General features: G+C 73.8%; 101 protein-coding genes, 1 tRNA gene and 1 pseudogene (1 of these 103 only partly in view). 28 read left to right on the top strand and 75 right to left on the bottom strand.

What is annotated here, in order from left to right; translation table 11 throughout:
- Nucleotides 1–2,734, top strand: partial view of a WD40 domain-containing protein gene (locus ABTW95_RS14590; protein ID WP_500226498.1) — the end only. 3,107 nt of this gene lie to the left of the window's left edge; only the last 2,734 of its 5,841 coding nucleotides appear in the window; its start codon lies off the left edge, out of view; the stop codon is at nt 2,732–2,734.
- Nucleotides 2,735–2,744: 10 nt separating this feature from the next.
- Here the strand turns inward: ABTW95_RS14590 and coaE are convergent, their stop codons facing one another.
- From coaE to polA, 6 genes are all read right to left on the bottom strand, one after another.
- Nucleotides 2,745–3,359, bottom strand: coding sequence for a dephospho-CoA kinase (coaE, locus tag ABTW95_RS14585; protein WP_500226497.1), 615 nt, complete (start codon nt 3,357–3,359; stop codon nt 2,745–2,747).
- A 16-nt stretch (nt 3,360–3,375) separates the two neighbouring features.
- Complete coding sequence (locus ABTW95_RS14580; protein WP_500226496.1) at nt 3,376–3,867, bottom strand: GNAT family N-acetyltransferase; 492 nt, start codon at nt 3,865–3,867, stop codon at nt 3,376–3,378.
- Nucleotides 3,868–3,904: 37 nt separating this feature from the next.
- A complete protein-coding gene (locus ABTW95_RS14575; protein ID WP_500226495.1) occupies nt 3,905–5,869 on the bottom strand; it encodes an endonuclease/exonuclease/phosphatase family protein in 1,965 nt (654 codons plus the stop codon).
- A 181-nt stretch (nt 5,870–6,050) separates the two neighbouring features.
- Nucleotides 6,051–7,529 (bottom strand): 30S ribosomal protein S1, encoded by a 1,479-nt coding sequence (rpsA, locus tag ABTW95_RS14570; RefSeq protein WP_500226494.1) that lies wholly within the window; start codon nt 7,527–7,529, stop codon nt 6,051–6,053.
- Between the two features lie 237 nt (nt 7,530–7,766).
- Nucleotides 7,767–8,858, bottom strand: a complete 1,092-nt coding sequence (locus tag ABTW95_RS14565) for a polysaccharide deacetylase family protein (RefSeq protein WP_396445731.1) — start codon at nt 8,856–8,858, stop codon at nt 7,767–7,769.
- A 363-nt stretch (nt 8,859–9,221) separates the two neighbouring features.
- Nucleotides 9,222–11,912, bottom strand: coding sequence for a DNA polymerase I (gene polA / locus ABTW95_RS14560; protein WP_500226493.1), 2,691 nt, complete (start codon nt 11,910–11,912; stop codon nt 9,222–9,224).
- A 138-nt stretch (nt 11,913–12,050) separates the two neighbouring features.
- Here polA and ABTW95_RS14555 point away from each other — a divergent pair, with 138 nt between their 5' ends.
- On the top strand, nt 12,051–12,407 hold the full coding sequence (locus ABTW95_RS14555; RefSeq protein WP_396445834.1) for a PaaI family thioesterase: 357 nt from the start codon (nt 12,051–12,053) through the stop codon (nt 12,405–12,407).
- Nucleotides 12,408–12,697: 290 nt separating this feature from the next.
- Nucleotides 12,698–13,279: a DUF4352 domain-containing protein gene (locus ABTW95_RS14550; RefSeq protein WP_500226492.1), complete on the top strand. Its 582-nt coding sequence runs from the start codon at nt 12,698–12,700 to the stop codon at nt 13,277–13,279.
- Between the two features lie 103 nt (nt 13,280–13,382).
- Here ABTW95_RS14550 and ABTW95_RS14545 read toward each other — a convergent pair whose 3' ends face one another.
- The 6 genes from ABTW95_RS14545 to ABTW95_RS14520 all read right to left on the bottom strand — a co-directional run bounded on the left by ABTW95_RS14545 (nt 13,383) and on the right by ABTW95_RS14520 (nt 19,217).
- A complete protein-coding gene (locus ABTW95_RS14545) occupies nt 13,383–14,165 on the bottom strand; it encodes an ABC transporter ATP-binding protein (protein ID WP_500226491.1) in 783 nt (260 codons plus the stop codon).
- A complete protein-coding gene (locus ABTW95_RS14540) occupies nt 14,155–14,946 on the bottom strand; it encodes an ABC transporter ATP-binding protein (RefSeq protein ID WP_500226490.1) in 792 nt (263 codons plus the stop codon). Before ABTW95_RS14540 ends, ABTW95_RS14545 begins: the two co-directional genes overlap by 11 nt.
- A complete protein-coding gene (locus tag ABTW95_RS14535; protein ID WP_396445727.1) occupies nt 14,943–16,097 on the bottom strand; it encodes a branched-chain amino acid ABC transporter permease in 1,155 nt (384 codons plus the stop codon). The genes ABTW95_RS14540 and ABTW95_RS14535 overlap by 4 nt, the downstream gene beginning before the upstream one ends.
- Nucleotides 16,094–17,059: a branched-chain amino acid ABC transporter permease gene (locus ABTW95_RS14530; RefSeq protein ID WP_396445726.1), complete on the bottom strand. Its 966-nt coding sequence runs from the start codon at nt 17,057–17,059 to the stop codon at nt 16,094–16,096. The genes ABTW95_RS14535 and ABTW95_RS14530 overlap by 4 nt, the downstream gene beginning before the upstream one ends.
- 95 nt (nt 17,060–17,154) lie before the next feature.
- Nucleotides 17,155–18,315: a branched-chain amino acid ABC transporter substrate-binding protein gene (locus ABTW95_RS14525; RefSeq protein ID WP_500226489.1), complete on the bottom strand. Its 1,161-nt coding sequence runs from the start codon at nt 18,313–18,315 to the stop codon at nt 17,155–17,157.
- Nucleotides 18,316–18,614: 299 nt separating this feature from the next.
- Nucleotides 18,615–19,217, bottom strand: coding sequence for an ANTAR domain-containing response regulator (locus ABTW95_RS14520; RefSeq protein ID WP_396445724.1), 603 nt, complete (start codon nt 19,215–19,217; stop codon nt 18,615–18,617).
- Nucleotides 19,218–19,311: 94 nt separating this feature from the next.
- Between ABTW95_RS14520 and ABTW95_RS14515 the strand changes: the two genes are divergently transcribed.
- A tRNA-Leu gene (locus ABTW95_RS14515) sits at nt 19,312–19,398 on the top strand.
- Nucleotides 19,399–19,731: 333 nt separating this feature from the next.
- Here ABTW95_RS14515 and pyk read toward each other — a convergent pair.
- The gene (pyk, locus tag ABTW95_RS14510) at nt 19,732–21,162 is read right to left on the bottom strand and encodes a pyruvate kinase (protein WP_396445723.1); all 1,431 of its coding nucleotides are present in this window, start codon (nt 21,160–21,162) and stop codon (nt 19,732–19,734) included.
- A 108-nt stretch (nt 21,163–21,270) separates the two neighbouring features.
- Nucleotides 21,271–21,825 (bottom strand): type 1 glutamine amidotransferase domain-containing protein, encoded by a 555-nt coding sequence (locus ABTW95_RS14505; protein ID WP_500226488.1) that lies wholly within the window; start codon nt 21,823–21,825, stop codon nt 21,271–21,273.
- Nucleotides 21,826–21,890: 65 nt separating this feature from the next.
- Here ABTW95_RS14505 and ABTW95_RS14500 point away from each other — a divergent pair, with 65 nt between their 5' ends.
- Complete coding sequence (locus ABTW95_RS14500; protein ID WP_396445721.1) at nt 21,891–22,622, top strand: DUF6597 domain-containing transcriptional factor; 732 nt, start codon at nt 21,891–21,893, stop codon at nt 22,620–22,622.
- 395 nt (nt 22,623–23,017) lie between these two features.
- Complete coding sequence (locus ABTW95_RS14495) at nt 23,018–24,445, top strand: pyridoxal phosphate-dependent decarboxylase family protein (RefSeq protein WP_500226487.1); 1,428 nt, start codon at nt 23,018–23,020, stop codon at nt 24,443–24,445.
- 12 nt (nt 24,446–24,457) lie between these two features.
- On the opposite strand, the pseudogene ABTW95_RS14490 reads toward ABTW95_RS14495, so the two are convergent.
- The 9 genes and pseudogenes from ABTW95_RS14490 to ABTW95_RS14450 form a co-directional block, all read right to left on the bottom strand.
- A pseudogene (locus tag ABTW95_RS14490) lies at nt 24,458–24,909 on the bottom strand (VOC family protein).
- A 78-nt stretch (nt 24,910–24,987) separates the two neighbouring features.
- Nucleotides 24,988–25,407 carry a helix-turn-helix transcriptional regulator gene (locus ABTW95_RS14485; RefSeq protein WP_396445718.1) on the bottom strand — a complete coding sequence of 140 codons (420 nt, stop codon included), beginning with the start codon at nt 25,405–25,407 and terminating at the stop codon, nt 24,988–24,990.
- A gap of 160 nt (nt 25,408–25,567) precedes the next feature.
- The gene (locus ABTW95_RS14480; protein WP_396453238.1) at nt 25,568–27,031 is read right to left on the bottom strand and encodes a glutamate synthase subunit beta; all 1,464 of its coding nucleotides are present in this window, start codon (nt 27,029–27,031) and stop codon (nt 25,568–25,570) included.
- An 18-nt stretch (nt 27,032–27,049) separates the two neighbouring features.
- Nucleotides 27,050–31,621, bottom strand: coding sequence for a glutamate synthase large subunit (gene gltB / locus ABTW95_RS14475; RefSeq protein ID WP_500226486.1), 4,572 nt, complete (start codon nt 31,619–31,621; stop codon nt 27,050–27,052).
- A 295-nt stretch (nt 31,622–31,916) separates the two neighbouring features.
- Complete coding sequence (locus ABTW95_RS14470; RefSeq protein WP_500226485.1) at nt 31,917–33,119, bottom strand: hypothetical protein; 1,203 nt, start codon at nt 33,117–33,119, stop codon at nt 31,917–31,919.
- Nucleotides 33,120–33,227: 108 nt separating this feature from the next.
- Nucleotides 33,228–34,007 (bottom strand): hypothetical protein, encoded by a 780-nt coding sequence (locus tag ABTW95_RS14465; protein WP_500226484.1) that lies wholly within the window; start codon nt 34,005–34,007, stop codon nt 33,228–33,230.
- A gap of 69 nt (nt 34,008–34,076) precedes the next feature.
- Nucleotides 34,077–34,799: a VIT1/CCC1 transporter family protein gene (locus tag ABTW95_RS14460; RefSeq protein ID WP_396447864.1), complete on the bottom strand. Its 723-nt coding sequence runs from the start codon at nt 34,797–34,799 to the stop codon at nt 34,077–34,079.
- A gap of 32 nt (nt 34,800–34,831) precedes the next feature.
- Nucleotides 34,832–36,112, bottom strand: coding sequence for a prolipoprotein diacylglyceryl transferase (gene lgt, locus ABTW95_RS14455; RefSeq protein WP_500226483.1), 1,281 nt, complete (start codon nt 36,110–36,112; stop codon nt 34,832–34,834).
- A gap of 46 nt (nt 36,113–36,158) precedes the next feature.
- Complete coding sequence (locus tag ABTW95_RS14450; RefSeq protein WP_500226482.1) at nt 36,159–36,974, bottom strand: DsbA family protein; 816 nt, start codon at nt 36,972–36,974, stop codon at nt 36,159–36,161.
- Between the two features lie 402 nt (nt 36,975–37,376).
- Here ABTW95_RS14450 and ABTW95_RS14445 point away from each other — a divergent pair, with 402 nt between their 5' ends.
- Nucleotides 37,377–37,652, top strand: a complete 276-nt coding sequence (locus ABTW95_RS14445) for a hypothetical protein (RefSeq protein WP_500226481.1) — start codon at nt 37,377–37,379, stop codon at nt 37,650–37,652.
- Between the two features lie 84 nt (nt 37,653–37,736).
- On the opposite strand, the gene ABTW95_RS14440 is transcribed toward ABTW95_RS14445, so the two are convergent.
- From ABTW95_RS14440 to ABTW95_RS14390, 11 genes are all read right to left on the bottom strand, one after another.
- On the bottom strand, nt 37,737–38,498 hold the full coding sequence (locus tag ABTW95_RS14440; RefSeq protein WP_500226480.1) for a DsbA family protein: 762 nt from the start codon (nt 38,496–38,498) through the stop codon (nt 37,737–37,739).
- Nucleotides 38,499–38,517: 19 nt separating this feature from the next.
- Nucleotides 38,518–39,009, bottom strand: coding sequence for a vitamin K epoxide reductase family protein (locus tag ABTW95_RS14435; protein WP_500226479.1), 492 nt, complete (start codon nt 39,007–39,009; stop codon nt 38,518–38,520).
- A 170-nt stretch (nt 39,010–39,179) separates the two neighbouring features.
- Complete coding sequence (gene trpA / locus ABTW95_RS14430) at nt 39,180–39,992, bottom strand: tryptophan synthase subunit alpha (protein WP_500226478.1); 813 nt, start codon at nt 39,990–39,992, stop codon at nt 39,180–39,182.
- Complete coding sequence (gene trpB / locus ABTW95_RS14425; RefSeq protein WP_500226477.1) at nt 39,989–41,224, bottom strand: tryptophan synthase subunit beta; 1,236 nt, start codon at nt 41,222–41,224, stop codon at nt 39,989–39,991. The genes trpA and trpB overlap by 4 nt, the downstream gene beginning before the upstream one ends.
- 190 nt (nt 41,225–41,414) lie before the next feature.
- The gene (gene trpC, locus ABTW95_RS14420) at nt 41,415–42,221 is read right to left on the bottom strand and encodes an indole-3-glycerol phosphate synthase TrpC (protein WP_500226476.1); all 807 of its coding nucleotides are present in this window, start codon (nt 42,219–42,221) and stop codon (nt 41,415–41,417) included.
- A gap of 101 nt (nt 42,222–42,322) precedes the next feature.
- On the bottom strand, nt 42,323–42,778 hold the full coding sequence (locus ABTW95_RS14415) for a DUF2752 domain-containing protein (RefSeq protein ID WP_396447856.1): 456 nt from the start codon (nt 42,776–42,778) through the stop codon (nt 42,323–42,325).
- 43 nt (nt 42,779–42,821) lie between these two features.
- Nucleotides 42,822–43,490 (bottom strand): response regulator transcription factor, encoded by a 669-nt coding sequence (locus ABTW95_RS14410; protein WP_396447855.1) that lies wholly within the window; start codon nt 43,488–43,490, stop codon nt 42,822–42,824.
- Nucleotides 43,487–44,080 carry a Trp biosynthesis-associated membrane protein gene (locus ABTW95_RS14405; RefSeq protein ID WP_500226475.1) on the bottom strand — a complete coding sequence of 198 codons (594 nt, stop codon included), beginning with the start codon at nt 44,078–44,080 and terminating at the stop codon, nt 43,487–43,489. The genes ABTW95_RS14410 and ABTW95_RS14405 overlap by 4 nt, the downstream gene beginning before the upstream one ends.
- Nucleotides 44,077–44,460, bottom strand: coding sequence for a phosphoribosyl-AMP cyclohydrolase (gene hisI / locus ABTW95_RS14400; RefSeq protein WP_396447853.1), 384 nt, complete (start codon nt 44,458–44,460; stop codon nt 44,077–44,079). The genes ABTW95_RS14405 and hisI overlap by 4 nt, the downstream gene beginning before the upstream one ends.
- A 133-nt stretch (nt 44,461–44,593) precedes the next feature.
- Entirely contained in the window at nt 44,594–44,800 is a 207-nt protein-coding gene (locus tag ABTW95_RS14395; protein WP_026405868.1) for a cold-shock protein, read from the bottom strand.
- 247 nt (nt 44,801–45,047) lie between these two features.
- Nucleotides 45,048–45,731, bottom strand: a complete 684-nt coding sequence (locus tag ABTW95_RS14390; RefSeq protein WP_500226474.1) for a TIGR03085 family metal-binding protein — start codon at nt 45,729–45,731, stop codon at nt 45,048–45,050.
- Nucleotides 45,732–45,927: 196 nt separating this feature from the next.
- On the opposite strand from ABTW95_RS14390, the gene ABTW95_RS14385 reads away from it, so the two are divergent.
- From ABTW95_RS14385 to ABTW95_RS14370, 4 genes are all read left to right on the top strand, one after another.
- Nucleotides 45,928–47,772, top strand: a complete 1,845-nt coding sequence (locus ABTW95_RS14385) for an ABC transporter ATP-binding protein (protein ID WP_500226531.1) — start codon at nt 45,928–45,930, stop codon at nt 47,770–47,772.
- Nucleotides 47,769–49,580 carry an ABC transporter ATP-binding protein gene (locus ABTW95_RS14380; RefSeq protein WP_396447851.1) on the top strand — a complete coding sequence of 604 codons (1,812 nt, stop codon included), beginning with the start codon at nt 47,769–47,771 and terminating at the stop codon, nt 49,578–49,580. The genes ABTW95_RS14385 and ABTW95_RS14380 overlap by 4 nt, the downstream gene beginning before the upstream one ends.
- A gap of 62 nt (nt 49,581–49,642) precedes the next feature.
- Nucleotides 49,643–50,899 carry a hypothetical protein gene (locus ABTW95_RS14375; RefSeq protein ID WP_500226473.1) on the top strand — a complete coding sequence of 419 codons (1,257 nt, stop codon included), beginning with the start codon at nt 49,643–49,645 and terminating at the stop codon, nt 50,897–50,899.
- 78 nt (nt 50,900–50,977) lie between these two features.
- Nucleotides 50,978–51,412 carry a hypothetical protein gene (locus ABTW95_RS14370; protein ID WP_396447849.1) on the top strand — a complete coding sequence of 145 codons (435 nt, stop codon included), beginning with the start codon at nt 50,978–50,980 and terminating at the stop codon, nt 51,410–51,412.
- A gap of 6 nt (nt 51,413–51,418) precedes the next feature.
- Here the strand turns inward: ABTW95_RS14370 and ABTW95_RS14365 are convergent, their stop codons facing one another.
- On the bottom strand, nt 51,419–52,060 hold the full coding sequence (locus ABTW95_RS14365) for a phosphorylase family protein (RefSeq protein ID WP_500226472.1): 642 nt from the start codon (nt 52,058–52,060) through the stop codon (nt 51,419–51,421).
- 125 nt (nt 52,061–52,185) lie between these two features.
- Between ABTW95_RS14365 and ABTW95_RS14360 the strand changes: the two genes are divergently transcribed.
- Together ABTW95_RS14360 and ABTW95_RS14355 are read left to right on the top strand one after the other, a co-directional pair.
- Complete coding sequence (locus ABTW95_RS14360; protein WP_500226471.1) at nt 52,186–52,524, top strand: hypothetical protein; 339 nt, start codon at nt 52,186–52,188, stop codon at nt 52,522–52,524.
- Nucleotides 52,525–52,543: 19 nt separating this feature from the next.
- Nucleotides 52,544–53,719 carry a winged helix DNA-binding domain-containing protein gene (locus ABTW95_RS14355; protein ID WP_500226470.1) on the top strand — a complete coding sequence of 392 codons (1,176 nt, stop codon included), beginning with the start codon at nt 52,544–52,546 and terminating at the stop codon, nt 53,717–53,719.
- 52 nt (nt 53,720–53,771) lie between these two features.
- Here ABTW95_RS14355 and ABTW95_RS14350 read toward each other — a convergent pair whose 3' ends face one another.
- The gene (locus tag ABTW95_RS14350; RefSeq protein WP_500226469.1) at nt 53,772–54,386 is read right to left on the bottom strand and encodes a hypothetical protein; all 615 of its coding nucleotides are present in this window, start codon (nt 54,384–54,386) and stop codon (nt 53,772–53,774) included.
- Between the two features lie 146 nt (nt 54,387–54,532).
- Here ABTW95_RS14350 and ABTW95_RS14345 point away from each other — a divergent pair, with 146 nt between their 5' ends.
- From ABTW95_RS14345 to ABTW95_RS14335, 3 genes are all read left to right on the top strand, one after another.
- Nucleotides 54,533–55,678 (top strand): acyl-CoA dehydrogenase family protein, encoded by a 1,146-nt coding sequence (locus ABTW95_RS14345; protein ID WP_396447842.1) that lies wholly within the window; start codon nt 54,533–54,535, stop codon nt 55,676–55,678.
- Nucleotides 55,678–56,622, top strand: a complete 945-nt coding sequence (locus ABTW95_RS14340; RefSeq protein ID WP_500226468.1) for an acyl-CoA dehydrogenase family protein — start codon at nt 55,678–55,680, stop codon at nt 56,620–56,622. Before ABTW95_RS14345 ends, ABTW95_RS14340 begins: the two co-directional genes overlap by 1 nt.
- Nucleotides 56,623–56,684: 62 nt before the next feature.
- A complete protein-coding gene (locus ABTW95_RS14335) occupies nt 56,685–58,409 on the top strand; it encodes a CocE/NonD family hydrolase (RefSeq protein WP_500226467.1) in 1,725 nt (574 codons plus the stop codon).
- A gap of 39 nt (nt 58,410–58,448) precedes the next feature.
- Here the strand turns inward: ABTW95_RS14335 and ABTW95_RS14330 are convergent, their stop codons facing one another.
- The 9 genes from ABTW95_RS14330 to ABTW95_RS14290 form a co-directional block, all read right to left on the bottom strand.
- Nucleotides 58,449–59,294, bottom strand: a complete 846-nt coding sequence (locus ABTW95_RS14330) for an ATP-grasp domain-containing protein (RefSeq protein WP_500226466.1) — start codon at nt 59,292–59,294, stop codon at nt 58,449–58,451.
- Between the two features lie 34 nt (nt 59,295–59,328).
- Nucleotides 59,329–60,090, bottom strand: a complete 762-nt coding sequence (hisF, locus tag ABTW95_RS14325) for an imidazole glycerol phosphate synthase subunit HisF (RefSeq protein ID WP_500226465.1) — start codon at nt 60,088–60,090, stop codon at nt 59,329–59,331.
- A gap of 70 nt (nt 60,091–60,160) precedes the next feature.
- Nucleotides 60,161–60,880 carry a bifunctional 1-(5-phosphoribosyl)-5-((5-phosphoribosylamino)methylideneamino)imidazole-4-carboxamide isomerase/phosphoribosylanthranilate isomerase PriA gene (gene priA, locus ABTW95_RS14320; RefSeq protein WP_500226464.1) on the bottom strand — a complete coding sequence of 240 codons (720 nt, stop codon included), beginning with the start codon at nt 60,878–60,880 and terminating at the stop codon, nt 60,161–60,163.
- A gap of 35 nt (nt 60,881–60,915) precedes the next feature.
- Nucleotides 60,916–61,551 (bottom strand): imidazole glycerol phosphate synthase subunit HisH, encoded by a 636-nt coding sequence (gene hisH, locus ABTW95_RS14315; protein WP_500226463.1) that lies wholly within the window; start codon nt 61,549–61,551, stop codon nt 60,916–60,918.
- Complete coding sequence (locus ABTW95_RS14310; RefSeq protein WP_396447835.1) at nt 61,548–61,718, bottom strand: CG2302 family histidine operon protein; 171 nt, start codon at nt 61,716–61,718, stop codon at nt 61,548–61,550. The genes hisH and ABTW95_RS14310 overlap by 4 nt, the downstream gene beginning before the upstream one ends.
- Before the next feature lie 2 nt (nt 61,719–61,720).
- A complete protein-coding gene (gene hisB, locus ABTW95_RS14305; protein WP_500226462.1) occupies nt 61,721–62,314 on the bottom strand; it encodes an imidazoleglycerol-phosphate dehydratase HisB in 594 nt (197 codons plus the stop codon).
- Nucleotides 62,311–63,399 carry a histidinol-phosphate transaminase gene (locus ABTW95_RS14300; RefSeq protein ID WP_396447833.1) on the bottom strand — a complete coding sequence of 363 codons (1,089 nt, stop codon included), beginning with the start codon at nt 63,397–63,399 and terminating at the stop codon, nt 62,311–62,313. The genes hisB and ABTW95_RS14300 overlap by 4 nt, the downstream gene beginning before the upstream one ends.
- Entirely contained in the window at nt 63,396–64,703 is a 1,308-nt protein-coding gene (gene hisD / locus ABTW95_RS14295) for a histidinol dehydrogenase (protein WP_500226461.1), read from the bottom strand. The genes ABTW95_RS14300 and hisD overlap by 4 nt, the downstream gene beginning before the upstream one ends.
- Nucleotides 64,704–64,790: 87 nt before the next feature.
- On the bottom strand, nt 64,791–65,624 hold the full coding sequence (locus ABTW95_RS14290) for a PhzF family phenazine biosynthesis protein (RefSeq protein ID WP_396447831.1): 834 nt from the start codon (nt 65,622–65,624) through the stop codon (nt 64,791–64,793).
- Between the two features lie 121 nt (nt 65,625–65,745).
- Here ABTW95_RS14290 and ABTW95_RS14285 point away from each other — a divergent pair, with 121 nt between their 5' ends.
- On the top strand, nt 65,746–66,408 hold the full coding sequence (locus tag ABTW95_RS14285) for an LON peptidase substrate-binding domain-containing protein (protein WP_500226460.1): 663 nt from the start codon (nt 65,746–65,748) through the stop codon (nt 66,406–66,408).
- A 37-nt stretch (nt 66,409–66,445) separates the two neighbouring features.
- Nucleotides 66,446–66,997 carry a Cys-tRNA(Pro) deacylase gene (gene ybaK, locus ABTW95_RS14280; RefSeq protein ID WP_396447828.1) on the top strand — a complete coding sequence of 184 codons (552 nt, stop codon included), beginning with the start codon at nt 66,446–66,448 and terminating at the stop codon, nt 66,995–66,997.
- On the opposite strand, the gene ABTW95_RS14275 is transcribed toward ybaK, so the two are convergent.
- The gene (locus ABTW95_RS14275) at nt 66,881–67,498 is read right to left on the bottom strand and encodes a hypothetical protein (protein WP_396454419.1); all 618 of its coding nucleotides are present in this window, start codon (nt 67,496–67,498) and stop codon (nt 66,881–66,883) included. The genes ybaK and ABTW95_RS14275 overlap by 117 nt on opposite strands.
- A 128-nt stretch (nt 67,499–67,626) precedes the next feature.
- On the opposite strand from ABTW95_RS14275, the gene ABTW95_RS14270 reads away from it, so the two are divergent.
- Nucleotides 67,627–68,331 (top strand): DUF6882 domain-containing protein, encoded by a 705-nt coding sequence (locus tag ABTW95_RS14270; protein WP_396447826.1) that lies wholly within the window; start codon nt 67,627–67,629, stop codon nt 68,329–68,331.
- A 76-nt stretch (nt 68,332–68,407) separates the two neighbouring features.
- Here the strand turns inward: ABTW95_RS14270 and dnaE are convergent, their stop codons facing one another.
- On the bottom strand, nt 68,408–71,938 hold the full coding sequence (gene dnaE, locus ABTW95_RS14265; RefSeq protein WP_396447825.1) for a DNA polymerase III subunit alpha: 3,531 nt from the start codon (nt 71,936–71,938) through the stop codon (nt 68,408–68,410).
- Between the two features lie 458 nt (nt 71,939–72,396).
- Here dnaE and ABTW95_RS14260 point away from each other — a divergent pair, with 458 nt between their 5' ends.
- The 3 genes from ABTW95_RS14260 to ABTW95_RS14250 are packed head-to-tail and all read left to right on the top strand — an operon-like array spanning nt 72,397 to nt 73,726.
- Complete coding sequence (locus ABTW95_RS14260) at nt 72,397–72,720, top strand: chorismate mutase (protein WP_500226459.1); 324 nt, start codon at nt 72,397–72,399, stop codon at nt 72,718–72,720.
- Nucleotides 72,717–73,418, top strand: a complete 702-nt coding sequence (locus ABTW95_RS14255; RefSeq protein WP_396447823.1) for an AzlC family ABC transporter permease — start codon at nt 72,717–72,719, stop codon at nt 73,416–73,418. Before ABTW95_RS14260 ends, ABTW95_RS14255 begins: the two co-directional genes overlap by 4 nt.
- Nucleotides 73,415–73,726, top strand: coding sequence for an AzlD domain-containing protein (locus ABTW95_RS14250; protein WP_396447822.1), 312 nt, complete (start codon nt 73,415–73,417; stop codon nt 73,724–73,726). The genes ABTW95_RS14255 and ABTW95_RS14250 overlap by 4 nt, the downstream gene beginning before the upstream one ends.
- 3 nt (nt 73,727–73,729) lie before the next feature.
- Here the strand turns inward: ABTW95_RS14250 and ABTW95_RS14245 are convergent, their stop codons facing one another.
- From ABTW95_RS14245 to ABTW95_RS14235, 3 genes are read right to left on the bottom strand one after another with little or no spacing between them, the layout of a single operon-like run.
- A complete protein-coding gene (locus tag ABTW95_RS14245; protein ID WP_396447821.1) occupies nt 73,730–74,662 on the bottom strand; it encodes an RluA family pseudouridine synthase in 933 nt (310 codons plus the stop codon).
- Nucleotides 74,662–75,456 (bottom strand): signal peptidase II, encoded by a 795-nt coding sequence (gene lspA, locus ABTW95_RS14240; protein ID WP_500226458.1) that lies wholly within the window; start codon nt 75,454–75,456, stop codon nt 74,662–74,664. The genes ABTW95_RS14245 and lspA overlap by 1 nt, the downstream gene beginning before the upstream one ends.
- A complete protein-coding gene (locus tag ABTW95_RS14235) occupies nt 75,429–75,809 on the bottom strand; it encodes a TraR/DksA family transcriptional regulator (protein ID WP_396447868.1) in 381 nt (126 codons plus the stop codon). Before ABTW95_RS14235 ends, lspA begins: the two co-directional genes overlap by 28 nt.
- A gap of 707 nt (nt 75,810–76,516) precedes the next feature.
- Here ABTW95_RS14235 and ileS point away from each other — a divergent pair.
- Complete coding sequence (ileS, locus tag ABTW95_RS14230) at nt 76,517–79,690, top strand: isoleucine--tRNA ligase (RefSeq protein ID WP_396447819.1); 3,174 nt, start codon at nt 76,517–76,519, stop codon at nt 79,688–79,690.
- 113 nt (nt 79,691–79,803) lie between these two features.
- Entirely contained in the window at nt 79,804–80,577 is a 774-nt protein-coding gene (locus tag ABTW95_RS14225) for a DUF1707 SHOCT-like domain-containing protein (RefSeq protein WP_396447818.1), read from the top strand.
- A gap of 251 nt (nt 80,578–80,828) precedes the next feature.
- Here the strand turns inward: ABTW95_RS14225 and ABTW95_RS14220 are convergent, their stop codons facing one another.
- The 19 genes from ABTW95_RS14220 to mraZ form a co-directional block, all read right to left on the bottom strand.
- Nucleotides 80,829–82,205 carry a hypothetical protein gene (locus tag ABTW95_RS14220; protein ID WP_396447817.1) on the bottom strand — a complete coding sequence of 459 codons (1,377 nt, stop codon included), beginning with the start codon at nt 82,203–82,205 and terminating at the stop codon, nt 80,829–80,831.
- Between the two features lie 151 nt (nt 82,206–82,356).
- Nucleotides 82,357–83,289, bottom strand: coding sequence for a DivIVA domain-containing protein (locus tag ABTW95_RS14215; RefSeq protein ID WP_396447816.1), 933 nt, complete (start codon nt 83,287–83,289; stop codon nt 82,357–82,359).
- 57 nt (nt 83,290–83,346) lie between these two features.
- Entirely contained in the window at nt 83,347–83,643 is a 297-nt protein-coding gene (locus ABTW95_RS14210; RefSeq protein WP_396447815.1) for a YggT family protein, read from the bottom strand.
- 21 nt (nt 83,644–83,664) lie between these two features.
- The gene (locus tag ABTW95_RS14205) at nt 83,665–84,201 is read right to left on the bottom strand and encodes a cell division protein SepF (protein WP_396447814.1); all 537 of its coding nucleotides are present in this window, start codon (nt 84,199–84,201) and stop codon (nt 83,665–83,667) included.
- A 105-nt stretch (nt 84,202–84,306) separates the two neighbouring features.
- A complete protein-coding gene (locus tag ABTW95_RS14200) occupies nt 84,307–85,062 on the bottom strand; it encodes a YggS family pyridoxal phosphate-dependent enzyme (RefSeq protein WP_396447813.1) in 756 nt (251 codons plus the stop codon).
- Nucleotides 85,059–85,844, bottom strand: a complete 786-nt coding sequence (gene pgeF, locus ABTW95_RS14195) for a peptidoglycan editing factor PgeF (RefSeq protein WP_396447812.1) — start codon at nt 85,842–85,844, stop codon at nt 85,059–85,061. The genes ABTW95_RS14200 and pgeF overlap by 4 nt, the downstream gene beginning before the upstream one ends.
- On the bottom strand, nt 85,841–87,337 hold the full coding sequence (gene ftsZ / locus ABTW95_RS14190) for a cell division protein FtsZ (protein ID WP_396454312.1): 1,497 nt from the start codon (nt 87,335–87,337) through the stop codon (nt 85,841–85,843). The genes pgeF and ftsZ overlap by 4 nt, the downstream gene beginning before the upstream one ends.
- A 396-nt stretch (nt 87,338–87,733) precedes the next feature.
- Nucleotides 87,734–88,474: a cell division protein FtsQ/DivIB gene (locus ABTW95_RS14185; protein ID WP_396448214.1), complete on the bottom strand. Its 741-nt coding sequence runs from the start codon at nt 88,472–88,474 to the stop codon at nt 87,734–87,736.
- A 61-nt stretch (nt 88,475–88,535) separates the two neighbouring features.
- Nucleotides 88,536–89,966: a UDP-N-acetylmuramate--L-alanine ligase gene (murC, locus tag ABTW95_RS14180; protein ID WP_396448215.1), complete on the bottom strand. Its 1,431-nt coding sequence runs from the start codon at nt 89,964–89,966 to the stop codon at nt 88,536–88,538.
- Nucleotides 89,963–91,057 (bottom strand): undecaprenyldiphospho-muramoylpentapeptide beta-N-acetylglucosaminyltransferase, encoded by a 1,095-nt coding sequence (murG, locus tag ABTW95_RS14175; RefSeq protein WP_396448216.1) that lies wholly within the window; start codon nt 91,055–91,057, stop codon nt 89,963–89,965. Before murG ends, murC begins: the two co-directional genes overlap by 4 nt.
- 39 nt (nt 91,058–91,096) lie before the next feature.
- Nucleotides 91,097–92,350 (bottom strand): putative lipid II flippase FtsW, encoded by a 1,254-nt coding sequence (gene ftsW / locus ABTW95_RS14170; protein WP_396448217.1) that lies wholly within the window; start codon nt 92,348–92,350, stop codon nt 91,097–91,099.
- Between the two features lie 2 nt (nt 92,351–92,352).
- Nucleotides 92,353–93,795, bottom strand: coding sequence for a UDP-N-acetylmuramoyl-L-alanine--D-glutamate ligase (gene murD, locus ABTW95_RS14165; protein WP_396448218.1), 1,443 nt, complete (start codon nt 93,793–93,795; stop codon nt 92,353–92,355).
- A complete protein-coding gene (gene mraY / locus ABTW95_RS14160) occupies nt 93,777–94,856 on the bottom strand; it encodes a phospho-N-acetylmuramoyl-pentapeptide-transferase (RefSeq protein WP_396448219.1) in 1,080 nt (359 codons plus the stop codon). The genes murD and mraY overlap by 19 nt, the downstream gene beginning before the upstream one ends.
- The gene (locus ABTW95_RS14155; protein ID WP_500226457.1) at nt 94,853–96,247 is read right to left on the bottom strand and encodes a UDP-N-acetylmuramoyl-tripeptide--D-alanyl-D-alanine ligase; all 1,395 of its coding nucleotides are present in this window, start codon (nt 96,245–96,247) and stop codon (nt 94,853–94,855) included. The genes mraY and ABTW95_RS14155 overlap by 4 nt, the downstream gene beginning before the upstream one ends.
- Nucleotides 96,244–97,779: a UDP-N-acetylmuramoyl-L-alanyl-D-glutamate--2,6-diaminopimelate ligase gene (locus tag ABTW95_RS14150; RefSeq protein ID WP_500226456.1), complete on the bottom strand. Its 1,536-nt coding sequence runs from the start codon at nt 97,777–97,779 to the stop codon at nt 96,244–96,246. Before ABTW95_RS14150 ends, ABTW95_RS14155 begins: the two co-directional genes overlap by 4 nt.
- A gap of 81 nt (nt 97,780–97,860) precedes the next feature.
- The gene (locus ABTW95_RS14145; RefSeq protein WP_500226530.1) at nt 97,861–99,579 is read right to left on the bottom strand and encodes a peptidoglycan D,D-transpeptidase FtsI family protein; all 1,719 of its coding nucleotides are present in this window, start codon (nt 99,577–99,579) and stop codon (nt 97,861–97,863) included.
- A 699-nt stretch (nt 99,580–100,278) separates the two neighbouring features.
- Nucleotides 100,279–100,959, bottom strand: coding sequence for a cell division protein FtsL (ftsL, locus tag ABTW95_RS14140; protein WP_500226455.1), 681 nt, complete (start codon nt 100,957–100,959; stop codon nt 100,279–100,281).
- Nucleotides 100,956–101,996: a 16S rRNA (cytosine(1402)-N(4))-methyltransferase RsmH gene (gene rsmH, locus ABTW95_RS14135; protein WP_500226454.1), complete on the bottom strand. Its 1,041-nt coding sequence runs from the start codon at nt 101,994–101,996 to the stop codon at nt 100,956–100,958. Before rsmH ends, ftsL begins: the two co-directional genes overlap by 4 nt.
- Nucleotides 101,997–102,241: 245 nt before the next feature.
- A complete protein-coding gene (gene mraZ, locus ABTW95_RS14130; RefSeq protein ID WP_396448224.1) occupies nt 102,242–102,673 on the bottom strand; it encodes a division/cell wall cluster transcriptional repressor MraZ in 432 nt (143 codons plus the stop codon).
- 395 nt (nt 102,674–103,068) lie between these two features.
- On the opposite strand from mraZ, the gene ABTW95_RS14125 reads away from it, so the two are divergent.
- From ABTW95_RS14125 to ABTW95_RS14115, 3 genes are read left to right on the top strand one after another with little or no spacing between them, the layout of a single operon-like run.
- Nucleotides 103,069–104,115 carry an AAA family ATPase gene (locus tag ABTW95_RS14125; protein WP_396448225.1) on the top strand — a complete coding sequence of 349 codons (1,047 nt, stop codon included), beginning with the start codon at nt 103,069–103,071 and terminating at the stop codon, nt 104,113–104,115.
- A 3-nt stretch (nt 104,116–104,118) separates the two neighbouring features.
- A complete protein-coding gene (locus tag ABTW95_RS14120; protein WP_500226453.1) occupies nt 104,119–105,390 on the top strand; it encodes a DUF58 domain-containing protein in 1,272 nt (423 codons plus the stop codon).
- Nucleotides 105,387–107,879, top strand: a complete 2,493-nt coding sequence (locus tag ABTW95_RS14115; protein WP_500226452.1) for a transglutaminase TgpA family protein — start codon at nt 105,387–105,389, stop codon at nt 107,877–107,879. Before ABTW95_RS14120 ends, ABTW95_RS14115 begins: the two co-directional genes overlap by 4 nt.
- Before the next feature lie 177 nt (nt 107,880–108,056).
- Here ABTW95_RS14115 and ABTW95_RS14110 read toward each other — a convergent pair whose 3' ends face one another.
- From ABTW95_RS14110 to ABTW95_RS14085, 6 genes are all read right to left on the bottom strand, one after another.
- Complete coding sequence (locus ABTW95_RS14110) at nt 108,057–108,452, bottom strand: SCO2097 family morphological protein (RefSeq protein WP_396448228.1); 396 nt, start codon at nt 108,450–108,452, stop codon at nt 108,057–108,059.
- 147 nt (nt 108,453–108,599) lie between these two features.
- Nucleotides 108,600–109,865, bottom strand: a complete 1,266-nt coding sequence (locus tag ABTW95_RS14105) for a DNA polymerase IV (protein ID WP_396448229.1) — start codon at nt 109,863–109,865, stop codon at nt 108,600–108,602.
- A gap of 53 nt (nt 109,866–109,918) precedes the next feature.
- Nucleotides 109,919–110,716, bottom strand: coding sequence for a methyltransferase domain-containing protein (locus ABTW95_RS14100; protein ID WP_500226451.1), 798 nt, complete (start codon nt 110,714–110,716; stop codon nt 109,919–109,921).
- A gap of 43 nt (nt 110,717–110,759) precedes the next feature.
- Complete coding sequence (gene nusB, locus ABTW95_RS14095) at nt 110,760–111,176, bottom strand: transcription antitermination factor NusB (protein ID WP_396448231.1); 417 nt, start codon at nt 111,174–111,176, stop codon at nt 110,760–110,762.
- A gap of 1 nt (nt 111,177) precedes the next feature.
- Nucleotides 111,178–111,735: an elongation factor P gene (gene efp, locus ABTW95_RS14090; protein ID WP_396448232.1), complete on the bottom strand. Its 558-nt coding sequence runs from the start codon at nt 111,733–111,735 to the stop codon at nt 111,178–111,180.
- A gap of 30 nt (nt 111,736–111,765) precedes the next feature.
- Nucleotides 111,766–112,842, bottom strand: a complete 1,077-nt coding sequence (locus ABTW95_RS14085; protein ID WP_500226450.1) for a M24 family metallopeptidase — start codon at nt 112,840–112,842, stop codon at nt 111,766–111,768.
- A 229-nt stretch (nt 112,843–113,071) separates the two neighbouring features.
- Between ABTW95_RS14085 and ABTW95_RS14080 the strand changes: the two genes are divergently transcribed.
- Nucleotides 113,072–114,550: a flavin monoamine oxidase family protein gene (locus ABTW95_RS14080; RefSeq protein ID WP_396448234.1), complete on the top strand. Its 1,479-nt coding sequence runs from the start codon at nt 113,072–113,074 to the stop codon at nt 114,548–114,550.
- Nucleotides 114,551–114,684 lie beyond the last annotated feature (134 nt).

Here is a 114,684-nt window from a genome sequence, read left to right as displayed (position 1 = left end):
CGGGTTCATCCACACGTCGGTGATGGAGTGGCTCGTCGCGCGGCACATCGCGGACGAGTTCGCGCGCGGCGCGACGCCGGCGGCGCTCGGCCGCCGCACGCTGAGCCGGCTCAGCGTCGACTTCCTGTGCGACCTCGCCGACACGCGCGCCTGCCAGGACTGGGCGGCCGGCGTCCTCGCCGACCCCGGCGCCGACGACGTCTCCCGCGCCAACGCGATCCGCGTCACGACCCGGCTGCGCACCCCGGCCCGCACCGATCTGCGCGGGGCGCGCCTCCAGGGCGAGGACCTGTCCTACCGCGATCTGCAGGAGGTCGACCTCACCGGCGCCGACCTCACCGACGCGCAGCTCGTCGGCGCGAACCTGTCCGGGGCGGTCCTGCGGGACGCGTCGCTGGCCGGGGCGCGGCTGGACGAGGCGCGCCTCACCGGGGCCGACCTGCGCGGCGCCGACCTGTCCCGGGCGCGGCTCGCCCGCGCCGACCTGCGCGACGCCGCCGTCGGCGGCGGCCGCTGGACCCGCGCGGCCCTCATCGACGCGGTGCTCCCCGACCGGATCGCCGCCGCGCCCGAACTCCGCGAGGCCGCGATCGCGCCCGGCCGCCCCGTCGAGATCCAGATCGCGCCGCCCGCGGTCGGCGTCCCCTACGGGTTCCACTTCGCGACCAGCCGCCTCCCGCAGCCGCTCGCCTACAGCCCCGGCGGGTCCGTGGTGGCCGTGGGCAGCGAGGACGGCGGCGTCCTCGTGTGCGACGCCGTCACGGGCACTCCCCTGCGGACGCTCCAGGGCCACACCGACCGCGCCTACGCGGTCGCGTTCGACTCCGGCGGCAACCTGCTGGCGAGCGGCTCGGCGGACGGCACCGTCCGGGTGTGGGACCTCGCCACCGGGCACGCGGCGCACGTCCTCGCCGTCCACCCCGAAGGCGTGTGGCCGGTCGTGCTGGGCGGCCGCGCCCCATCGGGCGGCGACCTCCTCGCGGCGGGCGCCGCGGACGGCGCGATCCGCGTCTGGGACACCGCCTCCGGCGCCCTCCTGCACGAGCTGTCCGGGCACACCGCGCCCGTCTACACCGCGGTGTTCGACACCGCCGGCTCCCTCATGGTCACCGGCGACGCGGGCGGCACGCTGCGCGTCTGGGACCTCGCCGCGGGCGCGCTGCGGCGGGAGCTGACCGGCCACCGGGGCGCGGTGTTCCGCGCCGTCTTCCACCCGGACGGCTCCGTCCTCGCCGCCGGGGACGAGGCCGGCGTCGTCCGGCTCTGGGACATCCGCACCGGCGAGATCGAGCAGGAGCTGCTCGGCCACACCGGGCGCGTCTACGCGATCGCGTTCCACCCCGGCGGGGACCTCCTCGTCACCGGCGACACCGACGGCTCGGTCCGCATCTGGGCGGACGGCGCGCGGCGCAGCGTCCTGTCCGGCCACGAGGGCGGCATCTACCAGGCGCTGTTCAGCCCGGACGGCGGCCGCCTCGTCACCGCCGACAGCGCCGGGTCGGTCCGGCTGTGGGATCCGCGGACCGGGCGGCAGCGGCTCGAACTCGCCGGGCACCGCGGCGCGGTGTGGCCGGTCGCGTTCCGCCCCGACGGCGCGCAGCTCGCCACCAGCAGCAACGACGGCACCGCGCGGCTGTGGGACGCCGAGACCGGGCAGTGCCGCGTCGTCCTGCGCGGCCACGGCCGCCGCGTCACCGGGGTCGCGTTCAGCCCGGACGGCGGGATGCTCGCCTCCAGCGGCAACGACGGCCTCGTCCGGCTCTGGGAGCCGCGCACCGGCCGGATGATCCGCGAGCTGCGCGGCGTCGCCGACAACCTGACCTCCGTCGCGTTCAACACGCGCGACTCCCAGCTCGCGACCGCCACGAACGACGGCGGCGTCCACCTGTGGCAGGCCGGGACGGGGACCTTCGAGCGGGAGCTGAACGTCGAGACCGACCACGTGTGGGCGCAGGCGTTCGCGCCCGCCGGGGACGTCCTCGCCACCGCCAACGACGACGACTCGGTCCGCCTCTGGTACTGGACGACCGGCCGGGAGACCGTCAACCTCGCCGACCACCGCGGCCGCGTCCGCTCCATCGACTTCCAGCCGGGCGGCGCGCTCCTCGCCACCGGCTGCGACGACGGCCTCGTCCGCCTCTGGCACCCCCGCACCGGCGAACTCAAGGCCGCCATGCGGGGCCACACCGACCGCGTGTACCGGGTGGTGTTCTCACCCTCCGGGGAGACCCTCGCCAGCGCGAGCAACGACGGCACCGTCCGACTGTGGGATCCGTCCACCGGGCAGGCGCTCCACACCCTCACCGCCCACACCGGCCGCCTGTGGACGACGGCGTTCCACCCGTCCGGGGAGATGCTCGCCAGCGCGGGCGACGACATGGTGGTCCGGCTCTGGAACCCCTCCGACGGGCGTCTCCTGCACACCCTCACCGGCCACACCCGGCGGATCTGGTCGGCGGAGTTCAGCCCCGACGGCACCCTCCTCGCCACGGCCGGCGACGACGGCGCCATCATCCTCTGGGACGTCGCGGACCGCGACGCCCCCGCGCGCCGCGCCACCCTCCTCGGCCTCGCCGAGGGCTGGGCCGCCCTCGCGCCGGACGGCCGCTACAAGTTCGAGGGCGACGCCACCGCCGAATTCTGGTACGCGATCGGCATGTGCCGCTTCGAACCGGGCGAGCTGGACCCCTACCTCCAGGAGGTCCGCCGCCTCCCACTCGACGCCCCGTTCTAGGACGCCCGTCCTAGGAATCGGGGTCCTGGGAGGCGGCGCGGCGGGTGAGGGCCTCCCAGAGGTCGTCCACCTGGGCCTTCAGGTCGTCCAGGGTGCCGGAGTTGTCGATCACGTGGGTGGCGACGGCCAGGCGTTCCTCGCGGGACGCCTGGTTGGCCATACGGGCGCGGGCGTCCTCCTCGGACATGCCGCGGCGGGACGTGAGCCGTTCGAGCTGCGTCTCCTCGGGGGCGTCCACGACCACGACCTCGTCGTACATGGGGGCCAGGCCGTTCTCCGCCAGCAGGGGGACGTCGTAGACGACGACGGCGCCGGACGGGGCCGCGTCCATCAGTTCCTGCATGCGCTCGCCGACGAGGGGGTGGACGATCGCGTTCAGCGCGGCGAGGCGGTCGGGGTCGGCGAACACGATCCTGCCGAGCTTCTCCCGGTCGAGGGCGCCGGACGGCAGCAGGACGTCCGCGCCGAACTCCGCCACGACGGCGGCGTGGCCGGGGGTGCCCGGCTCGACGACCTCCCGGGCGATCTCGTCGGCGTCGATGACCACCGCGCCGCGCTCGCCCAGCAGCGCGGACACCTCGCTCTTGCCCGACCCGATTCCGCCGGTGAGTCCCACTTTCAGCACGGGCTCACCCTAGTGGCTACCCCGTTTCGGCAGGGACGAGGGGTTTGCGCATGTGCACGAGGGTGAGGTGCGCGGCGACGCGTTCGCGGTGCGTCTCGGAGTAGCCGAGGCGGCGGTACAGGCGCAGGTTGGACTCGCTGAGGTGGCCGGTGAACAGCACGCAGGCGTCGACCCGGCCGGCGACCTCGGCCTCCAGGGCGGCGAGGAGGCGCCGCCCGATGCCGCGTCCCTGCAGGTCGGGGACGACCACGAGCCGCCCCACCAGGCACGTGTGGTCGCTGAACTGGGCGCGGACCGCGCCGACGAGGCGGCCGCCGAGGACGGCCTTCAGCACGACCGCGTCCGTCTCCAGGACCTTGCGCAGCTGCTCGGCCGACTCGACCAGGGGCGGCAGGAACGGGTCGCCGTACAGCTGCGCCTCCGCGACGTAGGCGGCGCGCTGGACGGTCAGCAGCTCCCCGGCGTCGCCGGGGACCGCCCGCTCGATCACGACCGCCTCTGCGCTCATGGGGACGACCTTAGCGGCGGACGGCCGCCCGGTCCGGTCACCGCTCGATCCGGACGGTCACCGCGACCGGGTAGTGGTCGGAGGCGTCCGACTTCGGCACCTCGTAGTCGGTGACGAGGATGCCGTCCGACCCGAAGATCCAGTCGTGGACGGCGCCGTCCGGCCGGGTCGGGTACGCCTCGCCGCCGAGGGCGGTGCTGCGCAGGTCGGTGCCGTCGGTCATCGCGGCCAGCTCGGGGCTGCCGGCGTCGGCGTTGAAGTCGCCGCCGATCAGCGTGCGGGGCGCGCCGCCCCAGGCGCGCAGCAGCGCGCTGATCTCCCGGGAGCGCTCCGCGGCCTGGTCGTCGCCGCCCTCCAGGTGCGTCGACCACACGTCCATCGTGGTCTTGCCGACGGCGAGCCGCGCCCACACGTAGCCGCGGATCTGCGACCAGTCGCCGCGCGGCATGCGGCCCGTCCCGGAGCTGCGCACCGGCAGCGACGTCAGGATCGCGTTGCCGAACTGCCCGTCGGCGGCCGGGCCCCAGATCAGCTTCATGCCGAGGCGCCGCGACAGCCACACGCCGACGTCGGCGGTGCCGGACGTCAGCGCCCCGCGCCCGGCCTCCTGGAGCAGCACGACCTGGGCCCGCTGGCCCTCGATGACGCGGGCGATGCCCTCCGGGTCGAGCTGCCCGGACTGGTCGACCGCGTCGTGGATGTTGTAGCTGAGCACCCGCACCTCCCCGGCGGCGGCCGCGGGCTGCGCCTCGCCGGACGGCGCGGCCACGGTGAACACCAGCGTGCCGGCGAGCAGCACGAGGGCGGCGGCGCCCGCGGTGAGCGCGCGCAGCGGGGCGCGGGCGGGCAGCGGGCCGCCGCGGGCCGCGGCGAACGCGGCGAGCGCGCCGAGCAGGATGCCGGCGAGGCCGGGCAGCAGGTTGTTCGGGAACGGCAGCGGCGACACCGCGCTGACCTGGTACGGGATCAGGATCCCGGCGAGGAGCAGGCCGCCGAGCGCGGCGCCGGCGTCGATCCGCCAGACCGGCCCGCCGCTGCCGGCGCGGCGCAGCGGCGCGCGGACCGCCACGGCCAGCAGCCACGCCGCCGCCACCTGGCCGGCGATCACGACGGGGACGACCTCGATGCCGGAGACCGCGTACGTCCCGGCGACGGCGCCCGCGCCGACCCCGAGGAGCGTGCCGCCGAGGACGCAGACCCCGCCCGGCACGGCCCGCACGGCGAGTCCGGAGGCGAGGAACGCGAGCGCGAGCCCCTGCCCGATGACGATCGTGACGTGCGCGCCGGTCAGCGACTGCCACCCGGACGACGCGACGAACGCGGGGCTGGACAGCACGAGGATCTGCAGGGCGAGGAACGGCCCGAGCGCCGCGGCGCCCAGCGCGTCCCGCCAGGACACGCCCGGCGCGGCGACCGGCCCGGACGCCAGCTCGCGGTAGAGGGCGGCGGCGCCGGCGCCGACGAACGCCAGGCACGCCAGCCACGGGCCGGGCCCGTCCCGCCAGACGGGGTCCCAGGTGGCGAAGCACATCCGCACCGCGGTGTCGATCGCGAGGCCGGCGACCGCCGCGGTGGCGAAGCCCACGCCGGACAGGCCGCGGGCGCCCTCGTACAGCGCCGCGAGCGCGATCATGCCGATGGCGGTGCCGGCGAACGCCAGCCAGGTGCGCGGGTCGATGGCCTGCGCGAGCAGCCGGACCGCGAACAGCCCGCCGGCGCCGGCGAGCAGCAGCCCGCGCGGCCCGGCGGCGCGGCGGATGAGCGGGGCGAGGAGCCCGGCGAGGTAGATGACGAGCAGGCCGGCCGCGGCCACCGCGATGCCGGCCTTGTCGGCGAAGTGGTCGAGCTGCGGCAGGGAGAACCGCAGCGTCTGCGCGAGCACCGCGACCGTGACGGCGATCAGGGCGAGTCGGGCTGGGCCCTGCGGGACGATCGAGGGGCCGGTCGCGGCGGGGCCGCCGGGCCTGGCGCCGACGGCGGCGCCGGTTTCTGTGCTGGCCAATTGAACGAGTGCTCCCGGGGGACGAGCGGACCTTCGGGGTGCGGTGACGCGTCGGGGACGCGGGTCTCCCCCGCCATGGTGGCGCAACCGAAGCACGGCCGGAGGCCGATCTTGAAGATCGTTCTCCGGCCGTGCTCGTGTTGTTCGTCACCGGCGGGCGGGCCGCCGGAGGAGGGTGCGGCTACTGGCCGCCGGAGAGCTTCTCCCGCAGCGCGGCGAGCGCCTCGTCGGTGGCGAGCGCACCGCCGCCGGACTCGCTCTCGCCGCCGCCGGAGTAGGAGGTCTCGCCGCCGCCGCCCGCGGGCGCGGTGTCGGCCTCCGCCTCGGCCTTGCGGGCCTCCTCGATCTGCCGGCGGTGGGCGTCGAAGCGGGCGCGGGCCTCGGCGTACTGCCGCTCCCAGGTCTCGCGCTGCTCGTCGAAGCCCTCCAGCCACTCGCCGGTCTCGGCGTCGAAGCCCTCGGGGTACTTGTAGTTGCCCTGCTCGTCGTACTCGGCGGGCATGCCGTACAGGGTCGGGTCGAAGTCCTCCTCGTCGATCCCGACGGCGCCCTCGTTGGCCTGCTTCAGCGACAGGCTGATGCGGCGCCGGTCGAGGTCGATGTCGATGATCTTGACGAAGATCTCGTCGCCGACCTGGACGACCTGCTCGGGGATCTCCACGTGCCGCTCGGCCAGCTCGGAGATGTGCACCAGGCCCTCGATGCCCTCCTCGACCCGGACGAACGCGCCGAACGGCACCAGCTTGGTGACGCGGCCCGGCACGACCTGGCCGATCTGGTGGGTGCGGGCGAACTGCTGCCAGGGGTCTTCCTGGGTGGCCTTGAGCGACAGGGAGACGCGCTCGCGCTCCATGTCGACGTCCAGGACCTCGACCGTGACCTCCTGGCCGACCTCGACGACCTCGGACGGGTGGTCGATGTGCTTCCAGGACAGCTCGGAGACGTGCACGAGGCCGTCGACGCCGCCGAGGTCGACGAACGCGCCGAAGTTGACGATCGAGGACACGACGCCCTTGCGGACCTGGCCCTTCTGCAGGGTGTTGAGGAAGGTCTGGCGGACCTCGCTCTGCGTCTGCTCCAGCCAGGCGCGGCGGGACAGGACCACGTTGTTGCGGTTCTTGTCCAGCTCGATGATCTTGGCCTCGAGCTCGCGGCCCACGTAGGGCTGCAGGTCGCGGACGCGGCGCATCTCGACCAGCGACGCGGGCAGGAAGCCGCGCAGGCCGATGTCGAGGATGAGGCCGCCCTTGACGACCTCGATGACCGTGCCGGTGACGATGCCGTCCTCGTCCTTGATCTTCTCGATCGTGCCCCAGGCGCGCTCGTACTGGGCGCGCTTCTTGGACAGGATCAGACGGCCTTCCTTGTCCTCCTTCTGGAGGACGAGGGCCTCGACGTGGTCTCCGACGGTGACGACCTCGTTGGGGTCGACGTCGTGCTTGATGGAGAGCTCGCGCGAGGGGATGACGCCCTCGGTCTTGTAGCCGATGTCGAGGAGGACCTCGTCACGATCGACCTTGACGACAGTGCCCTCGACAATGTCGCCGTCGTTGAAGTACTTGATGGTCTCGTCGATCGCCGCAAGGAAGGCTTCCTGCGACCCGATGTCGTTGACCGCTACCTGCGGGGTGGTCGAGGTGGCCTCGGTGCTGCTCGTCATGTGTCGGCTGGCTCCGGTACGGACATGGAAGTCGTATGGGTTGTGCGCGGAGGGCCTTTATCCGCCCTGCCGAAGACCGGAATGGGACGCGGGTCGTGCCGCGTCAGTGAACCGAACCGTTGTCGCCGACCTGACCGAGCGCGAGCCTGCTCCGTCCGAAGCGCGCGCAGGCCCACAGCGCAGCGATCAGGATATGGGACCGATCTCGCGGGGTCAATCCGCCCGGGGCGGCGATGATCAGTAAGTCCGCGCACGGTCCCGGTACTCCTTGGCGAGCCGGTCTTCGGCGGCCTTCGGAAACGTGACGGTGTTCGGGTCCCCGTCAGATGTGTACCGCTCATCCGGGTGCTTGTCCAGATAGTCGAGCCACGCGGTCGAGCAGTACTTCTTGCAGTCGTTCTCCTTGATCTTACCCTCGGAGCGGATCCGGTCGATCTTCCACCGGTCGAAGTCGTCGTCGAACGGCGACAGCGCCGGACGCCAGCCGGCGAGGAACATCCCCTGGAAGGAGTACCGGCCGCCGTCCTTCTCCGCCCACGCGGCCTTCTTCGGCACGGACCCGAACGGGTAGGCGAACGTGGTGGTGTGCGTCCCGGTGAGCTGGACGATCTCGTCCTCCATGCCGCCGATCTCCTTGCGCACCCCCTTTTCGGACATGCCGGCCAGGCTCGGGTGCGTCATCGTGTGGTTGCCGATCTCGAACCCGTGCTGCTGCAGCCACTTCAGCCCGGCCGCGGCCTGCACGTCGTCCATCCCGAACAGGTCCTTGTTCAAGTAGAACGTGGCCACCGGCCGGAACCCCGGGTTCTCCCGCGCGACCTGCTCGATGATCGCCACGGCGGTGTCGGGCTTCGGGTTTCCCTGCGCGTCGAGGGCGAAGTGCCCCGGCGTGCTGTCGTCGAACGTGAGCACCACCGGGTGCCTGCCCGCCGGGACGGCGAACCGGCCGCCGGTGAACTCGGCCGCCGTGATCGGGTAGTAGCCGTCCTTCGCGAGCCGCGTCAGCTCGTCGTACAGCTCCTTGGTCGAGCGGTCCAGCGACAGCTCGGGCTTCTTCAGGATCCGGTGGTACATCAGCACCGGCACCTGGCCCAGCTCGTTCGCCTTGGCCGCGACCGCCGCGGGCGCCGCCGCGGGGATCGGCGCGGACGCCGACGCGGACGGCGACGCCGTCCCCGATGCCGAGGCCGCGGGCGTCGCGCCCGCCTTCGCGGCCTGCGCCGCGGGCGCCGCCCCGGGGGCCGCCCGGGACGCGGCCCCGGCCCGCTCGGCCGAGCTCCCCCCGTCCCGCCCGCGCCGCTCGCCCGGCAGCGTCAGCCCGAGGACCACGGCGCAGACGATCACAACTCCAGCGATCTTGTGAAGGAGAGGCACGATACCCCCGCCGGTAGACCCGAACAGGACCAGGGGGACAGCGTACGACCCCCCGGACATCTAGGACACCTACCGCCGTACCCGCAAGATCCCCACGCACCACCCCCGGCCCGTCCCGCATCCGCCCAAATGTGCATTGCCGTTCTTATGACAACAAGGCAGCGGCCGAGACCCGCCTCGGACCCGCCCCTTACCGCGCCATAGAACGCCCTCGCCCGCACCTCGCAAGCCGCAGCGAGCCACCGGGCATGACGGAGTTGCCGCCGCTCCGTGTCCGTCGGCTCTGCAGGGCGGGTCGGCTCTGCGGGGCGGGGGCGGCTAGTGCGCCGCTTCCTGCCAGGTTCGGCCGGTGCCCATGGAGACGCTCAGCGGGGCGCGCAGCTCGTAGGCGCCGGCCATCTCGGTCCTGACCAGCGTCTTCAAGGTGTCGAGTTCGCCGGGGGCCACTTCGAAGACGAGCTCGTCGTGGACCTGGAGGAGCATGCGGGACGTGAGGCCGGCCTCGCGGAGGGCCCGGTCGACGTTGAGGCTGGCGACCTTGATGATGTCGGCTGCGGAGCCCTGGATGGGGGCGTTGAGGGCCATGCGCTCGGCCATCTCGCGGCGCTGCCGGTTGTCGGAGTTCAGGTCGGGCAGGTAGCGGCGGCGGCCGAGGATGGTCTGGGTGTAGCCGTCCTGGCGGGCCTTGGCGACGACGTCGCGCAGGTAGTCGCGGACGCCGCCGAACTGCTCGAAGTACTCCTCCATGAGGCCGCGCGCCTCGTCCGGGGAGATGCGCAGCTGCTGGGAGAGGCCGTAGGCGGACAGGCCGTAGGCGAGCCCGTAGTTCATCGCCTTGATGCGGGCGCGGAGCTCGGAGTCGATCTGCTCGGGCGGCAGGCCGAAGACGCGGGACGCGGTGATGGTGTGGAAGTCGGCGCCGGAGCCGAACGCCTCCAGGAGCGCCTCGTCCTCGGAGAGGTGCGCCATGATGCGCAGCTCGATCTGCGAGTAGTCGGCGGTGAGCAGGGACTCGTAGCCCTCGCCGACGACGAACGCCTCCCGGATCTGCCGCCCCTCGGCGGTGCGGATCGGGATGTTCTGCAGGTTCGGGTCGGTCGAGGAGAGCCGGCCGGTCGCGGCGATCATCTGGTTGAACGTGGTGTGGATGCGGCCGGCGTCGTCGAGCATCGGGATGAGCGAGTCGACGATGCTCTTGAGCTTGGCGACCTCGCGCCAGCGCAGGATGTGCTCCAGGACGGGGTGTCCGTCCTTCTCCAGGAGGGTCGTCAGCGCCTCGGAGTCGGTCGTGTAGCCGGTCTTGGTGCGCTTGGTCTTGGGGAGGTTCAGCTCGTCGAACAGGACCTGCTGGACCTGCTTGGGCGACCCGAGGTTGAAGTCGTGGCCGACGGCGTTGTGGGCCAGCTGCTCCTGCTCCTTGACCTGGCCGCCCAGGGACGCCGACAGGTGCGCCAGGTGGTCGGCGTCCACGGCGATGCCCGCGCGCTCCATGTCCGCCAGGACGCCGACGAGCGGCAGCTCCACCTCGTGCAGGAGGCGGGTGGCGCCGCGCTTCTCCAGGTCCTGGTCGAGGACGTCGGCCAGCTCGGTGACGGCGCGCGCCCGGACCGCGAGGGCCTCGGCCGCCTCCTCCTCGCCGGAGCCGTCCAGGGTGAGCTGGCCCGAGTCCTCGGCCTCGCTGCGCAGCTCGCGGTGCAGGTAGCGCAGGACGAGGTCGGCGAGGTCGAACGTCCGCTGCCCGGGGAGCGCGAGGTACGCGGCGAGCGCGGTGTCGCTGGTGACGCCCTCCAGCCGCATGCCGCGCGCGGCGAACGCCAGCATCGGGCCCTTGGCCTCGTGGATCGCCTTGGGGCGCGCCGGGTCGGCGAGGTAGGCGGCGAGGGCGCGCTCGTCGTCCTCGATCAGCTCGGCCGGGTCGAGGTGGACGGCCGGCCCCTTCTTGGACGCGAGGGCCAGCGCGGTGATCTCGCCGGTGCCGCGCCCCCACGTGCCGGTGACGGCGATGCCGAGCCGCTCGCCGGCGTTCGCCTCCAGCCAGGTGCCGAGCGCGCCGGGTTCGAGGGCGTCGAGCTCGACCTCGAAGCCCTCGTCGGCCTCCGGCTCGGCCGCCGACAGCGACGCGTACAGGCGCTCGCGCAGGACGCGGAACTGCAGCGAGTCGAACAGGGTGTGGATCTCCTCGCGGTCCCACTGGCCCATGGTCAGCTGCGGCGGCGCCAGATCCAGGGGGACCTCGGTGTCGAGCTTGTTGATCTGGTGGTTGCGCAGCACGCCGGCGAGGTGCTCGCGCAGGCTGTCGCCGGCCTTGCCCTTGATCTCGTCGACGCGGGCGACGAGGGTGTCGAGGTCGCCGTACTTGGCGAGCCACTTCGCGGCGGTCTTCGGGCCGACGCCGGGCACGCCCGGCAGGTTGTCGCTGCTCTCCCCGACCAGCGCGGCCAGCTCGCGGTACCGCTCGGGCGGGACGCCGTACTTGGCCTCGACGGCGGCCGGGTCCATCCGGGCGAGCTCGGACACGCCGCGCACCGGGTACAGGATGGTGACGTGCTCGTTGACGAGCTGGAACGCGTCCCGGTCGCCGGTGACGATCAGGGTCTCCATGCCCGCCTCGGCGGCCTGGACGGACAGCGTGGCGATGATGTCGTCGGCCTCGTACCCGGCGACCGACAGCCGCGGGATGCGCAGCGCGTCCAGCACCTCGAAGATCAGGCTGACCTGGCTGCGGAACTCGTCGGGGGTCTTCTGCCGCCCCGCCTTGTACTCCACGTACTGCTCGTGCCGGAACGTCGGCTCCGACCGGTCGAACGCCACCGCGATGTGGGACGGCTGCTCGTCGCGCAGCACGTTGATGAGCATCGAGGTGAAGCCGTACACGGCGTTGGTCGGCTGCCCGTCGGTGGTGGAGAAGTTCTCCACCGGCAGCGCGAAGAACGCCCGGTAGGCCAGGGAGTGCCCGTCGAGCAGGAGGAGCCGGTCACGCTTGTCAGGGGTCGCTGGTGTCGTCGCCACACCAGGACTCTAGTCTGCGCGTACGACAGTTGTGTGGAGGCGTAAGTGACTGACACCAGCGGGATGTCCCCGCAGGATGTGGCCGCGAAGCTCAGCTCCGGCGGGGACTTCGACGGGCACGGCGACCTGGCCAAGGCCATGGGCGTGGAGTACCTGGAGGTCTCGGCCGAGCGCGTCGTGGGCCGCATGCCGGTCAAGGGCAACACCCAGCCGTACGGGCTGCTGCACGGCGGCGCGTCCTGCGTCCTCGCCGAGACCCTCGGCTCCGCCGGCTCGGCGATGCACGCCGGCCCGGGGCGGATCGCCGTCGGCATCGAGATCAACGCCACCCACCACCGGTCGGCGACCGAGGGGTACGTCACGGGCGTGGCGACCCGCGCGCACGGCGGGCGCACCCTCGCCACCTACGACATCGTCATCACCGACGACCGGGACCGGCGGGTCTGCACCGCCCGGCTCACCTGCATGCTGCGGGACGCCCCGTCCGGCGCCTGACCGCCGGCGGCCGCGGGCCGCGATGCGCACTTTCTTTGCGATGCGCGCCCGGGGGTCTGTAGCGTGGACGGGAACGGCCCGGGATCACCGAGTAGACAACGTACGCGCCCGGGGAAGGCTCGTACGGCCCCAAAGGTGATCCCGGGTCAACGCATGTCCGGGGGCGGTCCGCCGCCCGCACCGTCGCAGGGCCGCTCGACACCGGCGTAGGTCCGTCACCGGTTGCAGTTGGGTTGCGAAACGAAATCGGCCGGTTCATCCCGTCGCCGATCGGCCGTACGTTCCGGATCATGCGCCACCGTGACACGCGCACCCGTCCGTCCACCGTCCTGTCCGCCGTCCCGGCCGTCGCCGCCGCCCTCGCCGCGGCGCTCGCGCCGGCGGCCTGCTCCGGCCCGGCCTCGGGCGGCCGCCACGCGGCCGCCACCTACACGATCCCCGCCGAGAAGGCCCGCGAGGGCGAGGCCGTCCTCCACGGCAAGACCGGGCAGAGCGCCGACTTGCGCTTCACCGTGATCGGCTTCAGCGACGCCATGACCGACGTCATGGGCACCCACGCCGCGATGGACGCCAAGGGCGCCTTCACCCGCGTCCGGATCCTCGCCGTCAACACCGGCCGCGACATCCAGGTCTTCGACACCTGGAAGCAGCGGCTCGTCACCGCCGACGGCCGGACGCACTCCCCCGACGTCAACGCCACCATGATCAAGCGCCAGCCCGAGCGGCTCTCCGTCGGATCGTTCATGCGCGTCGAGTTCGACCTGTGGTTCGACATACCGCGCGGCGCGAAGACGAAGGCGATCAGGCTCTACGGCTCCCCGCCCGTCGGCTCCACCGGCGACCCGGCCCCCGCCGAGATCGCGCTCCCCTGAACGCACCGGCCCTGAACGCACCGGCCCGGACACGGCGGCGCCCGCCGGGCCCGGACGGACCGGGCCCGGCGGGCGCGCGCACCGTGCCGCTGCTCGGCCTCCTCTACTCGGCCTCCCCGGCGCCGTCCGGGGACTCGGCCGCCGCCGCGTCCGGCACGGCCGCTCCGCCCAGGTCGTCGCCCGACTCGCCGCCGAGGTACGCGGCGCGGACCTGCGGGTCGTCGAGCAGGTCGCGCGCCGGCGCCGACTTCACCACGCGCCCCGTCTCCAGGACGTAGGCGCGGTGCGCGATCTGCAGCGCCTGCTGGGCGTTCTGCTCCACCAGCAGCACCGTGGTGCCGCGCCGGTTGATCTCCTCGATGATCGAGAAGATCTGCTGCACCAGCATCGGCGCGAGGCCCATGGACGGCTCGTCCAGCAGCAGCACCTTCGGCTTGGCCATCAGCGCCCGCCCGATCGCGAGCATCTGCTGCTCGCCGCCGGACATGGTGCCGCCCGCCTGCGACTTGCGCTCGGCCAGCCGCGGGAACAGCTCGTAGGCCTCCGCCAGCTCCTTGGACGCGTCGTCCGTGCGGGCGTACGCGCCCATGAGGAGGTTCTCCTCCACGGTCATGCCGGGGAAGATGCCGCGCCCTTCCGGCGCCTGCCCGATCCCGGCCGACACCCGCTTGTGGCCCGGCATCCGGCTGATGTCCCGGCCGTCGAAGGTGATCTTGCCGGACGTCAGGTTCCGCAGGCCCGAGATGGTCTTCAGCGTCGTCGTCTTCCCGGCGCCGTTCGCGCCGATCAGCGTGACGATCTCGCCCTCGTCCACGGACACCGAGATGCCCTTGAGCGCCGCGATCTTTCCGTAGTGGACGTGAATGTCGTCGATCTCAAGAAGCATCGGCCGGAGCCCCCAGATACGCCTCGATCACCCGCGGATCGTTCTGCACCTCGGCCGGCAGGCCGTCGGCGATCTTCTGCCCGAAGTCCAGCACCGCGACCCGGTCGCTGATCCCCATCACCAGGCTCATGTCGTGCTCGATGAGCAGGACGGTCACCCCGGTGTCGCGGATCTTGCGGATCAGGTCCTGCAGCGCCGCCTTCTCCGCCGGGTTCATGCCCGCCGCCGGCTCGTCCAGCAGCAGCAGCTTCGGCCTGGTGGCCAGCGCCCGGGCGATCTCCAGCCGGCGCTGGTCGCCGTACGGCAGGTTCTTCGCCGCCTCCTCGGCCCGGTGCGGGATCCCCACCAGCTCCAGCAGCTCGCGGGCCAGCTCCCGGCCCTGCCGCTCCTCGCGGTGGAACCAGGGCAGCCCGAGCGCCGCGCCGGCGAGGCCCGTGCGGTGGTGCGCGTCCGCGCCCACCAGGACGTTCTCCAGCGCGGTCATGTTGTGGAACAGCCGCACGTTCTGGAACGTCCGGGCGATGCCCAGCTTCGTCACGACGAAGCGCTTCTTGCCGTCGATGCGCTTGCCGTCGAAGACGACCTGGCCCTCGCTCGGCTTGTAGACGCCGGTGGTCACGTTGAACACCGTCGTCTTCCCGGCGCCGTTCGGCCCGATCAGGGCGAAGATCTCCCCCTCGCGGATGGTGATCTGCACCTTGTTCAGCGCCACGACGCCGCCGAACCGCATCACGACGTCGCGCAGCTCCAGGACCGGCTTGCGCTCGTCCGCCCCGCTCACTTGCCCACCTCCGCGGTCTCGGACTGACCCGGCCCGGCGACCTCGGCGCCCATGCTGCCCATGCCTCCGCCGCCCTCCGCCAGCTCGGCCTTGCGCCGCCGCGACGGCCACAGACCCTCCGGACGGAAGATCATCATCAGCACGAGCGCGCCGCCGAAGATCAGCATGCGGTACTCGTCCAGGAACCGGAACCGCTCGGGCAGCCACGCCACCACGAACGCGCCCAGCATCGCGCCCGGGATGTTCCCCGAGCCGCCCAGCACGACCGCCGCCAGGATCAGCGCCGACACGATGAACTCGAAGTTCGCCGGCAGGATCGACGTCTGCTTCGCGGCGAACACGACGCCGCCGCTGCCGCCGATCGCCGCGCCGATCGCGAACGCCGCCAGCTTGAACCGGAACGTCGGCACGCCCATCAGCTCGGCCGCGTCCTCGTCCTCGCGGATCGACGCCCACGCGCGGCCGACGCGCGAGGCGTCCAGCCGCCGGACGAAGATGATCGCGATGATGATGAACGCCAGCAGCATGTAGTAGTACGGCCGCGAGTCCAGCAGCCCGTACTTCAGCGGCTGCACGCCGAAGATCTCGAACTCCGACAGCGACGGCGGGTGCGGGATGCCCTGCACACCGCGCGGGCCGTTCACGAACGAGCTGTTGTTCGCGGTCCGCTTGACGATCTCACCGAAGCCGAGCGTCACGATCGCCAGGTAGTCGCCGCGGAGCCGCAGCGTCGGCGCCCCGAGGATCACGCCCGCCAGCGCCGAGAACAGGATCGCGAGGACGAGCGTCTCCCAGAAGCTCCAGTGGTACCGCACCGCGAAGATCGCGATGGTGTAGCCGCCGACCGCGTAGAACGCGACGTAGCCGAGGTCCAGGAGGCCGGCCATGCCGACCACGACGTTCAGGCCCAGGGCCAGCAGCACGTAGATGGCGATCTGGTCGCTGAGCATCGACGGCCAGCTGGCCCCGCTCGGCGCCATGAAGCTGCCGATCGCCTCGCTCGGCAGGAAGACGCCGCCGATGATGAGCAGGATGTACACGGCCCAGCGCTGCCACCCGGGGGCGCCCGCCCACCAGTTCCGCAGCGGATCGAGGGAGAGGGCGGCGCCCCGCTTCCCCGCCTTGCCGTTGATCGTCTTTGTGAGGTTCATGCGCGCGCCTGCTGGAGGGACTCACCGAGGATGCCGGTGGGACGGAACATCAGGACCAGGATCAGCACGGTGAACGCGACGACGTCGCGCCACTGCGAACCGAACAGGCTCGAACCGTACATCTCGAGCAGCCCGAGGACGAAACCGCCGGCCAGGGCGCCGCGGATGTTGCCGATGCCGCCGAGGACCGCCGCCGTGAACGCCTTGATGCCGAGCAGGAACCCGACGAAGTAGTTCGTCTGCTCGAAGCGCAGGAAGTACAGCGCCGCCGCGACGCCCGCCATCACGCCGCCGACCACGAACGTCACCGACACGACCCGGTCGATGTTGACGCCCATCAGCACGGCCGTCTCCGGGTCCTGCGCGGTCGAGCGGATGCCGCGGCCGAGCTTCGTCCGGTTCACGAACTGGTCGAGCGCGATCATCATCAGCACCGCGCCGACGAAGATGATCACCTTGTCGTTGCTGATCTGGATCGGCCCGACGTCCACCACGTTCGTGAGCTGCTTGAAGTGCTCGTCGACGGGCAGCCGCCCGCCCTCCTTGGAAGTGCCGAACACCCGGTACACGACCACCGTCGCGAACAGCTGCTGGATGAAGATCGACGCCCCGATGGCCGAGATCAGCGCCGCCAGCCTGGACGCCCCCCGTTTCCGGAGCGGTCGGTACGCTGTCACTTCGAGCAGCATGGCGCTTCCCGCGGTGATGAGGCCGGCCACCACCGCGGACAGCGCCACCACCCCCACGAGCGCGATGCCGCCGACCGTGCCGACGCCCAGCGTGCGCACGGTCCACAGGGCCGCGAACGTGCCGACCATGAAGATGTCGGCGTGTGCGAAGTTGATCAGTCTCAGCACGCCGTAGACCATCGTGTAGCCCAGCGCCAGCAGCGCGTAGATCGCGCCGAGCGCCAGACCGTCGATGGTCGACGGCCAGAATTGATTGATGAAGTCGTCGAGCACCTTGGGGTCGCCTTAATCAGAGAAGGAGCGGGAGCGCTGTAGCGCTCCCGCTCCCGCGCCATCAGGGGATCTCGTCAGGGGCGCTGGTGGCGCGCCTAGGAGACCTTAGCCTCGCTTGCCTTGCCGAGCAGCGGAAGCTTGTTGCCCTCCACCTCGTAGATGTAGATGTCCAGGGTGGCGAGCTCGCCGTTCTCGGCGAACTTGATCTGCTTGCCGACGCCCTGGACGTCGATCGTCTTGAGGAACTCGTTGATCTCCTCGGGCTTGGTCTTGCCGGCCTTGACGGCCTCGACGAACGCGGTGGCCGCGTCGTAGCCCTCGGTCGAGTAGATCGCGACGTCCGAGCCGAACTTCGCCTTGTAGTCGTCGGCGAACTTCTTGGCCTTCGGGTTGGTCTTACCGGTCGGGTCGATGAGGCAGCCGCAGCTGATCAGCGTGCCCTGCGCGTTCTTCTCGCCGGTGCCCTCGATCAGGCCGGTGGCGAGCGAGCCGTCGCCGGACATCATCTTGCCCTTGTAGCCGCCCTCGCGCAGCTGCTTGAACAGCCGGCCGGCGACCGCGTAGTAGCCGCCGAAGTACACGAAGTCGGGCTTGAACTCGTTGATCTTGTTGACCGTCGAGGAGTAGTCGGTGCCCTTGTCGTCGACCGCGTCGTTCTGGGTCTGGGCGCCCTTGGCCTTGACGGCCTTCTCGATGGCGTCCGCGAGGCCCTTGCCGTAGTCCTGGTTGTCGGAGACCAGGAAGACCTTCTTGGCGCCCGAGTTCATCACGAAGTCGGCGACGCCGGCGCTCTGCGCCGCGTCGTCGGCGACCACGCGGTGCCAGTACTTCCAGCCCTTCTCGCCGAGCGTGATGTTCGTCGCCGACGGCGAGACGCTCGGGATCTTGGCCTCTTCCAGGATCGGGCCGACGCTCTGCGACTCGCCCGAGAACGCCGGGCCGATCAGGCCGGCGATCTTGTCGTTCTTGACCGCGCCGAGCGCCAGCGAGGTCGCCTGCTCCGGCTTGCCCTGGCTGTCGTAGGTCTTGAAGTTGATCTTGACCTTGGGGTTCGTGGCGTTGTACTGCTCGATGGCCAGCTGCGCGCCCTGCTTGGGCGGGATCACCAGGCCCGAGTTCTCACCGGTCAGGTCGCCCATGAACCCGATCGTGACCTCGTTGTCGCTGCCACCGGACTCACTATCGTCGCCACCGCAGGCCACGGCGCTGAGCGCGAGCGCCGCGCTCACCGCCACCGCGCCGGTGATCCTCATCATGTTGCGCCGCAAGGTGCCCAACCTTTCCATCCGGATCCGGGAGGGGATCGGGTACGAGACATGCCCCGACACCGAGAACCGGGGACCGGAAAACGGGCAGTCGGGGATCAGCTATGTCGTACACCGTCGACCCACCCCAGAACAGGACCCCCGGATCGAAGGGTTACTCGTTCGTTACTCCTCCGTGCCCATCCGATACCCGCACTTGCCTGGGATGATTACAGAGGGTGACGGACATTGGGCACGCCGGTGTCCGCGGTTGGCCCTTGACAACTCGCCAGAAAGCGGTAGTGGGGCCCTCAGCCCGCGGCGGGCTCGTCCCGGCCGCCGGTCGCGCCCGCGACGACCGCCTCGGCGACGGCGCGCATCGTGAGCCTGCGGTCCATCGAGGTCTTCTGGATCCAGCGGAACGCCTCGGGCTCGGACCAGCCGTGCGCCTGCTGCAGCAGCCCCTTCGCGCGGTCGACCACCTTGCGGGTCTCCAGCCGCTCCTGCAGCCCGGCGACCTCCGCCTCCAGCGCCCGCAGCTCGGTGTACCGGCTGACGGCCATCTCGATGGCCGGCGCCAGGTCGGTCTTGGAGAACGGCTTGACGAGGTAGGCCATCGCCCCGGCCTCCGTCGCCCGCTGGACGAGCTCGCGCTGGGAGAACGCGGTGAGGATCACCACCGGCGCGATCCGCTCCGCGGAGATCCGCTCGGCCGCCGAGATGCCGTCCAGCACCGGCATCTTGACGTCGAGGATCACCAGGTCCGGCTTCAGCTCGCGGGCCAGCCGCACGGCGGCCTCGCCGTCCCCGGCCTCCCCGACGACCTCGTAGCCGTCCTCCTGGAGCATCTCCTTCAGGTCCAGCCGGATCAGGGCCTCGTCTTCCGCGATCACAACGCGCCGAGCACTCTCCACGAGCACGACCCTACCGAAACCCGCTACCCTGGTCCGCAGCCGCCCCGGACAGGGGCGACGAACCGGACAATATGTTACATGTCCGGATAAACATGCCGGGATGGCGGAATAGGCAGACGCGAATTCCTCAAAAGAATTTGTCCGCAAGGGCGTGCGGGTTCGAGTCCCGCTCCCGGCACCACCGAACGGCCTTCCCCGGCCCCGCCCGGCGACGGCCGACCGTCCCCGCCGCGCTCCCGGCGGGCATCCGCTCCGCCCGCCGGCGGCCCGGCGCCGCCGACGCGTCCCCGCAAGCCCGGCGGCGGCTCACGATGTGAGAGACGCTTCGCGGCCGCGGGTTGCCCGGGTTTCCGGAGCGAAGTGGAAATGAGATCGGGCGGTGATACCTGCGCGTTGGGCAAGAGCGCGGCGGGGAGCGCGCGGGAGAAGGCCGGCGCGGAAAAAGCCGGGCACCGCGCGGGGTGCGGTGCGCGGTGCCCGGCGGGGCGGGTCGCCGTCGGTGCCCGGATGGCCGTCAGTGCTGGATGGCTATCGCGTCGCCGATGCTGTGCACGCGGAGCGCGTTGGTGGAGCCGGGGGTGCCGGGAGGCGAGCCGGCGACGACGACGACCTTGTCGCCCTTCTGGACGCGGCCGAGTTCGAGGAGGGATTGCTCGACCTGGCCGAACATGGCGTCGGTGTGGTCGACCTGGGGGACGATGAAGGTCTCGACGCCCCAGACGTGGGCGAGGCGGCCGCGGACGGCGGGGACGGACGTGAAGGCCAGCAGCGGGATCGGCGAGCGGTAGCGGGAGAGGCGGCGGGCCGTCTCGCCCGACATGGTGAAGGCGGCGAGGGCCTCGGCGCCCACGATGGCGCCGACCTCGGCGGCGGCGCGGGCGATGGCGCCCCCGACCGTCTCGGGCATCCGCTCCAGGGTGTGGGTGGCGTGCAGGGCCGCCTGCTCGGCGGTCTGCACGATGCGGCTCATGGTGAGCACGGACTCGACGGGGTACTGGCCGACGCTCGTCTCGCCGGAGAGCATGACGGCGTCGGCGCCCTCGAACACCGCGTTGGCGACGTCGGAGGTCTCCGCCCGGGTGGGGCGCGGCGAGGAGATCATGGACTCCAGCATCTGGGTGGCCACGATGACCGGGCGGGCCTTCTCGCGGCACAGCTCGATGGCGCGCTTCTGCACGATCGGCACCTGTTCGAGCGGGAGCTCGACGCCGAGGTCGCCGCGGGCGACCATGATGCCGTCGAAGGCGGCGACGATCTCGGGGAGGCGCTCGACGGCCTGCGGCTTCTCGATCTTGCCGATGAGGGGGACGCGGACGCCCTCCTCCTCCATGATCTGGTAGCAGATGTCGGCGTCGGCGGGCGTCCGCACGAAGGAGAGGGCGACGAGGTCGACGCCGAGGCGCAGCGCCCAGCGCAGGTCGGCCTCGTCCTTCTCGGTGAGGGCGGGGACGCTGACGGGGACGCCGGGAAGGTTCAGGCCCTTGTTGTCGGAGACCATCCCGCCGACGGTGACCGTGGTGCGGACGCGGGTCCCGTCGACGTCGACGACCTTGAGCGCGACGCGGCCGTCGTCGATGAGGACGGTGTCGCCGGGGCTGACGTCGCCCGGCAGCCCCTGGTAGGTGGTGGACACCTCCCGCCGGGTGCCGGGGACGTCCTCGGTGGTGATGGTGAACTCGTCGCCGAGCGTGAGGCGCACGGGCCCGTCGGGGAAGCGCCCGATGCGGATCTTGGGGCCCTGCAGGTCCGCGAGGATGCCGACGCCGCGCCCGGTGGCGTCGGCCGCCGCCCTGATCCGGTGGTAGACCTCCTCGTGGACGGCATGGTCGCCGTGGCTCATGTTGAGGCGGGCGACGTCGATGCCGGCTTCGACGAGGGCGTTGATCTGCTCGGTGCTGGAGCAGGCGGGACCGATGGTGCTGACAATCTTCGCTCGACGGGTCACGTGCACAACCGTACTTAGTTACTTGCCGGTACGGATATTCATGCAGGATATGGTCGCCCCCGGTTCACCGAATGGTCTAGGTCAGAGGTCTAGACCACATGTGGCCCGTCAGCGCGCGAACGCCTCCACCGCGGCCCGGCAGAACGCCTTGAGGTCGTCCGGCTTGCGGCTGCTGACGAGGACGTTGGGCCCGTCCTCGCAGACCTGTACCTCTTCGTCCACCCATGTGGCGCCCGCATTGCGCAGATCGGTCTGGAGGCTGGGCCAGGACGTCAGGGTGCGGCCCCGGACGACGTCCGCCTCCACGAGCGTCCACGGCCCGTGGCAGATGACCGCGACGGGCTTGCCGGCCTCGAAGAACGACCTGGCGAACGCGACCGCGCCGGGATCGGTGCGCAGGAAGTCGGGGTTGGCGACGCCGCCCGGCAGGAGGAGGCCGTCGAACTCGGTGTGGTCGGAGACGTCGACGGTGGTGTCGATGGGGAAGGTGCCGGCCCTGTCGAGGTGGTCGAACGCCTGGAGCCGGCCGGACTGGGTGGAGACGAGCCGCGGGGTCCCGCCGGCCTCCTCGACGGCCGCCCAGGGCTCGGTGAGCTCCACCTGCTCGGTGCCCTCCGGCGCGCAGAGGAACGCGATGGTCTTGCCCTGAAGATCGTTGGCCATGACTTCTCCCGCTTTAGTCGATTTTCAGGCCCCTTGCCCGCTTAGTCGGGTGGTATGCAGGAGTGATGAGCCCGACCGCCCACCGGCCCCCGCTCCCCGCCCGGACGGCGGCTCCGGCACGGCGGGTCTACCGCGAGTACGGGGCGCCCGGGCTGGCCTGCGCGTGGACGGCGGAGGTGCCGCGCGACGCCGAGCCCTACGTCCAGCGCGTGGTGCCGGACGGCTGCGTGGACGTGATCTGGTCGGAGGCCGGGATCCTCGTGGCGGGGCCGGACACCGGGCCGGTCCCCGCGGCGATGCGGCCGGGCGACGCCGTGGCGGCGGTGCGGTTCCGGCCGGGCACGGCGCCGCCGGCGCTCGGCGTCCCGGCGGACGCGATCCGCGACGGGCGCCTCCCCCTGCGGGACCTGTGGGGCGCGGACGCCGACCGGCTGGCGGAGGCCGTGGCGGGAGCCGGCGACCGGCTCGCCGCGCTGGTCGCGGCGGTGCGGGAGCGGATGGGTCCGCCCGATCCGCTGGTCCCTGCGGTGGTCGCGGGGCTGGCGCGCGGCTCGGTGCGGGACGTGGCGGACGGCCTGGGCGTCGGCGAGCGCCAGCTGCGCCGCCGCTCGCTCGCCGCGTTCGGGTACGGGCCGAAGACGCTGCAGCGGGTGCTGCGGTTCCAGCGGGCGCTGGCGCTGGTCCGGGCGGGCGAGACGCGGGCGGACGCGGCGTGCGCGGCGGGCTACGCCGACCAGGCCCATTTCGCGCACGAGGTGCGGGACCTGGCGGGCGAGCCCGTCGGGAACCTGCTGTGACCCCGTCCGCCGCGGAAGTGGAGCGCGAACCGGCGCCGGTCGATGGCGCGGCCGTTGAGCCGCAGGAACTGCTCGGCGCGGGCCAGGCCGGCGGCGTTGAGGACTCTCATGGCGCCACGGTGGGGCGGCCGGATCCGGCCGGTCTTGTAGCGGACGTCCGGGGACCGGTGCGCGGTGGGCCCGGCCACCCCAGCGGTGGGTGGCCGAGCCCCTGATGTCCCGCGCTGCGGGGTGCGGGAGCGCGGTGCCGCGCCGCCGTGCCGGGACGGTGCCGTCCGGGGCGCCGGGCGCGAACCCTTGCGGGACCGTAGCCGACCGGCCCCAAGACCACAAGGGGCGGGTCGCAGGCCGGCGGCCGTTTCCCCCGGGGCCCTCCGTGTGGTCTGCTGTGCGCCATGAGTGATCCGCTTGACGAACATGACAGGGCCGGTGAGCCGCTCGCCGTGGTGGCGCGGGAGGCCGAGCCGTATCTGGCGGGCCTGCGGGACCGGCCCGTCCACGACGCGGCGGCGGACGCGCTCCTGGACGAGCTGGACGGCCCGCTGCCGGAGACCGGGGACGGCGCGGTGGCCGCGGTCGAGCGGCTGGTCCGAATCGGGACGGGGGCGGCGACGCACTCGACCGGGCCGCGGTTCTTCCACTTCGTGGTGGGCGGGTCGACGCCGGCGGCGATGGCGGGCGACTGGACGGCCTCGCTGCTGGACCAGGTGGCCGGGTTGTGGACGGCGTCCCCGCTCGCGACGCGGGCGGAGACGGTGGTGCTGCGCTGGCTGAAGGAGCTGTTCGGGCTGCCGGAGTCGTTCGGCGGGGTGCTGACGCCGAGCGCGACGCTCGCGCACGTGGCGGGGCTGGCGTGCGCGCGGTACTGGTGGGCGGACAAGTACGGGGTGGACGTCACCTCGCGCGGCCTGGCCGGGCTGCCGGCGATGCCGGTGTTCAGCAGCGGGCTGGTGCACGTCAGCACCCGCAAGGCGCTGCAGATCCTGGGCTGCGGCCGCGACACGCTGCGCACGTTCGCCCGCGACGACGCCGGCCGCGTCGACCTGGCGGCGATGGACGCGGCGCTGGCCCGGGCCGGCGGCCGGGCGGTCGTCGTCGCGAACCTCGGCGAGGTCAACACCGGGGACAGCGACCCGATCGCCGACCTCGCGGACCTGGCCGAGCGGCACGGCGCCTGGCTGCACGTGGACGGCGCCTTCGGCCTGTTCGCCGCGCTGAGCCCGCGCACCGCGCACCTCGCGCGCGGCGTGGAGCGGGCCGACTCGGTGACGTCGGACGGCCACAAGTGGCTGAACGTCCCGTACGAGAGCGGGTTCTCGTTCGTCCGGGACCGGACGTGGCTGAGCCGCGCGTTCGGGTCGTGGGGCGCCGCGTACCTGCCGGACGCCGACGACGAGCGGATCAACTACAACATGCTCGGCCCGGAGTCGTCCCGGCGGGCGCGGGCGCTGCCGATCTGGGCGACCCTGCGCGCCTACGGCCGGGAGGGCCACCGCGCGATGGTGGAGCGCCACCTCGACGTCGCCGCCCATCTCGGCCGGCTCGTGGACGCGGCGCCCGACCTGGAGCTGCTCGCGCCCGTCCAGCTGTGCATCGTGTGCTTCCGGTACCGCCCGGACGGCGTCCCCGAGGAGCGCCTGAACGACCTCAACGCGCGCCTCGGCGAGGCGCTCCTCGCGGACGGCCGCGTCTACGCGGGCACGAGCACCTACCGGGGCATGACGGTGTTCCGCCCCGCGCCGCTCAACTGGCGGACGACGAAGGCCGACGTGGAGCGCCTCGTGGACGTCCTCCGCGAACTCGGCGCCGCGCTGAAGGACTGACCGCCGGGGCGTTCAGCTCGCGCAGCCGCTCCAGGGGGCGGACTCGTCGAGTTCGCCGAAGGGCTCGGTGAGGCTGTACCAGCAGCCGGAGTCGTCGCGGAAGACGGCCTCGACGCCGTAGGGGCGGCGCTCCGGCTTCTGGACGAACTCGACCCCGGCGGCGGAGAGCCGCTCGTACTCGGCCTGGCAGTCGTCGGTGTTGAACGCCCCGGCGCCGAGGACGCCCTTGGCGATGAGCGCCCTCATGTGCGCGGCGGAGCCGGGTCCATGCTGGGCGGGCCGGGCACCATGAGGGCGAGGCTGAGGTCGGGCTGGTCCTTGGCGCCGACGGTGAGCCAGCGCATGCCGCCCTCGCCGAGCGTCATGTCGTCGCGGACCTCCAGGCCGAGCTTCTCGGTGAAGAACGCCTTGGCCGAGTCCTGGTCGAGGACCCAGACGGTGGCCAGCCCCAGTTTCGTGATCATGCCGGTGCCTCCTTCGCGAACGGCGGTGACGGGTTCACGCTAGGCCGGGGACGGCCGGGCGGCCTTCTCGAAAGTTGCTCAGTCCTTGCGGAAGCCGCCCGCCCAGAGCAGCACGAAGCAGCCCGGGATCGCGGACGCGCCGGGGGTGCGCGCCCGCCGGCGGAACTCGGTCGGCGTCATCCCGGTCTGCTCCTTGAACCGGGTGCAGAACGTGCCGAGGCTCGTGAACCCGACCAGCAGGCAGATCTCGGTGACGGTCAGGTTCGCGGTGCGCAGCAGGTCCTGGGCGCGCTCGATGCGGCGCCGGGCGAGGTAGGCGCCGGGCGTCTCCCCGTAGACCTCGCTGAACAGCCGGACGAAGTGGTAGCGCGAGTAGCCGGCGCGCGCGGCGACGGCGGCCACGTCGAGCGGCTCGGCCCACTCGCGGTCCATGGCGTCCCGCGCGATCCTCATCCGGCGGAGGACGCCGGTGTCCGGTGCGGCCGGCGTGTTCCCCATGCCTCCGATGCTCGCACGTGCTGGGCTGGGCTGGGTCACGATGGCGGTGCTGGAGCGCTTCACCCGGCGCGCGCGGACGGTCTGGGCCGTGTTCGGCCGCCCGCACGCAGCGGAAAGGCCCTGGAGGAGTGCTCCTCCAGGGCCTTGCTCCGCGCCGGGGTCAGGCGATCGGGCGCGCCGTCGGCGGGATCGGGTACGGCAGGTCGGACCGGCCGGTGAGGTAGGCGTCGACGCCGCGCGCGGCGGAGCGGCCCTCGGCGATCGCCCAGACGATCAGGGACTGGCCGCGGCCCATGTCGCCGGCGACGAACACGCCGTCCACGGACGTCCGGTAGTCGGCGTCGCGGGCCACGTTGCCGCGCCGGTCCAGCTCGACGCCGAGCTGTTCGAGCAGGCCTTCGCGCTGCGGGCCGAGGAAGCCCATGGCGAGGGTGACCAGCTCGGCCGGGATCTCCCGCTCGGTGCCCTCGACCGGCTTGAACCCGGTCTCCGGGCCGCCGACCTCGACGAGCCTCAGCGCGCGGACGTTGCCGTCCTCGTCGCCGGTGAACCCGGTGGTGGACACCGCGTAGACCCGGTCGCCGCCCATGTCGGCGAGCTCCTCGTGGGCGGTCTCCATCTTGAACAGCATCGGGTACGTCGGCCACGGCTGGGAGTCCGGGCGGGTCTCCGGCGGCCGCGGCATGATCTCCAGCTGGGTGACGGACGCGGCGCCCTGCCGGATCGCGGTGCCGATGCAGTCGGCGCCGGTGTCGCCGCCGCCGATCACGACGACGTGCTTGCCCTTCGCGGAGATCGGCGACTCCTCGTAGTCGCCCTCCTGCACCCGGTTGGACGGCGGCAGGTACTCCATCGCCTGGTAGACGCCCTTGAGCTCGCGGCCGGGGACCGGCAGGTCGCGCCAGGCGGTGGCGCCGCCCGCGAGGACGACCGCGTCGTAGCGGCCGCGCAGCTCGTCGGCGGTGATGTCGACGCCCGCGTTCACCGAGGTCTTGAAGGCGGTGCCCTCGGCGCGCATCTGGGCGAGCCGCCGGTCGAGGTGCCGCTTCTCCATCTTGAACTCGGGGATGCCGTAGCGCAGCAGGCCGCCGACGCGGTCGGCGCGCTCGTACACGGTGACGTCGTGGCCGGCGCGGGTGAGCTGCTGCGCGGCGGCGAGGCCCGCGGGCCCCGAGCCGACGATCGCGACCGTCTTGCCGGTCTTCACGGCGGGCGGCTGCGGGCGCACCCAGCCCTCCGCGAACGCCCGGTCGATGATCTCGACCTCGACCCGCTTGATCGTCACCGGCTCCTGGTTGATGCCGAGGACGCAGGCGCTCTCGCACGGGGCGGGGCACAGCCTCCCGGTGAACTCCGGGAAGTTGTTGGTGGCGTGCAGCCGCTCGACGGCCTCGTGCCAGTCCTTGCGGTAGACGAGGTCGTTCCACTCGGGGATGAGGTTGCCGAGCGGGCAGCCCTGGTGGCAGAACGGGATGCCGCAGTCCATGCAGCGGCTCGCCTGCTTCTCCAGCCGGTCCCTGCCGAAGTCCTCGTAGACCTCGGACCAGCTCTTGATCCGCACGTCGACCGGGCGGCGCTTCGGGAGCTCCCGCCGGACGGTCAGAAATCCCTTGGGGTCGGCCATGTGGGAAGTCCCCCTCTCTCAGCTCTGCGCCGCGGCCATGACGGCCTCGTCGACGTCGCGTCCCTCCGCCTCGGCCTTGGCCATGGCGTCCAGGACGCGCCGGTAGTCACGCGGCATGATCTTGGTGAAGCGGGCCGCGGCGGCGTCCCAGTCGTCCAGCAGCCGCCGCGCGACCCGCGAGCCGGTCTCGGCCAGGTGCCGCTCGACCAGGCCGCGGACGAACTCGGCGTCGCCGGGGTCGAGCGGTTCCAGGTCGACCATCTCGCCGTTGACGCGCTCGGGCACCAGGTCCAGGACGTAGGCGATGCCGCCGGACATGCCGGCCGCGAGGTTGCGGCCCGTCCGGCCGAGGATGACGGCGCGGCCGCCGGTCATGTACTCGCAGGCGTGGTCGCCGGCGCCCTCGACGACGGCGGTGGCGCCGGAGTTGCGGACGCAGAACCGCTCGCCGACGATCCCGCGGGCGAACAGCTCGCCGGACGTGGCGCCGTACAGGATGACGTTGCCGCCGATGATCTGCTCCTCGGCCGCGAACCCGGCGTCCGCCGGGGGCCGCAGCGTGAGCCGCCCGCCGGACAGGCCCTTGCCGACGTAGTCGTTGGCGTCGCCGATCAGCCGCAGCGTGATGCCGCGCGGCACGAACGCGCCGAACGAGTTGCCGGCCGAGCCGGTGAAGGTGACGTCGATGGTGTCGTCGGGCAGGCCCGCGCCGCCCCACTTCTTCGTCACCTCGTGGCCGAGCATGGTGCCGACCGTCCGGTTGACGTTGCGGATCGGCAGCTCCAGCTTCACCGCGTCGCCGAACGCGATCGCGCCCTCGGCCAGCTGGATCAGCGTGTTGTCCAGGGCCTTCTCCAGCCCGTGGTCCTGCTCGGTGGTGCAGCGCAGGGACGCCCCGTCCGCGACCTCGGGGGTGTGCAGGATCGGGGACAGGTCCAGGCCGGACGCCTTCCAGTGGTCGACGGCCTCGCGGGTGTCGATCATCTCGACGCGGCCGATCGCCTCGTCCAGCGACCGGAACCCGAGGGCCGCCAGGTACTCGCGGACCTCCTCGGCGATGAACTCGAAGAAGTTCACCACGAACTCCGGCTTGCCGGAGAACCGCTGCCGCAGCACCGGGTTCTGGGTGGCGACGCCGACCGGGCAGGTGTCCAGGTGGCAGACCCGCATCATGATGCAGCCCGACACCACCAGCGGAGCGGTCGCGAAGCCGTACTCCTCGGCGCCCAGCAGGGCGGCGATGACGACGTCCCGGCCGGTCTTCATCTGCCCGTCGGTCTGCACGACGATGCGGTCGCGCAGCCCGTTCAGCAGCAGGGTCTGCTGCGTCTCGGCGAGGCCCAGCTCCCAGGGCGCGCCGGCGTGCTTCAGCGACGTCAGCGGGGACGCGCCGGTGCCGCCGTCGTGCCCGGAGATCAGCACCACGTCGGCGTGCGCCTTGGACACCCCGGCCGCGACCGTGCCGACCCCGACCTCGGCGACGAGCTTGACGTGCACGCGCGCCGCCGGGTTGGCGTTCTTCAGGTCGTGGATGAGCTGCGCCAGGTCCTCGATCGAGTAGATGTCGTGGTGCGGCGGCGGCGAGATGAGGCCGACGCCGGGCGTGGAGTGCCGGGTCTTGGCGATCCACGGGTACACCTTGTGGCCGGGCAGCTGGCCGCCCTCGCCGGGCTTGGCGCCCTGCGCCATCTTGATCTGGATGTCGTCGGAGTTGGTGAGGTACTCCGAGGTCACGCCGAACCGGCCGGACGCGACCTGCTTGATGGCGCTGCGCCGCAGGTCGCCGTTCTCGTCCGGGGTGAAGCGCTCCGGGTCCTCGCCGCCCTCGCCGGTGTTGGACTTGCCGCCGAGGCGGTTCATCGCGATCGCGAGGGTCTCGTGCGCCTCCGCCGAGATGGACCCGTACGACATGGCACCGGTGGAGAACCGCTTGACGATCTCCGATACGGGCTCGACCTCGTCGATCGGCACCGGTTCCCGCTCGCCCTCCTTCAGCTTGAACAGCCCGCGGAGGGTCATCAGCTTCTCGGCCTGCGAGTCGACCTTGGAGGTGTACTCCTTGAAGATCTCGTAGCGGCGGGTGCGGGTGGCGTGCTGCAGCTTGAACACCGTGTCCGGGTTGAACAGGTGCGGCTCGCCCTCGCGGCGCCACTGGTACTCGCCGCCGACCTCCAGGGTGCGGTGCGCGAGCTCGTTGCCGCCCGGCGGGTAGGCGCGGGCGTGCCGCTGCGCGACCTCCCGGGCCAGCACGTCGAAGCCGACGCCGCCGAGCCGGGACGTGGTGCCGGTGAAGCAGCGGGACACGACGTCCTCGCCGAGGCCGATCGCCTCGAAGATCTGCGCGCCGGTGTAGGACGCGACCGTGGACACGCCCATCTTCGACATGATCTTCAGGACGCCCTTGCCGTACGCCTTCACCAGGTTCCGGACGGCCTCGCCCGGCGTCAGGCCCTCGATGTCGCCGCCGCGGACCAGGTCCTCGACGGTCTCGATGGCCAGGTACGGGTTGATCGCGGACGCGCCGTACCCGATGAGCAGCGCCATGTGGTGGCACTCGCGGGCCTCGCCGGTCTCGACCACCAGGCCGACCCGGGTGCGGGTCTTCTCCCGGATCAGGTGGTGGTGCACGGACCCGGTGAGCAGCAGCGACGGGATCGCGGCGCGGGCCGAGTCGGCGCCCCGGTCCGACAGGACGATGATGCGGGCGCCGGCGGAGATGGCCCGGCCGACCTCGGAGTTGATCTCCTCCAGGCGGGCTTCGAGGGCCTCTCCCCCGCCGGACACCTCGTACAGGCCCTGCACGACGTAGGCCTGCAGGTGCGGCAGCGAGCCCTCGTCGTCGATGTGGATGATCTTGGACAGCTCGTCGTTGTCCAGGATCGGGGTGGGCAGCACGAGCCGGCGGCACGAGTCCGGGCCGGGCGCGAGGAGGTTGCCCTCCGGGCCGAGCGTGGACTGCAGCGAGGTGACGAGCTCCTCGCGGATCGCGTCCAGCGGCGGGTTGGTGACCTGCGCGAACAGCTGCTTGAAGTAGTCGAACAGCAGCCGCGGCCGCTCCGACAGCACCGCGATCGGGGTGTCGGTGCCCATCGACCCGATCGGCTCGGCGCCGTTCTTCGCCATCGGCGTCAGGATGATCCGCTGCTCTTCGAGCGTGTACCCGAACGTCTGCTGCCGCTTGACCAGCGTCTCGTGGGTCGGGATCTCCCGCTCGCGGCGCGGCAGCTCCTCGAACCGGACGAGGCCCTGGTGCAGCCACTCTCCGTACGGGTGCTCGGCCGCCAGCTCGGCCTTGACCTCGTCGTCCTCGACGATCCGCCCGGCGGCGGTGTCCACGAGGAAGATCTTGCCGGGCTGCAGCCGGCCCTTGCGGACGACCTTGCTCGCCGGGATGTCGAGCACGCCCGCCTCGCTGGCCAGCACGACCAGGCCGTCGTCGGTCACCCAGTACCGGCCGGGGCGCAGCCCGTTGCGGTCCAGGACGGCGCCGACCACGGTGCCGTCGGTGAAGCTGACGCTCGCGGGGCCGTCCCACGCCTCCATCAGCGTGGAGTGGAACTCGTAGAACGCGCGGCGCTCGGCGTCCATCTCGGCGTGGTTCTCCCACGCCTCCGGGATCATCATCAGCACCGCGTGCGGCAGCGACCGGCCGCCGAGGTGCAGCAGCTCCAGGCACTCGTCGAACGACGCGGTGTCGGACGCCTCGATGTCGATCACCGGGTAGATCCGGGACAGGTCGCCCGGGATCAGGTCGGACTCCAGCAGCGCCTCGCGGGCCCGCATCCAGTTCCGGTTGCCCTTCACCGTGTTGATCTCGCCGTTGTGGGCGATGAACCGGTACGGGTGGGCCAGCTCCCAGGCCGGGAACGTGTTGGTCGAGAACCGCGAGTGCACCAGGGCGATCGCGCTGGCGAAGCGGCGGTCCGACAGGTCGGGGAAGAACGGCTCCAGCTGCGGGGTGGTCAGCATCCCCTTGTAGACGATCGTCCGGCTGGACAGGCTCGGGAAGTACACCCGGACGTCCTGCTCGGCGCGCTCGCGCATGCAGAACACGACGCGGTCCAGCTCCAGGCCGGTCTTGCCCGCGTGCGGGCCGCCGGCGGCGGGGGCGACGAACAGCTGCGCGAAGTGCGGCATGACGCGGCGCGCGGCCGGGCCCGTGAAGCGCGGGTCGTGCGGGAGCTCGCGCCACCCGAGGACCGTCAGGCCCTCCTCGACGCACAGTTTCTCGACGTGGGCGACCGCGGCGGCGCGCTCGTCGCCGTCCACCGGGAGGAACGCGATGCCGGCCGCGTAGCCGCCGGCGCCGGGGAGCGGGAAGTCGCAGACCTCGCGGAAGAACGCGTCCGGGATCTGGACGAGGATGCCGACGCCGTCGCCGTCGTCGGGCTCCGCGCCCACCGCGCCCCGGTGGTCGAGGTTCTTCAGCACTGTCAGGGCGTTCTCGACGATGTCATGGCTCTTGCGGCCGTGCATGTCGGCGACCATGCCGACGCCGCAGGCGTCGTGCTCGCCGGCCGGGTCGTACAGCCCCTGGGGGTCGGGGCGGCCCTGTGCGCGGGCAGCAGGTGTGAAGGCAGCCGAGGCCATCAACCCTCCCGTCGTCTCTTCGTGTCACTGCTTCGATGTCAGTGCAGTCGTGGGACGACGTTGGCCCTGCTGCGGTGAGATGACATTACATCACTGCCGGGATCATGCCCGACTGCACCAGATCGCGAAACTTCTCCTCGGCGATCGGACGGTGCGTCACCTCAAAGTGGTTTAGACCAATGATACGGGTACACCGGGCGGCGCCCGGCGCCGGTCCCGGTGAGCATCATCACCGTGACGCGATGTTTACCGTGACAAGCCGGTGATCTACCGGAAATTTCCGCCGCCCCGGCCGCTATTCGGATGCGCGGGCGGCGCGGCCGAGCACCGCCGGGGACTTGCCGCCCTCGATCAGCAGCGACAGCAGCGTCTCGTCGGTCGCGTCGCCCTTGCCGTCCAGCCGCTGCGCCCAGGACACCACGGCGAAGTGGCCCATGGCGAGGCCGCGCGCCATGCCGAACCCGCGGCCGAAGTCGTCCAGCGGCTCGGGGGCCTCCAGCGGCAGGACGAAGCCCGCGCCGAGCGTCTGCTCCAGCCTCGCGACGAACCGGTTCGCGTCCTGCGCGGTGTTCAGGTTGAACAGCGCGACCGCCAGCGCGTACCCGCTCCGCGTGTCGGAGTAGATGGCCCGCGCCGCCTGGGTGCAGCCGCCCCGGCCGAGTTCGGCGCCCACGGACCCGCCCCACACGGCGGCGGCGCAGTCGGCGTCCAGCCGCTTGGCGCGCAGCCTCACCTTGGCCTTCCCGCCGGGGACGGACAGCGTCGCCGCCTCCTTGGGGAACGCCTCGTCGGCGGTCAGCGGCGCGGAGTCGCCGCTGCGCGCGGTGATGCCGCCGTACGCGGGAGCCGAGGGGGAGCTGGAGTACGAGGTCGGCGACGGGCCGATCCCGGCCGGCGTCCCGATCTTCGCGTTCGTCGCGTGGTCCGCCGCGGTGCCGGTCCCGCCGCGGAACACGACCACGGCGCCCAGCCCGATCAGCACGAACACGGCCAGCACGGCCGCCGCGCCGAAGTACAGCCTCGCCCCGGGCCCGGCCGCGCTGCGCGCCTCCCCCGCCGCCTTGCCCCTGGCCTTGCCATCGGCCTTGCTCTTGGCCTTGCCCTTGCCGGGGTTCGCCGCGCCGGAGCCGGTCCTGCCGGGCTTCCTGCCCTTCGGAGGCTTCTTCGGCTTCCCGCCGCGCGGACCTGAGGGCGGCGCGGCGCCGTATCCCTCGCCGTACGCCTCGCCGTACGCCTCGCCGTACGGTGCTCCCCCGTACCCCTCGCCGCCGTACCGGCCGTCCCCGTAGGGCTCGCTCCCGTACGGCGCGCCCTCGTACGGAGCCTCGCCGTAGGCCGCGTCCCCGTAGGGCGCCTCGCTGTACGGCCGTGCGGGCGGCGGCGCGGGCCGCTCCCTCGGCGGGGCGGGGCGGCGGGCCGGGGCTCCTCGGCGGGGGCCGCCGGCGCGGGCGGGCGGGGTCCGGCGGGGGCCGGGCCGGCCGCGGCCCTGCCGGCTCACCGGGGCTCTCCCGCGGCCGCCGCGGCGGGGTTCATCGGGGTCCACGAGCGCGCAGACTACTGCCCGCCGGCCGGTGGCGCGTCCGTGCGCGGCGCGGTCACTGCCCGCTCACCCGCCGGAGGCCAGGTCGAGCCGCCCGTAGAGGAAGTCGGCGGCGTTCTCGATCACGAGGCTCACGTCGATCATCTCGTTGAGCGAGGCGGGCTGCGCCCCGCCGGCCCGCTCCACCCACGTGATCACGGCGTAGTGGCCGTAGGTCTTGGCGTAGGCGGCGCTGAACCCCTGCCCGAAGGCGGGCGCGTCCGGCGCGTTCAGCGGCGTCACCCAGCCCGCGCCGGTCGCCGGGTCGAGGTCGCGCAGGATCTGCTTGACGCCGTCCTCGGTCGCCATGTTCAGCACGACGAACTGGCCGACGTGCTTCTTGTCGGCGCTCACGTAGGCGGCGCGGACGAGCTGGGTGCACTGGTACTTGGCGAGGTCGGCCTGCAGGCGGCCGCCCCAGGTCCCGGCTTTGCAGTCGTTCGCCAGCTTGGACGCGGCCAGCTTGAACGCGTACTTGTCGGTCTTGAGGTCCTTGGCGGAGAACGCCTCGCCCTCGGTGATCGCGCGGGCGTCGGCGGACCGGGACGCGATCTGGCGGAAGCCCTCGCCGAGGTAGTCCGGCGTGTACGCGGTCGGCACCGCCGTCTTCGCCGCCTTCTCGTCGCCTCCGCCGGTGAGCAGGAGCACGGCCGCCACGGCGACGATCACCGCGACGATCGCGGCGGCGGCGCCGAACAGCAGCTTCGGGTTGGGGAGCTTGCGGCCGGGCTTGTCCTCCGGCCAGAAGTCACGCCCGCGGCCCTGCTGCGCGGTCTGGGCGGAACCTGAGTCACGAGCCTCGATCACGCCCCGGAGCTTAGCGGGCCGGATGGTCGCCGCGCGCCCAAAAGGGCTTTTCGTCCAGATTCCTTGGCCCTACAGGCCGTTGGTGCCGATCAGCGCGCCGACGGCGTAGGTGACGCCCGCGGCGGCGGCGCCGAACAGCAGCTGCCGCGCCCCGCCGAACCACCACGGCCTGGTGGTGATCCGCGAGACCAGCGCCCCGGCGGAGAACAGGCCGAGGGCCGCGACGATCGCGGCCGGCCACAGCGACGCGGCGCCCAGCAGGTAGGGCAGCACGGGCAGGACCGCGCCGACCGCGAACGACAGGAACGACGAGCCCGCCGCCAGCACCGGCGAGGGCAGGTCGCCCGGCGTCACGCCGAGCTCCTCCCTGGTGTGCACCTCCAGGGCCTCGTCGGGGTCCCGGGACAGCTGCCGGGCGACCTCGGCGGCCGTCTCGGCGTCCACGCCGCGGGCCTCGAACACCTCGGCCAGCTCGCGCTCCTCGGCGGCCGGGTGGCGGGCCAGCTCCAGCCGCTCCACCTCGATCTCCGCCTCCGCCAGCTCCGACTGGGAGGCGACCGAGATGTACTCCCCCGCCGCCATCGAGAACGCGCCCGCCGCCAGGCCGGCGAGCCCGGCCAGCAGGACGACCTTCTGCCCGGCCTGCCCGCCCGCGACGCCCGCGATCAGCGCGAAGTTGGAGACGAGCCCGTCCATCGCGCCGAACACCGCGGGCCGCAGCCAGCCCCCGGTGACGTCGCGGTGCTGGTGGTGGCGCTCCGGGACCGCCCGGGGCTTCTTCTCACCGGTCATCTGAGCCTGCGTCCGACACGCGTCGCCGTCTCCTACTTCCCGTCCGTGACGGGCTCCCCCTTCGTCGCCCGGCGGGGGTCGGCGGCGCCGTCGCCCTCGGCGTCCACCGCGCCGGGCGCCTCGCCGGCCACCGCCTCGGCATCGGACTCGGCATCGGACTCGGCATCGGGCTGCTCGTCAGGCTGCTCGTCAGGCTGCTCGTCGGCCTGCCCGTCGGCCGCAGTCTCGGGCTTCGGCTCGGCGTCCCGGGCGTCCTCCGCCGCGCCGGCCGCGCCGGAGCCCCCCTCCGGTTCCCCGGCGGCGTCCGGCTCGTCCGCGGGCTCGCCGGCCTTCGAGTCCGTCTCGGCACCGGACTCCGTCCCGGCCTCGGCTGCGGCCTTCGCGTCGGTCCCGGCTTCGGGCCCGGTCTCCGGCTCGTCCCCGGCGGCCGGGGCGGCCGCGGTGCCGCCGGGCGCGGCAGCGGCGGTCGGGCCGCCGACGTTCTCCGGGCCGCTGCGGCCCCGGTTCAGGTACAGGTAGGCGACCGCGCCGAGGAACAGGATGATCGACGTCCAGTCGTTCAGCCGCAGCCCGAGGACGTGGTGGGCGTCGTCGATGCGCAGCGCCTCGATCCAGCCGCGCCCGACCGTGTAGGCGGCGACATAGAGGGCGAACGCGCGGCCGTGCGTGAGCTTGTAGCGGCGGTCGGCCCAGATGACCAGGACCGCGACGCCGACGCACCACAGCGACTCGTACAGGAACGTCGGGTGGTAGGTCGCGACGTCGGCGTACTTGGGGTCGAGGGCGGGCCCGCCGTCCAGCATCGGCCGGTGGTTCTCGTCGATCTTCAGGGCCCAGAAGGCGTCCAGCGGGCGGCCGTACAGCTCCTGGTTCCAGTAGTTGCCCCAGCGGCCGATCGCCTGCGCGAGGGCGATGCCGGGCGCGACCGCGTCGGCGAGCGCCAGGATCGAGATGCCCCGCCGCCGGCAGCCGATGTACGCGCCGAGCGCGCCGAGCGCGATCGCGCCCCAGATGCCGAGGCCGCCCTTCCAGATCTCCAGCGCCCGCAGCGGCTCGCCGTTCTCCCCGAAGTAGCGCTGGTAGTCGGTGATCACGTGGTAGAGCCGCCCGCCGACCAGGCCGAACGGCACCGCCCACACGGCCACGTCGACGATCACGCCCGGCGCGCCGCCCTTGGCGGCCCAGCGCCGCTCGCCCAGCCAGACCGCGGCGACGATGCCGAGAATGATCATGATGGCGTAGGCGCGGATCGGGACGGGCCCGAGGTGCCAGACGCCCTGCGAGGGACTCGGGATGTAGGCGAGCTGGTGCATGACCGTTGACGTTACCGCCTCCCGGGCGCAGTCCGCGCCCTCTCCTTCACCGCCGTCCGGCCGCCGTGCCGGCGGACCGGGTGCCTCCCGGCGCCGGCGCGCTGCCGGTGGCCTTCGCGACGGCCTTCTTCAGCTCGCCGGGCGAGCCGAGGACGTCGTCGCCGACCTTCTTGCCGTTCAGTGCCAGGTACGGGGTCGAGTCGACCCCGGCCTTCCCGGCCTGGGCGCTGGCCTGGTCCACGGCGTCCATCTTCTGCTCGCCGTTGACGCAGGCGGCGAAGGACGGGTCGGTCACGCCCAGGTCGGCCGCCCATTTTATGAGGTCCTGCGGGAGGAACCCCTTCTTGCCCTCTTCGGGCTGCTCGGCGTAGAGCCGGTCGTGGTACTTGATCCAGTGGTCGGCGGGCATGCAGGCGGCGGCGTTCGCGGCGCGGCGCGAGTTCGACATCAGCGGGTCCTGCTGGAACAGCTGGAACGGCCGGTAGACGACCTTCAGCCTGCCCTCCGCGGCGAGCTGCTTCATCGTCCCGCCGAGCCGCGCCTCCATCGCCTTGCACGCGGGGCACTGGAAGTCCTCCCAGACGTCGAGGACGGGCGCGTTCACCCCCGGCTTCGCCATCGCGACCGAGCCGTCCTGCTGCCGGGTCGCGGGGGCGAGCGCGCCCCTGTAGTCGCCGATCGCGGCCTCGTCGCCGCCGTTGCGGGACACCAGCACGACGACCGCCGCGACCACGACCGCCGCCAGGGCGACGGCTCCGAGGACGACCAGCAGCGCGCGCTGCCGCCGTCCCTGGGCCGCCGCCCGTGCCCGTTCGTCCGCGAGGCGCCGCCGCGCGGACGGTTCCCTGCCCTGCTCGCTCACCCGGTCCCCCGATCGCCATCGTGCGTCATCGAATACGCACAGAGCGTAACCGACGGGGGAGTTCTGAGTCCGCGTCGCCGGTCCGGTGCATCCGGGATTCACAGCACATCGCGCCATGACGGTCCCCGAGCCCGGTGGGCGCCACGCGCGAGCAAAAAGTGCGGCGCTCCCGCCGGCGACCGCACAAAAAGTCCACTGATCCGACGGCGGCGACAAATTTGAATAAGTGATCAAGATCATGCGGCACAATCCGGACAAACAGGTTTACCTTTAAAAGGACCGCGACCACCTGCACGGATGACCATCCCATCGCCCCCCTTCAACTTCACCCCCTATTGCCATAAAAGGCGACGGATGGAACCTTCTTCTCGGCAATCAGTCCCCCATGAGGAGGGTGCAAACATGACGTCAGCCCTGAAGGGTCTCCTCGTCGCCGGAGCGACGTTCGCGACGGCTTCGGTGATGCTGTTCTCCCCGTCCGTCGGACAAGCCCAGGCCGGCAGCTGCTCGACCTGGAAGGACTCCAACACCTTCGGCGCGAAGTGCAACTACGCGCACACCGCACACGCCCGCTGCCACGACGGTTCCGAGCAGTACGGGCTCTCCGTGATCGCGGGCCGCTGGTCCTACGCCTACTGCTCCGGCCACGGTGGCTTGAGCTACGGCTGGGTCGTCTAGGGCGGACACGGAAGAACGGCCGGCCGAGCATCGCGCTCAGCCGGCCGCTTCACTTCCGCGCCATTTCTCCGCGGTGCGCCGTCGTCAGGAGGCGTCCAGGATCGCCTTCTCCAGATCCTTCGGGCTGAACAGCAGGTTCTGGTCGACGGGGTTCCCGTTGACCAGCATGGAGGGCGTTCCGGCGCGGTCGCCGAACTTCTCATGGAGGAGTTTCAACCCCGCATCGGTGTCCTTCTTGACCTGCGAGGCGTACTTCTGGTCACTGGTGCAGGAGTCGAACGAGCCGCCCACCCCCGCCTTCTTTCCGAACTCCTTCAGCCGGTCGATGGTCAGCGCCTCGCGCTCGTCCGGCTGGTTCCGGTAGACCACGTCGTGGAACTGCAGGTATCGCCCGGCGTCCGCCGCGCACCGTCCAGCGGCCGCGGCACGGACCGAGCCCTCGGGGTTGACGAACCCGAGCAGGTGGAAGTTGACCTTGATCTTGCCTTCCCCGGCAAGGCGTTTCACCAGGTCGCCGCTCTTCTCCTCGAACTGCTTGCAGATCGGGCACTGGAAGTCCTCGTACAGGTCGACCGTCGGGCCGGTCGTGTTGGGCTGGGCCATCACGATCAAGCCGTCCTGATCCACCTTGATCGGTGCGATCGGGCCCGTGTACGCCATGCCCTTGAGGTCGTCTCCGTCACTGTTCGCCTGGTAGACCACCGCTCCCACCACGACAAGGGCGACCACGATGACCGACGAGCAGGCCACCAACAGGATACGGAGACGCTTCGTCTTGACCGCCTGGCGCCTGCGCTCCTCGGCTAGCCGCTCCCTGGCCGATCGTTCCCGCGCGGCCTTGCTCATTTCTCTTCTCCCTTGAAACTCATCCGGCCTCCCCGATCCGACGGATCTCCTCGGCCAGGACGAGAACGAACAACAGGACGGTTATGACGTGCACTCCGGTGCACCACAGACAGATCTTGTGCAGCAGAACCAGCTCCACCGACACGAGGTACACCACGAAAACGAGTCCGACCCCAGTGGCCGCCAGCCGCCCCCAGCGCAGCGGCGGCCAGGGCGAGCGCAGCGCCCACGGCGTCAGCAGCGCGCCGAAGCCGACGAAGAACGCCAGGCCCAGCAGCGGCATCGGGATGCCGAGCAGGGTGGAGTACTCGCTCGTCGTGACCGCGTGGCAGTCGATCGTCGAGGTCGCCGAGCACACCAGCGCGCTCTCGTCGTAGTGGCTGACCGTCAGGTAGCCGGAGATCCCGAGCCCGCCGAGCGTCAGCAGCCAGGCCGCGATCTGGAACCAGGCGGGCGGCAGCTGCGGCGCCGCCGTCTTGGCCCGGCCCTTCGCCGTCATCTCTTGCGTCATCGTCTTCCTTCCGGGACCGCCTCCTCCGGCGAACACACCCTACGGGAGGACGGCGGCACCACAAGCAACAACTCGGCGGCGGCCGCCCCGAGTTCCCGGAGTACCGTAAAGCCCGCGCGGAAACGGCTTTTCCGCGTTCCGCGCGGGCCTCGCGGGCATGTCCGGAATGATCAGTGCCGGGTGCGGACGCCCGCCGCCAGCTCCTCGGTGAGCGACCGGACCCCGGCCAGTCCCGCCGTCAGGTCGGGGGCCTCCAGGACGCGGCGGACGAACGCCGACCCGACGATCACGCCGTCCGCGAACCCGGCGACCTCGGCGGCCTGCGCGCCGGTGCCGACGCCCAGCCCGAGCCCGATCGGCAGCCCGGTCCCGGCCTTGTCGATCACCGCGCGGGTCCGCTCGACCAGGCGCGGGGCGCCGGTGTCGACGGCGGAGCGGGCGCCGGTGACGCCCATCAGCGACGCCGCGTACACGAATCCGCGGCACACGCCGGTGATCGTCTCGATGCGCTGGTCGGTGGAGCTGAGCGCGACGAGGAACACCCGGTCGAGGCCGTGCTCGTCGGACGCCTCCAGCCAGTCGCCGCCCTCCTCGGGCGTGAGGTCCGGGGTGATCAGCCCGCGGCCGCCGGCGGACGCCAGGTCGCGGGCGAACCGGCCGACGCCGTAGTGGTCGACGGGGTTCCAGTACGTCATGACGAGGACCGGTGCGCCGGCGGCGGCGACGGCCTCGACCGTCCGGAACACGTCGGCGACGCGGGCGCCGCCGGCGAGGGCCTGGTGGACGGCGTCCTGGATGACGGGGCCGTCGATCATCGGGTCGGTGTACGGCAGGCCGAGCTCGATGGCGTCGCAGCCCGCGTCGACCATGGTCCTGGCGACCTCGACCGCGCCGTCGACGGTCGGGAACCCGACGGGCAGGTAGCCGACGAGCGCGGCCCGCCCCTCGGCCTCGGCCTTCTCGAAGACGGACCGGACGCTCACTCGCCCTCTCCTTCCGGCATCAGGCCGAAGAAGGCCGCGGCCGTGTGCATGTCCTTGTCTCCGCGCCCGGACAGGCACACTACGACGGTGGCGTCCGGGCCCAGCTCCTTGCCGACCTTGAGCGCGCCGGCGAGCGCGTGCGCCGACTCGATGGCGGGGATGATCCCCTCGGTGCGGCACAGCAGCGCGAACGCGTCCATCGCCTCCGCGTCGGTGATCTCGCGGTACTCGGCGCGGCCGGTGTCGTGCAGCCACGAATGCTCGGGGCCGACGCCGGGGTAGTCGAGGCCGGCGGAGATCGAGTGGGTCTCGAGCGTCTGGCCGTCGTCGTCCTGCAGCAGGTACGTCCGCATGCCGTGGATGACGCCGAGGGAGCCGCCGGTGAGGGTCGCGGCGTGCCTGCCGGTCGCGACGCCGTCGCCGCCCGCCTCGAACCCGTACAGCCGGACGGACTCGTCCGGGACGAAGGCGTGGAAGATGCCGATCGCGTTGGAGCCGCCGCCGACGCAGGCGACGACCGCGTCCGGCAGGGCGCCCGTCGCGTCGAGGCACTGCCGCCGCGCCTCGACGCCGATCACGCGCTGGAAGTCGCGGACCATCATCGGGAACGGGTGCGGGCCCATGACGGACCCGATGCAGTAGTGGGTGTCGTCGACGGTGGCGACCCAGTCGCGGAACGCCTCGTTGCAGGCGTCCTTGAGGGTGCGGCTGCCGTTCTTCACCGGGACGACCTCGGCGCCGAGCATCCGCATCCGGGCGACGTTGAGGGCCTGCCGCTCGGTGTCGACCTCGCCCATGTAGACGGTGCAGGTGAGGCCGAGGAGGGCGGCGGCGGTGGCGGTGGCGACGCCGTGCTGCCCGGCGCCGGTCTCGGCGATGATCCGGGACTTGCCCATCCGGCGGGTGAGCAGCGCCTGGCCCAGCACGTTGTTGATCTTGTGCGAGCCGGTGTGGTTGAGGTCCTCGCGCTTGAGCAGCACCCGGGCGCCGCCCGCGTGCTCGGCGAAGCGCTTCGCCTCGGTCAGCAGGCTGGGGCGGCCGGCGTAGTTCGCGAGGAGGTCGTCCAGCTCCCCGGTGAAGGCGGGGTCGCTCTTGGCGGCCTCGAACTCGCGGGTCAGCTCGTCCAGCGCGGCCATCAGCGCCTCGGGGGCGAACCGGCCGCCGAAGCGGCCGAAGCGGCCGGCGGCGTCGGGTACGGCTTCAGCACCGCGCGCGGCGGTGTCCGTGGTCATGGGAAAACGCGTCCTGTCGTGGGAGAAGTGGATGGGGTCGTCGGGGGCCTGGACTAGCCCCGCCATCGCTCCCGGAGCGGTTCGACCTGCATGCCCCCACCCTATCCAGTAGGCGTTTCCGTGTGGGCGCGGTCCTCGCGCCCCCGGCCCTCGCGCACCCGGTCCCCGCGCACCCGCGCGGGCGGCGGGCTCAGCCGCTCTGCCGGAGCGCCGGGTGGGCGCCGGCGGCGACGAGGTCGGCGACGGCGGCGCGCGGGTCCCGGCCGATGACGAGGCTCTCCCCCACCAGGACCGCGTCGGCGCCGCTGGAGGCGTAGGCGAGCAGGTCGTGCGGGCCCCGCACCCCGGACTCGGCGATCTTCACGACGTCCTTGGGGATGGTCGGCGCGACCCGGGCGAACACCCCGCGGTCGACCTTGAGGGTGCGCAGGTCGCGGGCGTTCACGCCGACGACCCTGGCGCCGGCCTCGACGGCGCGGGCCGCCTCCTCCTCGGTGTGCGCCTCGACGAGCGGCAGCAGCCCGATGGACTCGGCCCGCTCCACCAGCGACACCAGGGCGTCCTGCTCCAGCGCCGCGACGATCAGCAGCACCATGTCGGCGCCCGCGGCGCGCGCCTCCCACAGCTGGTAGGAGGTGACGATGAAGTCCTTGCGCAGGATGGAGACGTCGACGTTGGCGCGGACGTCGGCGAGGTCCTGGAGGCTGCCGCCGAACCGGCGCCGCTCGGTCAGCACGCTGATGACCTTGGCGCCGCCGGCCTCGTAGTCGCGGGCGAGCGCGGCGGGGTCGGCGATCGCGGCGAGCGCGCCCTTGGACGGGCTGCTGCGCTTGACCTCGGCGATGACCGACACGCCCGGGCCGCGCAGCGCGGCGAGCGCGTCCCGCGGGGCCGGGGCCCGGGCCGCCTTCTCCTTGACCGCGTCGAGCGGGACCTCGCGCTGCCTGTCGGCGAGATCGGCCCGGACGCCTTCGATGATCTCGTCCAAAACGCTCAAGGTCGCAGGCCCCCTATTTCAGGTCGTTCCGTGCACCGATCGTAGCCGCCTCCCGTCGCGCGGCACCCACCCGGGAGGCCCCGTCCGACGCCTCGCGCAGGTCAGGGGGCCAGGGCGTGCGCGAACGGCAGGTTGCGCACGATCCAGTAGACGATGACGAGGCCGAGGAACGCGTAGACGACGGGCGGCTTGAAGAGGGCCGTGCGCATCGGCAGGCCCCGCGCGGCCGCGACGGTCCACCGCGCGTAGAGGTAGCCGAGGACGGGCAGCAGGGCGAACAGCAGCGGGTTGAGCCCGAACGCGGTGCCCGCGTCGCCGTGCGTCAGCGCGTAGACGAGCCGCGTCGCCCCGCAGCCGGGGCAGTAGTACCCGGTCAGCGCCAGGAACGGGCAGCCGGGATAGTGCCCCGCCTCGTTCGGGTCGCCCCTGAGGGCCACGATCAGGGCGCCGGCGGCGGCGCCGCCGAGCACCGCCGCCTGCGGCAGCAGCGCGCGCACCCCGCCGCGCGGCGCGGTCCGGGGCGCGTGTTCGTGCGAGGGGACGGATACCCGGGTCACACCGTCCACGATAGGCGGTGCGGCGGCGGGCGGCCCGGGGCCCTCACCCGTCGAGGACGTAGCCGATGCCCCTGACCGTCCTGATGGGGGTGCCCTCGCCGAGCTTGGCGCGGAGCTGGGCCACGTGGACGTCCACGGTGCGGCTGCCGGCGCCCGCGCCGGGGCCCCAGGCGGCGTCGAGGAGCTGCTCGCGGGTGAAGACGCGGCCGGGGTTGGCCATGAGGAATTCGAGGAGGTCGAACTCGGTGACGGTGAGGGCGACGCGGCGGTCGCCGGCGACGGCGGTCCGGTCGCGCGGGTCGAGGGCGATCGGCCCGGCCCGCAGCGGCACCGGGGGCGGCTCGGCGGGGGCGCCGCGGCGGAGCGCCTCGGCGACGGCGGCGACGAGGACGCGGGGGCCGAAGGGGCGCTCGACGCGGTGGTCGCCGAGCGAGCGGGCGGCGAGCGGGTCGAGGGGGCCGGTGACGGCGACGACGGGCGCCGGGCGGGCGGCGTCGGCGACCCGCCGGTACAGGTCGGCGGGCAGCGCGGCGGTGGACAGGTCGAGGACGACGGCGTCGGGCCGGGCGCGCTCGGCGGCGGCGGGCGCGCGGGCGGGGTCGGCCACGATCTCGACGTCGAAGCCCTCCCGGGCGAGGTAGCGGCGCTGCAGTTCGGCGACTGCGGGGTCGTGCTCGACCACGAGCACGACGCCGCCACCGTCGGCGGTCACGGCCGGCCGTTCCGCTGCGCGGTCGGGTCCTCGCCGCGGTCGAGGGACCGCCACATCGCCGACGGGTCGCCGGACTCGGCCTCCGCCGCGGGCGGGCGGGCGCCCGCGCGCTCGTAGCGGGACGACATCCCGGGCCAGCGGGCACCGCGCACGGCCGTGACGAGGCCGGCGGCGACGAGCAGGACGCCGCCGGCCACCGAGACCGTCCACCACGGGTTCACGTGCAGGGCGGGGTCGGCGCCGAGCTTGAGCAGGGTGCTCTTGTCGCCGGCGGCGGACAGGACGTTGGAGCGCCGGACGGCGGCCGCGGACGCGTAGGCGATCCCGGCCCCGAACAGGGCGATGAGGACGCCGACGGCGGCGCGGACGCGGCCGCGGGCGGCGAACAGCGCGGCGAGGCCGGCGAGGCCCGCCCAGCCGAGGGCGCCCGCGGCGCCGCCGAGGTCGCCGCCGGTGAGCGTCCGGGTGAACGGGGTGATGGCGTGCCGGGCCTCGACGGTGGCCCAGGGGCGGCCGGCGGCGAGCAGGGCGAGACCGGCGCCGGCGGCGCACAGCAGCGCCGCCAGGCCGCGTTCGCGCCCGGGCGTCATGCGCTCTGCTCGGGCCGCTCCCCGACGACGGCGTCGAGGACGTCGGCGTCCCAGCAGGTGCGGTCGCCGGTGTGGCAGGCGCCGCCGACCTGGTCGACCTTCACCAGGACGGCGTCGGCGTCGCAGTCCAGCGCGACCGACTTGACCCACTGCTGGTGGCCGGAGCTCTCGCCCTTCACCCAGTACTCCTGCCGGCTGCGCGACCAGTAGGTGCAGCGGCCGGTGGTGAGCGTGCGGTGCAGGGCCTCGTCGTCCATCCAGCCGAGCATGAGCACCTCGCCGGTGTCGTACTGCTGGGCGATGGCGGGCACGAGGCCGTTCGGGTCGCGCTTCAGCCGATCGGCGATCTTCGGGTCCAGGTTGGACGGGCGTGCGGACATGACCCGCAGTTTATTGCGCCGCGGCCCGCCCCCCGAACGCGGCCCGTGAACGCGGTCCCCGGAGCGGAGGCCCGGAGAACGAAAGGGCCCGCTCCCGGCGGAGGGAACGGGCCCAGACGTACGACTGCGGGTGTTACAGGGGGACGACCTGGTCGGCCTGCGGACCCCGGTTACCCTGCGTCACCTCGAACTGGACGCGCTGGTTCTCGTCCAGCGTGCGGTATCCGGAGGTCTGGATAGCCGAGTAGTGCACGAAGACGTCCGGGCCGCCGCCGTCCACGGCGATGAATCCGAAGCCCTTCTCGGCGTTGAACCACTTCACGGTGCCCTGCTGGGGCATGTCTTTCTCCTTGCGGCAAAACCTGGGCCCACACCTCGCGGGCCCGTGCGGTCGCTGCGGAACGCTCTCGCCCCCGGTACGGTCCCGGAAAAGCCAAAACGCCCGCTGCCATCAGTCCGCGGGCGTCTGCACGATCGAGAACCACGACTGCAACCGACCGACCCACAGTATCACCGGTTCCGCGTAAAGCGGAGGAGCCGCAAGGCACGCGATTCTCCTCTCGGCGAACCGTGCCGTTACCTGGCCGTTAAAGACTCCAACCGGTCTCGGTCAGGCTCTTGACAGCGTCCGTGGCCCCGGTGAGCCGGACGTCCGCGACGTCCCGGCGGCCCAGCGCCCACAGGACCAGTTCGCCGACCGGGCCGTGCACGCGGACGGCGCCGCGGGCGCCGCCGCGCGCGTCCCGGCCGCGGCCGGCCACCCGCAGGCTCCGGCCGTCCGGTTGCACCAGCGTTACCTCGACATGAACTTTTCTTAGGACAAAGCGGGCAATTTTTATCCGCCGCCAGAGCACTTCCTCGAGTTCCGGCGAGATCTCCCGCCGCTCCCAGTCGGGACGCGCGCGCAGCACGTCCTCATGGTGCACAAAGAACTCGACACCGTTCGCGATTTTGTCGACCTTCGGAAGCGCGTACAGGGAGAACTTCGCGGGTCCGTCCCGAAACCGTTCCACCAGCCGCTCGAACGGGACGCCGCGCGCGGTGCGGCGGCGGACGCGCTCGGTGTAGAAGGACAGCGGGGGCAGCAGTATTCCGGGGGCGGTGTCGGGGCGGTTCTCCCGCACCACCAGATGCGCGGCCAGGTCGCGGGCGTCCCAGCCGGCGCACTTCGTGGCCGCGTCCGGCCCCGCCTCCGCCAGCGCGTCGGCGAGCAGCAGCCGCTCGCGGCGGACCGGGCCCGGATCGGCGGGGCCGTCCTCGGGGGTGCTCATCGTCCGATCGTAGGGCGCAGTGGGACGGGCCGGGAATAAGGGACGGAGCGGGATGGTAGGCAATGTTCGGGCCCGCAGACCCCCGCACCGCGGCCGCGGTGGCATGTCCCGGGCCTCGTGCCGACCGAGCCGTGACCGAGGAGTCGCCGTGCCACCTGCGTCCAGACGCGTCAGCCCCCACGTCCTCAGGGAGGGGATGGGCGTGCTGTGGGTCGCGGTCAAGGCGGAGCCGCGCGTGTTCACGGTGTCGGTGCTGGCGAGCGCGCTGTACGCGGCGATGACCGTGGCGACGGCGAAGGTCCTCGGCTGGGCGGCGGAGCGGGTCGTGCTGCCGGCGTTCGCGTCGGGGCGCACGACGGCCGGGGCGCTGGCCGGGGCCGCCGCCCTGATCATGGCGGTGGCGGTGCTGAAGGCCCTCGGCGTCGCGGGCCGCCGGTTCTACGCGGGCCTCATGCAGTACCGGATGCAGGCGACCTACCGCCGCGCGGTGACCCGGCAGTACCTGCGGCTGCCGCTGGCGTGGCACCACCGGCACCCGACCGGGCAGCTGCTGTCCAACGCCAACGCGGACGTGGAGGCGGTGTGGGCGCCGATCGCGCCGCTGCCGATGGCGGTCGGCGTGGTGTTCATGCTGATCATCTCGGCCGTGTCGATCCTGGTGACGGACGTGGTGGTGGCCGCGGTCGGCTTCCTGGTCTTCCCCGCCGTCGCGCTGATCAACGTGGCGTACCAGCGGCGGCTGTCGCCGGTCGCGACCCGCGCGCAGCAGCTGCGCGCGGAGGTCAGCGAGGTGGCGCACGAGAGCTTCGAGGGCGGCCTGGTGGTCAAGACCCTCGGCCGGGAGGCGGCCGAGACGCGCCGGTTCCGGGAGCGGGCGGAGGCGCTGCGGGACGCCAACGTCGCGGTGGGCCGGATCCGCGGGCTGTTCGACCCGGTGCTGGAGGCGCTGCCGAACCTCGGCGTGCTCGCCGTCCTGCTGATCGGGTCGCTGCGGCTGGAGGCGGGGGCGATGTCGCCGGGCGACCTGGTGAACGTCGCGTACCTGTTCACGCTGCTGTCGTGGCCGATCAGGGCGCTCGGCTGGGTGCTCGGCGAGGTGCCGCGCAGCGTCGTCGGGTGGCGGCGGGTCCGCGGGGTGCTGGACGCGAGCGGCTCCCTGCCGTACGGGGACGGCGCGCTGGACGGCTCCGGCGGGGCGGCCGGCCTGGAGGTCCGCGAGATCCGGTTCGCCTACGAGACGGACGGGACCGGAGACGGCGCGGACGGTCACGGCGCGGACGGTCACGGCGCGGACGGCGGCGGAGGGCACCGCGTCCTGCACGACGTGTCGTTCGCGGCGTCCCCCGGCCGGACGATCGCGGTGGTGGGCCCGACCGGTTCCGGCAAGTCGACGCTGACCTCGCTGCTGGTCCGGCTGGTCGACCCGGCGGACGGGTCGGTCCTGCTGGACGGCGTCGACCTGCGGGACGTCCGGCGCGGCGGCGTCGCGGCGACGGCGGCGCTCGTCCCGCAGCAGACGTTCCTGTTCGACGACACCGTGCGCGGCAACGTCACGCTCGGCCTCGACGTGCCGGACGAGCGCGTCTGGGAGGCGCTGCGCCTGGCCCAGGCGGAGGGGTTCGTCGCGGCCCTCGCCGACGGCCTCGACACGAGGGTGGGCGAGCGCGGCGCGACGCTGTCCGGCGGGCAGCGGCAGCGGCTCGCGCTGGCCCGCGCGCTGGTGCGGCGGCCGCGGCTGCTCGTCCTGGACGACGCGACGTCCAGCGTCGACCCGCAGGTGGAGGCGCGCATCCTGCAGGGCCTGCGGGAGGCGCGGTCGGACGCGGCGGGCGGCGCGACCGTCGTGGTCGTCGCCTACCGCAAGGCCACGATCGCGCTGGCCGACGAGGTCGTGTACATGGAGCACGGCCGCGTCGCCGCGCGCGGCTCGCACGCCGAGCTGCTGGAGAGCTCGGAGGGCTACCGCAACCTCGTCACCGCCTACGAGCGGGCCGAGGCGGAGCAGGAGGCGGTCGAAGGCGGCGAGGAGGCCCTGGCATGACGATCCTGAACACCGCGGGACCGGACGCTCCGGGCCTGGACGGCTCATCGGCCGCGGAAGGCGCGATCAGCACCCTCAGGCGGGGGCTGCGGCTGAGCCCCGAGTTCCGCGCGGGCCTCGCCGGGACGATCGCGCTGGCGCTGGTGTCCACGGCGGGACGCGTGGTGGTGCCCATCGCCGTCCAGCAGACGATCGACAAGGGCGTCGGCCGCCCGGGCGGCCCCGACATCGCCTTCATCCGGACGGCGGTGCTGCTGTGCGCGGTGGCCGTGCTGGTGACGGCGGTGTGCGCGTACCTGATGAACGTGCGGCTCTACAAGACGTCCGAGGGCGGCCTCGCGGGGCTGCGGGTGAAGGCGTTCCGGCACGTCCACGACCTGTCGATGCTCACCCAGAGCGGGGAGCGGCGGGGCGCCCTGGTGTCGCGGGTGACGAGCGACGTCGACCAGATCAGCCAGTTCATGCAGTCCGGCGGGCTGATGTTCATCGTGTCGATCGGCCAGCTGTTCGTGGCGAGCGTGCTGATGGTCGTCTACTCGTGGCAGCTGGCCCTCCTCGTCTGGGTGGCGTTCCTGCCGCTGGCGTTCGCGCTGCGCCGCTTCCAGCGGATCCTGTCGGCGGCCTACTTCCGGGTGCGCGAGCGCATGGGCGACCTGCTGGCCGCGGTCGGCGAGTCGGTCGTGGGCGCCCCGGTGATCCGCGCGTACGCCTCCGAGGAGCGCACCGGCCGCCGGGTGGACGAGACCGTGGAGGCGTACCGGTCGGCGCAGACCCGCGCGCAGGCGATGGTCGCGCTGACGTTCCCCGTCAGCGAGCTGGTCGCGGCCCTGGCGACGGCCGCGGTCGTCATCGCCGGCACGCTGCTCGGCATCGCCGGGCAGGTGTCGGCCGGCGAGCTGGTCGCCTTCCTCTTCCTGGTCACCCTGTTCGTCAGCCCGATGCAGACGGCCACCGAGGTGCTGAACGAGGCGCAGAACGCGATCGCGGGCTGGCGCCGCGTGCTCGGCGTACTGGACACCGTCCCGGACGTGGCCGACCCGGGCGACGCGGGCGTGACGCTGCCGCGCGGGCCGATCGAGGTGCGGTTCGAGTCGGTGGGCTTCGCCTACCCGGGCGGGCCGCCCGTCCTGCACGACGTGAACGTGGACATCGCGCCCCGCAGCCGCGTCGCCGTCGTCGGGCAGACGGGCTCGGGCAAGACGACGTTCGCCAAGCTGCTGACCCGCCTCATGGACCCGGTCTCCGGCCGCATCCTCGTCGACGGCGTGCCCCTCACCGGCATCCGGTTCTCGTCCCTGCGGGAGCGGATCGTGATGGTGCCGCAGGACGGCTTCCTGTTCGACGCGTCCCTCGGCGACAACATCCGCTACGGGAGGCCGGACGCCTCCGACGAGGACCTCGTCCTCGCGCTCACCGAGCTGGGCCTCGCCGACTGGCTGGACGGCCTGCCGCAGGGCCTGGACACCCCGGTCGGGCAGCGCGGGGAGTCCCTGTCGGCCGGCGAGCGGCAGCTCGTCGCGCTGGCCCGCGCCTACATCGCCGACCCGGACCTCCTCGTCCTGGACGAGGCGACCTCGGCCGTCGACCCGGCGACCGAGGTCCGCATCCAGCGCGCGCTGGACGGCGTCACCCGGGGCCGCACCGCGATCGCCATCGCGCACCGGCTCTCCACCGCCGAGGCGGCCGACGAGGTGATCGTCTTCGAGGCGGGCCGCGTCGTGCAGCGCGGCCCGCACGCGGTCCTCGCCGCCGAGCCCGGCGTCTACGCCGACCTGCACGCGTCCTGGACGGCCCAGCGGGAGATATGAGGGCGGGACTGCCTGGGGTAAAACACTTGCCCGTTATCTGCTCAGGTGCGCATTCTGGCGGGGTGAGCAACGAGGTCGTCTTGGAATCGGCGGGCACGCTGCACGGTCAGCTGCAGCGGGGGCTCGGGAGGGGCGCGCGGCGCGCGGCGGACCGGCGGGGGGCGGGCGAGTACGTGTACGCCTGCGTGCGGCGGGATCCGCGGTGGGACCGGCAGTGCGAGTCGCGGCGGCTGTACTACGCCCGGTTGATGGTCGACCTGGAGTTGCCGGTCGGGCCGGTGGCCCGGCATCTCTTCGACCCGTCCGACCACACCGACCCCGACGACTGGCGGGTGGACCTCGCGTTGGGCGTGCTCGCCGACCTGGTGCGGCTGAGCCGGCGGGAGGCGGCGGCGCCGCTGCGGCGGTACGCCGAGGAGGGGGCGCACTGGTTCGACGCGGTCGCGGAACTCGTCGACCTCGCGGATCCGGGGCTGGCGGCGGGCTTGGACGAGCTGGTGGCGGCGCGGTGCGACGACGCCGACCTGGCACTGCTGATACCGGGCCGCGGCAACCCGGTGATCGAGGTCTGGGCGGCGCGGCAGCCGCGGGTGGCGGCGGCGCTGGCGCGGCAGCGGGAGGCGGGGCGGGCGGCGCGGCGCGCGATGGCCGCGGCCCCGGCGCGGGGCGCGCAGAGCGAGGACGAGCTGCTGGAGCTGGCGCGGCGGCGCGGGGAGGGCGCCATCGCGGCGATCTTCGAGCTGGGCCGGCGGCGGACGCCGGCGCTGCTCGACCTGGCCGAGGAGCTGCTGCCGCAGCGGCCGAGCCGGGTGGGCGGGGCGGTGTGCCGGGCGCTGCGCGACTACGGCCCGGAGACGCTGCCGCGGGCGCGGGCCTGGGCGGCAGCGCGCGGCGGCTGCGCCGACATGGGGCTGCACATCCTCGCCCGCTACGGGACCCGCCAGGACATCCCGCTCCTCATGGAGGAGCTGCACGGCGCCGTCGCCCGCCGGGAATGGGGCGGCGCCGCCGGCCCGATCGAGGGCCTCGGGCGGCTGCGCGCCGGCGAGGCCGTCCCGCTGCTGAAGACCGCTTGGACCGAGTCGACCTACGCCTATCTGAGACCCCGCATCCTGGCCGCACTGACGAGAACCGCGCCGCACACCGCCGAGTCCTACACCGTCGAGGGCCTGTGGGACTGCGAGGAGGACGTGCGCGCCGAGGCCGCCCGGTCCGCGCCGCTCACCCGCGAGACCCGGCTGCGGCTGCGCCGGCTGCAGCAGGACGGCGCCGAGGAGCCCGGCGTCCGCGCCGCGGCCGGAGCCCGCCTGATGGCCTGAGCGGACCGGTGAACCCCGCCCGGGCGGGGCGCGTATTCATCCCTCGAATCGCGCATCTGACCCCGGAGAGGATTGGCGATGGGTTCCCGACACCCCCTCGACCTCATCAGGCCGCCGCTGCTGTGCGCGGCGGCGCTGGCGCTGCCGCTCGCGGCCGGCTGCTCGGCGGAGTCCGGCGACTCCGCCGAGAAGGTCGCCAAGCCGGCCAGCCTGCAGGAGCTGGCCCGGCAGACGGACTGCAAGGTGACCGGCACGCGCAAGGTCAAGGACATGGAGCAGGGGAACTGCAAGACCTCTCTCGGGCGCTTCGTGCTGCTGAGCTTCACCACCGACAAGGGCATGCAGTCGTGGCTGCACGAGGCCAAGCCGTGGGGCGGCTGGTACCTCGTCGGGGCCCGCTGGGTGGCGGTCAGCGAGAAGCCGACGCTGGAGTCGCTGCGCACCGAGCTCGGCGGCAAGATCGTCCAGGGCGACCACCACGGCACCGGGCACAGCGGCGGCGAGCACGGCTGACCCGGCTCAGCCGCTGCCGTCGCGGGCGCCCTCCCCGCCGCGGACGAGCAGGACGCTCCAGCGCTCCAGGGCGGGGCCGGTGCGGGCCAGGACCCGCCGCGCGGCCAGCCCGCGCCCGATCGTGCCGGGGCTCCACAGCGGGTGCCGGGGGCCGTCCACGACGACCCGGACGGCGGCCGCCGGCAGCCCGCCGCCCCGCGCGGCGACGAGGGCCGACTCCATGTCGGCGACGCGCGCGCCCCGCGCGGCCAGCGCGGCGCGCTCCGCGCCGCGGACGACGCGGTCGGTGGTGATCAGCGGGCCGACCTGGACGCTCAGGCCGTCCCGGATCAGCTCCCCGGCGAGCAGGTGCGGCGCAGCGCACGGCACCGCCGTCCCGCCGGGGCCGCGGATCTCGTCGGCGACGAGGACGTCGCCCGGCCGCAGCCGCTCGTCCAGCGCGCCGCCGAACCCGACGGTGACGAGGGCGGCGCACGCGTCCGGCAGCCGGGCCGCGCGCCGGGCGCGGTAGCCGACGACCACGACCGGCGTGCGGGTGAGCCCGCGGCGGACCGCGCGCGCCTCGATGCGCAGTGCGGCGCACACGACCGGGCCGGCCGCCGGCGCCTCGGCGGGGCCGCCGCCCGCAGGCGCGCTGTCCTTGCTCATCCGCACAGCGAAGCACGGCGTCACCGGGAAGATCCAGCCGCGTCACCGTGCGGTGCCGCATTCGCCCCCGGCGGATCGGCCCGCGGCGGGACGGCGGCGGCGCGCCACGCCCGTAGACTCCCCGCATGACCTCCTTTCCCCTCCGGCGGAAGCTGGCCGTACTCCCGTTCGCGCTGCTGCCGCTCGGCGCCCTGGCGGCGTGCGGCGGCGAGAACAGCAGGACCTCCTGCGACGTCGACTCGTGCACGATCACCTTCGACCGCGGCGTCGACGCGAGCGCGTCCATCCTCGGCGTGAAGGCCGAGCTGGTGAAGGTGCAGGGCGACCTGGTCACCCTCAAGATCGCGGGTCAGCAGGTGACCGTGCCGGTCGGCGACGGGGAGCAGGAGGCCGAGGGCTTCAACGTGTCGGTCCAGTCGGTCACCGAGGACAACGTGGTGGTGAAGATCTCCAACGCCGGCTGAGCCGGTCTAGTATTCGTTCATGCGTTCGATGACTCCGGCGGAGCGGCGGGCCCGGCTCGCGCTCCGGCACCGGCTCGCGCCGCGGGCCCGGACCGACGACGTCCTCGCCATCGCCCGGTCGATGGTGGTGCTGCACGCCACCGACCCGGCCACGGTGTTCCTGTCGGTGGCGGCCCGCAGCGCCGAGGCCGGCCCCGCCGCGGTCCAGCGGGCGCTCTACGACGACCGCACGCTGCTGCGGATGCTCGCCATGCGCCGGACGATGTTCGTCGCGCCCACCGAGCTGCTCCCGGTGCTGCAGGCGTCCACGGCGGACGGCCTGGCCGTGAAGCAGCGCGCAACCTACACCCGGATCATCGAGCGCGGCAGCGACGTCCCCGACGCCGCGAAGCTGTTCGCCGAGGCCGCGGAGGCCGCGCACGAGGCGCTGCTCGCCCGCGGGGAGGCCACCGGCGCGCAGCTCGGCGCCGACGTGCCGCTGCTGCGGACGCAGGTCGATCCCGCGCCCGGCAAGCCCTACTCCCGGCCGACGAGCATCACCACGTGGGTCCTGGTCACGCTCGGCTGCGAGGGCCGCATCGTGCGCGGCCGCCCCAACGGGACGTGGGCCAGCAGCCAGTACGTGTGGTCGCCGGTCGAGACGTGGCTGCCCGGCGGCGTCGAGGACGTCCCGGCCGACGCCGCGCGCGCCGAGCTCGTCCGCCGCTGGCTGCGCGCGTTCGGCCCGGCCCCGGTCGCGGACCTGAAGTGGTGGACGGGCTGGAGCGCCGGCGACGTCAAGAAGGCCCTCGCGCTCCTCGACGTCGCCGAGGTCGACCTCGGCGGCGGCACCGGCCTCGTCCTCTCCGACGACCTGGAGCCCGCCCCCGAGCCGGAGCCGTGGGCGGCGCTGCTGCCCGCGCTCGACCCGACGCCGATGGGCTGGCGGGAGCGCGGCTGGTTCCTCGGCGGCCACGGCCCGGCGCTGTTCGACCGCAACGGCAACATCGGCCCGTCCGTCTGGTGGGACGGCCGCGTCGTCGGGGGCTGGGCGCAGCGCAAGGACGGCGAGATCGCCGTCCGCGTCCTGGAGGACGTCGGCGCCGACGCCGAGGCCGCGATCGAGCGGGAGGCGGCGCGGACGGCGGCCTGGTACGGCGACGTGCGCGCCGTCCCCCGCTTCCGCACCCCGCTGGAACGCGAGCTCACGTCCTGAGCACCGCCCCGGGCGCGGGCGGGGAGGGCCGCGCCGGCGGGCCGCCGGGGCGTCAGCGGAGGTGGGCGCCCGCGCCGGCCGCACGGCGCTTGGCGGAGCCGCGGCGCAGGAAGGTCGCCGCGAAGCTGAGGGCGGCGAGCCCGCCGACGCCGAGGGCGGCCAGCACGGCGAAGCCGAGGTAGGCGTGCACGGTGTCGTCCGGCGTCACGAGGATCGGGCCGTCGGCGCCCCGGCAGGTCAGCCGCGCCGTCCCGGACACCGGCGCGTGGAACGTGGCCGTGTACCGGTAGCCGGCGTGCTCGCCCGCGCTCCAGGAGTTCTTCCGCGTCAGCCGGACCGGCCCGGACCGCTCCCCCACCTGGACCGTGCAGGAGTAGGGCGAGGACCCGCCCGTGCGGACGTAGAGGAAGTACCCGTGCCCCTCGGAGAGCCGGACCGTGACCCCGGCGACCGGATCCCCGGCGGCCGGGGGCCCGTCCGCGACCTTGGAGTCGTCCCACAGGAACCCGAGCACGGTGAAGAAGCCCACCACCGCGGCGAAGAGCAGGACGACGGGCAGCGCGTACCAGCCCGCGCTCGGGCCGACACGGCGTTCCGGGACCCACGAGGGCGCGGCCGGTCCCGTGGGCGGCGGCGGTCCCATCGGCGGGTTCGACCCGGGCCACATGTCGTGTTTCTCCCCCTGGCGTCGGCTGTGGGATCGCAACGATTCCAGACAACCGCATCTCCGTCGAGGACGGCGCCTGGTAAGGACCTGCTGACAGGCGCGCCGGGGCGCGCCGGTAACGTCGCCGTGAGACCGAGGAGGCGCCCGTGGCCAGACCGCCCGACCTGGAGCCCGCGACGCTCCCCCCGCAGGCCGCCGAGCTGCGGGCGCGGGTCCGCGAGTTCCTCGCCGGGACGCCGTTCACGCCCCGCTGCGACAGCTGGCTCACCGGCGCGGACCCCGCGTTCAGCAGGCGGCTCGGCGAGCGCGGCTGGCTCGGGATGACGCTGCCCGAGCGGTACGGCGGGCACGGCCGCTCCCCGCTGGAGCGGTTCGTGGTGATCGAGGAGCTGCTCGCCGCCGGGGCGCCGGTCGGCGCGCACTGGATCGCCGACCGGCAGACCGGGCCGAGCATCCTCGCGCACGGCACCGAGGAGCAGAAGGCGCGGTTCCTGCCCGCGATCGCGCGCGGCGAGTGCTTCTTCGCGATCGGGATGAGCGAGCCGGACTCCGGCTCGGACCTCGCGTCCGTGCGCACCCGCGCCGAGCGTGCGGACGGCGGGTGGCGGCTGCACGGCACCAAGGTGTGGACGAGCGGCGCCCACATCGCGCACGCGATCCTCGTGCTGGCGCGGAGCTCCCCCGTGCCGGACGGCGGGCCGGGCGGCCGGCACGCGGGGCTGAGCCAGTTCATCGTCCCGCTGCCGGACGAGCGGGTGGCGATCCGGCCGATCCCGGGGCTGTCCGGCGAGCACCACTTCAACGAGGTCGTGCTCGACGGCGTGTTCGTCCCGGACTCGATGGTGCTCGGCCGCGTCGGGGACGGCTGGCGGCAGGTCACCGCCGAACTCGCCTACGAGCGCAGCGGCCCGGAGCGGCTGCTCAGCACGTTCCTGCTCGTCCGGCTGCTGCACGGCCGCGCGGACGGCCCGGCGGCGCGGCGCGCGCTCGGCCGGCTGACCGCGCGGCTGTGGGCGCTGCGGCAGGCGTCCCTGGCGGTCGCGGGGGCGCTGGAGGCCGGGCGGACCCCGGAGATCCCCGCGGCCCTCGTCAAGGACCTGGGGACCCGGTTCGAACGCGAGGTCATCGAGACGGCGCGGGAGCACGCCGGCGTGGAACCCGACCTCGCCTCCCCCGACCCGCTGGCCCGCGCGCTCGCGGAGTCGGTCGTCCAGGCGCCCGGGTTCACGCTGCGGGGCGGCGCCAACGAGATCCTGCGCGGCATCGTCGCGCGCGGCCTGGGAGTGCGCTGATGGAGCTGCTGGAGGAGACCGCGGCCGAGATCCTGTCCCGGGACGACCCGTGGCCCGCGCTGCTGGAGTCCGGGCTGGCGCTGGCCGGGGTTCCGGAGGAGGCGGGCGGCAGCGGCGGGACCCTCGCCGACGCCGCCGCGGTGCTCCGCGCGGCCGGGCGCGGCGGCGCCGCCGTCCCGCTCGCCGAGACGGGCTGGCTCGCCGGGCGGCTGCTCGCCGAGGCCGGGCTGCCCGTGCCGCCCGGCGCCCTGACCGCCGCGTCCGGCGACGTCGAGACCGACGGCCGGACGCTGACCGGGACGCTGCGGCGGGTGCCGTGGGCCCGCTCCGCGCACCGGATCGCCGTCCTGGCGGACGGGCTGGTCGCGGTGGTCGACCCGGCGCACGCCCGGATCACCGAGGGGGCGAACGTGGCGGGCGAGCCCCGCGACGACGTCGTGCTGTCCGGCGTCCGGGCGGAGGCCGCGGCGCCGTGCGGCGCGGACGCGGCGGAGCTGCGGCGGCGCGGGGCGCTGGCCAGGGCCGTGCAGCTCGCGGGGGCGATGGGGCGGGCGCTGGACCTGTCCGTCCGGTACGCGGGCGAGCGGGAGCAGTTCGGGCGGCCGCTCGCGCGGTTCCAGGCCGTCCAGCAGATGCTGGCGGAGCTCGCCGGGGAGGCCACCGTCGCGGACGTCGCGGTGCGCGCCGCCGTCCGGACCCCGGACGACCCCGTCGCGGTGGCCGCCGCCAAGGCGAACGCCTCGCGCGCGGCGGGCGCGGTCGCGGCGATCGCGCACCAGGTCCACGGGGCGCTCGGCGTCACCGGGGAGCACGTCCTCCGCACGGTCACGCTGCGGCTCTGGTCGTGGCGGGACGAGTACGGGAACGAGACCGCGTGGGCGGACGATCTCGGCGCCGCGGCCGCCGCCGCGCCCGACCCGTGGGCGTTCCTCACCGGCCGCTGACGGTTGCGGTCCCCGGGCGCGGTTACCTTACTAGGTAGTAGCCAACCGCGGACGGAGGCAGAATGGCGCTCTGGGACCGACTGCCCGCCTCACCGATCCGGCTGCCGCACCCCCGGGGCCTGGCCCGCTACACCGTCGAGCGCGACCTCCCGGTGCCCATGCCGGACGGCGTGACCCTGCTCGCCGACAGGTACGTGCCCACCGGGGTCGAGCGGCCGCCCACGATCCTGGTGCGGACGCCGTACGGGCGGCGCGGGCCCGCCGCGCTCGCCAACGGCCTGCTGTTCGTCCCGTTCGGGTTCCAGCTGGTCGTGCAGAGCGCGCGCGGGACGTCCGGCTCCGGCGGCGAGTTCGACCCGCTCGGCAGCGAACGCGACGACGGGCTGGCGACCGTCGAATGGATGAGGCGGCAGCCCTGGTTCCACGGCGCGTTCGCGATGTTCGGCCCCAGCTACCTCGGCTACTCGGCGTGGGCGGTCGCGGCCGAGGCGGGCCCCGAGCTGAAGGCGATGTCGCTGCAGATCACGGCGTCCTCGTTCCGCGACGCCGCGTACGTCGGCGGGTCGTTCGCCCTGGAGTCCGCGCTGACCTGGACCGACCTGACGCACCGGCAGCAGCGCCCGCTCGGCATGATCACCGGGCCGCTCACCTCGCGGCGCCGCGCGCTGCGCGCCGCCCGCTCCGGCCGCCCGCTCACCGAGCTGGACGTGCTGGCCGGCGGTGCGCCGATGCGCTTCTACCGGGACCTCCTCGCCAACCACGCCCCCGGCGGCGCCGCCCCGAACGGCTACTGGGACCGCCGCGACTTCAGCGGCACCGTCGGCCGGGTCGCCGCGCCGGTGAACCTCCTCGGCGGCTGGTACGACGTGTTCCTGCCGTGGGAGATCAAGGACTACCTCGCGCTGCGCGCCGCCGGGCACGCGCCGTACCTGACGATCGGGCCCTGGTGGCACACCGACGCCCGGCACGGCCTGCCCGCCGTCCGCGAGTCGCTCGCCTGGTTCCGCGCCCACCTGCAGGGCGACCCGTCCGGGCTGCGCCGCGACCCCGTCCGGCTGTACGTGACGGGCGCCCGCGAGTGGCGGCACTACCGCGACTGGCCGCCGCCGGGCACCCGGCGGGTCCGCTGGCACCTGCACGCGGGCCCGCCCGGACGGGGCGGCCTCGGCGAGGACGGGCCGCAGGACCGCCCGGCGAGCACCTACACCTTCGACCCGGCCCGCCCGACGCCCGCGCTCGGCGGCCCCACCCTGCTCGGCAGCTCCCGCCCCGTCGACAACCGCCCGCTGGAGCGGCGCCCGGACGTCCTGGTGTTCACCTCTCCCGCGATCGGCGCCGACCTCGACGTGATCGGCCCGGTCGGCGCCGACCTGTTCGTCCGGTCCGACCGCGAGCACACCGACTTCATCGTGCGGATCTGCGACGTCGCCCCGGACGGGACGTCCCGCAACGTCTGCGAGGGCGGCCTGCGCCTGCCCGCGGCGGCCGCGCGGCCCGCCGGGACGGACGGCGTCCGCCGGATCGCCGTCGACCTGTGGCCGACCGGGCACCGCTTCGCGCGCGGCCACCGGATCCGCGTCCACGTCGCCAGCGGCGCCTACCCCAAGGTCGCCGCGAACCCCGGCACCGGCGAACCCCTCGCCACCGCCGCGACCCGCATGCTGAAGGCCCGCCAGGAGGTCTTCCACGACCCGGACCGCCCGTCCGCGATCATCCTGCCGGTCGCCGAGCGCTCGCCCGAGGCCGCCGTCCCGGCGCCGGAGGAGGACCCGGTCGACCCCGTCTGAGGGGGCGGGGTCTGGACAAGCGGGGTCTAGAGGCGGGGTCTAGAGGCGGGCCGCGATCGCCTTGGCGAACCGCGCGGCGCTGCCGGGGCCGTGGTGGAGGTAGAGGTTGGGCTCCGTCAGCTCCAGCTCAATGATGAGCGGGGACCCGTCCGGCCCGGGGATGAGGTCGACCCGGGCGTAGAGCAGGTCGTGGCCGCCCGGGACGGCGGCCAGGGCGCGGGCGGCGACGTCGAGTTCCGCGTCCGTGGCCGTGGCCGCGGTGACCTGCCCCCGCGTGGCGTCGTCGCGTACGGAGCCCTGGACGCCCGCGCCGGCGGTGAGGATCTGCGCCTTGCGTCCGGCGTGGCTGTACTCGCCGTCGCAGAAGACCAGGGCCGTCTCGCCGGCGGAGTCGACGGCGGACAGGTAGGGCTGCGCCATCGCCGTCCGCCCGGCGTCGCGCAGGGAGCGCAGGTGGGCGCGGGCCTGCTCCTCCTCACCGGGGCCCCAGCGGGCCGTGTCGCCGGAGCCGATGGAGACCGCCGGCTTGATGACGTACTCGGGCCACTCGGAGGGGATGTCGGCCGGGTCCCACAGCGTCGGGACGACGGGCAGGCCCGCGGCGGCGAGGTCGCGGAGGTAGCGCTTGTCGGTGTTCCAGCGGATGATCTCCGCCGGGTTCAGCACGCGCGGGAGGCTCTCCGCCCACGCCACGAACTCGTCGCGCCGGGACGTGTAGTCCCACGTGGAGCGGACGACGACCAGGTCGTAGCGGGACCAGTCGGCGCCGCCGTCCCAGACCACGGGCTCGGCCGCGACGCCGAGGGACGCCAGGGCGCCGATCAGGTCGCGCACGTCGTCGCTGCCTCCGGGCAGCCAGGAGCAGGTCGCGAACGCGATGGTCATTCCGGGGGGCTTCCTCTGGGTCTGTCGTTTCTCTTCAGCGGACGGGGTGGCCGGCCTTGCGCAGCGCAGCCTTGACCTCGGGGATCGTCAGCTCCCCGAAGTGGAAGACGCTGGCGGCGAGCACGGCGTCCGCGCCCGCGGCCACGGCGGGGGCGAAGTGCTCGACCGCCCCGGCGCCGCCGCTGGCGATCACCGGCACGGTCACCGCCTCCCGGACGCGGCGGAGCATCTCCAGGTCGAAGCCGGCCTTGGTGCCGTCGGCGTCCATGGAGTTCAGCAGGATCTCGCCGACGCCCAGCTCCTCGCCGCGGCGGGCCCACTCGATCGCGTCGATGCCGGTGCCCTTGCGGCCGCCGTGCGTGGTCACCTCGAACCCCGACGCGGTGCCCTCGGCGCGCCGGGCGTCCACCGACAGCACGATGCACTGGGAGCCGAAGCGGTGCGCGGCCTCCCGCAGGAACTCCGGCCGCGCGATCGCGGCCGTGTTGATCGACACCTTGTCGGCCCCGGCGCGCAGCAGCCGGTCGACGTCCTCGACCGTGCGGACGCCGCCGCCGACCGTCAGCGGGATGAACACCTGCTCGGCGGTGCGGCGCACCACGTCGTAGGTGGTGGACCGGTCGGCGCTGGACGCGGTGATGTCCAGGAACGTCAGCTCGTCGGCGCCCTCGGCGTCGTAGCGGCGGGCCAGCTCGACCGGGTCGCCGGCGTCCCGCAGGTTCTGGAAGTTGACGCCCTTGACCACGCGCCCGGCGTCCACGTCCAGGCACGGGATCACCCGCACGGCGACGGTCACCGCACGCCCTCCCCGCTCACTCCACGGTCCCGGCTCAATTCACGGCCCCGGCTCACTTCACGGCCCCGGCTCACTTCACGGTCTCAAGGGCCTCTTCGAGCGTGAACGCCCGCGCGTACAGGGCCTTGCCGACGATGGCGCCCTCGACGCCCTCGGGGACCAGGGCGGCGAGCGCCCGCAGGTCGTCCAGCGACGAGACGCCGCCGGACGCGACGACGGGCTTGCGGGTGCGGGAGCAGACCTCGCGGAGCAGCTCCGTGTTGGGGCCGCGCAGGGTGCCGTCCTTGGTGACGTCGGTGACCACGTAGCGGGGGCAGCCGTCGTCCTCCAGCCGGGCGAGGACCTCCCACAGGTCGCCGCCCTCCCGCGTCCAGCCGCGCGCGGCGAGCGTCGTGCCCCGCACGTCCAGCCCCACCGCGATCCTGTCGCCGTGCGAGGCGATGATCTTGCGGCACCACTCGGGGTTCTCCAGCGCCGCCGTGCCGATGTTGACCCGGGCGCACCCGGTGGACAGCGCCGCCTCCAGCGACGCGTCGTCGCGGATGCCGCCGGACAGCTCCACCTTCACGTCCAGCCGCCCGGTCACCTCGGCGAGCAGCTCCCGGTTGGAGCCGCGCCCGAACGCCGCGTCGAGGTCGACCAGATGGATCCACTCCGCCCCCGCCCTCTGCCAGGCGAGCGCCGCGTCGAGGGGGGCGCCGTAGGAGGTCTCGGTGCCGGCCTCGCCCTGGACGAGGCGGACCGCCCGGCCGTCGGCGACGTCGACGGCGGGAAGGAGCGTCAGAGTCATGCGGAAACCCTATCGAGGCTGATGGGACGGGACGGTCAGGCGAGCATGCCCAGCCAGTTGCGGAGCAGGTGCGCGCCGGCGTCGCCGGACTTCTCCGGGTGGAACTGGGTGGCGCACAGCGGGCCGTTCTCGACGGCGGCGACGAAGCGGTCGCCGTGCTCGGCCCAGGTGACCAGCGGCGGCGCGATGGTGCCGGTCGGGTCGGGCTCCAGGTCCCAGCTGCGGGCGGCGTAGGAGTGGACGAAGTAGAACCGCTCGTCCGCCAGGCCGGCGAAGAGCACCGAGCCCTCCGGGGCGCCGACGGTGTTCCAGCCCATGTGCGGGACCACCGGGGCGTTCAGCCGGTCGACCGTGCCCGGCCATTCGCCGCAGCCCTCGGTGGTGACGCCGTGCTCGATGCCCTTGGTGAACAGGATCTGCATGCCGACGCAGATGCCGAGGACGGGGCGCCCGCCCGCGAGGCGGCGGCCGATGATCTGGTCGCCGCGGACCTTCCGCAGGCCCGCCATGCAGGCGGCGAACGCGCCGACGCCGGGGACGACCAGGCCGTCGGCGTCCAGCGCGGCGTCCCAGTCGGCGGTGACGGCCACGTCGGCTCCGGCGCGGGCCACGGCGCGCTCGGCGGAGCGCAGGTTGCCGGAGCCGTAGTCCAGGATGACGATCTTCTTCACAGCCACATCACTCCCCCGGCGAAGGCCAGCCCGGCGAGGACGAGCAGGAGCAGCGCGCCGAACTTGATGCCCTGCTTGACGAAGCTGTAGACGCCGGCCAGCAGGAACACCGCGACCGCGAAGAGCGCGACGTTGCCGTAGGTGAAGTGCAGGTCGCCGATCTCCACGGCTACAGGGCTCCCTTGGTGGACGGGACGCCGTGCACCTTCGGGTCGAACGCCACCGCGTCGCGCAGCGCGCGCGCCAGGGCCTTGAACTGCGCCTCGACGATGTGGTGGGCGTTGCGCCCGTACGGCACGTGGACGTGCAGCGCCACCCGCGCGTTCGACACGAACGACTCGAAGATGTGCCGGGTCATCGTGGTGTCGTACTCGGGGCCGATCATCGGGGCCATGCCGTCCGGCTCGGTGTGCACCAGGTAGGGGCGGCCGGAGACGTCCACGGTGACCTGCGCGAGGGCCTCGTCGAGCGGGACGGACGCGTCGGCGAAGCGGCGGATGCCGGCCTTGTCGCCGAGCGCCTCCCGGAACGCCTGGCCGAGCGCGATGGAGGTGTCCTCGATCGTGTGGTGGCTGTCGATGTGCAGGTCGCCGGACGTCTTGACGGTCAGGTCGAACGACCCGTGCTTGCCGAGCTGGGCCAGCATGTGGTCGAAGAACCCCACCCCGGTCGCGACGTCGACCTGCCCGGTCCCGTCGAGGTCGATCTCCACGAGGACCTGGGTCTCCTTGGTCCCGCGCTCGATCCGTCCCTTGCGCGTCACGAACTCTCCTTCAGTGCGGTGCGGAACGCGGCCATCTCCTCGGGGGTGCCGACGCTGACCCGCAGCCACTCGGGCGGCCCCACCTCCCGGATCAGCACGCCGCGCTCGAGCAGGTTCTCCCAGACCTTGCGGCGGTCGGGGAACGTCCCGAACAGGACGAAGTTGGCGTCGGAGTCGGCCACCCGGAAGCCCTCGGCGCGCAGCCACCCGACGAGGGCGTCGCGTTCGCGGCGCAGGGCGCCGACGGTGCCGAGCAGTTCCTCGCCGTGGGCGAGGGCGGTGCGGGCGACGGCCTGGGTGACGGCCGACAGGTGGTAGGGCAGCCGGACGAGCAGCAGCGCCTCGATCACGGCGGGGTCGGCGGCGAGGTAGCCGAGCCGGGTGCCGGCCATCGCGAACGCCTTGGACATCGTGCGGGTGACGATCAGCCGCGGGTTGCCGTCCAGCAGCGTGAGCGCGGACGGCGTCTCGGCGCGGCGGAACTCCGAGTACGCCTCGTCGACGACGACCATGCCCGGCGCCGCCGCCAGCACCGCCTTGATCGCCTCCAGCGGGAGGGCGGTGCCGGTCGGGTTGTTCGGCGAGGTCAGGAACACGACGTCGGGGCGGTGCTCCTCGACGGCGGCGACGGCGCGCTCGGGTTCGAGGCCGAAGTCCTCGTCCCGGAACGCGTTGATCCAGCGGGTGCCGGACACCCCGGTGATGATCGGGTGCATCGAGTAGGACGGCTCGAAGCCGAGCGCGGTGCGGCCCGTCCCGCCGAACGCCTGCAGGATCTGCTGGATGATCTCGTTGGAGCCGTTCGCCGCCCACACCCGGGCGGCGGTGAGGCCCGCCCCGGGCGTGTCGGCGTTCAGGTACGCGGCGAGGTCCTCGCGGAGCGCGACGGCGTCGCGGTCGGGGTAGCGGTTGAGGGTCCCGGCGACGTCCAGGACGGCCTCGCCGACGGCCTTCACGAGCCGGTCGGACGGCGGGTAGGGGTTCTCGTTGGTGTTCAGCGCGTACGGGACGTCCAGCTGGGGCGCCCCGTAGGGCTCCCGGCCGCGCAGGTCGTCCCGGAGCGGCAGGTCGTTCAGCGAGGTCACGAAGGGATCTCCCAGTCGAAGCGGGCCTTCACGGCGGCGCCGTGGGCGGGCAGGTCCTCGGCCTCGGCGAGCGCGACCACGCGGGAGGCCGCCTCGGCGAGGGCGCCGCGGTCGTACTCGACGACGTGCACGCCGCGCAGGAACGACTGCACCGACAGCCCGCCCGAGTGGCAGGCGCACCCGCCGGTCGGCAGGACGTGGTTGGACCCGGCGAGGTAGTCGCCGAGCGACACCGGCGCGTGCCGCCCCACGAAGACCGCACCGGCGTTGCGGACGCGGGCGGCGACCGCCGCGGCGTCGGCGGTCTGGATCTCCAGGTGCTCGGCGGCGTAGGCGTCGACGACCTTCAGGCCGTCCTCGACGCCGTCCACGAGGACGATGCCGGACTGCCGCCCGGCGAGCGCCTCGGTGATCCGCTCGGTGTGCTTGGTGCGCGCGACCTGCGCCGCCAGCTCGGCCTCGACCTCGTCGGCGAGCCGCACCGAGTCGGTGACCAGGACCGCGGCGGCGAGCGTGTCGTGCTCGGCCTGGCTGATCAGGTCGGCGGCGACCTCCACCGGGCTCGCGGTGCCGTCGGCGAGGATCGCGATCTCCGTCGGGCCGGCCTCGGCGTCGATGCCGATCACGCCCTTGAGCAGCCGCTTCGCGGCGGCGACGTAGACGTTGCCGGGCCCGGTGACGAGGTCGGCGCGGGGGCACTCGTCGGTGCCGTAGGCGAACATCGCGATCGCCTGCGCGCCGCCCGCGGCGTAGACCTCGTCCACTCCGAGCAGCGCGCACGCGGCGAGGATCGACGGGTGCGGCAGCCCGCCGGACTCCCGCTGCGCGGGCGAGGTCACCGCGAGCGACCCGACGCCCGCCTCCTGCGCGGGGACGACGTTCATGACCACGCTGGACGGGTACACGGCGCGCCCGCCCGGCACGTAGAGGCCGACGCGCCCGACCGGGATCCACCGCTCGGTGACGGTGCCGCCGGGCACGACCCGCGTGGCGGCGTCGGTGCGGCGCTGCGCGCGGTGCACGGCGCGGGCGCGGCGGATGCTCTCCTCCAGCGCGTCCCGGACGGCCGCGTCGAGGCCGGCCAGCGCCTCGTGGACCGCCTCGACCGGGACCCGCGCGCTCTCCAGCTCGACCCCGTCGAACTTCTCGGTGTACTCCCGGACCGCCTCCGAGCCGCGATGGCGCACGTCCTCGCAGATGGGCCGCACCTTGTCCAGGGCGGCCTCGACGTCGAGCTCGGCGCGGGGCAGCACGGAGCGCAGGTCGCGGGGAAGCGAGCCGCGCAGGTCGATACGGGAAATCACCCGTCCAGTCTACGGAGTGCCACCGCTCCCCCGCGCACCGTCTCACGTCGCGAGACGCGCGCGTCCTCGGGCGCGGCGCGCGCGTCGTCAGGCGCTGAAGGCGCCGTCCAGCACGGTGACGGCCGTGCCCGACAGCGCCACCCGGTCGCCGCGGAGCGAGACGCGGACGTGCCCGCCGCGCGCGGACGCCTGGTAGCCGGTCAGCGTGTCGCGCCCGAGCCGCGCCGCCCAGTAGGGGGCGAGGGCGGTGTGCGCCGAGCCGGTCACCGGGTCCTCCGCATCGCCGGGCAGGACGCGCGGCGCGAAGAACCGGGAGGTGAAGTCGTGCGCCCGCCCGGGGTCGGCCTGCGCCGTGACGATCACCCCGCGCGCGTCGATCTCGGCGAGCGCCCGGACGTCCGGCGCGATCTCGCGCACGGTCGCCTCGTCCGCGACCTCCGCGAGCAGGTCGTTCTGCTCGTTGCGGCCGGTGCGGAGCACGTCCGCGCCGAGCGCGGCGGCGAGGCCGCCGGGCGTCTCGACCGGCCGGGCCGGGCAGGCCGGGAAGTCCATCGACAGCGCCCCGCCGTCCGCGCGCGTGACGGTGAGGACGCCGCTCCGCAGCGTCCGGAACCGGATCGGGCGGTCCGGCGCGAACGCGCCGGTCTCGTAGAGGGCGTGCGCGGCCGCCAGGGTGGCGTGCCCGCAGAGGGCGACCTCCGTCACGGGGGTGAACCAGCGCAGCTCGAAATCCGCCCGGTCGCCCCCGGTTCCGCCTCCGGGATCGCCGAGCGGCCGGACGAAGGCCGTCTCCGAGTGCTTCATCTCCGCCGCGACGCGCTGCATCCATTCCGCGTCCGCGGCGTCCCGGAGCAGGCACACGCCGGCCGGGTTGCCGGTGAACGGGCGGTCCGCGAACGCGTCGACGACGAGCATCCTCATGGCGCCGACGCTACCGCCTTCACACTGTGGCAAAACTTCCCTTACCAAGATCATCAATATCGACGTACCCTGGCGGGCGAGGGCGTCTTCCCGGCGGCGCCCAGGAACGCTGGAGTGAAGTGTGACCGAGCGGCTCCCCCTGTTCCCACTGGGCACCGTGCTGTTCCCGGGGCTGGTGCTCCCCCTCCACCTGTTCGAGGAGCGGTACCGCCGGCTGATCGCCGACCTGCTGGAGCGGCCCGAACCGCGCGGGTTCGGGGTGGTCGGCATCGAGCTCGGCCACGAGGTCGGCGAGGGCGCCGCGCACCGGCTCGCCGAGATCGGCTGCGTCGCCGAGCTGCGCGAGGCCACCCCGCACCCGGACGGACGCTACGACATCGTCACGGTCGGGACGCGCCGGTTCCGGGTGAAGGAGCTGGACCGCTCCCGCCCCTACCTGCGGGGCGAGGTCGAGTTCCTGCCGGAGGAGCCCGGCGCCGGCGCGGAGCGGACCGCGGCGCGGGTCCGGCGGCTGTTCCGGGTGTACCGGGAGCGGCTCGGCGCCGCCGGCGGCGGCGCGTTCCAGGACGCCGAGCCGCCGGACGACCCGGTCGCGCTGTCCTACGCGATCGCGGCGGCGCTCGTCCTGGACGGCCACGAGAAGCAGCGCCTGCTGGAGTGCGAGGACGCGGCGCTGCGGCTCGCCGCCGAGCGCGACCTGCTGGCCCGGGAGAACCGCATCCTGAACGTGCTGCCGATGATCCCCGCGGGGCAGTTCCTGGACGGGTCGTTCACGCCGAATTGAGCGCGCGCGGACCGGACGGGCACGGCAGACTGCCCCCATGAGCAGTGCCAAGGCCAAGGGCGGCAGAGCGGTGAAGGGCGGCAGAGCGGTGAAGGGCGGCAGGGCGGCGAAGGGCGGCAGGGGCACCCCGGCGACCGCCGCGGCGGCGGACGCCGGGATCGCGTACACGCTGCACGCCTACGAGGCCGACCCGGACGCCGGCTCCTACGGCGAGGCCGCCGCCGACGCCCTCGGCGTCCCGTACGGGCAGATCTTCAAGACGCTGCTGGCGGAGGTGGACGGGCGGCTCACGGTCGCGATCGTCCCGGTGTCGTCCACCCTGGACCTGAAGGCGCTCGCGGCCGCGGCCGGCGGGAAGAAGGCGCGGATGGCCGACCCGAAGGACGCCGAGCGCGCCACCGGGTACGTCGTCGGCGGGATCAGCCCGCTCGGGCAGCGCCGGCGGCTGCCCGCCGTGGTCGACCGGTCGGTGTCAGCGCTCGCGACCGTCTACGTCTCCGCCGGTCGGCGCGGACTCCAGATCGAGCTCGCCCCCGCCGACCTCGTCCGGCTCACCGGGGCCGCCGTCGCCGCGATCGCCCGGGGGTAGCCGGCGGACCGCGACCTCCAGCAGCCCGTACGCCGCCACGGCCGACACCGGCCAGAACATCAGGACGCCGCGGGCGCGCAGATCGGCCGCGCCGGTGACGGCGGTGCCGTCGCGCGCGTGCCGGACCGCGTCCTGGAAGCCGGCGAGCCCGATCATGTGGCCGGTCCGCCAGGCCAGCAGCGCGGCGGCGCACCCGCCGGCGGCCAGGCCGAGCAGCAGCGCGACGTCGTTGCCGCGGCCGCCCGCCAGGTACGCGGCGATCCCGCACAGGAGCCCGGCGGCGAGCCCGATCAGGGCGAACCGCGCGTCGATGCCGATGGGGCCCTGGCCTTCCGGTTCGGCCAGCAGCGCCTCACCCTGGACGATCACATATGTCACCTCGGGCGCCGTCCAGGCCCACAGGAGGCCCGCGAGCGGCCCGAGCACCGCCACGGCGCCGGCGGCGACGGCGCCCGTCACCCAGAGCCTCGTCTCGAAGAGCCTCCCGGTGGGTCGCCGCACCTCGTACGCTCCTAGGTGTGAGTGCTCTGACAGCGAAAGCCTAGCCTGCCCGGTTCGGCCGATCGACCTTCGAAGGGTGTCCGATTCCCGCCCACGACCGCCCCGATTACTGGGATAATGTGCCCGACATGTCCGGATTCAGTCCTGCGTTCGAACGCCTCGGCGCCGCGCGCGCGGCCGTCGTCCTGCAGCAGCAGGAGACCCTCGCCGAGTTCCTGCCGCGCGAGGACTGGAGCGCCGACCTGACCGCCCGCACCTACACCAGCGGCGGCGTCACGGTCCGCGTGTCGCTGCTCGGCAGCTACGCGGCGCGCGAGCGCACCTGGCTGTGGGGCTGGGCGAACCCGCAGTTCGGCGACGCGCACCCGGCGGTCACCCCGACGCTGGTGATCCGGGCGATCGGGGAGCGGCTCGGCATCACCGAGTTCACCACCCCCGAGGTCGACCTGTCCTGGTACGAGGGCCCGGCCGGGCACGGCGGCGAGCTGATCGCGATGGCCGCCGGCGGCGTCCTCGGCGGCGCGGGCTACCTCGGCGCCGGCTACGACGGCGGCTCGGCCTACCTGCACGTCGACGACCCGCAGGTACCGCACGCCGCGTGGGACCCGGTCACGCTGCCGCGGCTGCTCGCCAACGCGGCGAGCCTGTTCCCGCACGAGCCCCGCCTGACGCTCGCCGGGTTCCTGTCGCACCACCGCGTCCCCTACCGGCAGACCGACGTGCTGACCGAGGCCGTGCTCCCCGGCGGCGGCACGGCCCGCGCCGCGTTCGACGGCCTCGGCCGCTTCGTCGAATGGAAGGCGGAGCTGACCCCCGCCGCCGTGCCCACCTGACGCCCGGCTCCACCGTCCGGCTCCACCTGACGCCCGGCTCCGCCTGAGGTGCCGCGCCCGGACCGCGGCGCGGCCGTCAGCCGAGGCAGGACGGGCCGAGGAGCTGCTTCAGGTCGCCCATCAGCGCCGGGGACGGCGCCACGCGGAGCCGGTCGTCGAGGCGGACGACCGTGGTGCGCGGGCCGTTCTGGATGTGCAGGTGGACCTCCGCCGTGCCGGGGTGCGTGATCAGCACCTCCTTGAGGCGGGAGACCGTGGGGGGCGTGCAGCGGCCGAGCGGCATCGTGACCGAGAGCGGGCCGGTCGCGTCGGTGACGGTGAGGTCGGGCTGGGTGACCTCCATCGCGATGATCTTCGCGACGTCCTCGCGGCGGTCGATCTTGCCCTTGACGATCAGGATGGCGTCCTCGGCGAGCAGCGTCGAGCACAGCTGGTAGGCCGACGGGAAGCACAGCACCTCGATCGAGCCGCCCAGGTCCTCCAGCTGGAACATCGCCCACGAGTTGCCCTGCTTGGTGACCTTGCGCTGCAGGCCGGAGAGCAGGCCGGCCACGATGACGACCTGGCCGTCCGGGCGCTCGCCCTCGTTCAGCGCCGCGATCGTGCAGTCGGCCTCGCGCTCCAGGATGTGCTCGACGCCGAGGAGCGGGTGGTCGGACACGTACAGGCCGAGCATCTCCCGCTCGAACGCGAGGAGGGTGGTCTTGTCCCACTCCTCGCCCTCGGGGATCGCGACGGCGAACGCGTCCTCGCCGCCGTCGTCCTCCAGCGCGCCGAACAGGGAGTCCTGGCCGACGGCCTCCTTGCGCTTGATGTCGATGACCGAGTCGATGGCCTGCTCGTGCACCATCAGCAGCGCCTTGCGCCGGTGGCCCAGCTCGTCGAACGCGCCGGCCTTGATCAGCGACTCCACGACCCGCTTGTTGCACACCTGCGGCGGGACCTTGTTGAGGAAGTCGTTGAAGTCGGTGTAGAGGCCCTTCTCCTTGCGGGCCGCGACGATCCCCTCCACGACGTTGTGGCCGACGTTGCGGACGGCCGACAGCCCGAACCGGATCTCGGTGTCGCCCAGCGGGGTGAAGTCGGCCTCGGAGGTGTTGACGTCCGGCGGCAGGACCTTCAGCCCCATCCGGCGGCACTCCGACAGGTAGAGGGCGCTCTTGTCCTTGTCGTCGCCGACGGAGGTGAGCAGCCCCGCCATGTACTCGGCCGGGTAGTTCGCCTTCAGGTACGCCGTCCAGTAGGAGACCAGCCCGTACGCGGCGGAGTGCGCCTTGTTGAACGCGTAGTCGGAGAACGGGACGAGGATGTCCCACAGCGTCTTCACGGCGTCCTTGGAGAAGCCGTTGTCGAGCATGCCCTTCTCGAAGCCGACGTACTGGGCGTCCAGCTCGGCCTTCTTCTTCTTGCCCATGACGCGGCGGAGCAGGTCCGCTTTGCCGAGCGTGTAGCCCGCCACCTTCTGCGCGATCGCCATGACCTGCTCCTGGTAGACGATCAGGCCGTAGGTGGTGTCGAGGATCTCCTTGAGCGGCTCCTCCAGCTCCGGATGGATCGGGGTGATCTCCTGCTGGCCGTTCTTGCGGAGCGCGTAGTTGGTGTGGGAGTTCGCGCCCATCGGGCCCGGCCGGTACAGGGCGCCGACGGCGGAGATGTCCTCGAAGTTGTCCGGCTTCATGAGCCGCAGCAGCGCGCGCATCGGGCCGCCGTCGAACTGGAACACCCCGAGGGTGTCGCCGCGCGCGAGCAGGTCGTAGGTCTTCTTGTCGTCCAGCGGCAGCGCGAGGAGGTCGACGTCGACGCCCTTGTTCTTCTTGATGCCCTTGAGCGCGTCGTCGATGATCGTCAGGTTCCGCAGGCCGAGGAAGTCCATCTTCAGCAGGCCGAGCGACTCGCAGGTCGGGTAGTCGAACTGCGTGATGATCGCCCCGTCGGCGTCCCGGCGCATGATCGGGATGTGGTCGGTGATCGTCTCACCGGACATGATGATCCCGGCGGCGTGCACGCCGGTCTGCCGGATCAGCCCCTCCAGGCCCTGCGCCAGGTCCATGATCTGCTTGACGTCGGGCTCCTCCTCGTACAGCTTGCGCAGCTCGCCGGCCTCGCCGTAGCGGGGGTGCTTCTCGTCGAAGATGCCCGACAGCGGGATGTCCTTGCCCATCACCGCGGGCGGGAACGCCTTGGAGATCCGGTCGCCGAGCGCGTACGGGAAGCCGAGGACGCGGCCCGCGTCCTTGATCGCGGCCTTCGCCTTGATGGTGCCGAACGTGGCGATGAAGGAGACCTTGTCGGCGCCCCACTTCTCCGTCGTGTACCTGATGACCTCGGCCCGCCGGTCTTCAGGGAAGTCGATGTCGATGTCGGGCATGGACGCGCGCTCGGGGTTCAGGAACCGCTCGAAGATCAGCCCGTGCGGGATGGGGTCGAGGTCGGTGATGCCCATCGCGTAGGCGATCAGCGAGCCCGCGGCGGACCCGCGCCCCGGCCCCACCAGGATGCCGTTCTCCTTGGCCCACATGATGAAGTCGGCGACGACGAGGAAGTAGGACGGGTACCCCTTGCCGAGGATGACGTCCATCTCGTATTCGGCCTGCTCCTTGTAGCCGTCAGGGAGGCCGTCGGGGAAGCGGCGCTTCAGGCCCTTCCAGACCTCCTTGCGGAACCAGCTCTCCTCCGTCTCGCCCTCGGGGACGGGGAAGCGGGGGCTCAGGTCGCGGTACTCGAACATCCCCGCCGGGTCGACCTTCTCCGCGATGAGCAGGGTGTTCTTGCAGCCTTCGAGCCAGATGTCGGAGGAGTCGATGCCGCGCATCTCCTCCGCCGTCTTCAGGTAGTAGCCGGACCCGTCGAACCGGAACCGGTCGGGGTCGGCGAGCTGCTTGCCCACCTGGACGCACAGCAGCGCGTCGTGCGCGGTGGCCTCCGACTCGTGCGTGTAGTGCGAGTCGTTCGTGACGACCGGCGGGATGTTCAGCTTCCTGCTGATCTCGATGAGCCCGTCGCGGACGCGGCGCTCGATCTCCAGCCCGTGGTCCATCAGCTCCAGGAAGTAGTTCTCCTTGCCGAGGATGTCCTGGAACGTGGCGGCGGCCTTCAGCGCCTCGTCGAACTGGCCGAGCCGCAGCCGCGTCTGGATCTTGCCGGACGGGCATCCGGTCGTGCCCATCACGCCCTCGGCGTGCTCGGCGAGCAGCTCCTCGTCCATCCGCGCGTACTTGAACACGAAGCCCTCGGTGTACGCGCGGCTCGACAGCTTGAACAGGTTGTGCAGGCCGGTCTTGTCGCGCGCCCACAGGGTCATGTGGTTGATCAGGCCGCCGCCGGAGACGTCGTCGCGCTTCTGGCTCGGCTCGCCCCACTGGACCTTCTTCTTGTGGTACCGCGACTCCGGGGCCATGTAGGCCTCGATCCCGATGATGGGGGTGACCCCGGCGGCGGTCGCCTGCTTGTGGAAGTCGTAGGCGCCGTGCATGTTGCCGTGGTCGGTCATGGCGATCGCGGGCATCTTCTGCCGGCCGACCTCTTCGAACATCTGCTTCAGCCGAGCGGCTCCGTCCAGCATGGAGTACTCGGTGTGAACGTGCAGGTGAACGAAAGAGTCGGCCATGCCTGCTGCGCCTCCTGCTCGTCGCATGCGACCGCCCACGTGCCCGGTGGGCACGTGGTGGCGATATCGGTCCCGGGGGAAGATCGTCAACCCGGCCGGGACGCCGGGATGACGCGGTGCTGAGAGCCTAACCCGCCTCGCGGGTCCCCCGCGCCCCGACTCGCCCGATCTTCCGCGACCCGCGCGGGTGTCTCAGCACGTGGGACGTCCTGTCCGGAGTTTGGCGCAATGGGGCGGCACCGCATACGATCAGGGCGTGGAACGTCGCCATCTCAGGTTTACGCAGCCGGCTCCGGGCGAGCCGGTCGCCGCCGCGACCTGAGCGACGACCCCGGAGCCGGCCGAGGCGGAGCCCCCATCGGGCTTCGCCTTTTTCGATGGACGTCCACCGACCAGGCGCGGCCCCGGGCACCGAACCTTCCCTGCGCGGCCCGCCGAGGCACGAGAGGGAACCCGACATGCACGACCAGGTGACCGAACCCGCCGAACTGCGCTCCGCGCCGCCGCCCCCCGGCGCGATCGGCACCCTCGGCGCGGCCAGGGCCGCGATCGACGAGATCGACGCCGCCCTCGCCGTCCTGCTGGAGCGCCGCGCCGCCGTGGCGGCCGCCGCCCAGCGGCTCAAGCCGGTCGGCGGCTTCGTCGGCCGCGACCCCGGCCGGGAGCGGGAGATCGTCGAGGCCATGGCCGCGCACGCCCCGTCCCTCGGCCCCGAGCGGCTCGCCCGCATCATGGACGCGGTCATCGCGGCGGGGCTGGACGCCGCCGAAGCGCGCCGGTGAGCGCGGTCGAGGCGGCGCCCGGGCCGCGGGAGCGGGCGCGGGCGGCGGCCGTCCGGGACGGGCTGAGCGTGGGCGTCGCCGTGGGCGTGTCCGGGGTGGCGTTCGGGGCGGCGGCGGTCACCGCGGGCCTCTCCGTCGCGCAGGCGTGCGTGCTGAGCCTGCTGGCGTTCACCGGCGCGTCCCAGTTCGCGCTGGCCGGCGTGATCGGCGGAGGCGGCGGGCTGGTCGCCGGGACGCTCGGCGCGGTCCTGCTGGGCGGGCGCAACGCCCTGTACGGGATGCGGCTCGCCGGCACGCTGGGGGTGCGCGGCGCGCGCCGGCTCGCCGCCGCGCAGGCCGTCATCGACGAGACCGCCGCCGTCGCGACCGCGCAGCGCGACCCGGCCGCGGCCCGCGCGGGGTTCTACACCACCGCGGTCAGCCTGTACCTGGCGTGGAACGCCACCACGCTGCTCGGCGCGGCGGGCGCGGCCCGGCTGGGCGACCCGGACGCCGCCGGCCTGGACGTCCTCGGCCCGGCCGCGTTCCTGGCGCTGCTGTGGCCGCGGCTGCGGGAGGGGCGGAGCGCGGCGCGGGTCGCGCCGGCGGCGGCCGCGATCGCCCTCGCGGCGACGCCGCTGCTGCCGCCCGGCGTCCCGGTCATGGTCGCCGCCGCCGCGGCGCTGCCCGCCCTGCTCGGAAGGAGGAGCGCGCCGTGAGCGTGTGGATCGCCGTGATCGCGACCGCGCTCGGCTGCTACGCCCTGAAGCTCGGCGGGCTGGTCACCCCGCAGCGGGTCCTGGACGACCCGCGGGTGCGCCGGTTCACCGAGCTCGTGCCGGTGGCGCTGCTGACCGCGCTGATCGCCGTCCAGGCGCTCGCCGACGGCAGGTCGCTGGACTTCGACCCGGCCCGGCTGGCGGGACTGGGCGCGGCCGTCGCCGCGCTCGTGCTGCGCGCGCCGTTCCTCGCGGTGCTGGTCGCCGCCGCCGGCGTCACCGCGGGGCTGCGCCTGCTCGGCCTGTAACGGTCAGGACTCGGCTTCGACGATCTCCAGGGCGCGGGCCAGGTCGTCCGGGTAGGGGCTCTCGAACTCCACCCACTCGCCCGTGGCGGGGTGCTCGAACCCGAGCCGGACGGCGTGCAGCCACTGCCGCTTCAGGCCGAGCCGCGCGGCGAGGGTCGGGTCGGCGCCGTACGCCATGTCGCCCACGCACGGGTGCCGGATCGCGGACATGTGCACCCGGATCTGGTGGGTGCGCCCCGTCTCCAGGTCGATGTCGAGCAGCGTCGCCGCCCGGAACGCCTCGACCGTGTCGTAGTGCGTGACCGACGGCTTGCCGCCCGCCACGACCGCGAACCGGCCGTCGCCGGACGGGTGCCGGTCGATCGGCGCGTCGACCGTCCCGCGGAACGGGTCGGGGTGGCCCTGCACCAGCGCCCGGTAGCGCTTGTCGACGCGGCGCTCCTTGAACGCCCGCTTGAGCCGCGAGTACGCGACCTCGCTCTTCGCCACGACCATCGCGCCGGTGGTGTTGGCGTCCAGCCGGTGCACGATGCCCTGCCGCTCGGACGCGCCGCTGGTCGCGATCGCGTGCCCGGCGCCGAGCAGCCCGCCGAGGACGGTCGGCCCCGTCCAGCCGGTGGTGGGGTGCGCGGCGACGCCGGTCGGCTTGTTCACCACGACGATGTCGTCGTCCTCGTACAGGACGCCCATCCCGGGGACGGGCTCGGCGACCGGCGCGGGCGGCGCGGGCGGCGGCGGGAGCGTGACCTCCAGCCAGGCCCCGGCGCGCAGCCGCTCGGACTTGGTGGCCACCTCGGCGCCGTCCAGCAGGACGTCCCCGGCGGCGATGATCTCGGCGGCGCCGCCGCGCGACAGCCCGAACAGCCGGGCCAGTGCGGCGTCGACCCGCTCGCCCTCCAGGCCGTCCGGCACGTGGAGGCCGCGCACCTCCCCCATCAGGCCTTCTCCTCCGGGGCGGGCTCCGTCTCCGCGGCCTCGCGCCCGGCCCCGCCGGGCGCACGCTCCGCATCCGGCCCGTTCCCGGCCCGGTCCTCGGCGCCGTTCCCGGCCCCGGCTTCGGCGCCGTTCGCGGCCCCGGCTTCGGTGCCGTTCGCGGCGCCGGCTTCGCGCTCAGGCCGGGGCGCGGGCTTCGATCCGGCCCCGGGCTCGGGGGGGCCGTCGTCGTCCTTGCCGGTGATGCGCGTCCCGTCGACCTGCAGGCCGCGCGCCGCCAGCAGCACGGCGAGGGCGCCGCCGCACACGATCGCCGAGTCGGCCAGGTTGAACACCGGCCAGTGCGGCAGCTGGATCCAGTCGACGACGTGGCCCTTCAGCGGGGCGGGCTCGCGCAGCAGCCGGTCGATCAGGTTGCCGACCGCGCCGCCGAGCAGCAGGCCGAGGCAGACCGCCCAGGGCACGCTCCGCAGGCTGCGGGCGGTGCGCAGGATGGCCACCACCACGCCGCAGGCGATCAGGGTGAACACGATCGTGTAACCGGTGCCGATCGAGAAGGCGGCGCCGCTGTTACGGGTCTCGCGCAGCGTCAGCAGCCCGCCGAGCAGCCGGACGGGCTCCCGGTCCTGCAGCGTCGCCACCACGATCAGCTTGGACACGATGTCGGCGGTCAGCGCGGCCAGGGCCACGGCGACCAGCACGCCGACGCGGCGCGGCCGAGGAGTTCCCGTGGACTCCCCGGCCTCGCGCTCTGGGTTCGTTGAGTCGCTCAGCGACGTTCCTCGCGTTGTTTGCATGTCACACACAGGGTCGCACGCGGGAAGACCTGAAGTCTCGCCTTGCCGATCGGCCTGGCGCAGGACTCGCAGATCCCGTACGTGCCGGCGTCCATCCGCTGGACGGCCCGCTCTATCTGGGCGAGCAGGTCCTGTGAATTGTAGGACAGCGCGAGCTCGTGCTCGCGCTCGTACGTCTTGGCGCCCGCGTCGGCCTGGTCGTCGCCGGCCCCGTCGCTGCCGTCGCCCTCGGCGATCTGGCTCGCGGACGCGGCGATCTCCGCGCGCAGGCCCTCGATCTGCTCCTGCAGCCCGGCCCGCACCTCGGCGAGCTCCGCGGCCGTCCAGCGGTGCTCCCCCTCGCGCACCGGCAGCTCCGCCGCCCGCGCCGCCTCCGCCGGGGGGCGCCCGCCCCGCGTCCTGCCGGAGGCGCGCCCGGCCGGTTTGCGGGCGGGCCGCTTCGCCGCGGCCGCCTTGCCCCGGGCCTTGCCCGCGGCGGGCTGCTTCCCGGCGTGCTCCTCGGCGGGCTGCTCCTCGGCGGACACTGCGCCCTTCGTCGCGCCGGCCATGTCGGCCTCCCTCGCGCTGATCGCCTCGACGGGCAGTGCGGGCAGCATAGGTCCCCTTTCTCGTGCGCGGTAAACAACCTGGCGGTGGTACCGACCCCTTATGCCCGGTCGGCGATCGGCCGGAAACCCCGCGGCGTGCCGCGAGATCGCAAAGGAACGGCACGGCGCGCCAGGGCCGGCGCCCCGGAAAACGGGAAGAGGACGCCGCGCGGGTGCGTTAAAGTGCAGACGAGCAGTCGCACGGCAGGCGCTGATGGGGACACCTGCCGCCGAACGCGGCCATGAGCGACCCGGGGACGGTGCGAGCCCGGGGGCGGGCACGGCGGTCTGATCACCCCGGAGCCGCCGGAAGAAACGCCCCGGACCCGGTCCGCGGGCGCGGTAGAACCGGCAGCCGGGACTGGAACGAAGCGGGCCGCGCCGCCAGGCGCGGTCAAGGAGGGTGGTACCGCGGGGCCGCGCGCCTCGTCCCTCCGGTCAGCGTTTCCACGTCGATCCGGAGGTCCGCCATCGTGAGCCGAGCTTTTCGGCCGCTGCCCGCGCAGGTCGATCTGCCCGCCCTGGAGCGGGACATGCTGCGCCGCTGGCAGGAGAACAAGGTCTTCGAGCGGTCGCTGGAGCGCACCGCGTCCGGCGAGCCCTGGATCTTCTACGAGGGACCGCCCACCGCCAACGGGATGCCGGGCGTCCACCACGTCGAGGCCCGCGTGTTCAAGGACGTCTTCCCGCGCTTCAAGACCATGAAGGGCCGGCACGTCCCGCGCAAGGCCGGCTGGGACTGCCACGGCCTGCCCGTCGAGGTCGCCGTGGAGAAGGAGCTCGGCCTCACCGGCAAGAAGGACATCGAGGAGTACGGCGTCGCCGAGTTCAACGCCCGCTGCCGCGAGTCCGTCCTGCGCCACGTGGACGCGTTCGAAGAGATGACCGAGCGCATGGGCTACTGGGTCAACACCGACCAGGCCTACCGGACGATGGACCCCGAGTACGTCGAGAGCGTCTGGTGGTCGCTGAAGCAGGTGTTCGACAAGGGGCTGCTGTTCCGCGACTTCCGCATCACCCCGTACTGCCCGCGCTGCGGGACGGGCCTGTCCGACCACGAGCTGGGCCAGCCCGGCGGCTACGAGACGGTGTCCAGCCCGTCGGTGTACGTGCGGATGCCCGTCACGTCCGGTCCGCTCGCCGATATGGGCGCCGCGCTGCTCATCTGGACCACGACCCCGTGGACGCTGGTGTCGAACACCGCCGTGGCCGTCCACCCCGACGTCACGTACGTCGCGGCCCGCCCGGAGGGGTCGGACGAGGTGCTCGTCGTCGCCGAGCCCCTGGTCGGCCAGGTCCTCGGCGAGGGCGCCGAGCGGCTCGCCGCCTTCCAGGGGACCGAGCTGGAGCGGACGCCCTACCAGCGGCCCTTCGAGCTCGTCGACATCCCGGACGCCCACTACGTCGTCCTGGGCGACTACGTCACCGTCGAGGACGGCACCGGGCTCGTCCACCAGGCGCCCGCGTTCGGCGGCGACGACATGAACGTCTGCAAGGCGTACGGCATGCCGATCGTCAACCCGATCGGGCCGGACGGGCGCTTCCTGCGGGAGGTGCCGCTGGTCGGCAACAAGTTCTTCAAGGACGCCGACGAGCCCCTCACCGACGACCTGCGCGCGCGCGGGCTGCTGTACCGCGGCGGGCACTTCGAGCACAGCTACCCGCACTGCTGGCGCTGCCACACGCCGCTGCTCTACTACGCGCTCCCCGCCTGGTACATCCGCACCACGCAGATCAAGGACCGGCTGCTGGAGGAGAACGAGAAGACCAACTGGTACCCCGAGACGGTCAAGCACGGCCGGTACGGGGAATGGCTCCGCAACAACGTCGACTGGTCGCTGTCCCGCAGCCGGTACTGGGGCACGCCCCTCCCCCTGTGGGTGTGCGGCGACGACGAGGACCACGTCACCTGCGTCGGGTCGCTGAAGGAGCTGGGCGACCTGGCCGGACGCGACCTGTCCGCCCTCGACCCCCACCGGCCGTACGTGGACGACGTCGTGTTCCCGTGCCCGCGGTGCGGGGCGGAGGCGCGCCGCGTCCCCGACGTCATCGACGCCTGGTACGACTCCGGGTCGATGCCGTTCGCGCAGTGGGGCGCCCCCTACCGCAACAACGAGATCTTCGAGAACTCCTACCCCGCCCAGTACATCTGCGAGGCCCAGGACCAGACCCGCGGCTGGTTCTACTCCCTCATGGCCGTCGGGACGCTCGTGTTCGACCGGTCGTCCTATGAGAACGTCGTGTGCCTCGGGCTGATCCTCGCCGAGGACGGCCGGAAGATGAGCAAGCACCTCGGCAACGTGCTGCGGCCCATCCCGCTGATGGACGAGCACGGCGCCGACGCGGTGCGCTGGTTCATGGCCGCGAGCGGGCTGCCCTGGGCGTCCCGCCGCGTCGGGCACGGCGCCCTGGAGGAGATCGTCCGCAAGGTCCTCCTCACGTACTGGAACACCGCGTCGTTCTTCGTCCTGTACGCGAACGCGGCGCAGGCGCAGGGCCGCGCCTGGACGCCGGACCGGCTGGCCGAGGCCCCGGCCCCGGCCGACCGGCCGCTCCTGGACCGCTGGGCGCTCGCCGAGCTGCACCGCACCGTGCGCGAGGTCGACACGGCGCTGGAGCGGTTCGACACCGCCCGCGCGGGCCGGCGGCTCTCCCAGTTCGTGGACGACCTGTCGAACTGGTACGTGCGGCGGTCCCGGCGGCGCTTCTGGGAGGGCCCGGAGACCCCCGAGGGGTCGGCCGCGTTCGCCACGCTCTACGAGTGCCTGGAGACCCTCACCCGGCTGATGGCGCCGATCGTGCCGTTCATCACCGACCACGTGTGGGACGTCATCCGGCCCGAGGACGGCCCCGACTCGGTGCACCTGGCCGACTGGCCGGCCGTCGACGAGAGCCTCCTGGACGAGGCGCTGACCGAGCGGATGGCGCTCGTCCGGCGGCTGGTCGAGCTCGGCCGGTCGGCGCGCGCCGCGAGCGGCGTGCGGACCCGCCAGCCCCTCGGCCGCGCGCTGGTCGGCGCTCCCGGCTGGGCGGAGCTGCCCGGGCAGCTGCGCGAGCAGATCGCCGAGGAGCTGAACGTCCAGGCGTTCGAGGAGCTGTCCTCGATCGGCGGCGACCTGGTCGAGTACGAGGTCAAGCCCAACTTCCGGGAGCTGGGCAGGCGCTACGCCAAGGACACCCCGAAGGTCGCCAAGGCGATCACGTCCGCGGACGCGGCGGAGCTGGTCCGGGCGCTGCGCGCGGGCGACGCGGCCGTGGAGGCGGCCGATCTCGGCACGGTGCCGCTGGCGGCGGACGACGTGATCGTCACCGAGCGGCCGCGCAGCGGCTGGGCGGTGGAGAGCGCCGCCGGGGAGACGGTCGCGCTCGACCTCACGGTCACGCCCGAGCTGCGCCGCGCGGGCCTGGTGCGGGAGGCCGTCCGGCTCGTCCAGGAGGCCCGCAAGGCCGCCGGCCTGGAGGTCACCGACCGCATCGAGCTGTGGTGGGAGGCGACCGGGACCGACCTCGCCGAGGCGCTGCGCGCCCACAGCGGCGAGGTGGCCGCGGAGGTCCTCGCGACCGCGGTGCACGAGGGCCGCCCGGAGGGGGTCCCCGCCACCCGCGACGAGGAGCTGGGCCTCACCTACTACATCCGCAAGGCCTGAGGAGCCGCGTCCGCGGGCATGAGGAGCCGTGTTCTCCGCCGCGTCCGGGCGCGGCGGGGAACATTTCCGCAACGGGGTTCGTCACGACACATCTCGTTTGCGATGATGGTTCGGTGAGTCTTCCCGAGCAGCCTTCCGGCTCCGACCGTCCGGCCCCGCCGCCGTCCGCGAGCATGCGCGCCTCGGACGCCGACCGCGACGAGGTGGCCGACCGCCTGCGCGAGGCCCTCGCGGAGGGGCGCATCACGCCCGAGGAGCACGCGGAGCGCATCGACGCCGTCTACAAGGCCAAGACGTACGCCGACCTGGAGCCCGTCCTCAGCGACCTGCCGTCGGAGCAGGCGCCGCGGCCGCGGGTGGACCTGCGCAAGGAGCCCGCCCTCCCGCCGCCCCCGGCGCAGTCGCCGCACCTCGTCGCCGTGTTCGCCGGGGCGGAGCGCAAGGGCCGCTGGCTGGTGGAACCGACCACCAACGTCTCCTGCGTGTTCGGCGGGGTGGAGCTCGACTTCCGGCAGGCCGTCCTCAGCCAGAGCGAAGTGACCGTCAACATCACCTGCGTTTTCGGCGGGGTCGACATCACCGTCCCGCCGGGCGTCCGCGTCGCGGGCTCCCCGACCGCGGTGTTCGGCGGGAGCGAGCTGCCCGAGGACGACACCGCCGACCCGGACGCGCCCGTCATCCGGCTGACGGGGATGGTGCTGTTCGGCGGCGTGTCGGTGAGCCGCCGCGCCGCCGGGGAGAAGCGCCGCCGCCGCGACCGGCACCGCGACGTCCACGAACTGCACCGCAGGCGGCACGAGGAGCTGCGGGAACTGCACCGGGAGCACCGCGACGCCCGCCGGGAGCGCCTGCGGGAACTCCGCGCGGAGCGCCGCCGACTCCGCTGACCCGGGGGGATCGCCGCCCCGGGCCCCCGCCGGCCGACGCCGTTCAGCGGCGAGCCGCCCCGCGCTCAAGCGGCCGGCGGCCGTGCCGTCTCACCAGCGCTCGACCGGCAGCGCTCGACCGGCGGTGGTCGGCCGGCCGCTGCTCCGCCGCTCAACGGCCAGGCGGCCATGGCCGGCCGGCCGCGGCGAGGCGGGCCGCTGCCCTGCAGGGCGGGTGATCTGCCCGGGGCGGGTGATCTGCGGGGCGGTGGTCAGTCGCGGGCGTGTTCGCGGTCGGGCTGGCAGACCAGGCAGGGCGTGCAGCCCCGGGACTTCGCCTCCGCGCGGGACAGCGACTCCAGGTCGTCGGCCTCGTCGCCGATGTCCTCGATGAGGGCGCAGTCGACGCGGTGGTAGCGCTTGGTGCCGCTCAGGATGCGGACCTGCGGGCCCTCCCCCTCCGGTTCGCCGTGCGGCTCGTCGTCGGCGGCGTCCGCGCCGGACGGCTCGGGCTCGGGTGCGGGCTCGGGCTCCGGGGCCTGCTCCGGCTCCGCCGTGCGAGCGCCGCTTTCGCCGGGCAGGTCCCCGGCTTCGTCACGGGGCTCCTCCCCGGACGTGCCGTAGGCCGGGCCGGAGTGCGCTTCGGAGGCCGTGTCGCGGGCGTGGCGGGGCTTCGGCGGCGTGTCCGCACCGGCGTACGGGGACGGCCCCGGGTCGACCACGGCGTCCGGTGCCGCGGATTCGGTCTCAGCGGGCCTGTCCCAGACGGAGCGGACCTCCGGCTCCCGCTCCCGCGACTCGGATTCATCGGCCGTCTCCGGCGCGCTGGGCGCCTTCCCGGCCGCCTTGCCGAACAGCCCGGTGACGGGCAGGTCGGTCAGGGTCGGACCGGCGGGGTTCGCGGGCTCGTCCGCCCGCGGGATCTCGGCGGTCCGGTCGGAGGCTCCGGGCCTGTCGAAGGGGGACGGCGCGGAGTGCGGCGCGGGCGCCGGCTTGGCGAGGCCCGCCAGGCCGCCCTCGGAGCGCGCCGCACCGGGCTCGCGGCCCGCCGCCGTGCCGCCCGCGTCCCGGCCGCCGGAGCCGGGGGCCGCGGGCGCCGACGCCGCGGCGCGCGCCGCCAGTGCGGTGTCGGGCATGCAGGCGGTGCAGGGGCTGAACCCCTCCTCCTTGGCTTCGGCGTAGGTCAGCTCCTCGGCGTCGCGCCCGGCGAGCTGCCGGCACGTGTCGAGGTGGTAGCGCTTGCGGCCGCGGACGACGAACACGAGCGCGTCGTCGGGGACGTCGGCGGGCGGTGGGGGCAGCTCCATCGCGTCGTCGTCCGGGTCGGCGGCGGGTGCGGCGGCCGCCGGGGCGGCCGGGGCGCTCTTCGCCGGCGCCGGGGGCGCGGCCTTCTTGCGCTTTTCCTTCTTGGACTTCTTGGCGGGGCGGGCCGGTGCCGCGGAGGCTCCGGGCCCCCAGAGCTCCTTGCGCCGCAGGAACACCCCGATGGCCAGGCACAGCGCCGAGACGATGCTGACGGCGATCGATATGTAGATCACCACCAGCGCGTCCAGGCCGAACACCTGGGCGCTGTCTCCGTTGCCGGCGACGATTCCCGCTACCAGCAGGGCGATCGCCACCACCACGAGAACGCCACTCAGGATGATCACAGGGTCTCTCCCACTCGTTCGGACCGCTCGGCTCCGGGCCGCGCGACGGGCCCGGCGGCCGTCCCGTGCGACCGCCCGGCATCACCGGGGTGGCGCCGCTGCCACGCCCGGCGCGGGGGTCGGGACGACACTACCGCCTGCGCGGCCGCGATCAGCGCCGGTCGTGCGGCGGGTTGTCGCCGCCCGCGTGGAACGCGCCGGTCGCCGAGTGCTGGACCTGCTGGCCGTGCTCGCCGGGCGGCGGGAACTGGCCGGGCGCGGGAGACGGGCCGCCCGCGGCGCCGTTGCGGTTCTCCGCGTGGGGCAGGCCGCCCTGCGGTCCGGTCTGCGGACCCTGCGGCGCGTTCTGCTGCGACTGGGCGGGGGCCGCGCCCGGGACGGCGGCGAACGCGCCGGTCTCGGTGCTGCCCGCCTCCAAGTCGCGGAGCTGGCCCTCCAGGTAGACCTTCAGGCGGCTGCGGTACTCGCGCTCGAACGCGCGCAGGTTGTCGACCTCGCGCTCCAGCTCCTCGCGCTGCTGCACGAGCGAGCCCATGACCTGGCGGTGCCGCTCCTGGGCGTCGCGGTCGAGGGCCTCGGCGCGCGAGCGCGCCTCGCTGACGATCTGGTCGGCCTGCCGGCGGGCCTTGCCGAGGATCTCCTCGGCCTCCCGGCGGGCGCGGCCGAGCGTCTCGTCGGCCTCCCGGCGGGCGTCGGCGATCGCCTGGTCGGCGGTCTGCTGCGCCAGCGCGAGGACGCGCGCCGCGGTGTCCATGTTGTCCTCGCCGGAGGGCGCGGGCGCCATGCCGAGGCCGCCGAGAGGGGCGGGCTCCGGCTCGGGCTGCGGCTGCGGCTCGGGGCGCGGAGGCTCGGGGATCTTCTGGACGTCCGGCTTCGGCTCCACGATGGGAGCGGCCATGGCGGGAACCTTGCCGCGCAGGCATTCGGCCAGCTTGGCCCGCAGCTCCTCGTTCTCCTGGATGAGGCGGTCGAGCTCCGCCTCGACCTCGTCGAGGAAGGCGTCCACCTCCTCCTCGTCGTACCCCGGCCTCAGCCTGGTGGTACTGAACTGCTTGTTCCGCACGTCGGCGGGTGTCAGCGGCATGTTCTCGTCTCCTTGGCGCGCTTGGAGTCTGTCCCTGAAGGACGGTATCCGATCGGTCTACGGACCGCCGAATATGGAGCCGATGACCATGATCAGGATCCAGACCACAAGGATGAGCACGGTGAAGCTGAGGTCCAGTGCAACGTTACCCAGCCGGACGGGCGGGATGAAACGCCTCAGCAGTTTCAGGGGCGGATCGGTGACGGTGTAGGTCGCCTCGGCGATCACCAGCACCACCCCGGACGGCTTCCATTGGCGGGCGAACGACTGCACGACCTCCAGCACCAGCCTCCCGATCAGGAAGAGGAGGAAGAAGTACAGGAGGTACGTCAGTACCTGTCCAGCGATGTTCACTGATTCTCTCGCATGCGACTCTCAGCTTTGGTTGAAGAACCCACGTTCCGCCATCCGGGCCTTGTCCTCCGCCGTCACCTCCACGTTGGCGGGCGACAGCAGGAACACCTTGTTCGTAACACGCTCGATGCTCCCGTGCAGGCCGAACACGAGACCCGCCGCGAAGTCGACCAGACGCTTGGCGTCGCTGTCGACCATCTCGGTCAGATTCATGATCACCGGCGTGCCCTCCCTGAAGTGCTCCCCGATGGTCCGAGCCTCGTTGTAGGTCCTTGGATGCAGAGTAGTGATACGAGCCAGGTCCGTGGTACCGGACTCGTAGAGCGCCACGGAGCGTCGTTCGATGGTCGACGCGGAGTGATGGTCGCGATCCCGGTCCGCGGTCTCCTCCGCTCGGGTAAGCTGACCGCCGGATTCGTCCTCGCGACGACGGCTCTGCCCGGGGTCGGTCTCGTCGTCGTAGACCTCGTACTCGTCGTAGTCGCCGTACTTGTCGTCGTAACGGTCGTCCTCCACAAGGCCGAGGTAGACCGCCATCTTGCGCATCGCGCTGGCCATACGCCCCTCCGTGTCCTGTGGTGGCGGCCTCGGGCGCGTCCAGAGCCGCCGGTGGACTGATCCGTAGTGGCGGCCCGCGTTCCGGCAGGTACCACTGGGGGGACATTACCTGACGATTGCCCGTCGGCCGCCGAGCAACGCCGTACCGACCCGCAGGTGTGTCGCGCCGCACGCGATCGCCTGCTCCAGATCGCCGCTCATACCCGCACTGACGATCCGGGCGTCCGGATGGTTCCGCCTGATCTCCGCCGCGATCCCCGCGAGCCGGGTGAAGGCGGGCAGCGGGTCGGCGCCGAGCGGCGCGACGGCCATCACGCCGCCGAGTTCCAGGCCGGCGGCCCCGGCGATCTCGTCGGCCAGCCCCGGCACGGCGCCGGGCGCGGCGCCGCCCCGGCCGCCCGGGCCCCCGGCGCCGTCCGCGCCGCCGTCCGGGTCCTCGTCCAGCGAGACCTGGACGAGGCAGCGCAGCGTCCGGCCGGCGCGGACGGCGGCGTCCGACAGCGCCGTCACCAGCCTGGAGCGGTCCACCGAGTGGACGACGTCGGCGTACCGGGCGACCGCGCGGGCCTTGTTGGTCTGCAGCCTCCCGACGAAGTGCCAGGTGAGCGGCAGGTCGGCGCATTCGGCGGCCTTCGGCCCGGCCTCCTGGTCGCGGTTCTCGCCGATGTCGGTCAGGCCGAGTCCGGCCAGGAGCCGCACATCGGAGGCGGGGAAGGTCTTGGTCACCGCGATGAGGGTGAGCTCGCTCTCGTCCCGTCCCGCGGCGGCGCAGGCGGCGGCGATGCGGGCGCGCACCGCGGCGAGGCTCTCGGCCAGCTCCGCCCGGCGCTCCTCGGGGGTGGGCTTCCTCTCGTCGGTCACGCGCGGTCCTCGGGCGAGTCGTTCTTGAGGGACTGGGGGGAGCCGTCCTTCCGGACGGGGCCGTCCTTGAGCCAGACGTAGCCGGCGAAGCGGCCGGTGCGGCCCTCGCGGCGGTAGGAGAAGAGGCCGGGGTCCTCGATGGTGCAGCGCGGGTCGGTCTCGACGGCGGCGACCCCGGCGGACGCGAGCTGCGCGGCGACGCCGGCGCGGATGTCCAGGCCGGGCGTGCCGCGGGACGTGGTGGAGTGCGCGGCGGGCACGGCGGCGGCGACCTCGTCCCGCATCCCGGCGGGCACCTCGTAGCAGCGCCCGCACGCGGCGGGCCCGATCGCGGCGGTCATCCGGGCGGGGTCGGCGCCGTGCTCGCACATCGCCCGCACCAGCGCGGGGACGACCCCGGCGGCGGTGCCGGGGCGGCCGGAGTGGGCGGCGCCGACGACCCGGGCTTCGGGGTCGGCCAGCAGCACGGGCGCGCAGTCGGCGACGAGGACGGCGAGGGCGAGGCCGGGGACGGTCGTGACGACGGCGTCGACGGGGCCGGGGGTCTCGGGGGAGGTGACGAAGGCGACGTCCGCGCCGTGCACCTGCCGCATGAACACGGTGCGGCCGGGGTCGACGCCGAGCGCCTCGGCGGCGCGCCGCCGGTTGCCGAGCACGGCGGCGGGGTCGTCGCCGACCGCGCCGCCCAGGTTCAGGGAGTCGTAGGGGGGCCTGCTCACGCCGCCGGCGCGGCCGGTGAAGGCGGCGCCGACGCCGTCGCCCAGGGCGACGGCGGTGATCACTTCAGGAAGTCGGGGACGTCGAGGTCGTCGTCCTCGTCGAACACCACGGGACGGCGGCGCTGCCCCGAGGAGGCGGGGCCGCCGTCGTTCTCGCCCGCGTGCACGCGGGGGGACGACGCCTGCTCGGTGGGCTGGCGCGGCGCGGGCGCGCGGGTGCCGCCGGAGTCGGCGTCGCGGTCGCCCGGGGGGCCGGCCGCGGCGGCGTCCGGGCGGGCGGGCTCGTCGCGGTCGCCGCGCCCGGACGCGCGGTCGTCGCGCCCCTGCGCCCGGTCGCTCTCGGCCCGCGGCGCGGCCGGGGCGGACGGCGCGGCCGGCGCGGACGCCTGCGCGGGCGGGTGCGGGGCGGCGGCGGCCTGCGCCACCGACTGCTGCGTGCCCTGCTGCCCGGCCTGCTGGCCCGCGGGCCGGTGCGCGCCCGCCGGCTCGGCCCGCCCGACCTTGCTGGGGATCGGGTTGGCGGGCGGCGCGGACGCGGGCGCCGGGACCGGGCGGGGCGGAGGCGGGGGCAGCCGCTTGCTCTCCGGCTCGGGAGCCGGCTTGCTAGGGCGCCCCTCGTCAAAACCCGCCGCGATCACCGTGACCCGGACCTCGTCGCCGAGCGCGTCGTCGATGACCGCGCCGAAGATGATGTTGGCGTCCGGCGCGGCCGCGTTCGACACCAGCTGCGCGGCCTCGTTGATCTCGAAGAGCCCGAGGTCGGAGCCGCCGGAGATGGACAGCAGCACGCCGTGCGCGCCGTCGATGCTGGCCTCCAGCAGCGGGCTGGAGATCGCCATCTCGGCGGCGGCGACGCTGCGGTCGTCGCCGCGCGCCGACCCGATGCCCATCAGCGCGGAGCCCGCGCCGGACATGACGGACTTGACGTCGGCGAAGTCGAGGTTGATCAGGCCCGGGGTGGTGATGAGGTCGGTGATGCCCTGGACACCGGACAGGAGCACCTGGTCGGCGGCCTTGAAGGCGTCCAGCACGCTGACCTGCCGGTCGGAGATCGACAGCAGCCGGTCGTTGGGGATGACGATGAGGGTGTCGACCTCGTCGCGCAGCGTCTCGATGCCGGCCTCGGCCTGCATCGCGCGGCGCTTGCCCTCGAAGCTGAACGGGCGGGTGACCACGCCGATCGTCAGCGCGCCCAGCGAGCGGGCGATGTTGGCGACGACGGGCGCGCCGCCGGTGCCGGTGCCGCCGCCCTCCCCGGCGGTGACGAACACCATGTCGGCGCCCTTGAGGACCTCCTCGATCTCCTCCCGGTGGTCCTCGGCGGCCTTCCGGCCGACGTCGGGGTTGGCCCCGGCGCCGAGGCCGCGGGTGAGCTCGCGGCCCACGTCCAGTTTCACGTCGGCGTCACTCATCAGCAGCGCCTGGGCGTCCGTGTTGATCGCGATGAACTCGACGCCCTTGAGACCCTCTTCGATCATCCGGTTGACGGCATTGACGCCGCCGCCGCCGATGCCGACGACCTTGATGACCGCGAGGTAGTTCTGCGGTGCTGCCACGACGAGGGGCCTTTCCGCTCTCTCCGACCGCCCTGACCGGTCTGCCGACCGTGCCGCCGCGGTTTTCCCGACCTGTGCACTGGGGGCGGGGCCTCAAACCCTCACCCTCAACTTGAGGCTTACAGTTATGTCAACCTGAAGACTGATACGGACAGTAGGGCGGCCTTACCGCCAGGGTCAACTAACCTCCCCCGAACGACACCGGCGTGTCGCACCTGGCACAGGTTTGCCCTGGTTGGGCTCGGACATGCGCCCGTACGGCGGGTGCTGTACACCGGCTCGTCCCTCCCTCGTCCGCATCGGTCCGGCATGACCGTTCCAGCGTGCCCGATCGGGCCGCCGGAATCGCCGCGACACACGCACCCGGTCCACTTCCCCCGGATCACTTCTTCCGGGTCACTTGGTCTTGAGGACCTCGGGGGAGCTGACGTCGACGGTGCGGACGGCGCGGCCGGCCGCGGTGCGCCGCACGGCGTCCAGCAGCCGGATCTTCTCCCGTGCCCGCTCGGCGGCCCCCCACACCACCGTCTGCCCGTTCTTCATGTGCAGGCTGACCGCCTCCGGGCCGGTGGCCTCCACCTCGGAGACGCCGCCGCGCAGCCGTTCCGGCAGGCCGGTCAGCACGGTGAGCGCCGCGCGGGTCGCCTTGTCGGACGGCCCCGGCGAGGCGACCGCCAGCGCCGGCAGCCCGGACGGGCGGGTCTCCCCGTCGGCGACGACGACGCCGTGCCGGTCGAGGAGGTGGTAGCGGCCGCCGCGCTCGAACACCGCGACCGGGACCCGCTCCCGCACGACGATCCGGACCGTCCCCGGCCAGTGCCGCTCGATCTCCGCCGACTCGACCTCGCGGAGCCGCTCGACCCGCTCCCCGATCGCGCCGGTGCGCAGCCGCGCCATCGGCGTGCCGAGGTGGATCCCGGCGGCGGCGACGATCCGGTCGCGCGGCGCCAGCGCGGCGCCGGCGACCTCGACGTGCCGCACCACCAGCAGCCGGGAGCCGAGCAGCACCCATGTCACCAGGCCGAGCGCGCCGACCACCAGCAGCGTGACGAAGATCGCCTTCCACCGGCCGGGACCGCCGCGGCCCCCGCCGGCCGCCGCGGCGGCGGCGCGCCGGTCCGTCTGCGCCTCGGTCATGACCCAAGCTTGGCAGTTCCGCGCCCCGGCGCCGCCGACCGCGCGGGCGGCGGCGTGTCACTCAGGACGCGGCGAGGCGGTCCAGGACGAGCGGGCCGAGCTGCGTCACGTCGCCCGCGCCCAGCGTGATCACGACGTCGCCGGGCCGGGCGAGGGACGCCGCGACGGCGGGCGCCTCGTCCCGGACGGGCGCGTAGACGGTCTCGGTGCCGGCCGGGACGGCGTCGGCGACGAGGGCGCCGGTCACCCCGGGCTCCGGGTCCTCGCGGGCGCCGTACACGTCGAGCACGACCGCGGCGTCGGCGAGGCCGAGGGCCGCGCCGAACTCGGCGGCGAAGAACCGGGTGCGGCTGTACAGGTGCGGCTGGAACACCGCGACGATCCGGCCGCCCCGCCCCTGCTCCCCCAGGTAGTCGCGGGTGGCCTCCAGGTCGGCGGTCAGCTCGGTGGGGTGGTGGGCGTAGCTGTCGAACACCTCGACGCCGCCCGCCTCGCCCTTGCGCTCCAGCCGCCGCATCGCGCCGCCGAACGCGGCGAGGCCCGCCCGCACGGCCGCGCCGTCCACGCCGAGCGCCTGCGCGACCGCGACGACGGCGGCGGCGTTGAGCGCGTTGTGCCGCCCCGGCACGGCGAGCACGACCTCGCCGGCCCCGTCCCCGCCCTCGCCGGAGCCCTCCACGGTGAACCGGGAGCCGAGGCCGCGCGGGGTGAACCCGGTCACCCGCAGGTCGGCGCCCTCGGCCGTCCCGTAGGTGCGGACGGCGAGCCCGCGCGCCCGCGCCCGGCCGGCGAGCTCCATCGCGACGGGGTCGTCCGCGCCGGCGACGAGCGTCCCGCCGGGCTCGACGCGGTCGACGAACCGCGCGAAGTTCTCCTTCACCATCTCGAAGCCGCCGTAGTTGTCGAGGTGGTCGGCCTCGACGTTGGTGACGACCGCGATGTGCGGGGTGTACCGGAGGAACGAGCCGTCGCTCTCGTCGGCCTCGGCGACGAACACGTCGCCGGAGCCCTCGTCGGCGCCGAGGCCGGTGGTGACGAGCTGCCCGCCGATGCAGTAGGACGGGTCGGCGCCCGCGTGCTGCAGCGCGACCGTCAGCATCGACGTGGTGGTGGTCTTGCCGTGCGTCCCGGCGACCGCGACGGCGCGCCGCCCGGCCATGAGGGACGCGAGCGCCTCCGACCGGTGCAGGACGCGCAGCCCCCGCTCGCGGGCGGCGACCAGCTCGGGGTTGGTCTCCCGGATCGCCGTGGAGACCACCACCGTGTCGGCGTCGCCGACGTGCGCGGCGTCGTGCCCGACGAACACCTTGGCGCCGAGGTCGCCGAGCTGGGCGAGCAGCTCGGAGTCGCGGGCGTCGCTGCCGGACACCGCCATGCCGCGGCGCAGCATGATGCGGGCGACGCCGGACATCCCGGCGCCGCCGATCGCGATGAAGTGCACCCTGCCGAGCGCGTCGGCGGGGACGACCTCCCCCGGGTCGATCGGGTTCATCGCGCGGCGCCCGCCTGGCGGACCACGTCGTACACCATCCGGGCGAGCGCGACGTCGGCGTCCCGGCGGCCCATCCGGCCGGCGGCCTCCGACATGTGCGCGACGCGGGCCGGGTCGGCCAGCACCGGCAGCAGGTTCCGGGCGATCCAGTCGGGCGACAGCTCGGCGTTGTCGACGAGCATGCCGCCGCCCGCCGCGACGATCGGCTCGGCGTTGAGGCGCTGCTCGCCGTTGCCGATCGGCAGCGGCACGTACACCGCGGGCAGCGCCACCGCCGCCAGCTCGGCGCACGTCATCGCGCCGGCGCGGCACATGGCCATGTCGGCGGCGGCGTAGGCGAGGTCCATCCGGTCGCAGTACGGGATGGTGACGTACTGCGGGCCGCCGGACGCGGGCTCGGGCTCCTCGGTGTTCTTCGGCCCGACGATGTGCAGCACCTGGATGCCCGCCTGCCGGAAGTACGGCGCGGCGGCCACCGCGGCCTGGTTCAGCGAGCGGGCGCCCTGCGAGCCGCCGAAGATCAGCAGCGTGGGCAGGTCGGGCAGCAGCCCGAAGTAGGAGCGGGCCTTGTCGCCCATCGCGAGCCGGTCGAGGGTGGCGATCTCGCGGCGCAGCGGGATGCCGACGAACGTGGCGTTCGGCAGCGGCGAGTCGGCGTGCGAGACCGCGACGTGCTCGGTGAACCGGGCGCCGAGCTTGTTGGCGAGGCCGGGCTTGGGGTTGGCCTCGTGCACGATGATCGGCACCTTGCGCTTGCGGGCCGCGAGGTAGCCGGGGGTGGCGACGTACCCGCCGAAGCCGACCAGGATGTCGGCCCGGGCCTGGTCCAGGACGGCCGCCGCCGCGTTGATCGCGCCGCGCAGCCGGCCGGGGACCGACAGCAGCTGCGGGGTCAGGGTGCGCGGCAGCGGCACCGGCGGGATGAGCGCGAGCTCGTAGCCGCGCTGCGGGACGAGTCGGGTCTCCAGCCCCCGCTCCGTCCCGAGGCAGACGATCCCCGTGTTCGGGTCGTTGCGGCGCAGCGCGTCGGCGAGGGCCAGCGCGGGCTCGATGTGTCCGGCGGTGCCCCCGCCGGCCAGGACAACCCTCATGCTCGTTGACAACTCCTCAGCGTGTTCGAAGGGGGGATTTCAACGCCGTGCCAGACCCAGCCAGCTTAGAGCCCTCACGACCGGTCCGGGGCCACGTGCGGAGAGTGCCTGCCGCGCGCCGGGCTCGCGTTTGGCGAAGGCGAGCAGCATCCCGAGCGCGAACAGGCTCGGGATGAGCGCCGAGCCGCCGTACGACACCAGCGGAAGCGGGATCCCCGTAATGGGTAGGACGGCGATGACCGCGCCGATGTTCACGACCGCCTGCACGACCAGCCACGCCGTGGCGCCCGCGGCGGCGAGCCGGGTGAACGGGTCCTTCACCCGCCGCGCGATGCGCAGCCCGGCGTAGGCGAGCATCCCGAACAGGCCGAGGACGACGAGGGTGCCGGCGAGCCCGAACTCCTCCCCCACGATCGCGAAGATGAAGTCGGTCTCGGCGTGCGGGAGGTAGTCCCACTTGGCGCGGCCCTCGCCGATGCCGGTGCCGAACAGCCCGCCGGACGCGACCGCGTACAGCCCCTGGGTGCCCTGGTAGTTGGTGGTCAGCTTGTTGCCGGACGGGTCGAGGAACCCGGTGAGGCGCTGCATCCGGTACGGCTCGACGACGATGAGGATCGACACGAGCAGCGCGACGAGCCCGGCGATGCCGACGAACAGCCGCCCGGGCGCGCCGACGACCCACAGCAGCGCCAGGAAGATCGTGAGCAGCACCAGCGTGGTGCCGAGGTCGCTGCCCAGCATGACGAGCAGGACCAGGACGCCGGCGCCCGGCATCAGCGGGACGAGCAGCGGCCGCCACTCGGTGAGCTGGCCGAGCCGGTCCTTGCGGGCCAGCAGGTCGGCGCCCCACAGCACGAGGGCGAGCTTGGCGAGCTCGGACGGCTGGATCTGCACCGGCCCGAGGTCGACCCAGCGGGTGGCGCCGCCCGCGCTGCGCCCGAGCCCGGGGACGAGCACCAGCGCCAGGCAGACGATCGACAGGAGCAGCATCGGGTAGGCGAGCGCGCGGAACGTCTTCACCGGCAGCCGGGACGCCAGCCACATGCCGGGCAGCCCGATCGCCACCCACACCGCCTGCTTCTGGAACAGCGTGTACGCCGACCCGGTCGCCTGGATCTGCTTCACGATGGAGGCCGACAGCACCATCGTCAGCCCGAGCGCGAGCAGCATCATCGAGCAGCCCAGCACCAGGTAGTAGGAGGTGAGGGGCCGGTCGAGCAGCCCGACGGCGGCGACCACCTGCTCCCGTGGCCCCGGACGCCGGCCGCCCTCCTCCTCGGCCGCGGCGGACACGGCTAGCGGGGGTCCCCGGGGGCGTCCCCCCGGCCGGCCGCCCCGGCGAGGCGCTCGACGGCCGCGATGAAGGCGTCCCCGCGGGCCGGGTAGTTGGCGAACATGTCGAAGGACGCCCCCACGGGCGCGAGGAGGACGGTGTCCCCGGGGCGGGCGAGGGCTGAGGCTTCGCTGACGACGCGGTCCATGGCCCCAGTGTCGGTGTCGGGGACGTCCACGACCGGGACATCCGGCGCGTGTCGCGCGAGTGCCTCCGCGATCCGCCCCCGGTCGCGCCCCATCAGCACGGCGCCGCGCAGCCGCCCGGCGCAGGAGCGCACCAGGTCGTCGACGTCCAGCCCCTTGAGGAGGCCCCCGGCGATCCACACGACGCTCTCGTAGGCGGCGAGGGACGCGGCGGCGGCGTGCGGCTGGGTCGCCTTGGAGTCGTTGACGTAGGCGACGCCCGCGACGTCGGCGACGTGCTGGATGCGGTGCGGGTCGGGCACGAACGAGCGCAGGCCCTCCCGGACGGCCTCCGCCGGCACGCCGAACGCGCGGGCCAGCGCGGCGGCGGCCAGCGCGTTCGCGACGTTGTGCGGCGCGTACGGGCGGACGTCGGCGAGCGCGGCCAGCTCCTCGGCGCGGTTCGCGGGGTCGCCGGTGAACGCGCGGTCGACGAGGAGGTCCTCGACGACGCCGAGCTCGCCGGGGCGCGGCACCCGGAGGGTGAACCCGGCGCGCCGCTCCGCTCCCTCGGCGAGCGCGGCGGACGTGTCGTCGTCGGCGTTGTAGACCGCGACGCCGCACCGCGCGTAGATCTTGCCCTTGGCGCCCACGTAGGCGTCCATGGAGCCGTGCCAGTCGAGGTGGTCGGGGGCGACGTTCAGCACCGCCGCCGCCTCCGGGGCGAGCGAGCCGGACCAGTGCAGCTGGTAGCTCGACAGCTCCACCGCGAGCACGTCGTACTGCTCGCCGGGACCCGCGACGGCCTCCACGACGGGGGTCCCCACGTTGCCGACGGCGAGGGCCTTGCGGCCGGCGGCGGTGAGCATGCAGGCCAGCATCCGGACGACGGTCGTCTTGCCGTCCGTGCCGGTGACGGCCAGCCACGGCGCCGCGCCCGGCCCGCGGAGCCGCCACGCCAGCTCGACCTCGCCGATGATCTCGATGCCCGCGGCGGCGGCCGCGGCGAGCAGCGGCACGTCCGGCCGCCACCCGGGCGAGGTCACGACGAGCTCGGTGCCCGCGGGCAGGCTCTCCCCGTCGCCGAGGCGGACGGCGACCCCGCGCTCCTCCAGCTCGGCGGCGTGCCCGCGCTGCTCCTCCCCGTCGCGGGCGTCCACGACGGTGACGCGGGCGCCGCGCCCGGCGAGGACGCGGGCGGCGGCGCGGCCGGACACGCCCAGGCCGGCGACGCACACCCGGAGGCCGTTCCAGGAGCGGCTCACTTCTTCGGCATCCATTCCAGGTAGAACAGGCCGATGCCGATCGCGGTGAACAGCGCGGACATCAGCCAGAAGCGCACGACGATCGTGGTCTCGGCCCAGCCGGACAGCTCGAAGTGGTGCTGCAGCGGGGCCATCTTGAACACGCGTTTCGGCTGCGGCATGAACTTCCCCGTCACCTTGAAGCTGCCGACCTGGATGATCACCGACAGGGTGATCATCACGATCAGGCCGCACAGGATGGCGAGCAGCAGCTGGGTGCGGGTGAGGATCGCGAGGCCGACCAGCACGCCGCCGAGGGCCAGCGAGCCGGTGTCGCCCATGAAGATCTTCGCGGGCGGGGCGTTCCACCACAGGAAGCCGAACACGCCGCCGAGCATGGCCGCGGCGACGACCGCGAGGTCGAGGGGGTCGCGGACGCTGTAGCAGTTGGGGGCGAGCGCGAAGTCGGTGCAGCTGTTGCGCAGCTGCCAGTTCCCGATGATCACGTAGGCGGCCAGCACCATGCCGGCCGGGCCCGCGGCGAGGCCGTCCAGGCCGTCGGTGAGGTTCACGCCGTTGGACATCGCCGCGATGAGCAGCAGCGCCCAGATCACGAACAGGTACGGGCCGATCGAGGGGCCGAAGTCGCGCAGGAAGCTCAGGTGGGGGTCGGCGGGGGTGACGTCGTAGCCGTTGGGGAAGTTCAGCGACGCGACGGCGAACACGACGCCGACCAGGATGATCCCGATCATCTTCGCGCCGCTGCGCAGCCCGAGGCTGCGCTGCTTGAACACCTTGATGTAGTCGTCGACGAACCCGACGAGGCCGAGGCCCGTCATCAGGAACAGCACCAGGAGCCCGGAGATCGTCGGCTCGTTCCCGGTGACCAGGTGCGCCGCCGCGTAGCCGACGAGCGCGCCGACGATGAAGACCGCCCCGCCCATCGTGGGGGTGCCGCGCTTCTTGAGGTGCGCCTCCGGGCCCTCGTCGCGGATCATCTGGCCGTAGCCGAGCCGGTTCACGATCCGGATCCACACCGGCGTGCCGACCATCACGAAGACCAGCGCGACCCCCGCGGCGATGATGATGTTGGTCATCGGGCCGCCTCCGCGAGGAGCGCCTCGGCCACCCGTTCCAGTCCGGCCACGCGGGAGCCCTTCACCAGTACGACGTCCCGCGGCGCGAGCCGCTCGCTGAGCGCGGTCACCGCCGCGCCGACGTCATCCACCTGCACGCACTCTCCCGTCCATGACGCCACCTGCCCGGCCCCTTCGGCCATCGCCGCCGCGTTCGCGCCGACGACGACGAGCCCGGCGATCCCGCTGCGCGCGACATGCTGCCCGATCTTGGCATGTTCCGCCACGGAGGCGTCGCCGAGTTCGGCCATCTCCCCCAGCACCGCGTAGGCGCGGCGCCCGCGCGCCATGTGCACGAGCACGTCGAGGGCGGCGCGCACCGAGTCGGGGTTGGCGTTGTAGGCGTCGTTCACCACGGTGACGCCGTCGGCCCGCTCGGTGACCTCCATCCGCCACCGGCTGGCCGGCACCGCCGCCGACAGCGCCTCGGCGATCGCGCCGGGCGCGAGCCCCGCGGCGCGCGCGGCGGCGGCCGCGGCGAGCGCGTTCGGGACGGCGTGCGCGCCGTGCAGGCGCAGCGCGACCGGCGCCGAGCCCTCCGGGGTGACCAGGGTGAACCGGGGCCGGCCCTGCTCGTCGAGCGTCTCGTCCGCGGCGCGGACCGCCGCGTCCGGCGCGCGGCCGAACGTGACGACCTCCCCCCGGGTGCGGGACGCCATCGCGGCGACCAGCGGGTCGTCGGCGTTGAGGACGGCGGTCCCGCCCGGCGGCACCGCCTCCACGATCTCGCCCTTGGCGCGGGCGATGTTCTCCCGGCTGCCGAACTCCCCGACGTGCGCGGTGCCGACGTTCAGCACCACCCCGACGTCGGGCCGCGCGATCCCGGTGAGGTAGGCGATGTGGCCGATCCCGCGCGCGCCCATCTCCAGGACGAGGTGGCGGGTCCCGGCGTCCGCGCGCAGCACGGTGAGCGGCAGCCCGATCTCGTTGTTGAACGAGCCCGGCGGGTGCACGGTGGGCCCGGCGCGGGCGACCAGCTGCGCGATGAGGTCCTTGGTGGAGGTCTTGCCGGCGGAGCCGGTCACGGCGAAGACGGTGACGTCCGGCAGCCGCTCCAGCAGGCCGCGGGCCAGCCGGCCGAGCGCCTCCTGGACGTCGGGCACGACGACGCACGGCCCTTCGCCGGCCTGCCCGGCGGGACGCTGCGCGAGCACTCCGGCCGCACCGGCGGCCAGCGCCGCGGCGGCGAAGTCGTGCCCGTCCGCGCGCTCGCCCTTCAGCGCCGCGAACAGCGCCCCGGGCTCCACGGCGCGGGAGTCGATGACGACGGGACCGGTCACCACGGCGTCCGGAGGCCCGTGCACGGTGCCTCCCGTGATCTCCGCGATCGTCGCCAGCGGAAGTGGGATCACGCCTGCGTCCCGTCCCCTCTAGTCCCTCGTGTCCGGCGCCGGAGCGCCGCGCGGACGACCTCCCGGTCGTCGAACGGATGCACCTCGCCCGCCACGTTCTGCCCCTGCTCGTGGCCCTTGCCCGCGACGACCAGGACGTCGCCGCGGCGGGCGCGGCCGACGGCCAGCCCGATCGCGGCGGCGCGGTCGGGCTCCACGACGATGTGCGCGCGCTCTGGCTGCGGCACCTTGAGCCCGCCCTCGACCATAGCGGCGAGGATCGCCAGCGGATCTTCCGACCTCGGGTTGTCGTTGGTGAAGTACGCCGTGTCGGCCAGCCGGGCGGCGGCCTCCCCCATCAGCGGCCGCTTGCCGCGGTCGCGGTCGCCGCCGCAGCCGAGCACCACCGTGAGGCTGCCCTCGGTGACGGGCCGCAGCGCGTTCAGCACGGCCTCGACCGCGCCGGGCTTGTGCGAGTAGTCGACGAGGGCGACGAAGTCCTGGCCCTCGTCGACGCGCTCCAGCCGGCCGGGGACGCCGGGCAGCGACGCGACCCCGCGCACGGCGGCCTGCAGCGGGACGCCCGCCTCGACCAGCGCGACGATCGCGGCGAGCGCGTTGGCGACGTTGAACGGCCCGGCGAGCGCGACCTCGGCGTCCGCCTCGATCCCGCCGGGGCCGACGACGCGGAACACGCCGCCGTCGGCGCCGACGCGCACGTCCTCGGCCCGCCAGTCGGCCGCCGGGTCGCCCGACGCGGAGAACGTCGTCGTGGGCACCGCGGCGATCTCCAGCAGCTCCCGGCCGTAGTGGTCGTCCAGGTTCACCACGCCGACGCGCGAGTACTCCGGCGTGAACAGCCGCGCCTTCGCCAGGAAGTAGTCCTGCATGGTCGGGTGGTAGTCGAGGTGGTCCTGGGAGAGGTTCGTGAACACCGCGACCTCGTAGCGGGCGCCGCCGACGCGGCCCTGCACGAGCGCGTGGCTGGACACCTCCATCGCGGCGGCGCCGACGCCGCGCTCGCGCATCACCGCCAGCAGCGCGTGCAGGTCGGTCGCCTCGGGGGTGGTGAGCGCGCTCGGCACCCGCTCGCCGCCCACCCGGATCTCGACGCCGCCGACCAGGCCCGTCTCGATCCCGGCGGCGCGCAGCCCCGCGTCGACCAGGAACACGGTCGTGGTCTTGCCGCTGGTGCCGGTGACGCCGATGAGCGTGATGTCGCGCCCCGGGTCGCCGTACACCCACGAGGAGGCGTCGCCGAGCCGCGCGCGGACGTCCGGCACCACGAGGACCGGCAGGCCCGTCCGGGCCGCCCGGTCGTACCCGTCGGGGTCGGTGAGGACGGCCGCCGCGCCCGCGTCGGCGGCCTGGCCGGCGAACTGGGCGCCGTGGGCTCGGGCGCCCGGCAGCGCCGCGTAGACGTCGCCGGGCAGCACCGCCCGCGAGTCGTGGGTGATGCCCGTGACCGAGGTTCCGTCCCGGCCGTCCCACTCGATCCCCAGAAGCTCCGCGAGCCCGCTCAGCGGACGGGCCGGATTGGTGGTCGGACGCATGGCTGTTCTTTCGGTGCGAGCGAAACGGGACTGGTGGGACAGGGGTGGTGGACTCACAGGCGAGGAGGGTACTCGCTGCCGTCAGTCCCCGGCGTGGATCTGGATGATCGGCGGTCGGCTCCCCGTCGGCGGGATCTTCTCGGACTGCAGGGCGAAGCTCATCACGTCCTTGAAGACCGGTGCGGCCACATCGCCACCATAGTGGCTGCCCCGCTTCGGGTCCTGCAGGACGACCTGCACGACGAGCTGAGGGTCGTCCGCCGGGGCGAACCCCGCGAACGACGCGGTGTAGCCGCCGCCGTCGTAGCACCCGCAGCGCGGGTTGACGATCTCGGCGGTGCCGGTCTTGCCGGCCACGCGGTACCCCTTGATCTGGGCCTTGGGGGCGGTGCCCTCGTCGGTGGTGACGCCCTCCAGCATGTCGCTGATCTGCCGCGCGGTCTCCGCGCTGATCACCTGCTTGCGCGCGGGCGGCGGCGCGGGGGTGAACTCGTCGTCCTCGCCGACCGTCCCCTCGACGAGGGTCGGCGCGACGCGGACGCCGCCGTTGGCGATCGTCGCGTACACGCTCGCCATCTGCACCGCGTTCACCGACACCGTCTGCCCGAAGGCGATCGGGTACCGGTCGGTGCCCGACCACTTGTCCGGGGGCTCCAGCAGGCCGGGCGTCTCACCGGGCAGCGGCAGCCCGGTCTTCTGCCCGAACCCGAAGTCGCGCAGCGTCCGGTAGAGCTGCTGCGAGGTGATGCTCTGGCTGGCCAGGATGGTGCCGACGTTGCTGGACTTGGCCAGCACCCCCGCGAACGTGAGCCGCTCGGTCGGGTGGGGGTGCGAGTCGTGGAACACGACGTCGTACTTCTTGATCTTGTCGGGGACGCTGTAGGGCGTCCGCGGGGTGACGCCGCCGTACTCCATGACGGCGGCGGCCGTGACGACCTTGCCGGTGCTGCCGGGCTCGTAGGCGTCCTGCACCAGCGGGCTCCCCCAGCGGGACCGGTCGGCCTCGGCGTAGCGGTTCGGGTCGAACCCGGGCGCGGACGCCATCGCGAGCAGCTTGCCGGTGCGCGGGTCCATCACGATGACGCTGCCGCTGTCGGCCCGGGTGGCCTTCACCTGCTTCTCGATGGCCTCCTGCGCCTTGAACTGCAGGTCGCGCTGCAGCGTCAGGCGGACGCCGCGGCCCGGGACGGGGGGGCGCTTCTGGTCTTCGCCCATGGGGATGTGCTGGCCCTCAAGGCTGATCTCCACCCGCTGCCAGCCCGCGCGCCCGGCGAGCACGCCGTTCATGGAGCTCTCCAGGCCCGCGGCGCCCTTCCCCGTGTCGTTCACGAAACCTATGACGCCGGCGGCCAGCGAATCGTTGGGATACTCGCGGCGGTATTCCGGCAGGGTGCCGATCCCGGGCAGGTTCCAGCCGGTGATGAGCCGCGCCTGGTCGGGCCGGACGCCGTGCGCCAGGTACACGAACCGGGTGCCGGGCTTGCTGATCTGCTTCATCAGCGCCGCCGGGTTCAGGCCGAGCGTCGGGGCGAGCGCGTTCACCACCGACTGCCGCCGGCCGGCGTCGATCAGCGACGGGTCGGCGTAGATGGCCCGGGCCTCCACCGTCATGGCGAGCGGATGCCCCTGGGCGTCGGTGATGTCGCCGCGGACGGCGGGCAGCGTGATCTCCTGCAGCCGCTGCCGCATCGCCTCCTCGGTGTACTTCCCGGACTCGATCGTCTGCAGCTGGACGAGCCGCCCGGCGAACAGCGACAGCACGAACGCGACGGCGAGCAGGCCCGCGTTGAGGCGCTTCATCGGGTCGCGGCGGTTGAACGGCACGCGGGTGCGCGGGCCCCGGCCCGGCGGCCGCGGCCCGGAGCCGCCGGGCCGGGTCCGCGTCGCGGGCGGGCGGCCGCCGCGGGCCGTCCGCGCGCCGGCCTTGCCGGGCGCCCGGCCGGCGGGCGGCTTCTTCCGGGCGGGCTTGGCCGGCGCTCCCCGCACCGACTCGTTCCGCGCCGTCTCCTTGCGCGCCGTCTTCTTTCGCGTTTCCTTGCGCGAGGCCCCGTCGCGCGTTTTCTCCTTGCGGGCAGTCTCCTTGCGCCCGGTCTCCTTGCGCCCGGTCTCCTTGCGCCCGGTCTCCTTGCGCCCGGTCTCCTTGCGGGGGGCCGCCTTGGTGCGTTCGGCGGCCCTGCGCTCGGCCGGTGTGCGCTCGGCCGCCTTGCGGGGGGCGGGGGCGGTGCCGCCGCGCGCGGGACGGCGGGGCGCGCTGCCCTTGTGGCCCGGCCGTCCCGCGCCGTCCGCCCTCCCGCCCGGGGAGCGCGGAGTGCCGCCGGTCTGGTGCCCGGACGCGCGCGCCGCGCCCGGGCCGCTCTTGTCGTCCCGCCCGGCCGAGCCCCGGGGGGCCCGCCCGTCCGGTCCGCGTCGCCGGCCGGGCGGCGGGCCGGCGGTCCCGGGTCCCGGCCGTTTCGTCACCGCGCCCCCCGCTCCTTCGTCACCGTGCGTCCTGCTCCCCCGTCACCGCGCGCCGCTCGCCCGGACGCCGTCGCCGGGCACCACGGTGCCGGGGACGCCGAGCACGCCCGCGGCGCCGGCCGAGGCGGCCGCGGCGTGCGGGACGGGGCGGATCGCGCCGCCGCTCGCCCGGCCGGTCTCGGTGTAGAAGAACGCGGGGTCCTCGGCCTCCTTCATGCCGAGCGCCTTGGCCTTCTTCCCCAGGCTGGCCGGGGAGCCCTCGCGCGCGTTCTCCTCTTCGAGGGCCTGGCGCTGCTGTTCGAGCTGCTTGTTGCTCTGCTGCAGCCGCGTGAGCGTGAACGCGTCCTTGGCGAGGACGGTGTTGAGCAGCAGCAGGCTCACCAGCGCGCCGCCGAGCAGCCCGACGATGAGCAGCACGAAGGGCGCGCGCGGCGCGGCCCGGCGGGCCGCGGCCGGGCGGGACCGGGCGGCCGGCGGCCGCGCGCTCCCCGCCCTGCCGCTCTTCCCGGACGCGCTCTTCCCGGACGCGCTCTTCCCCGGCGCGGCCTTCTTCGGCACGGCCCTGGACGGCGTCCCGGCCGGCGCCTTCGCCGGCTTGGGCGCGGTCTTCACGGCCGTCGCCGTGCCGCCCCCCGGCGCGGTGGCCGGGGCCGCGGGCGGCGCGGCGGCCGTCCTCTTCTTCTTGGGCGCCTTGACCGGCGGGCGCCTGCTCGTCGTCGTCATGTCGCCTCCCGGACCCGCTCCGCGGCGCGCATCCGCACCGATCCGGCCCGTGGGTTGGTCGTGGTCTCCGCACCGGAGGGCAGCTCGGCCCCGCGCGTCAGGAGCCGGAACCTCGGCTCGTGCTCGGGCAGCGGGACGGGCAGCTCCGGCGGGGTGGTGTCGGCCGCCTGGGCGGCGAGGACGCGCTTGGTGATGCGGTCCTCGAGGGAGTGGTAGGACAGGACGGCGACCCGGCCGCCGACCGGGAGCGCGTCCAGGGCGGCGGGCAGCGCCCGGCGCAGGATGTCGAGTTCGCCGTTCACCTCGATGCGCAGCGCCTGGAACGTGCGCTTGGCCGGGTTGCCGCCGGTGCGGCGCGTCGCGGCCGGGATGGCGGAGCGCACGAGGTCGGCGAGCCTGCGGGTGGTGTCCAGCGGGGCGCGCTCGCGTTCGCGGACGATGGCCGAGGCGATCCGCTGGGCGAACCGCTCCTCGCCGTACTCGCGCAGGATCCGGGCGAGCTCGGCGGGCGGGTACCCGTTGACCACCTCGGCGGCGGTGAGGCTCTGGGTGCGGTCCATCCGCATGTCGAGCGGGGCGTCGTAGGAGTAGGCGAAGCCGCGGTCCGCCTCGTCGAGCTGCGGGGAGGACACCCCGAGGTCGAACAGGACGGCGTCGACCGCGGGCACGCCGAGCCCGGCCAGCACCGCGGGAATCCGGTCGTAGACGGCGTGCTCCAGCGTCACCCGGTCGCCGAACGGGGCGAGCCGGCGCGCGGAGCGCTCCAGCGCGACGGTGTCGCGGTCGAGGCCGATGAGCCGGAGCCGCGGGACGGCCCGCAGCATCGCCTCGGCGTGGCCGCCCATGCCGAGCGTGGCGTCGAGGTAGACGGGGTCGCGGCCGCTGACCGCCTCGGCGGCGGGGACGAGGATCTCCAGGACGCGGCCCAGCATGACCGGCACGTGGCCGCTCGGCGGCCCCGGCTCGCCGGCCGTGCGGCCGGCGCCGTCGGACGTGCGGCCGGACGCGCGCTCTGCGGCGCGGTCGCCTGCGCCCATGGTTCACCCCCTGTACTGCCACCTCGCTCGCGGACTGTGTGGCATCGCCGGACCGGACCGTCCCGTGCCCCCGGCGGCGGCCTCGCCCGGCCAGGTCCCCATCCGCTGCCCTAGAGGAAGATCACCGCGTTGCCGCGGGGGGTCGCCGTCTGGCACCGGGGAAGCTGCGCCAGCTGGCTCGGAGAGCGGCTGGAGACCTGGCCGAACGTGGGCCATAGCCGGTCAACGGACCGACGAGTCTTCGCTCAGAGGATCCCTGGCAACACCTCCTCCGAGACGTCGGAGAACGTCTGCTCCTCCCGCTCCAGGTAGGTCTCCCATGCCTGGGCGTCCCAGATCTCCAGACGCGTGTTGGCCCCGATCACCGTGCAGTCGCGGGTGAGCCCCGCGTACTTGCGCAGCGGCGGGGGGATCGTGACGCGCCCCTGCTTGTCCGGTACCTCGTCGGAGGCGCTGGCGAAGAAGACCCGGCTGTAGCTCCGGACCGCCTTCTCGGTGACCGGCGCGGCACGCAGAGCCTCGGTAATCCGCTGGAACTCCGCCATGGGGAAGACGTACAGGCAGCGTTCCTGGCCCTTCGTGATCACCAATCCCCCCGACAGCTCCTCGCGGTACTTCGCCGGCAGGAACAGTCGTCCCTTGTCGTCGAGGCGCGGGTTATGGGTGCCGAGGAACACCGGCCCACCTCCCGCGCCGCATGGGGGTGCAACCGCCCCCACGGCGCCCCACTCTACTCCACTCTTCCCCACCGTCAACAAGAAAAACATCGCCCACGGGCGAATTCGGCGAGCAAAAGTGCAGGTCAGAGCGGGTGGTGCGGAGTGGGGCCCGGCGGCCGCCGGCGCGCGCGCCGCACCGTCCCGAGACGTCCGATGACGCGATTTCGCGCATTTCGGCGGGTGCTGGATGATCGTGGTGGAGCGAAGTGGCGGGCGGGGCCGCGGCCGCGAGGCAACATCTGGACGGCATTCGCCGTCCTTCCCGTAGAGCACAATGGGCTCGCGTTCCCCATGAGCATCGCAGTGGGCGTTCCGACGACGTACTGTCGGTTGGAACGGCTGAGGAGGGTTTGGTGGCAGTAGGCACGCACGGCGAGTCGTTCATGGAGACCGACCCCCCGGCATCCCACCCTGCCCGGCGCCGCGCCTCGGGGGACGGGGGGACGGCTCGCGGGCTCGACGGACTCGCCCACATCGCGAACAAGATCCGGGACGCCGTGGAGTCGGTGATCGAGGGCAAGCCCTCGGTGGTGCGGCTCGCGCTCACGGTGCTGCTGGCGGAGGGGCACCTGCTGATCGAGGACGTGCCGGGGGTCGGCAAGACGATGCTCGCCAAGGCGCTCGCGCGCTCGGTCGACTGCTCGGTGCGGCGCGTCCAGTTCACCCCGGACCTGCTGCCCAGCGACATCACCGGGGTCAGCGCCTACAACCAGGAGCTGCGCGAGTTCGAGTTCAAGCCGGGGCCGGTGTTCGCCAACATCGTGGTCGGCGACGAGATCAACCGGGCGTCCCCGAAGACGCAGTCGGCGCTGCTGGAGTGCATGGAGGAGCGCCAGGTCACCGTCGACGGCACCACCTACGCGCTGGAGCCGCCGTTCATGGTGATCTCCACGCAGAACCCGGTGGAGATGGAGGGCACCTACCCGCTGCCGGAGGCGCAGCGCGACCGGTTCACCGCCCGCATCTCGATGGGCTACCCCGACGCGGCCGCCGAGCTGGAGATGCTCGACACGCACGGCCAGACCTCCCCCCTCGACCGGCTCACCCCGGTCGCGCACGCCGCCGACGTCCGCGACCTCATCGAGGTGGTGCGGCGCCAGCACGTCGCGCCCGCGGTGAAGCAGTACGCGATCGACCTCGTCGCCGCCACCCGCAAGCACCCCGAGCTGCGGCTCGGCGCGTCCCCGCGGGCGACCCTGCACCTGGTGCGCGCGGCACGGGCGTACGCGGCGCTCGACGACCGCGACTACGTCGTCCCCGACGACGTGCAGGACCTCGCCGTCCCCGTCCTCGCGCACCGGCTGCTGCCGACCGCGGAGGCGCAGGTGGAGCGGCGGCGTCCCGAGCAGGTCGTCGCCGACCTGGTGAAGCGCCTGCCGGTGCCCTCCCCCGGGAAGTGACCGGTGCGACGCGCGCTGGCCGGCCTCACCACGCGCGGGCGGTCCTTCGTGGCCGCCGGCGCGACCGCGATCATCTGCGCGCTCATCCTGGGCGAGCGCGACCTGCTGCGCGCGGGGGTGCTCGTGCTGGTGCTGCCGCTGCTGTGCATGCTCGCGGTGTCGCGGACCCGGTACCGGCTGGCGTGCGCGCGGCGGCTCGACCCGGCGCGGCTGCCGGTCGGCCATGAGGCCCGCGTCGACCTGCGGCTGGAGAACGTGTCGCGGCTGCCGAGCGGGCTGCTCATGGTGGAGGACCGGGTCCCGTACGCGCTCGGCGGCCGGGCCCGGTTCGTGCTGGAGCGGATCGAGCCGCACGGCTCACGCCAGCTCGGCTACCGGATCCGCTCGGACGTGCGCGGCCGCTACCGCACCGGGCCGCTGACGGTCCGGCTCGCCGACCCGTTCGGGATGGTGGAGCTGGTGCGCTCGTTCAGCCTGTCCGACACGCTGACCGTGACGCCCGCGATCGTGCCGCTGCCGCACAGCCGGCTGTCGGGCGCGTGGACGGGCGGCGGCGACAGCGTCGCCCGCGCGGTGTCCGCGGCGGGCGAGGACGACGTGGCCCCCCGCGAGTACCGGCACGGCGACGACCTGCGCCGCGTGCACTGGCGGTCCACCGCCCGGCACGGGGAGCTGATGGTGCGGCGCGAGGAGCAGCACTTCCAGAGCAGCGGCACGCTGTTCCTCGACACCCGCCGCAGCGCGCACTGGGGCGAGGGGCTGAGCAGCTCGTTCGAGCAGGCGGTGTCGGCGACCGCGTCGATCGGCGTGCACCTCGTCCGGACGGGGATGAGCCTGCGGTACGTCACCGACGCCGGGGAGGCGCTGCCCGCGGCGCCGTCCGAGGGCGCGTTCGAGGGGCTGCTGCTCGACGCGCTCGCGGTGGCGCGCCGGTCCCGGGGCAACTCGCTGTCGGCGGGGCTGGCCGCGCTGCGCGGCGGCGAGGCCGGCGCGCGGGAGGGCGAGGGGCTGGTCGTCGCGGTGTTCGGCGCCCTGTCCGCCGAGGAGGCCCGCGCGGTGGCGGCGGCGCGGCGCGGCACCGGGACGTCCGTCGCGGTGCTGCTCGAGGGCGCGCCCGGCGCCGCGGAGCGGGCGGAGCCGCAGGGCGAGGGGACCGCGGGGCTGCTGCGCTCGGCGGGGTGGCGGGTGCTGCCCGTCGCGTCCGCCGCGGACCTCGCCCGGGCGTGGACGACGGCCGGCAAGGCCGGTGAGGACTTCGTCAGGGACGGCTCATGAGGATCCGGATGACGGTCATGGCCGGGCTGGCGACGGTCGCCGGCTCGCTCGGCCTCTACCCGCTGTACGAGAAGGCCGGCTGGTTCTGGGCCGGGCTGGGCGCGGTGCTCGCGGCGGCGGGCGGCGGGCTGCTGGCCCGGCGGCTGCGGCTGCCCGCGCCGATGAACGCGGTGTTCGGGCTGGCGGCGCTGCTGCTCTACCTCGACCTCGTCTACGCCGCCGACCTGGCGTGGCTGGTGTTCGTCCCGTCCCCGGAGTCGGTGGGGCACCTCGGCGACCTGGCCGGGGAGGGCTGGCGGGCCGCGAACCGGTACGCGGCGCCGGTCCCGCTGCTGCCCGGCATCGCGATGCTGACCGCGACCGGGATCGGGCTGGTCGCGGTCATGGTCGACCTGCTCGCCGTCCGGCTGCACCGCACCGCGCCCGCCGGGCTGCCGCTGCTCGCCATGTACAGCGTGCCCGCGGCGGTCCGCGAGGACGGCGCCGGCTGGCTGGCGTTCGGTGTCGGCGCGCTCGGCTTCCTCGCCCTGCTGATGGCCGATTCCCGGGAGAAGGTCGGCGGCTGGGGCCGCACGGTCACCTCGCGGCACCGGCCCCGCGAGGTCCCGCTGGCCGGGACCGGGCCGCGCCCCGGCGAGGAGCCGGAGCCGCCCGCCACGGCGGCGCTGGCGGCGAGCGGCCGGCGGATAGCGCTCGGCGCGGTCGCCGTCGCGGTGCTGCTGCCGGCCGCGGTGCCGGGCCTGCACCCGCGCGGCGTGTTCGGCCTGGACGGCGGCGGGGGCTCGGGCACCCGCACCGTGACGACGCCCGACCCGCTGGTCAGCCTGAAGCGGGAGCTGACCCGGCTGGACGACTCGGTCGTCCTCACCTACCGGACCGACGACCCGGAGGGCCCCGACTACCTGCGGCTGTACGCCCTCGACCGGTTCGACGGCGACCGCTGGACCTACAGCCCGCTGAAGAGCAGCTCCAAGGACAGGATCGTCTTCGGGCGCACGCTCCCGCCGCCGCCGGGGCTGTCCATCGGGCGGGTGCACAAGGTGACGACCACGGTCCACGTGCGGCCCGAGGTCAGGAACATGACGTTCCTGCCGGTGCCGTACGCGCCGACCAGCGTGTCGATCAGGGGGGACTGGCGGGTGCACCCCTCGTCGCTGATGGTCTACTCGCTGCACGACGCGGCGGGCGGCCGCTCCTACACCGTGGAGAGCCTGCGCGCCGACCCGACCGCCGGGCAGCTCGCCGCCGCGGGCGGCTACCCGGCCGACATCGTCGCGCACTACACCGCGGTGCCGAAGAACATCCCGCAGGAGGTCAGGAGGCTCGCCGAGCGGGTCACCGCCGGGTCGGCAACCGCGCTCACGCAGGCCGTCCGGCTGCAGCGCTGGTTCACCACCACCGGCGGGTTCAGCTACGACCTGTCCGCGCCCGCGCCGCAGAAGGGCAGCGACCTCGTCGACTTCCTGCTGCACAGCAAGCACGGCTACTGCGAGCAGTACGCCGCCTCGATGGCGCTGATGGCGCGGATCCTCGGCATCCCGTCCCGCGTGGCGATGGGGTACACGCCGGGCAGCGAGGTCAGGCCGGGCGAGTGGGTCGTCCGGTCGCGGGACGCGCACGCCTGGCCGGAGCTGTACTTCCAGGGCACCGGCTGGGTGCGGTTCGAGCCGACGCCGTCGGGCGCGGCCGGGCAGGGCACCGCGGTCGCGCCGGCCTACAGCCGTCCCGCGGTCAGCGCCGGCGGCGGGAGCAACAGCTCGTCCGCGCAGGCGCCCGACTCCTCCGCGCCGGGCGGCGAGGCGGCCGCCTCGCCGAGCGCCGGCGCCCGGCACCGCGACGACCAGGCGCCCGGCAGCACCTCCGCCGCGCAGGACACCGAGGACGACGGGTTCACCGCCACGCCCTGGATGGCGGGCGCGCTGCTGACGCTGATGCTGCTGGGCGTGCCGATGGCGCTGCGGGCGTACACCCGGCGCCGCCGCTGGGCGGCGCTGACGCCGCCGCCCCCGCCGGTGCCCGGCGCCCCGCCCCGGCCCGGCCCGGCGCGGCGGCGGGCGGCCCCGCCCGACCCGGCCGGTGCGGCGCACGCCGCGTGGCGGGAGATGCGCGCCGACGCGCTCGACCACGGGCTGGAATGGCGGGCCAGCGACTCCCCGCGGGCCGCCGCGCGGCGGCTCGGCGAGCTGCTCGACCTGGACGGCGCGAGCGCGCGGGCCCTCACCCGCATCGCCCGCGCCGAGGAGCTGGCCCGCTACTCCCGGTCGCGCTCCCCGGAGCCGGTGGAGCGGCTGCGCGCCGACGTGAAGACCGTGCGGGAGGCGTTCGCCGCGTCCGTGGGCCGCCGCGCCCGCTGGCGCGCCCGGCTGCTGCCGCCGTCCACGATGGCGCAGACCCGCGCCGCGCTGCGCACCGCGTCGGATCGCGCCCTCGACGTCACCGCCCGGCTGAACGCCCTGCCGGGCCGCCTCGCCCGCCCGCGCCGCCGGTAGGGCCGCGGAACGCCGGAGGAACACCCCCGGGATGCGCGCGTCCCGGCCCGCGGTCGCCGCCCGGTGGCGGGACGAGCGGAGCGGCGCCCGGCTCCACCGGAGCGCCGCGGCCCCTCATACGCAGACGTCCCGGCCCCGCGGTCGGCACGCGGGGCCGGGACGTCGGCGCGAGGTCTGTCAGTCGCCTTCGGTGCGGCGGCGCCAGCGCTCTTCCATGCGCTCCATGAAGCCGGCCTTGGCCGGGCGGGAGGAGCGGCCGCCGCCACCGCGGGCGGGCTCGTTCCCGATGCCGGTCATCCGCTTCCAGCTCGTCAACGCCCAGACGCAGCACACCACCATCAGCAGGAAACCGGTCACACTGATCGCGATGGTGACCGTGCCCTCATTGATCACGAGGCCGGCCATCAGGGCGCAGACGCCCACGACGAAACCGAGGGCGGCCTTGATGATCCGGCGCTTGTAATGGACCTGGGGGTTGGTCGAGCGAACCGCGTGAGCGAACTTCGGATCCTCGGCGTACAGAGCCGATTCGATCTGTTCGAGCATGCGCTGCTCGTGCTCAGAGAGCGGCACGGCACCTCCCAACGACAGCTCCGCGACGGGGTATCCGATGCGGGACGCGAACGTCAACGGTGATATGCCCAGAATACGAGCACTGTCGAGCGCGCGAAAGCGAACGGCCCGTCGAGGGCCCCGTCCAGGTCACCCCACAGCCTTCTTTCATTGCCTTCCGTCCCTGCCGTCACTTCCGTCACCGTCCGCCGCCCGCCGGACGAGCGCGGCGGGACGGACCGCGCCGCGGCCGAACCGGTGCGCGACCTGGTCCATGGCACGCTCGGCCTCACGCCAGCCGCGTTCCGGCTCGTCGAAGGCGAGCTGACGGGGGGCCTCGCCGGCGGGGACCAGGTTCTCGACCCGCACCCCGACCAGACGGAGTCGTACCCGTTCCAGCCCGGCCGCCTCATAGAGCTCGCGCGCTGTGACATAGATCACACGGGCGAGATCAGTGGGCTCGTTCAGCGTCCGCGCCCGGGTGATCGTCCTGAAGTCCGCCATCCGGAGTTTGACGCTGACCGTCCGGCCCGCGTTCCCGGCGGCCCGCAGCCGCTCGCCGGTCTTCTCCGCGAGCCGCAGCAGCGACCGGCGGATGGCCTCGGGGTCGTCGACGTCGGTGTCGAACGTCTCCTCGGCGCCGATGCTCTTGTCGGGCGTGTGCGGGACGACCTCGCGCGGGTCGCGGCCCCACGCCAGCTCGTGCAGGTGCGCGCCCATCGCGTTGCCGAGCTCGCGCCGCAGCGTGGCCGGCGGGACCCGGGCGAGCTGCCCGACCGTCCGCAGGCCGAGCCGGGCGAGGTGCTCCTCCGTCCGCTCCCCCACGCCCCACAGGGACGCGACGGGCAGCGGGTGCAGGAACTCGACGACGCCGTCGGCGGGCACCACGAGCAGCCCGTCGGGCTTGCACCGGGTCGAGGCGAGCTTGGCGATGAACTTGGTGCTCGCGACGCCGACCGAGCACGTGATGCCCTGCTGGTCGCGGACCTGCTCGCGGATCATCTGGGCGATCCGCGCCGGCCGGCCGAGCCGCCGCCGGGCGCCCGCCACGTCGAGGAACGCCTCGTCCAGCGACAGGCCCTCGACCAGCGGGGTGACGGACCGGAAGATCTCGAACACCGCGGCGGAGACGCGGGAGTACTTGCCGTGGTCCACCGGCAGCACGACCGCCTGCGGGCACAGCCGCCGCGCCCGCGTCATCGGCATCGCCGAGTGCACGCCGAACGCGCGGGCCTCGTAGGACGCCGCGGACACCACGCCCCGCGGCCCGGCGCCGCCCACGATCACGGGGCGGCCGCGCAGCTCGGGGCGGTCGAGCAGCTCGACGCTGACGAAGAACGCGTCCATGTCGACGTGCAGGATGGCGCAGCCGGTGTCGTCTGCGGGCGGCCCCGGCTGCGGACCCGGCCGGTGCAGCTGCTGCTTGCGGCTCACGCTCTATTAGTACTCGACTGGTCCCCGACTGGTACCCGGCCGGCGCCCGGCGGCTACCCGGCCGACTTGTCGGCCGGCTTGTCGGCCACCAGGTGCAGCTGGGTGGCGAGGTCGCGCAGGACGGGGTGGACGGCCGCGACGGACTCCAGCGCGATCAGCGCGTCCGCCGAGTCGGAGTCGCCGTCCAGCAGGCTGCTCGGCACCAGGTCGGCGAAGATCCGCACGCCGTGCAGCTCGGCGACGCGCAGGCCCGCGCCGCGCACCAGGGACGACAGCGTCTCGCGGGTGAACCGGCGGGGCATCCGGTCGCCCTCGCCCCACCGCCCGGACGGGTCGGTGAGCACCCGCCGCGCGTCGTCGAAGTGCCCGGACACGGCGCGGTGCAGCGCGGCGGCGACCTGCCCGGCGACGAGCACGCTCACCGAGCCGCCCGGCCGGACCGCGCCGGTCAGCGCGGCCATCGCCGCGCCGGGGTCGTCGACGTACTCCAGGACGCTGTGGCACAGCACGAGGTCGGCGGCGTCCGGGCCCAGCAGGTCGGGCAGGTCGACGGCGTCGCCCTGCACCGCGCGGACCCGGACCCCGGACTCGGCGGCGCGGCGCTCCAGCGCGGCCAGCGCGTCGGGGTTGGCGTCGACCACGGTGACGCGGTGCCCCAGCTCGGCGAGCGGGACCGCGAACCCGCCGGTGCCGCCGCCGACGTCCACGACGTCGCGCGGGCCGGCCTCCGGGGTGATGCGGGCGAGCACGGTGCGCAGGGCGTCCCACAGGACCGCGCTGCGCACCCTGGTGCCGCCCCGCACCCGCTTCTGCTGCCGGCCGGTCACGGCGGCTCCCTTAACGTCAGTCATCGCCGCCCAGCCTAGCCGCCCGGTGCGCCGCAACCGGCGCGATTCACAGCGTGAGGGAGGGCTTGAGCTGCTGCAGGCGGGAGAGGAGGCCGTTGACGAAGCGCGGGGACTCGTCGGTGGACAGCTCGGTCGCGAGGGCGACGGCCTCGCTGACCGCGACGCCGTCGGGGACGTCGTCCGCCCACAGCAGCTCGAACGCGCCCATCCGCAGGATGTTGCGGTCGACGGCCGGCATCCGCTCCAGCGTCCAGCCGGTGGCGTAGGTGGAGATCAGCTCGTCGATGCGCTCCCGGTGCTCCTGGACGCCCTCGATCAGCCGGACGGCGTGCGGGTACTCGGCCGGCTCGTCCTGGTTGGGGCGGCCCCGCGCCGCGAGCACGGCCACCGGCTCCTCCTCCCGCAGCTCCGCCGCGAACAGGATGTCGAGCGCGAGTCTCCTGGCCTTGGTGCGGGCCGCCATCTCAGGCGCGGCCGAGGTACTCGCCGGAGCGGGTGTCGACCTTGACCTTCTCCCCGGTGGTGATGAACAGCGGGACCTGGATCTGCGCGCCGGTCTCCACGGTGGCGGGCTTGCTGCCGCCGGTGGAGCGGTCGCCCTGCAGGCCGGGCTCGGTCTCGGTGATCTCCAGCACGACGGCGGCGGGCAGCTCGACGTACAGCGGGGTGTCGTCGTTGAAGGCGATCACCGCGTTCTGCTCGGGCAGCAGGTAGTTCGCGGCGTCGCCGACGACGGCCGCCGGGATGTGCGGCTGGTCGTAGGTCTCGGTGTCCATGAAGACGAAGTCCTCGCCCTCGCGGTAGAGGTACTGCATCTCCCGCTTGTCGACGCTGGCCACCTCGACCTTGGTGCCGGCGTTGAAGGTCTTGTCGACGACCTTCCCGGACAGGACGTTCTTCAGCTTGGTGCGGACGAACGCGCCGCCCTTGCCTGGCTTGACGTGCTGGAACTCGAGGACGGTCCACAGCTGGCCGTCGAGGTTCAGCGTCATGCCGTTCTTCAGGTCGTTCGTCGTCGCCACTGGCTGTTCTCCCGGTCGCGACCCGCGCGTCTAGAGGACGAGCAGGTCCTTGGTCGTCGTGGTGAGGAGCTCCGGGCCGTCCGCGCGGACCACGATCGTGTCCTCGATGCGGACTCCGCCCCGGCCCGTGAGATAGACCCCCGGCTCCGCGGTGATCGGTACCCGATCCATCAGTTTACCGGTCTTGTCGTACCCCATGAGCGGCGCTTCGTGGATCTCCAGGCCGACGCCGTGCCCCACCCCGTGGGTGAACTCCGCGCCGTGCCCGGCGTCCTTGATGATCTCGCGCGCGGCGGCGTCGACGTCCTTGGTGTCCGCGCCGGGCCGGGCGGCCTCGACGGCGGCGCGCTGCGCCCGGCTGACGAGGTCGTACAGGTCGCGCTGCCAGCCGGCGGGCTCGCCGATCGCGACGGTGCGGGTCATGTCGGCGTGGTAGCCGCCGTACAGGGCGCCGAAGTCCATGGTGACCAGGTCGCCGGCCTGCAGCTCGCGGCCGCCGGGGTGGTGGTGCGGGACGGCGCCGTTCGGGCCGGACGCGATGATCGACTCGAACGCGGGGCGCTCGGCGCCGAAGTCGACCATGGCGCGTTCGAGCGCGACCGCGACGGCCCGCTCGGTGACGCCGGCGCGGATCTCGGGGAGGACGGCCTCGAACGCGCGGCCGGTGATCGCGCACGCCTCCCGCAGGAGGGCGATCTCCTCCTCGTCCTTGACCATGCGCAGCTCTTCCACGAGGCGGCCGAGCGGCGCCAGCTCGACCTCGGCGGCGTCGAGCAGGGCGGCGTGCTGCTCGACGGTGATGTCGTGCGCCTCGAAGCCGACGCGGCCGTGGCCGTCCGCGGCGGCCCGCGCCACCAGCGCCTCCACCACCTGCCGGTCGACGACGACGGGCAGCTCCGGGCAGACCTCGGCGGCCATGCCGGCGTACCGGCCGTCGGTCGCGAGGACGGCCGGGCCGTCCGCCGGGACCAGCAGCGCGGCGCGGGAGCTGTCGAGCCCGGTCAGGTAGCGGACGTTGACCAGCCGCGTCACCAGCGCGGCGGCGGCGCCGCGCTCCGCGACGAGCCCGGCCAGCCTCCGGCGCCGGGCGGCGTGCGCCTCACCCATGCCGCGCCTCACCCATGCCGTGCCTCACCCATGCGGCGTCCCGCCATGCGTCCTGCCATGCGTCCCCCATGGGCAGGACTCTAGATGATCGCCGGGGCGGGCCGGGAGGCCGTCTCGACGCGGTCACGAAACATGAAGAACCCTCGACTTCAGGTTGAGGGCGGGCCTAGCGTGAGCTGCCGTGTGAACCTTCCGTCCCCCCGCATGGACACCCCTGGAGGGATTCCCCTTGACCCGAGTCAGCCGCCGCAGACTGCTCGGCACGGGCGCGCTCACCGCCGCCGGCGCCGTCGCCTCCGCCGCCGCGGCGCCGTCCGCCGCCGCCCGCACCGCTCCGGTCAGCACCGACGTGGTGATCGTCGGGGCCGGCCTGTCCGGCCTGACCGCCGCCCGCGACCTCGTCGCGGCCGGCCGGTCCGTGATCGTCCTGGAGGCCCGGGACCGGCCGGGCGGGCGGGTGTACGGCCTGCCGCTCGGCGACGGCACCACCAGCGAGGGCGGCGCCGAGTTCATCGGCCCGACGCAGGACAGGATCGCCGCGCTCGCCAGGGACATGGGCGTCGAGACCTTCAAGACCTACAACGAGGGCAAGAACGTCTACTACCGCAACGGGAAGCGGTCCCTGTACGCCACCGACGGCCTGCTCGGCGCGGTCCCGCCGGACTGGGGCGTGCTCGACCTGGAGCTGGCGCTGCTCAAGCTCGGCAACATGATCAAGCAGGTCCCGGTCGGCGAGCCGTGGAAGGCGGCGAAGGCCGAGGAGTGGGACGCGCAGACGTTCTACACGTGGTCGCGGTCCAACTCGCTGAGCAGCGGCGCGCGGTTCCTGATGGACGCGTTCGCCTCCTCCACGCTGTCGATGCGCTCGCAGGAGATCTCGCTGCTCTACCTGCTGCACTACGCGGCCGCGGCGGGCAACGAGAGCAACCCCGGGACGATCGACCGGCTGATCAACACCAAGGACGGCGCGCAGGAGTCCCGGTTCGTGGGCGGCTCGCAGGAGGTGCCCGTCCGGCTGGCGGCGCGGCTGGGCGACATCGTCCGCTACAACGCGCCGGTACGGTCCATCGCGACCGGCGCCGGCGGCGTCACCGTCACCGCGGACGGGATCACCGTGTCGGCCAAGCGGGTCATCGTCGCGATGTCCCCCGCGATCGCGAACAGGATCGACTACTCGCCGGCGCTGCCCGCGAGCCGGGCGCAGCTGATGCAGCGCTACCCGATGGGCTCGATCGCCAAGTTCGTCGGCGTCTACGACACGCCGTTCTGGCGCGCGGACGGCCTCACCGGGCAGGCGGTCGCCGACAGCGGCGCGATCGACGCGACGTTCGACAACAGCCCGCCGGACGGGTCGCGCGGCATCCTGATGGGCTTCATGAACCAGGCGAACATCCGCAAGCTGGACGGCGCGTCCGCGGACGAGGTCCGGGCGGCGGGCCTCGACTCGTTCACCAAGCTGTTCGGCGACAAGGCCGCCCACCCGCGGATCACGGCGTTCCAGCGCTGGGACAACGAGATGTGGAGCGGCGGCGGCCCGGTCGGCATCGCCCCGCCCGGCGCGCTCACCGCGTTCGGCCCGGCGCTGCGCGCCCCGTGCGGCCCGATCCACTGGGCGGGCACCGAGACGTCCGACTACTGGACCGGCTACATGGACGGCGCGGTCCGCTCCGGCGAGCGCGTCGCCAAGGAGGTCCACGCCGCGCTCTGACCCTCGGCTTGCGGCGTGTTGCCCTTATCGGCGCGCTCATAAGGGCTCGTCGGGATCACGCACGGGCACGAGGCCGGCTGGGCGGCGCTGCCGGTGGCGCGGCGCCTGCTCCGCCACGTCGTCCCCGATGCGGC

The sequence above is a fragment of the Spirillospora sp. NPDC127506 genome (assembly GCF_040302145.1).
Taxonomy (GTDB): Bacteria; Actinomycetota; Actinomycetes; order Streptosporangiales; family Streptosporangiaceae; genus Spirillospora.
This window is presented reverse-complemented; position numbering and strand designations above follow the sequence as displayed.

Excerpts from the sequence above, each read along its gene's own strand:
- ABTW95_RS14545 (WP_500226491.1), bottom strand. The coding sequence starts at position 14,165 with ATGCTTCTTGAGATCGACGACATTCACGTCCACTACGGAAAGATCGCG.
- murD (WP_396448218.1), bottom strand. The coding sequence starts at position 93,795 with ATGGATGCCGAAGAAGTGAGCCGCTCCTGGAACGGCCTCCGGGTGTGC.
- ABTW95_RS14150 (WP_500226456.1), bottom strand. The coding sequence starts at position 97,779 with ATGCGTCCGACCACCAATCCGGCCCGTCCGCTGAGCGGGCTCGCGGAG.
- ABTW95_RS14370 (WP_396447849.1), top strand. The coding sequence starts at position 50,978 with ATGGGTTCCCGACACCCCCTCGACCTCATCAGGCCGCCGCTGCTGTGC.
- ABTW95_RS14340 (WP_500226468.1), top strand. The coding sequence starts at position 55,678 with ATGGAGCTGCTGGAGGAGACCGCGGCCGAGATCCTGTCCCGGGACGAC.
- ABTW95_RS14390 (WP_500226474.1), bottom strand. The coding sequence starts at position 45,731 with ATGAGCACCCCCGAGGACGGCCCCGCCGATCCGGGCCCGGTCCGCCGC.
- dnaE (WP_396447825.1), bottom strand. The coding sequence starts at position 71,938 with ATGGCCGACTCTTTCGTTCACCTGCACGTTCACACCGAGTACTCCATG.
- ABTW95_RS14330 (WP_500226466.1), bottom strand. The coding sequence starts at position 59,294 with ATGACCATCGCGTTCGCGACCTGCTCCTGGCTGCCCGGAGGCAGCGAC.
- lgt (WP_500226483.1), bottom strand. The coding sequence starts at position 36,112 with ATGCACCAGCTCGCCTACATCCCGAGTCCCTCGCAGGGCGTCTGGCAC.
- hisI (WP_396447853.1), bottom strand. The coding sequence starts at position 44,460 with ATGTCCGCACGCCCGTCCAACCTGGACCCGAAGATCGCCGATCGGCTG.
- ABTW95_RS14445 (WP_500226481.1), top strand. The coding sequence starts at position 37,377 with ATGACGTCAGCCCTGAAGGGTCTCCTCGTCGCCGGAGCGACGTTCGCG.
- ABTW95_RS14385 (WP_500226531.1), top strand. The coding sequence starts at position 45,928 with ATGGGCGTGCTGTGGGTCGCGGTCAAGGCGGAGCCGCGCGTGTTCACG.
- priA (WP_500226464.1), bottom strand. The coding sequence starts at position 60,880 with ATGACTCTGACGCTCCTTCCCGCCGTCGACGTCGCCGACGGCCGGGCG.
- rpsA (WP_500226494.1), bottom strand. The coding sequence starts at position 7,529 with ATGACGAGCAGCACCGAGGCCACCTCGACCACCCCGCAGGTAGCGGTC.
- ABTW95_RS14205 (WP_396447814.1), bottom strand. The coding sequence starts at position 84,201 with ATGGCCAGCGCGATGCGCAAGATGGCGGTCTACCTCGGCCTTGTGGAG.
- ABTW95_RS14350 (WP_500226469.1), bottom strand. The coding sequence starts at position 54,386 with ATGTGGCCCGGGTCGAACCCGCCGATGGGACCGCCGCCGCCCACGGGA.
- ABTW95_RS14085 (WP_500226450.1), bottom strand. The coding sequence starts at position 112,842 with ATGGGTGAGGCGCACGCCGCCCGGCGCCGGAGGCTGGCCGGGCTCGTC.
- ABTW95_RS14435 (WP_500226479.1), bottom strand. The coding sequence starts at position 39,009 with ATGACGCAAGAGATGACGGCGAAGGGCCGGGCCAAGACGGCGGCGCCG.
- ABTW95_RS14215 (WP_396447816.1), bottom strand. The coding sequence starts at position 83,289 with ATGCCGCTGACACCCGCCGACGTGCGGAACAAGCAGTTCAGTACCACC.
- ABTW95_RS14480 (WP_396453238.1), bottom strand. The coding sequence starts at position 27,031 with ATGGCCGACCCCAAGGGATTTCTGACCGTCCGGCGGGAGCTCCCGAAG.
- ABTW95_RS14380 (WP_396447851.1), top strand. The coding sequence starts at position 47,769 with ATGACGATCCTGAACACCGCGGGACCGGACGCTCCGGGCCTGGACGGC.
- gltB (WP_500226486.1), bottom strand. The coding sequence starts at position 31,621 with ATGGCCTCGGCTGCCTTCACACCTGCTGCCCGCGCACAGGGCCGCCCC.
- ABTW95_RS14270 (WP_396447826.1), top strand. The coding sequence starts at position 67,627 with ATGTCCGGATTCAGTCCTGCGTTCGAACGCCTCGGCGCCGCGCGCGCG.
- ABTW95_RS14115 (WP_500226452.1), top strand. The coding sequence starts at position 105,387 with ATGAGGATCCGGATGACGGTCATGGCCGGGCTGGCGACGGTCGCCGGC.
- rsmH (WP_500226454.1), bottom strand. The coding sequence starts at position 101,996 with ATGGGCGCAGGCGACCGCGCCGCAGAGCGCGCGTCCGGCCGCACGTCC.
- ABTW95_RS14550 (WP_500226492.1), top strand. The coding sequence starts at position 12,698 with ATGCGCCACCGTGACACGCGCACCCGTCCGTCCACCGTCCTGTCCGCC.
- ABTW95_RS14500 (WP_396445721.1), top strand. The coding sequence starts at position 21,891 with ATGAGCCCGACCGCCCACCGGCCCCCGCTCCCCGCCCGGACGGCGGCT.
- ABTW95_RS14290 (WP_396447831.1), bottom strand. The coding sequence starts at position 65,624 with ATGAGGATGCTCGTCGTCGACGCGTTCGCGGACCGCCCGTTCACCGGC.
- murG (WP_396448216.1), bottom strand. The coding sequence starts at position 91,057 with ATGAGGGTTGTCCTGGCCGGCGGGGGCACCGCCGGACACATCGAGCCC.
- ABTW95_RS14525 (WP_500226489.1), bottom strand. The coding sequence starts at position 18,315 with ATGATGAGGATCACCGGCGCGGTGGCGGTGAGCGCGGCGCTCGCGCTC.
- ABTW95_RS14355 (WP_500226470.1), top strand. The coding sequence starts at position 52,544 with ATGCGTTCGATGACTCCGGCGGAGCGGCGGGCCCGGCTCGCGCTCCGG.
- ybaK (WP_396447828.1), top strand. The coding sequence starts at position 66,446 with ATGAGCAGTGCCAAGGCCAAGGGCGGCAGAGCGGTGAAGGGCGGCAGA.
- ABTW95_RS14580 (WP_500226496.1), bottom strand. The coding sequence starts at position 3,867 with ATGAGCGCAGAGGCGGTCGTGATCGAGCGGGCGGTCCCCGGCGACGCC.
- ABTW95_RS14360 (WP_500226471.1), top strand. The coding sequence starts at position 52,186 with ATGACCTCCTTTCCCCTCCGGCGGAAGCTGGCCGTACTCCCGTTCGCG.
- trpB (WP_500226477.1), bottom strand. The coding sequence starts at position 41,224 with ATGACCACGGACACCGCCGCGCGCGGTGCTGAAGCCGTACCCGACGCC.
- ABTW95_RS14145 (WP_500226530.1), bottom strand. The coding sequence starts at position 99,579 with ATGAAGCGCCTCAACGCGGGCCTGCTCGCCGTCGCGTTCGTGCTGTCG.
- ABTW95_RS14505 (WP_500226488.1), bottom strand. The coding sequence starts at position 21,825 with ATGGCCAACGATCTTCAGGGCAAGACCATCGCGTTCCTCTGCGCGCCG.
- ABTW95_RS14495 (WP_500226487.1), top strand. The coding sequence starts at position 23,018 with ATGAGTGATCCGCTTGACGAACATGACAGGGCCGGTGAGCCGCTCGCC.
- ABTW95_RS14460 (WP_396447864.1), bottom strand. The coding sequence starts at position 34,799 with ATGACCGGTGAGAAGAAGCCCCGGGCGGTCCCGGAGCGCCACCACCAG.
- mraY (WP_396448219.1), bottom strand. The coding sequence starts at position 94,856 with ATGACCAACATCATCATCGCCGCGGGGGTCGCGCTGGTCTTCGTGATG.
- ABTW95_RS14555 (WP_396445834.1), top strand. The coding sequence starts at position 12,051 with ATGGGCGTGGAGTACCTGGAGGTCTCGGCCGAGCGCGTCGTGGGCCGC.
- ABTW95_RS14185 (WP_396448214.1), bottom strand. The coding sequence starts at position 88,474 with ATGACCGAGGCGCAGACGGACCGGCGCGCCGCCGCCGCGGCGGCCGGC.
- ABTW95_RS14485 (WP_396445718.1), bottom strand. The coding sequence starts at position 25,407 with ATGGGGAACACGCCGGCCGCACCGGACACCGGCGTCCTCCGCCGGATG.
- nusB (WP_396448231.1), bottom strand. The coding sequence starts at position 111,176 with ATGGCGGCCCGCACCAAGGCCAGGAGACTCGCGCTCGACATCCTGTTC.
- ABTW95_RS14440 (WP_500226480.1), bottom strand. The coding sequence starts at position 38,498 with ATGAGCAAGGCCGCGCGGGAACGATCGGCCAGGGAGCGGCTAGCCGAG.
- ftsL (WP_500226455.1), bottom strand. The coding sequence starts at position 100,959 with ATGACGACGACGAGCAGGCGCCCGCCGGTCAAGGCGCCCAAGAAGAAG.
- ABTW95_RS14535 (WP_396445727.1), bottom strand. The coding sequence starts at position 16,097 with ATGAACCTCACAAAGACGATCAACGGCAAGGCGGGGAAGCGGGGCGCC.
- ABTW95_RS14260 (WP_500226459.1), top strand. The coding sequence starts at position 72,397 with ATGCACGACCAGGTGACCGAACCCGCCGAACTGCGCTCCGCGCCGCCG.
- ABTW95_RS14100 (WP_500226451.1), bottom strand. The coding sequence starts at position 110,716 with ATGACTGACGTTAAGGGAGCCGCCGTGACCGGCCGGCAGCAGAAGCGG.
- ABTW95_RS14395 (WP_026405868.1), bottom strand. The coding sequence starts at position 44,800 with ATGCCCCAGCAGGGCACCGTGAAGTGGTTCAACGCCGAGAAGGGCTTC.
- ABTW95_RS14335 (WP_500226467.1), top strand. The coding sequence starts at position 56,685 with ATGGCGCTCTGGGACCGACTGCCCGCCTCACCGATCCGGCTGCCGCAC.
- ABTW95_RS14405 (WP_500226475.1), bottom strand. The coding sequence starts at position 44,080 with ATGACGCCCGGGCGCGAACGCGGCCTGGCGGCGCTGCTGTGCGCCGCC.
- ABTW95_RS14365 (WP_500226472.1), bottom strand. The coding sequence starts at position 52,060 with ATGAGCAAGGACAGCGCGCCTGCGGGCGGCGGCCCCGCCGAGGCGCCG.
- ABTW95_RS14245 (WP_396447821.1), bottom strand. The coding sequence starts at position 74,662 with ATGGGGGAGGTGCGCGGCCTCCACGTGCCGGACGGCCTGGAGGGCGAG.
- murC (WP_396448215.1), bottom strand. The coding sequence starts at position 89,966 with ATGAACCCGATCGACCCGGGGGAGGTCGTCCCCGCCGACGCGCTCGGC.
- lspA (WP_500226458.1), bottom strand. The coding sequence starts at position 75,456 with ATGCAAACAACGCGAGGAACGTCGCTGAGCGACTCAACGAACCCAGAG.